General features: G+C 58.7%; 111 protein-coding genes, 4 tRNA genes, 3 pseudogenes and 1 CRISPR repeat array (2 of these 119 running past the window's edge). Of the genes and pseudogenes, 90 read left to right on the forward strand and 28 right to left on the reverse strand.

The annotated features are described in order from the left end of the window. The 42 genes from ACKXF7_RS05550 to ACKXF7_RS05755 form a co-directional block, all read left to right on the forward strand. Positions 1–76, forward strand: partial view of an Rqc2 family fibronectin-binding protein gene (locus tag ACKXF7_RS05550; protein ID WP_423742366.1) — the 3' end only. 1,679 nt of this gene lie to the left of the window's left edge; only the last 76 of its 1,755 coding nucleotides appear in the window; its start codon lies beyond the left edge, outside the window; the stop codon is at positions 74–76. Positions 77–1,060: 984 nt separating this feature from the next. Then, positions 1,061–1,372 carry a 30S ribosomal protein S10 gene (rpsJ, locus tag ACKXF7_RS05555; protein ID WP_005934923.1) on the forward strand — a complete coding sequence of 104 codons (312 nt, stop codon included), beginning with the start codon at positions 1,061–1,063 and terminating at the stop codon, positions 1,370–1,372. Positions 1,373–1,469: 97 nt separating this feature from the next. Next, complete coding sequence (gene rplC, locus ACKXF7_RS05560) at positions 1,470–2,102, forward strand: 50S ribosomal protein L3 (RefSeq protein WP_005938036.1); 633 nt, start codon at positions 1,470–1,472, stop codon at positions 2,100–2,102. Positions 2,103–2,116: 14 nt separating this feature from the next. Next, positions 2,117–2,740, forward strand: coding sequence for a 50S ribosomal protein L4 (gene rplD, locus ACKXF7_RS05565; RefSeq protein ID WP_005938033.1), 624 nt, complete (start codon positions 2,117–2,119; stop codon positions 2,738–2,740). After that, on the forward strand, positions 2,740–3,036 hold the full coding sequence (gene rplW, locus ACKXF7_RS05570; RefSeq protein WP_005938030.1) for a 50S ribosomal protein L23: 297 nt from the start codon (positions 2,740–2,742) through the stop codon (positions 3,034–3,036). Before rplD ends, rplW begins: the two co-directional genes overlap by 1 nt. Before the next feature lie 78 nt (positions 3,037–3,114). Continuing rightward, the gene (gene rplB / locus ACKXF7_RS05575; protein WP_339394962.1) at positions 3,115–3,945 is read left to right on the forward strand and encodes a 50S ribosomal protein L2; all 831 of its coding nucleotides are present in this window, start codon (positions 3,115–3,117) and stop codon (positions 3,943–3,945) included. Between the two features lie 17 nt (positions 3,946–3,962). Then, entirely contained in the window at positions 3,963–4,229 is a 267-nt protein-coding gene (rpsS, locus tag ACKXF7_RS05580; protein ID WP_005921883.1) for a 30S ribosomal protein S19, read from the forward strand. Between the two features lie 18 nt (positions 4,230–4,247). Further along, a complete protein-coding gene (gene rplV, locus ACKXF7_RS05585; RefSeq protein WP_005921882.1) occupies positions 4,248–4,583 on the forward strand; it encodes a 50S ribosomal protein L22 in 336 nt (111 codons plus the stop codon). 12 nt (positions 4,584–4,595) lie between these two features. Continuing rightward, positions 4,596–5,300 (forward strand): 30S ribosomal protein S3, encoded by a 705-nt coding sequence (gene rpsC / locus ACKXF7_RS05590; RefSeq protein WP_005938023.1) that lies wholly within the window; start codon positions 4,596–4,598, stop codon positions 5,298–5,300. Then, positions 5,300–5,740, forward strand: coding sequence for a 50S ribosomal protein L16 (gene rplP, locus ACKXF7_RS05595; RefSeq protein ID WP_005938020.1), 441 nt, complete (start codon positions 5,300–5,302; stop codon positions 5,738–5,740). Before rpsC ends, rplP begins: the two co-directional genes overlap by 1 nt. Further along, on the forward strand, positions 5,730–5,915 hold the full coding sequence (rpmC, locus tag ACKXF7_RS05600) for a 50S ribosomal protein L29 (protein ID WP_005921879.1): 186 nt from the start codon (positions 5,730–5,732) through the stop codon (positions 5,913–5,915). Before rplP ends, rpmC begins: the two co-directional genes overlap by 11 nt. Positions 5,916–5,927: 12 nt before the next feature. Then, positions 5,928–6,185: a 30S ribosomal protein S17 gene (gene rpsQ / locus ACKXF7_RS05605; RefSeq protein ID WP_005938017.1), complete on the forward strand. Its 258-nt coding sequence runs from the start codon at positions 5,928–5,930 to the stop codon at positions 6,183–6,185. A 41-nt stretch (positions 6,186–6,226) separates the two neighbouring features. Beyond that, positions 6,227–6,595, forward strand: coding sequence for a 50S ribosomal protein L14 (gene rplN / locus ACKXF7_RS05610; RefSeq protein ID WP_005938014.1), 369 nt, complete (start codon positions 6,227–6,229; stop codon positions 6,593–6,595). A 13-nt stretch (positions 6,596–6,608) separates the two neighbouring features. Then, positions 6,609–6,923: a 50S ribosomal protein L24 gene (gene rplX / locus ACKXF7_RS05615; RefSeq protein WP_005934911.1), complete on the forward strand. Its 315-nt coding sequence runs from the start codon at positions 6,609–6,611 to the stop codon at positions 6,921–6,923. Between the two features lie 17 nt (positions 6,924–6,940). Continuing rightward, a complete protein-coding gene (gene rplE / locus ACKXF7_RS05620) occupies positions 6,941–7,486 on the forward strand; it encodes a 50S ribosomal protein L5 (RefSeq protein WP_005938011.1) in 546 nt (181 codons plus the stop codon). 17 nt (positions 7,487–7,503) lie between these two features. Then, entirely contained in the window at positions 7,504–7,689 is a 186-nt protein-coding gene (locus ACKXF7_RS05625; RefSeq protein ID WP_005921866.1) for a type Z 30S ribosomal protein S14, read from the forward strand. A 110-nt stretch (positions 7,690–7,799) separates the two neighbouring features. Further along, a complete protein-coding gene (gene rpsH, locus ACKXF7_RS05630) occupies positions 7,800–8,198 on the forward strand; it encodes a 30S ribosomal protein S8 (protein ID WP_005921861.1) in 399 nt (132 codons plus the stop codon). A 17-nt stretch (positions 8,199–8,215) separates the two neighbouring features. Then, positions 8,216–8,767 (forward strand): 50S ribosomal protein L6, encoded by a 552-nt coding sequence (gene rplF, locus ACKXF7_RS05635; protein ID WP_249237482.1) that lies wholly within the window; start codon positions 8,216–8,218, stop codon positions 8,765–8,767. An 18-nt stretch (positions 8,768–8,785) separates the two neighbouring features. Further along, positions 8,786–9,145, forward strand: a complete 360-nt coding sequence (gene rplR, locus ACKXF7_RS05640) for a 50S ribosomal protein L18 (protein ID WP_005938000.1) — start codon at positions 8,786–8,788, stop codon at positions 9,143–9,145. Positions 9,146–9,164: 19 nt separating this feature from the next. Further along, complete coding sequence (gene rpsE / locus ACKXF7_RS05645) at positions 9,165–9,665, forward strand: 30S ribosomal protein S5 (protein ID WP_249237481.1); 501 nt, start codon at positions 9,165–9,167, stop codon at positions 9,663–9,665. 14 nt (positions 9,666–9,679) lie between these two features. Continuing rightward, positions 9,680–9,865, forward strand: coding sequence for a 50S ribosomal protein L30 (gene rpmD, locus ACKXF7_RS05650; RefSeq protein WP_005934904.1), 186 nt, complete (start codon positions 9,680–9,682; stop codon positions 9,863–9,865). Positions 9,866–9,885: 20 nt separating this feature from the next. Beyond that, positions 9,886–10,326 (forward strand): 50S ribosomal protein L15, encoded by a 441-nt coding sequence (gene rplO / locus ACKXF7_RS05655; RefSeq protein WP_005934902.1) that lies wholly within the window; start codon positions 9,886–9,888, stop codon positions 10,324–10,326. A 1-nt stretch (position 10,327) separates the two neighbouring features. Further along, a complete protein-coding gene (secY, locus tag ACKXF7_RS05660; protein WP_249237480.1) occupies positions 10,328–11,623 on the forward strand; it encodes a preprotein translocase subunit SecY in 1,296 nt (431 codons plus the stop codon). A gap of 115 nt (positions 11,624–11,738) precedes the next feature. After that, positions 11,739–12,371, forward strand: coding sequence for an adenylate kinase (locus ACKXF7_RS05665; protein ID WP_418265061.1), 633 nt, complete (start codon positions 11,739–11,741; stop codon positions 12,369–12,371). A gap of 2 nt (positions 12,372–12,373) precedes the next feature. Beyond that, entirely contained in the window at positions 12,374–13,165 is a 792-nt protein-coding gene (map, locus tag ACKXF7_RS05670) for a type I methionyl aminopeptidase (RefSeq protein ID WP_339394964.1), read from the forward strand. A 926-nt stretch (positions 13,166–14,091) separates the two neighbouring features. After that, complete coding sequence (gene infA / locus ACKXF7_RS05675) at positions 14,092–14,343, forward strand: translation initiation factor IF-1 (protein ID WP_005937979.1); 252 nt, start codon at positions 14,092–14,094, stop codon at positions 14,341–14,343. Between the two features lie 35 nt (positions 14,344–14,378). Further along, positions 14,379–14,492, forward strand: a complete 114-nt coding sequence (gene rpmJ / locus ACKXF7_RS05680) for a 50S ribosomal protein L36 (protein ID WP_005921832.1) — start codon at positions 14,379–14,381, stop codon at positions 14,490–14,492. An 82-nt stretch (positions 14,493–14,574) separates the two neighbouring features. Further along, entirely contained in the window at positions 14,575–14,946 is a 372-nt protein-coding gene (gene rpsM, locus ACKXF7_RS05685; protein WP_005937976.1) for a 30S ribosomal protein S13, read from the forward strand. Positions 14,947–14,960: 14 nt separating this feature from the next. Continuing rightward, entirely contained in the window at positions 14,961–15,371 is a 411-nt protein-coding gene (gene rpsK / locus ACKXF7_RS05690; protein WP_005934894.1) for a 30S ribosomal protein S11, read from the forward strand. Between the two features lie 20 nt (positions 15,372–15,391). Next, the gene (rpsD, locus tag ACKXF7_RS05695) at positions 15,392–15,994 is read left to right on the forward strand and encodes a 30S ribosomal protein S4 (RefSeq protein WP_005937973.1); all 603 of its coding nucleotides are present in this window, start codon (positions 15,392–15,394) and stop codon (positions 15,992–15,994) included. Positions 15,995–16,107: 113 nt separating this feature from the next. After that, positions 16,108–17,067, forward strand: coding sequence for a DNA-directed RNA polymerase subunit alpha (locus ACKXF7_RS05700; RefSeq protein ID WP_249237478.1), 960 nt, complete (start codon positions 16,108–16,110; stop codon positions 17,065–17,067). A gap of 23 nt (positions 17,068–17,090) precedes the next feature. Next, complete coding sequence (gene rplQ, locus ACKXF7_RS05705; RefSeq protein WP_005921819.1) at positions 17,091–17,432, forward strand: 50S ribosomal protein L17; 342 nt, start codon at positions 17,091–17,093, stop codon at positions 17,430–17,432. Between the two features lie 239 nt (positions 17,433–17,671). Then, a complete protein-coding gene (locus tag ACKXF7_RS05710) occupies positions 17,672–18,979 on the forward strand; it encodes a hypothetical protein (protein ID WP_249237475.1) in 1,308 nt (435 codons plus the stop codon). A gap of 18 nt (positions 18,980–18,997) precedes the next feature. After that, positions 18,998–19,705, forward strand: a complete 708-nt coding sequence (locus ACKXF7_RS05715; RefSeq protein WP_249237474.1) for a response regulator transcription factor — start codon at positions 18,998–19,000, stop codon at positions 19,703–19,705. Positions 19,706–20,273: 568 nt separating this feature from the next. Beyond that, positions 20,274–21,698, forward strand: coding sequence for a sensor histidine kinase (locus ACKXF7_RS05720; RefSeq protein ID WP_249237473.1), 1,425 nt, complete (start codon positions 20,274–20,276; stop codon positions 21,696–21,698). A gap of 111 nt (positions 21,699–21,809) precedes the next feature. Next, positions 21,810–22,757 (forward strand): DUF1385 domain-containing protein, encoded by a 948-nt coding sequence (locus tag ACKXF7_RS05725; protein WP_423742367.1) that lies wholly within the window; start codon positions 21,810–21,812, stop codon positions 22,755–22,757. After that, positions 22,751–23,722 carry a N5-glutamine methyltransferase family protein gene (locus tag ACKXF7_RS05730; protein ID WP_423742368.1) on the forward strand — a complete coding sequence of 324 codons (972 nt, stop codon included), beginning with the start codon at positions 22,751–22,753 and terminating at the stop codon, positions 23,720–23,722. Before ACKXF7_RS05725 ends, ACKXF7_RS05730 begins: the two co-directional genes overlap by 7 nt. Before the next feature lie 120 nt (positions 23,723–23,842). Next, positions 23,843–25,024, forward strand: a complete 1,182-nt coding sequence (gene recA / locus ACKXF7_RS05735) for a recombinase RecA (protein ID WP_423742369.1) — start codon at positions 23,843–23,845, stop codon at positions 25,022–25,024. Beyond that, entirely contained in the window at positions 25,025–25,534 is a 510-nt protein-coding gene (locus ACKXF7_RS05740) for a regulatory protein RecX (protein ID WP_423742370.1), read from the forward strand. Positions 25,535–25,572: 38 nt separating this feature from the next. After that, the gene (gene rimO / locus ACKXF7_RS05745; RefSeq protein ID WP_423742371.1) at positions 25,573–26,898 is read left to right on the forward strand and encodes a 30S ribosomal protein S12 methylthiotransferase RimO; all 1,326 of its coding nucleotides are present in this window, start codon (positions 25,573–25,575) and stop codon (positions 26,896–26,898) included. Positions 26,899–26,916: 18 nt separating this feature from the next. Further along, positions 26,917–27,516 carry a CDP-diacylglycerol--glycerol-3-phosphate 3-phosphatidyltransferase gene (gene pgsA, locus ACKXF7_RS05750; protein ID WP_118526591.1) on the forward strand — a complete coding sequence of 200 codons (600 nt, stop codon included), beginning with the start codon at positions 26,917–26,919 and terminating at the stop codon, positions 27,514–27,516. Positions 27,517–27,579: 63 nt separating this feature from the next. Then, positions 27,580–28,227 (forward strand): hypothetical protein, encoded by a 648-nt coding sequence (locus tag ACKXF7_RS05755; RefSeq protein ID WP_423742372.1) that lies wholly within the window; start codon positions 27,580–27,582, stop codon positions 28,225–28,227. 273 nt (positions 28,228–28,500) lie between these two features. Here the strand turns inward: ACKXF7_RS05755 and ACKXF7_RS05760 are convergent, their stop codons facing one another. Next, on the reverse strand, positions 28,501–29,673 hold the full coding sequence (locus ACKXF7_RS05760) for a trigger factor (protein WP_423742373.1): 1,173 nt from the start codon (positions 29,671–29,673) through the stop codon (positions 28,501–28,503). 386 nt (positions 29,674–30,059) lie between these two features. Here ACKXF7_RS05760 and ACKXF7_RS05765 point away from each other — a divergent pair, with 386 nt between their 5' ends. The 8 genes and pseudogenes from ACKXF7_RS05765 (at position 30,060) to ACKXF7_RS05800 (ending at position 39,444) form a co-directional block, all read left to right on the forward strand. Continuing rightward, entirely contained in the window at positions 30,060–31,232 is a 1,173-nt protein-coding gene (locus ACKXF7_RS05765; RefSeq protein WP_423742375.1) for an NAD(P)-dependent malic enzyme, read from the forward strand. Between the two features lie 15 nt (positions 31,233–31,247). After that, entirely contained in the window at positions 31,248–32,087 is an 840-nt protein-coding gene (locus tag ACKXF7_RS05770; RefSeq protein ID WP_423742376.1) for a fumarate hydratase, read from the forward strand. 13 nt (positions 32,088–32,100) lie between these two features. After that, positions 32,101–32,656 (forward strand): annotated as a pseudogene (locus tag ACKXF7_RS05775) (Fe-S-containing hydro-lyase). Positions 32,657–32,898: 242 nt separating this feature from the next. Further along, positions 32,899–33,291 carry a metal-dependent transcriptional regulator gene (locus ACKXF7_RS05780; RefSeq protein ID WP_249237461.1) on the forward strand — a complete coding sequence of 131 codons (393 nt, stop codon included), beginning with the start codon at positions 32,899–32,901 and terminating at the stop codon, positions 33,289–33,291. Positions 33,292–33,448: 157 nt separating this feature from the next. Further along, positions 33,449–36,751: an SNF2-related protein gene (locus tag ACKXF7_RS05785; RefSeq protein WP_423742377.1), complete on the forward strand. Its 3,303-nt coding sequence runs from the start codon at positions 33,449–33,451 to the stop codon at positions 36,749–36,751. Positions 36,752–36,763: 12 nt separating this feature from the next. Continuing rightward, positions 36,764–37,753 (forward strand): dipeptidase, encoded by a 990-nt coding sequence (locus ACKXF7_RS05790; protein ID WP_423742378.1) that lies wholly within the window; start codon positions 36,764–36,766, stop codon positions 37,751–37,753. Positions 37,754–37,775: 22 nt separating this feature from the next. After that, on the forward strand, positions 37,776–38,627 hold the full coding sequence (locus tag ACKXF7_RS05795) for a serine hydrolase (protein ID WP_423742379.1): 852 nt from the start codon (positions 37,776–37,778) through the stop codon (positions 38,625–38,627). Between the two features lie 43 nt (positions 38,628–38,670). Continuing rightward, the gene (locus tag ACKXF7_RS05800) at positions 38,671–39,444 is read left to right on the forward strand and encodes a TSUP family transporter (RefSeq protein WP_423742380.1); all 774 of its coding nucleotides are present in this window, start codon (positions 38,671–38,673) and stop codon (positions 39,442–39,444) included. A gap of 150 nt (positions 39,445–39,594) precedes the next feature. Here ACKXF7_RS05800 and ACKXF7_RS05805 read toward each other — a convergent pair whose 3' ends face one another. Next, positions 39,595–40,452 carry a DegV family protein gene (locus ACKXF7_RS05805; protein WP_339394984.1) on the reverse strand — a complete coding sequence of 286 codons (858 nt, stop codon included), beginning with the start codon at positions 40,450–40,452 and terminating at the stop codon, positions 39,595–39,597. A gap of 223 nt (positions 40,453–40,675) precedes the next feature. Between ACKXF7_RS05805 and ACKXF7_RS05810 the strand changes: the two genes are divergently transcribed. The 6 genes from ACKXF7_RS05810 (at position 40,676) to ACKXF7_RS05835 (ending at position 44,472) form a co-directional block, all read left to right on the forward strand. Then, positions 40,676–41,071: a CPBP family intramembrane glutamic endopeptidase gene (locus ACKXF7_RS05810; RefSeq protein WP_249237455.1), complete on the forward strand. Its 396-nt coding sequence runs from the start codon at positions 40,676–40,678 to the stop codon at positions 41,069–41,071. A gap of 10 nt (positions 41,072–41,081) precedes the next feature. After that, positions 41,082–41,591 (forward strand): nucleoside deaminase, encoded by a 510-nt coding sequence (locus ACKXF7_RS05815; protein ID WP_339394986.1) that lies wholly within the window; start codon positions 41,082–41,084, stop codon positions 41,589–41,591. Between the two features lie 234 nt (positions 41,592–41,825). Further along, positions 41,826–42,806, forward strand: a complete 981-nt coding sequence (ymfI, locus tag ACKXF7_RS05820; RefSeq protein ID WP_423742381.1) for an elongation factor P 5-aminopentanone reductase — start codon at positions 41,826–41,828, stop codon at positions 42,804–42,806. A gap of 55 nt (positions 42,807–42,861) precedes the next feature. Beyond that, positions 42,862–43,344: a hypothetical protein gene (locus ACKXF7_RS05825; RefSeq protein ID WP_423742382.1), complete on the forward strand. Its 483-nt coding sequence runs from the start codon at positions 42,862–42,864 to the stop codon at positions 43,342–43,344. Continuing rightward, complete coding sequence (locus ACKXF7_RS05830; RefSeq protein WP_423742383.1) at positions 43,226–44,239, forward strand: sigma-70 family RNA polymerase sigma factor; 1,014 nt, start codon at positions 43,226–43,228, stop codon at positions 44,237–44,239. The genes ACKXF7_RS05825 and ACKXF7_RS05830 overlap by 119 nt, the downstream gene beginning before the upstream one ends. Before the next feature lie 157 nt (positions 44,240–44,396). After that, positions 44,397–44,472 (forward strand) — tRNA-Thr (locus tag ACKXF7_RS05835). Between the two features lie 143 nt (positions 44,473–44,615). On the opposite strand, the gene ACKXF7_RS05840 is transcribed toward ACKXF7_RS05835, so the two are convergent. From ACKXF7_RS05840 to ACKXF7_RS05860, 5 genes are all read right to left on the reverse strand, one after another. Then, positions 44,616–45,833 (reverse strand): iron-containing alcohol dehydrogenase, encoded by a 1,218-nt coding sequence (locus ACKXF7_RS05840; protein WP_423742384.1) that lies wholly within the window; start codon positions 45,831–45,833, stop codon positions 44,616–44,618. A gap of 215 nt (positions 45,834–46,048) precedes the next feature. Beyond that, positions 46,049–46,124 (reverse strand) — tRNA-Thr (locus ACKXF7_RS05845). Positions 46,125–46,127: 3 nt separating this feature from the next. Further along, positions 46,128–46,204 (reverse strand) — tRNA-Asp (locus tag ACKXF7_RS05850). 286 nt (positions 46,205–46,490) lie between these two features. After that, a tRNA-Trp gene (locus tag ACKXF7_RS05855) sits at positions 46,491–46,566 on the reverse strand. 70 nt (positions 46,567–46,636) lie between these two features. Beyond that, positions 46,637–47,095, reverse strand: coding sequence for an RrF2 family transcriptional regulator (locus ACKXF7_RS05860; RefSeq protein ID WP_339394990.1), 459 nt, complete (start codon positions 47,093–47,095; stop codon positions 46,637–46,639). 129 nt (positions 47,096–47,224) lie between these two features. Here ACKXF7_RS05860 and ACKXF7_RS05865 point away from each other — a divergent pair, with 129 nt between their 5' ends. The 9 genes from ACKXF7_RS05865 to ACKXF7_RS05905 all read left to right on the forward strand — a co-directional run bounded on the left by ACKXF7_RS05865 (position 47,225) and on the right by ACKXF7_RS05905 (position 54,245). Further along, positions 47,225–47,548: a rhodanese-like domain-containing protein gene (locus ACKXF7_RS05865; protein ID WP_423742385.1), complete on the forward strand. Its 324-nt coding sequence runs from the start codon at positions 47,225–47,227 to the stop codon at positions 47,546–47,548. 280 nt (positions 47,549–47,828) lie between these two features. Next, entirely contained in the window at positions 47,829–48,269 is a 441-nt protein-coding gene (locus tag ACKXF7_RS05870; RefSeq protein WP_249237448.1) for a hypothetical protein, read from the forward strand. A 133-nt stretch (positions 48,270–48,402) separates the two neighbouring features. Beyond that, complete coding sequence (locus ACKXF7_RS05875) at positions 48,403–49,620, forward strand: cysteine desulfurase family protein (protein ID WP_005937861.1); 1,218 nt, start codon at positions 48,403–48,405, stop codon at positions 49,618–49,620. 2 nt (positions 49,621–49,622) lie between these two features. Next, entirely contained in the window at positions 49,623–50,066 is a 444-nt protein-coding gene (gene nifU, locus ACKXF7_RS05880; protein ID WP_005937858.1) for a Fe-S cluster assembly scaffold protein NifU, read from the forward strand. A 343-nt stretch (positions 50,067–50,409) separates the two neighbouring features. Next, on the forward strand, positions 50,410–50,985 hold the full coding sequence (locus ACKXF7_RS05885) for a Sec-independent protein translocase subunit TatA/TatB (protein WP_423742386.1): 576 nt from the start codon (positions 50,410–50,412) through the stop codon (positions 50,983–50,985). A 91-nt stretch (positions 50,986–51,076) separates the two neighbouring features. Further along, the gene (gene tatA / locus ACKXF7_RS05890) at positions 51,077–51,280 is read left to right on the forward strand and encodes a twin-arginine translocase TatA/TatE family subunit (RefSeq protein ID WP_423742387.1); all 204 of its coding nucleotides are present in this window, start codon (positions 51,077–51,079) and stop codon (positions 51,278–51,280) included. 2 nt (positions 51,281–51,282) lie between these two features. Next, entirely contained in the window at positions 51,283–52,089 is an 807-nt protein-coding gene (tatC, locus tag ACKXF7_RS05895) for a twin-arginine translocase subunit TatC (protein ID WP_423742388.1), read from the forward strand. Positions 52,090–52,168: 79 nt separating this feature from the next. After that, positions 52,169–52,471, forward strand: a complete 303-nt coding sequence (locus ACKXF7_RS05900) for a hypothetical protein (protein ID WP_423742389.1) — start codon at positions 52,169–52,171, stop codon at positions 52,469–52,471. A 4-nt stretch (positions 52,472–52,475) separates the two neighbouring features. Beyond that, a complete protein-coding gene (locus ACKXF7_RS05905; protein ID WP_423742390.1) occupies positions 52,476–54,245 on the forward strand; it encodes a glycoside hydrolase family 2 protein in 1,770 nt (589 codons plus the stop codon). Between the two features lie 130 nt (positions 54,246–54,375). Here the strand turns inward: ACKXF7_RS05905 and ACKXF7_RS05910 are convergent, their stop codons facing one another. The 5 genes from ACKXF7_RS05910 to ACKXF7_RS05930 form a co-directional block, all read right to left on the reverse strand. Further along, positions 54,376–55,494, reverse strand: coding sequence for a foldase (locus tag ACKXF7_RS05910; RefSeq protein WP_423742391.1), 1,119 nt, complete (start codon positions 55,492–55,494; stop codon positions 54,376–54,378). 190 nt (positions 55,495–55,684) lie between these two features. Then, positions 55,685–56,227, reverse strand: coding sequence for a TRCF domain-containing protein (locus tag ACKXF7_RS05915; protein WP_423742392.1), 543 nt, complete (start codon positions 56,225–56,227; stop codon positions 55,685–55,687). Continuing rightward, positions 56,206–59,169, reverse strand: coding sequence for a transcription-repair coupling factor (gene mfd, locus ACKXF7_RS05920; protein WP_423742393.1), 2,964 nt, complete (start codon positions 59,167–59,169; stop codon positions 56,206–56,208). The genes ACKXF7_RS05915 and mfd overlap by 22 nt, the downstream gene beginning before the upstream one ends. 423 nt (positions 59,170–59,592) lie before the next feature. Continuing rightward, the gene (gene pth / locus ACKXF7_RS05925; protein WP_418265036.1) at positions 59,593–60,171 is read right to left on the reverse strand and encodes an aminoacyl-tRNA hydrolase; all 579 of its coding nucleotides are present in this window, start codon (positions 60,169–60,171) and stop codon (positions 59,593–59,595) included. A 398-nt stretch (positions 60,172–60,569) separates the two neighbouring features. Further along, the gene (locus tag ACKXF7_RS05930; protein WP_249237440.1) at positions 60,570–61,328 is read right to left on the reverse strand and encodes a UDP-N-acetylglucosamine diphosphorylase; all 759 of its coding nucleotides are present in this window, start codon (positions 61,326–61,328) and stop codon (positions 60,570–60,572) included. Between the two features lie 423 nt (positions 61,329–61,751). Between ACKXF7_RS05930 and ppdK the strand changes: the two genes are divergently transcribed. The 14 genes from ppdK to ACKXF7_RS06000 all read left to right on the forward strand — a co-directional run bounded on the left by ppdK (position 61,752) and on the right by ACKXF7_RS06000 (position 81,390). After that, on the forward strand, positions 61,752–64,418 hold the full coding sequence (gene ppdK / locus ACKXF7_RS05935) for a pyruvate, phosphate dikinase (protein WP_423742395.1): 2,667 nt from the start codon (positions 61,752–61,754) through the stop codon (positions 64,416–64,418). A 330-nt stretch (positions 64,419–64,748) separates the two neighbouring features. Continuing rightward, positions 64,749–67,499 carry a CRISPR-associated helicase Cas3' gene (gene cas3, locus ACKXF7_RS05940; protein WP_423742396.1) on the forward strand — a complete coding sequence of 917 codons (2,751 nt, stop codon included), beginning with the start codon at positions 64,749–64,751 and terminating at the stop codon, positions 67,497–67,499. Continuing rightward, positions 67,480–69,087 carry a type I-E CRISPR-associated protein Cse1/CasA gene (gene casA / locus ACKXF7_RS05945; protein WP_423742397.1) on the forward strand — a complete coding sequence of 536 codons (1,608 nt, stop codon included), beginning with the start codon at positions 67,480–67,482 and terminating at the stop codon, positions 69,085–69,087. The genes cas3 and casA overlap by 20 nt, the downstream gene beginning before the upstream one ends. Positions 69,088–69,099: 12 nt before the next feature. After that, entirely contained in the window at positions 69,100–69,717 is a 618-nt protein-coding gene (casB, locus tag ACKXF7_RS05950; RefSeq protein ID WP_423742398.1) for a type I-E CRISPR-associated protein Cse2/CasB, read from the forward strand. Between the two features lie 2 nt (positions 69,718–69,719). Beyond that, the gene (gene cas7e, locus ACKXF7_RS05955) at positions 69,720–70,778 is read left to right on the forward strand and encodes a type I-E CRISPR-associated protein Cas7/Cse4/CasC (protein ID WP_423742399.1); all 1,059 of its coding nucleotides are present in this window, start codon (positions 69,720–69,722) and stop codon (positions 70,776–70,778) included. After that, entirely contained in the window at positions 70,778–71,440 is a 663-nt protein-coding gene (cas5e, locus tag ACKXF7_RS05960) for a type I-E CRISPR-associated protein Cas5/CasD (protein ID WP_423742400.1), read from the forward strand. The genes cas7e and cas5e overlap by 1 nt, the downstream gene beginning before the upstream one ends. Before the next feature lie 13 nt (positions 71,441–71,453). Then, on the forward strand, positions 71,454–72,086 hold the full coding sequence (gene cas6e, locus ACKXF7_RS05965; RefSeq protein WP_423742401.1) for a type I-E CRISPR-associated protein Cas6/Cse3/CasE: 633 nt from the start codon (positions 71,454–71,456) through the stop codon (positions 72,084–72,086). 98 nt (positions 72,087–72,184) lie between these two features. Then, a CRISPR array of direct repeats spans positions 72,185–72,458; the repeat unit is 30 nt; unit sequence ACTTTTCCCCGCACATGCGGGGGTGATCCC. A gap of 268 nt (positions 72,459–72,726) precedes the next feature. Further along, on the forward strand, positions 72,727–73,770 hold the full coding sequence (locus ACKXF7_RS05970; RefSeq protein ID WP_423742402.1) for a lysylphosphatidylglycerol synthase transmembrane domain-containing protein: 1,044 nt from the start codon (positions 72,727–72,729) through the stop codon (positions 73,768–73,770). Between the two features lie 5 nt (positions 73,771–73,775). After that, positions 73,776–74,234: a hypothetical protein gene (locus ACKXF7_RS05975; RefSeq protein WP_339395029.1), complete on the forward strand. Its 459-nt coding sequence runs from the start codon at positions 73,776–73,778 to the stop codon at positions 74,232–74,234. A gap of 880 nt (positions 74,235–75,114) precedes the next feature. Further along, positions 75,115–77,367, forward strand: a complete 2,253-nt coding sequence (pflB, locus tag ACKXF7_RS05980) for a formate C-acetyltransferase (RefSeq protein WP_249237428.1) — start codon at positions 75,115–75,117, stop codon at positions 77,365–77,367. Continuing rightward, positions 77,354–78,109: a pyruvate formate-lyase-activating protein gene (pflA, locus tag ACKXF7_RS05985; RefSeq protein WP_418265013.1), complete on the forward strand. Its 756-nt coding sequence runs from the start codon at positions 77,354–77,356 to the stop codon at positions 78,107–78,109. The genes pflB and pflA overlap by 14 nt, the downstream gene beginning before the upstream one ends. Positions 78,110–78,603: 494 nt before the next feature. After that, entirely contained in the window at positions 78,604–78,771 is a 168-nt protein-coding gene (locus tag ACKXF7_RS05990) for a hypothetical protein (RefSeq protein ID WP_423742403.1), read from the forward strand. 122 nt (positions 78,772–78,893) lie between these two features. After that, on the forward strand, positions 78,894–80,291 hold the full coding sequence (gene cysS, locus ACKXF7_RS05995) for a cysteine--tRNA ligase (protein WP_339395032.1): 1,398 nt from the start codon (positions 78,894–78,896) through the stop codon (positions 80,289–80,291). Between the two features lie 178 nt (positions 80,292–80,469). After that, positions 80,470–81,390 (forward strand): ROK family protein, encoded by a 921-nt coding sequence (locus ACKXF7_RS06000; RefSeq protein WP_423742404.1) that lies wholly within the window; start codon positions 80,470–80,472, stop codon positions 81,388–81,390. A 91-nt stretch (positions 81,391–81,481) separates the two neighbouring features. Here ACKXF7_RS06000 and ACKXF7_RS06005 read toward each other — a convergent pair whose 3' ends face one another. Genes ACKXF7_RS06005 through ACKXF7_RS06015 form a run of 3 tightly spaced genes read right to left on the reverse strand, consistent with a single transcriptional unit; the run spans position 81,482 to position 85,067 of the window. Then, a complete protein-coding gene (locus ACKXF7_RS06005) occupies positions 81,482–83,077 on the reverse strand; it encodes a glycosyltransferase family 4 protein (protein WP_423742405.1) in 1,596 nt (531 codons plus the stop codon). Between the two features lie 24 nt (positions 83,078–83,101). Then, positions 83,102–83,893 (reverse strand): hypothetical protein, encoded by a 792-nt coding sequence (locus tag ACKXF7_RS06010; protein ID WP_423742406.1) that lies wholly within the window; start codon positions 83,891–83,893, stop codon positions 83,102–83,104. 58 nt (positions 83,894–83,951) lie between these two features. Continuing rightward, on the reverse strand, positions 83,952–85,067 hold the full coding sequence (locus ACKXF7_RS06015) for an acyltransferase family protein (RefSeq protein WP_418265011.1): 1,116 nt from the start codon (positions 85,065–85,067) through the stop codon (positions 83,952–83,954). Between the two features lie 606 nt (positions 85,068–85,673). On the opposite strand from ACKXF7_RS06015, the gene ACKXF7_RS06020 reads away from it, so the two are divergent. The 3 genes from ACKXF7_RS06020 (at position 85,674) to ACKXF7_RS06030 (ending at position 88,773) form a co-directional block, all read left to right on the forward strand. Continuing rightward, positions 85,674–87,125 carry a class I adenylate-forming enzyme family protein gene (locus tag ACKXF7_RS06020; protein ID WP_423742407.1) on the forward strand — a complete coding sequence of 484 codons (1,452 nt, stop codon included), beginning with the start codon at positions 85,674–85,676 and terminating at the stop codon, positions 87,123–87,125. Between the two features lie 187 nt (positions 87,126–87,312). Next, positions 87,313–87,555: an acyl carrier protein gene (locus ACKXF7_RS06025; protein WP_044953961.1), complete on the forward strand. Its 243-nt coding sequence runs from the start codon at positions 87,313–87,315 to the stop codon at positions 87,553–87,555. A gap of 6 nt (positions 87,556–87,561) precedes the next feature. Continuing rightward, complete coding sequence (locus tag ACKXF7_RS06030; RefSeq protein ID WP_423742408.1) at positions 87,562–88,773, forward strand: hypothetical protein; 1,212 nt, start codon at positions 87,562–87,564, stop codon at positions 88,771–88,773. 54 nt (positions 88,774–88,827) lie between these two features. Here the strand turns inward: ACKXF7_RS06030 and ACKXF7_RS06035 are convergent, their stop codons facing one another. Continuing rightward, positions 88,828–89,790 carry a biotin--[acetyl-CoA-carboxylase] ligase gene (locus tag ACKXF7_RS06035; RefSeq protein ID WP_423742409.1) on the reverse strand — a complete coding sequence of 321 codons (963 nt, stop codon included), beginning with the start codon at positions 89,788–89,790 and terminating at the stop codon, positions 88,828–88,830. Positions 89,791–89,951: 161 nt separating this feature from the next. Here ACKXF7_RS06035 and ACKXF7_RS06040 point away from each other — a divergent pair, with 161 nt between their 5' ends. Genes ACKXF7_RS06040 through ACKXF7_RS06055 form a run of 4 tightly spaced genes read left to right on the forward strand, consistent with a single transcriptional unit; the run spans position 89,952 to position 92,562 of the window. Beyond that, entirely contained in the window at positions 89,952–90,491 is a 540-nt protein-coding gene (locus ACKXF7_RS06040; RefSeq protein WP_423742410.1) for an RNA polymerase sigma factor, read from the forward strand. Continuing rightward, entirely contained in the window at positions 90,478–91,044 is a 567-nt protein-coding gene (locus ACKXF7_RS06045; RefSeq protein WP_423742411.1) for a hypothetical protein, read from the forward strand. Before ACKXF7_RS06040 ends, ACKXF7_RS06045 begins: the two co-directional genes overlap by 14 nt. Before the next feature lie 11 nt (positions 91,045–91,055). Beyond that, entirely contained in the window at positions 91,056–91,736 is a 681-nt protein-coding gene (locus ACKXF7_RS06050) for a hypothetical protein (protein WP_423742412.1), read from the forward strand. Next, a complete protein-coding gene (locus ACKXF7_RS06055; protein ID WP_423742413.1) occupies positions 91,720–92,562 on the forward strand; it encodes a hypothetical protein in 843 nt (280 codons plus the stop codon). The genes ACKXF7_RS06050 and ACKXF7_RS06055 overlap by 17 nt, the downstream gene beginning before the upstream one ends. Positions 92,563–92,925: 363 nt before the next feature. Here the strand turns inward: ACKXF7_RS06055 and ACKXF7_RS06060 are convergent, their stop codons facing one another. Further along, a complete protein-coding gene (locus tag ACKXF7_RS06060) occupies positions 92,926–93,795 on the reverse strand; it encodes a phosphoribosylaminoimidazolesuccinocarboxamide synthase (protein ID WP_044953963.1) in 870 nt (289 codons plus the stop codon). Positions 93,796–94,116: 321 nt separating this feature from the next. On the opposite strand from ACKXF7_RS06060, the gene ACKXF7_RS06065 reads away from it, so the two are divergent. After that, positions 94,117–95,556: a 6-phospho-beta-glucosidase gene (locus ACKXF7_RS06065; RefSeq protein ID WP_423742414.1), complete on the forward strand. Its 1,440-nt coding sequence runs from the start codon at positions 94,117–94,119 to the stop codon at positions 95,554–95,556. A gap of 35 nt (positions 95,557–95,591) precedes the next feature. Continuing rightward, positions 95,592–96,566, forward strand: a complete 975-nt coding sequence (locus ACKXF7_RS06070) for a glycerophosphodiester phosphodiesterase (RefSeq protein WP_423742415.1) — start codon at positions 95,592–95,594, stop codon at positions 96,564–96,566. Between the two features lie 107 nt (positions 96,567–96,673). Here the strand turns inward: ACKXF7_RS06070 and ACKXF7_RS06075 are convergent, their stop codons facing one another. The 7 genes and pseudogenes from ACKXF7_RS06075 to ACKXF7_RS06105 all read right to left on the reverse strand — a co-directional run bounded on the left by ACKXF7_RS06075 (position 96,674) and on the right by ACKXF7_RS06105 (position 106,775). After that, the gene (locus tag ACKXF7_RS06075) at positions 96,674–97,633 is read right to left on the reverse strand and encodes an AEC family transporter (RefSeq protein ID WP_249237413.1); all 960 of its coding nucleotides are present in this window, start codon (positions 97,631–97,633) and stop codon (positions 96,674–96,676) included. A 3-nt stretch (positions 97,634–97,636) separates the two neighbouring features. After that, positions 97,637–99,176: pseudogene (locus ACKXF7_RS06080) on the reverse strand (AAA family ATPase). A 20-nt stretch (positions 99,177–99,196) separates the two neighbouring features. Beyond that, complete coding sequence (locus ACKXF7_RS06085; protein ID WP_423742416.1) at positions 99,197–100,648, reverse strand: VWA-like domain-containing protein; 1,452 nt, start codon at positions 100,646–100,648, stop codon at positions 99,197–99,199. Between the two features lie 115 nt (positions 100,649–100,763). Further along, positions 100,764–101,858: a leucine-rich repeat protein gene (locus ACKXF7_RS06090; RefSeq protein ID WP_423742417.1), complete on the reverse strand. Its 1,095-nt coding sequence runs from the start codon at positions 101,856–101,858 to the stop codon at positions 100,764–100,766. 466 nt (positions 101,859–102,324) lie between these two features. Next, positions 102,325–104,244, reverse strand: a complete 1,920-nt coding sequence (locus ACKXF7_RS06095) for an ABC transporter ATP-binding protein (RefSeq protein WP_423742418.1) — start codon at positions 104,242–104,244, stop codon at positions 102,325–102,327. After that, positions 104,244–105,994 (reverse strand): annotated as a pseudogene (locus tag ACKXF7_RS06100) (ABC transporter ATP-binding protein). The gene ACKXF7_RS06095 and the pseudogene ACKXF7_RS06100 overlap by 1 nt, the downstream one beginning before the upstream one ends. A gap of 298 nt (positions 105,995–106,292) precedes the next feature. Beyond that, positions 106,293–106,775, reverse strand: a complete 483-nt coding sequence (locus ACKXF7_RS06105; protein WP_423742419.1) for a MarR family winged helix-turn-helix transcriptional regulator — start codon at positions 106,773–106,775, stop codon at positions 106,293–106,295. 105 nt (positions 106,776–106,880) lie between these two features. On the opposite strand from ACKXF7_RS06105, the gene ACKXF7_RS06110 reads away from it, so the two are divergent. Continuing rightward, entirely contained in the window at positions 106,881–107,057 is a 177-nt protein-coding gene (locus ACKXF7_RS06110) for a hypothetical protein (RefSeq protein WP_423742420.1), read from the forward strand. 103 nt (positions 107,058–107,160) lie between these two features. Here ACKXF7_RS06110 and ACKXF7_RS06115 read toward each other — a convergent pair whose 3' ends face one another. The 4 genes from ACKXF7_RS06115 to ACKXF7_RS06130 all read right to left on the reverse strand — a co-directional run bounded on the left by ACKXF7_RS06115 (position 107,161) and on the right by ACKXF7_RS06130 (position 111,478). After that, entirely contained in the window at positions 107,161–107,751 is a 591-nt protein-coding gene (locus ACKXF7_RS06115) for a TVP38/TMEM64 family protein (protein ID WP_423742421.1), read from the reverse strand. Positions 107,752–108,104: 353 nt separating this feature from the next. After that, the gene (locus tag ACKXF7_RS06120) at positions 108,105–109,448 is read right to left on the reverse strand and encodes an MATE family efflux transporter (protein WP_423742422.1); all 1,344 of its coding nucleotides are present in this window, start codon (positions 109,446–109,448) and stop codon (positions 108,105–108,107) included. A 206-nt stretch (positions 109,449–109,654) separates the two neighbouring features. After that, a complete protein-coding gene (locus ACKXF7_RS06125; protein WP_348584900.1) occupies positions 109,655–110,644 on the reverse strand; it encodes a 3'-5' exonuclease in 990 nt (329 codons plus the stop codon). A gap of 18 nt (positions 110,645–110,662) precedes the next feature. Beyond that, positions 110,663–111,478, reverse strand: coding sequence for a Cof-type HAD-IIB family hydrolase (locus ACKXF7_RS06130; protein ID WP_423742423.1), 816 nt, complete (start codon positions 111,476–111,478; stop codon positions 110,663–110,665). Between the two features lie 95 nt (positions 111,479–111,573). On the opposite strand from ACKXF7_RS06130, the gene ACKXF7_RS06135 reads away from it, so the two are divergent. Beyond that, on the forward strand, positions 111,574–111,711 hold the 5' portion of the coding sequence (locus ACKXF7_RS06135; RefSeq protein WP_423742424.1) for a hypothetical protein. The gene runs 60 nt beyond the window's last position; 138 of the gene's 198 nt are visible here — the first part of the coding sequence; its start codon is at positions 111,574–111,576; its stop codon lies off the right edge, out of view.

Raw genomic sequence — 111,711 nt, forward strand, 5'->3', positions numbered from 1 at the left:
GGTGCTGTATGAGGTGTACACCACGGTCTACATCACGCCCCGGGATGGGTTGGCGGAACAGCTGAAGAAGAAATGACGATTTGAAATTGTCTCCGCTTCGCTCTGACAATATTAGAGGAAAAATTATTTTTAATGTTTGCAAACCGGCAAAGCCTGCGGGCTTTGCCGGTTTGCTTTTTCACGGGAAGGGGTCGTAGAGGGAAGCGGCAGCTTGCCGACGCTTGTTTCCTTCGGAAACGGTCGCGTGGCAGGGAAGCAACCTCGCCCTCTCCGTCAGTTCGCTTCGCTCACTGCCACCTCTCCCAAAGGGAGAGGCCTTGGCATGGCGGTAAAGTTTCCGGCTCAAGTGCCAAGTGACCGGTTTCGCCAGAGGCTCTCCCTTTGGGAGAGCTGGCGCGTTAGCGCCTGAGAGGGCGAGGACGCTTGCGGGGGGAGCTGGCAAAGCCGACAGGCTTTGACTGAGAGGGCGAGGACGGTAGAGCTCCGGCCCTGCTTTTTATTATATAGGTATAAAAGCGGCAGAACGGTCCATACTAAGCACTGCGCAGCGGGCACGGCAGAGTTTTCCACCGGCAGAAAAGCCTGCGGATTGTGCATCTTGCACAGAAAATGCGCTCTTTGACAAAACGGAGAAAATAAAAAAGAAAATTCGTTCTTTTTTCTAAAAAACACTTGCCAAATGCACGAAGGTGTGATAGAATAATTCTCGGCTGCAAAGGGCTTGTGCGATACAAGTCGTGCAGGCCAGCGATATGCGTAGATGCGGGAGGTTGTCATCCGGCGATAGCTGCGATGGGTTATTTCCGCGGAGTATGTCCGATCTTAGAACCGGGCGAAAGAATTACTGACAGCGATGGAATACGTTCCCTCGGCAGAGAAGTTACTCCTCTGCGAAACGGGCGGAACCAATGTTCGGATTTGATTTGCTAATATGTTTCCGGGGGAACTGCCATGCGGTTCACCGGTTTTTATAGTGCCAAATCGAGGAACACCCGGAACTGTGTAGAGCAATTTATCGGCTCGCCTAGGGCAAAATCAATTTTTTCAGGAGGCGTAAGCAATGGCAGTCAAAGAGAAAATCAGAATCCGTCTGCAGAGCTATGATGCTCAGCTGATCGATGCCGCAGCAGAGAAGATCGTGGAGACCGCAAAGCACACCGGTGCACGCGTGTCCGGCCCCATCCCCCTGCCCACCGATCGTGAGATCGTTACCGTTCTGCGTGCTACCCACAAGTACAAGGATAGCCGCGAGCAGTTCGAGAGCCGCACTCATAAGCGTCTGATCGACATTCTGAAGCCGTCCAACAAGACGGTCGAGGCTCTGATGAGCCTCCAGCTCCCCGCTGGCGTGGACATCGAGATCAAGCTGTAAAAGACACTCGATCAAATTCGATGCCCTCGTTTCCCGAGGGGTCATGTTGGCAGTGACGTGCGCTGCCAACCAATAACCTTTACAGGAGGAAAAGAAAATGGTTAAAGGCATTATCGGCAAGAAAGTCGGTATGACTCAGCTGTTCGACGCGAACGGCAAGGTCGTTCCCGTCACCGTCATCGAGGCTGGTCCCTGCACCGTCGTGCAGAAGAAGACCGTCGAGAGCGATGGCTACCAGGCTGTTCAGCTGGGCTTCGGCGAGGTTTCCGCCAAGAAGGTCAACAAGGCAGCTGCAGGCCACTTCAAGAAGGCAAACGTTGCCCCCAAGAAGACCCTGCGCGAGTTCCGTCTGGAAGATGTTTCCGCAATGAACGTTGGCGACGTGCTGAAGGCTGATGTCTTCGCAGAGGGCGACAAGGTGGACGTTGTGGGCGTTTCCAAGGGCAAGGGCTACCAGGGCGTTATCAAGCGCTACGGTCAGCACCGTCTGCGTGAGAGCCACGGCACCGGTCCTGTTGCTCGTCATGCAGGTTCCAACGGTTCCACTTCTACCCCTGCTCGCGTGTTCCCCGGCAAGCGCCTGCCCGGCCACATGGGCTTTGTGCGCGTCACCGTGCAGAACTTGACTGTTGTCAAGGTTGACACCGAGAACAATCTGATCGCTGTCAAGGGTGCGGTCCCCGGTTCCAAGGGCACCATCATCACTCTGGCCAACAGCGTGAAGGCGTAAGGAGGAAAGCTACAATGGCAAAGTTTAACGTAGTCGATATGAACGGTCAGCATGTTAGCGAGATCGAGCTTTCCGACGCCGTGTTCGGTATCACCCCGAACGAGAAGGCTGTCCACATTGCTGTGGTGAACTTCCTGGCCAACCAGCGTCAGGGCACCCAGAACACCAAGATCCGCATGGAAGTTTCCGGCGGCGGCAAGAAGCCCTGGCGTCAGAAGGGCACCGGCCACGCTCGTCAGGGTTCCATCCGTGCACCGCAGTGGACTCACGGCGGCGTCGCTCTGGGCCCCAAGCCCCGCAGCTACAACTACCACATCAACAACAAGGTCAAGCGCCTGGCTCTGCTGAGCGTGTTGTCCGACAAGGCTGCCAATGGCAACATGGTCGTTGTTGACAAGTTCGCTTGCGATGAGTACAAGACCAAGACCGTGGTTGCAATGCTGAACGCTGTTGGCGCCGGCAAGAAGAACCTGCTGGTCAATGAGACTGTCGATGCAAAGTTCGTCAAGAGCGCTGGCAACATTGCCGGTGTGAAGACCACCTTCGCAGGCAGCGTGAACACCTACGATGTGCTGAACGCCGACAAGCTGATCATCAGCGTCGACGCAGCTAAGAAGCTCGAGGAGGTGCTTGGCTAATGAAAACCGCACATGATATCATCCTGAAGCCGGTCATTACCGAGAACTCCATGGCTGGCATCGCTGACAAGAAGTACACCTTCAAGGTCGCTACCGATGCTACCAAGGTCGAGATCGCTCAGGCCGTTGAGGTCCTGTTCCCGGGCGCTAAGGTCGCAAAGGTCAACACCATCTCTGTGCGCGGTCGTTTCCGCCGCCAGGGCATGCACGCCGGTTACACCGCTGCATCCAAGAAGGCTATCGTGACCCTGACCAAGGACTCCAAGGAAATCGAGTTCTTCAACAGCATGGTCTAAGCCGAACCCGCCGAGGGTTCCTCTATGGGGATATGACCCCGATAATAATTCATAAGATAAACAAAGGAGAATAGCACTATGGCTATCAAGAAGTATGGCCCCACTACTCCGGGCCGCCGCGGCATGACCGTCACGGATTACAGCGTCCTGTCTAAGGTCGCTCCCGAGCGCAGCCTGCTGGAGCCCATGAAGAAGCACAGCGGCCGCAACAACACCGGTCGCATCACCGTCCGTCATCAGGGCGGCGGCAACCGCACCAAGTATCGTGTCATCGACTTCAAGCGTCAGAAGACCGATATGCCCGCTACCGTCAAGACTCTCGAGTATGATCCGAACCGCAGCGCATTCATCGCTCTGGTCGAGTACACCGATGGCGTCAAGAGCTACATCATTGCTCCTGATGGCCTGAAGGTGGGCGATGTGGTCATCAGCAGCAAGTCTGCCGACATCAAGCCCGGCAACTGCCTGCCCTTCGAGAACATCCCCGTCGGTACCATCATCCACAACATCGAGCTGTATCCCGGCCGCGGCGCTCAGCTGGTTCGTTCCGCTGGCAACATGGCTCAGCTGATGGCTAAGGAGAACGGCTACGCTCTGGTTCGTCTGCCCTCCGGTGAGATGCGCAACGTGCCCCTGAACTGCACCGCAGTCATCGGTCAGGTTTCCAACATCGACCACGAGAACGTCAACCTGGGCAAGGCTGGCCGCAAGCGCCACATGGGCGTCCGTCCCGGCAGCCGTGGTACCGTCATGAACCCCTGCGACCATCCCCACGGTGGTGGCGAGGGCCGCGCACCTGTTGGTCACTCCGGTCCTATGACTCCCTGGGGCAAGCCCGCTCTGGGTCTCAAGACTCGCAAGCATCATAAGCGCTCCGATAAGCTGATCGTGAAGCGTGCAGGTAAGTAAGAGAGGAGTTTAAGACAATGGGTAGAAGCATTAAAAAAGGACCTTTCGTCCAGGCTGCTCTTATGAAGCACGTTGAAGCGATGAACGCTTCCGGCAAGAAGCAGGTCATCAAGACCTGGAGCCGCGCCTCCACGATCTTCCCCGAATTCGTTGGTCACACCTTTGCCGTCCACGACGGCCGCAAGCATGTGCCTGTGTATGTGACTGAGGACATGGTTGGCCACAAGCTGGGTGAGTTCGTTCCCACCCGTACCTTCAAGGGCCACACTGGTAATTCTAAGTAATAGAGGGAGGAACACAACATGGAAGCTCGGGCAATTCTTCGTTATGCCCGCATTAGTCCTCGTAAGGTGTCTATCGTTATGGACCTGATCCGTAACAAGCCCCTGGACGAAGCGCTGGCAATCCTGCAGTACACCCCGAAGGCAGCTTGTGAGCCCCTTCTGAAGCTGGTGAAGTCTGCAGCCGCTAATGCGGAAAACAACTTCAATATGGACAAGAACAACCTCTACGTCGCCGAGTGCTACGTCTGCCCCGGCCCGACGCTGAAGCGCATGATGCCTCGTGCACAGGGCCGCGGCTACCGCATCCTGAAGCGCACCAGCCACATGACCGTTGTTCTGAAAGAGAAAGAGTAAGGAGGGAAAACAATGGGCCAGAAAGTAAATCCGCACGGCATTCGTGTCGGCGTTATTAAAGACTGGGACAGCCGCTGGTTTGCCTCCAAGAAGGATTTCAGCGATAACCTCGTCGAGGACCACAAGATCCGCACTGAGCTGAAGGCTCAGCTGAAGGATGCTGGTGTGCCCAAGATCGAGATCGAGCGTACTGTGGACCCGTCCACTTCCGCTCCTCGCGTAACTGTCAACATCTACTGCGCTAAGCCCGGCATGGTCATCGGCAAGGGCGGCGAAGAGCGCGTTGCTCTGCAGAACAAGCTGACCAAAGAGTATGGCAAGACTGTCATCGTCAACGTCATCGAGGTCAAGAGCGCTGCTACCAACGCTCAGCTGGTTGCTGAGGATATCGCTCGTCAGCTGGAGAACCGCGTGACCTTCCGCCGTGCCATGAAGCAGTGCATGCGCAATGCCATGAGCCCCCGCGATCGCGCAACCGTTCCCGCAAAGGGCATCAAGGCAATGTGCTCCGGCCGTCTGGGCGGCGCTGATATCGCTCGTACCGAGAGCTATCACGAGGGCACCATCCCCCTGCAGACCCTGCGTGCTGACATTGACTACGGCTTTGCAGAGGCTGCTACCACCTACGGCCGCATCGGCGTCAAGGTGTGGGTCTACAAGGGCGAAGTCCTGAAGAGCGCTAAGACCGCTCAGAAGAAGGAAGGAGGCAACAAGTAATGTTACTGCCTAAGCGTGTTAAGTACCGCCGCGTCCAGCGCGGCCGCATGACCGGCAAGGCTACCCGCGGCAACGTGGTGTGCCAGGGCCAGTACGGCCTTGTTGCTCTGGAGCCGGCATGGATCTCTTCCACCCAGATTGAGGCTGCTCGTGTTGCCATGACTCGTTACATCAAGCGTGGCGGCAAGGTGTGGATCAAGATCTTCCCCGATAAGCCCGTGACTGAAAAGCCCGCTGAGACCCGCATGGGTTCCGGTAAAGGCTCTCCCGAATACTGGGTCGCAGTTGTGAAGCCCGGCCGCGTTCTGTTCGAGCTGGCAGATGTCGATGAGGCAACTGCTCGCGAGGCTCTGCGCCTGGCTATGCACAAGCTGCCCATCAAGTGCAAATTTGTTGTCCGTGAGGACTCCGTGAAGGAGGATGGCACCAATGAAGGCTAATGAACTCCGCGAAATGCAGACCGCAGAGCTGACCAGCAAGCTGGCAGACCTGAAGGCCGAGCTGTTTAACCTGCGCTTCCAGCATGCCATCAACCAGCTGGAGAACCCCGGCCGCATCGAAGCAGTCAAGAAGGACATCGCCCGCGTGATGACCGTTCTGGCTGAGAAGCAGTAAGGAGGTTAAACGATGGAAGAACGTAATCTGAGAAAGACCCGCGTCGGCGTCGTCGTGTCCGACAAGATGGATAAGACCATCGTGGTTGCCGTTAAGGATAGCGTGCAGCACCCCCTGTACAAGAAGATCCTGAAGCGTACCGCCAAGTTCAAGGCTCGTGATGAGCAGAACGAGTGCGGCATCGGTGACCGTGTTGAGATCATGGAGTGCCGCCCCCTGTCCAAGGATGTGCGCTGGCGCCTGGTCCGTATCGTTGAGAAGGCAAAGTAATTTGCCCGCTGCTTTGAACAGTTTGAAAGGAGATATCTGATATGGTTCAGATGCAAACTTATCTCAAAGTTGCCGACAACACCGGTGCCAAGGAGCTGATGTGCTTCCGCGTGCTGGGCGGCACCCGCAAGAGATACGCAAACATTGGTGACGTCGTGGTCTGCTCTGTCAAGAAGGCAGCCCCCGGCGGCTCCGTTAAGAAGGGCGACGTCGTCAAGGCTGTCATCGTGCGCAGCAAGCATGGCGTCCGCCGCGACGACGGTTCCTACATCCGTTTCGATGAGAACGCCGCCGTTATCGTCATGGCCGACAAGAGCCCCAAGGGTACCCGTATCTTTGGACCCGTTGCTCGTGAGCTGCGTGATGCCGGCTACACCAAGATCCTGAGCCTGGCTCCGGAATCGCTGTAAGGAGGTTTTAAAAATGAATAATCTTCATGTTAAAACCGGCGACAACGTTATGATCATCAGCGGCAAGGACAAGGGCCACACTGGTAAGGTCCTGCAGGTCAGCCCCTCTGAGAACAAGGTCATCGTTGAGGGCCAGAACATGGTTACCAAGCACGTCAAGCCTCGTCGTCAGGGCGAGCAGGGCGGCATCGTCAAGGCTGAGGGTGCTATGTACGCATCCAAGGTCATGCCCATCTGCCCCAAGTGCGGCAAGGCCGTGCGTGTGGGCCACGTCGAGAAGGACGGCAAGATGGTTCGCGTCTGCAAGAAGTGCGGCGCTGAGCTGTAAGAAAGGAGTAAGGAACAATGGCTCGTTTGAAAGAACAGTATGTCAATGAAATTGCTCCTGCTCTGAACTCCAAGTTCGGTTACAAGAGCGTTATGCAGATCCCCAAGCTGGACAAGGTCGTCATCAACGTTGCCTGCGGCGAAGCCAAGGACAACGAGAAGATCCTGGAAGCTGTCATGAAGGATCTGGGCCAGATCACTGGCCAGAAGGCAGTCGTCTGCCGTGCCAAGAAGAGCGTTGCTAACTTCAAGCTGCGCCAGGGCACTCCCATCGGCTGCAAGGTCACCCTGCGCGGTGAGCGTATGTATGAGTTCGTCGATCGCTTCTTCAACATCGCACTGCCCCGTGTCCGCGACTTCCGCGGCATCAACGGCAACGGTTTTGATGGCCGCGGCAACTTTGCATGCGGCATCAAGGAGCAGATCATCTTCCCCGAGATCGACTTCGAGAAGGTCGATGCAGTCCGCGGCATGGATGTCTGCTTTGTCACCACTGCCAAGACTGACGAAGAGGGCAAGGAGCTGCTGAAGGCTCTGGGCGCTCCGTTCGCAGAGAACAACTAAGGGAGGAGATTTCTACAATGGCTAAACTGTCTATGAAGCTGAAGCAGTCTCGTCCTGCTAAGTTCTCTACCCGTGCATACACCCGCTGCCGCATCTGCGGCCGTCCCCACTCCGTGCTGCGCAAGTACGGCGTGTGCCGTGTGTGCTTCCGTGAGCTGGCCTACAAGGGCGAGATCCCGGGCGTGAAGAAGGCTTCCTGGTAATCAAGCCAGAGGGCCGGATAATTTGTCGGATATCCGCCCCGGGGCAACGATGTTTCGGGGCGGTATCATTATAAAACAAACGAGAGCTAATCTAAGGAGGTTAGTGGCAAATGCAGATTACTGATCCTATCGCGGACCTGCTGACTCGCATCCGCAACGCTAGCACTGCCAAACACCCTTCTGTGGAGATCCCCGCTTCCAACATGAAGAAGGCTATCTGCCAGATTCTGGTTGACGAGGGCTACATCAAGGGCATGCAGGTCAAGAACGACACCGTTCAGGGCACCATCGTTGTCACCCTGAAGTATCAGGCTAACGGCGAGCCCGTTATCGCTGGTCTGCGCCGCGTGTCCAAGCCCGGCCTGCGCATCTACACCAACTGCGAGGATATGCCCAAGGTCATGAAGGGCCTGGGCACCGCAATCATTTCCACCTCTAAGGGCATCATGACTGATAAGGCTGCACGCGCTGAGCACGTCGGCGGCGAAGTCCTGGCCTACGTGTGGTAAGAAAGGGGTAAAAGACAATGTCGAGAATTGGAAGAAAACCCATCGTCATTCCTGCCGGCGTCACTGTTACTGTCGATGAGGCAGCACACCAGGTTGCCGTCAAGGGCCCCAAGGGCAGCCTGAATTCCAACTATCATCCCCTGATGACCGTCAAGGTCGAGGGCAATGAAGTTCTGGTTACCCGCCCCAATGACGAACCCCAGGCCCGCAGCCTGCACGGCCTGACCCGTACCAACATCGCCAACATGGTGAACGGTGTTGTGAACGGCTACGAGAAGAAGCTGGAGATCGTGGGCGTCGGCCTGCGCTGCCAGAAGCAGGGCTCCAACCTGGTCATGAACCTGGGCTTCTCTCATCAGGTGAACATTCCTGATACTGAGGACTGCACCATCGTGTGGCAGGATCCCAACCACTTCACCGTTACCGGTATTGACAAGCAGAAGGTCGGCCAGTATGCTGCCGAGATCCGCGCCAAGAAGCCGCCCGAGCCTTACAAGGGCAAGGGCATCCGCTACGAGGGCGAGGTTGTCAAGCACAAAGAAGGCAAGGCCGGCAAGGGCAAGAAATAAGGTAAGGAGTGAAAGACAATGGTTAAGCAGATCGACAAGAACGAAGCTCGTCTTCGTCGTCATCGCCGCGTTCGTAACAAGATCAGCGGCACCGCAGCACGTCCTCGCCTGGATGTTTTCCGCTCCGCCAAGCACATTTACGCTCAGATCATCGATGATGAGCAGGGCGTGACTCTGGTGTCGGCTTCTACTATGGACAAGGACTTCAACGGCAACGGCGGCAACGTCGAGGCCGCTGCTGAGATCGGCAAGAAGATCGCAGCAAAGGCTCTGGAAAAGGGCATCACCGAGGTCGTGTTCGACCGTGGTGGCTACGTTTATCATGGCCGTGTTAAGGCCCTGGCTGATGGCGCCCGTGAGGGCGGCCTGAAGCTGTAATGAGAGGAGGAAACACATTATGGCTATGAGAAACCGTGAAGACGACGGCATGATCACCAAGGTTGTCTCCATCAACCGCGTTTCCAAGACTGTCAAGGGCGGCCGCATCATGAAGTTTGCCGCTCTGGTTGTCGTGGGCGACGGCAAGGGCAACATCGGTTACGGCATCGGCAAGTCCGGCGAAGTGCCTGAGGCAATCCGCAAGGGCGAAGCTGCTGCTAAGAAGAACATGCACAAGGTTGCCCTGAAGGGCACCACCATCCCCCACGAGATCGTCGGCAAGTACGGCGCAGGCGCCGTTCTGCTCAAGCCGGCTGCACCCGGTACCGGTATGATCGCCGGCGGCCCTGTGCGTGCCGTCATTGAGGCAGCTGGCATCAAGGACATCCGTGCGAAGTCTATGCGTTCCAACAACCCCATCAACGTTGTTTCTGCTACCTTCGCAGGTCTGTGCGGCCTGGTCAGCGCTGAGTCTGTCGCTGAGAAGCGCGGCAAGACCGTGAAAGAAATTCTGGGTTAAGGAGGTAACAAACCATGGCAGATAAGATGCTCAAGATCGAGCTGAAGAAGAGCCTGATTGGCCGCGGCGCTAAGCAGATCGCTACCGCTGAGGCTCTGGGCCTGAAGAAGCCGGGCGACGTTACCGTTCAGCCTGACAATGCCGCTACGCAGGGCAAGATCGCAAAGATCGGCTTTATGCTCAGCGTCACCGAAGCCTAATAGCAGGGGGTATACGCATAATGAAACTTCATGAATTGCACGCGATTCCCGGCGCAAACAAGGCTGTGACCCGCAAGGGCCGCGGCATTGGCTCCGGCAATGGCAAGACTGCCGGCTTCGGCAGCAAGGGCCAGAAGGCCCGTTCCGGCGTGAAGCACGCTGGTTTCGAGGGCGGCCAGATGCCTCTGGCACGCCGCCTGCCCAAGGTTGGCTTTAACAACATCTTTGCTACCCAGTACGCCATCGTCAACGTGGCTGATCTGGAAGCTGCTTTCAATGCCGGCGATGTCGTCGATACCGAGGCTCTGAAGGCAAAGGGTCTGGTCAAGAAGACTCTGGACGGCGTTAAGGTTCTGGGCAACGGCGAGCTGACCAAGGCTCTGACCGTGAAGGCCGCAGCCTATTCCGCTTCTGCCAAAGAGAAAATCGAGAAGGCAGGCGGAAAGGCTGAGGTGATGTAAGGTGTTCCAAACATTCCGTAACGCATGGAAGATCCCCGAGCTTAAAAATCGTCTCCTGTTCACGCTGGCGATCCTCGTGGTGTACCGTCTGGGCTGTGCCATCCCCGTTCCGTTCGTTTCCGGCTCTGCGCTGACGCAGATGTTCGCAAACGGCGACATGCTCTCTTATCTGAACATGATGAGCGGCGGTGCACTGGCTCGTTGCACGCTCTTCGCGTTAGGTGTGACACCCTATATCAACGCCTCCATTATTGTGCAGCTGCTCACCGTGGCGATCCCCGCGCTGGAAAACATGGCAAAGGAAGCCGACGGCCAGCAGAAGCTGCAGCAGATCAACCGGTATGCAGGTGCCGTGGTCGCTCTGATCATGAGCATCGGCTACTACTTCGTGATCCGCAATATGGGCGCACTGAAGTACGTTTCCGGCGGTGCCGGCATCTTTGCCGCCATCGTCATCATCGCAACCTTTGTGGCCGGCGCACAGCTGATCACATGGTGCGGTGAGCAGATCGATGACAAGGGCATCGGCAACGGTGTCTCGCTCATCATCTTTGCTTCGATCGTCTCCAACTGGTCTTCGCTGTACACCTCTGTCAAGGGTCTGCTGACCCAGGCAGCGTCCGGCAAGCCCCAGTACTACTTCTTCCTGCCGCTGCTGATCGTGCTGGCACTGGTGGCTGTGGTCTTCGTGGTCGTCATGACCAACGCAGAGCGCCGCATCACCATTCAGTACGCAAAGCGCGTGGTAGGCCGCAAGCAGATGGGCGGTCAGAACAGCTATCTGCCCCTGAAGCTGAACATGAGCGGCGTCATGCCCATCATCTTTGCTTCGGCTCTGGTGTCCATCCCGGGCACCATCGGCAGCTTCCTGCAGATCGACCAGCAGGCACACCCGGTGTGGTATGCATTCTTCCACACCTTCAACTACACCTCCTGGCTGTATGTTGTGATCTACCTGCTGCTGATCCTGGCATTCAACTACTTCTATGTGGCCATCCAGTACAACCCCGTTGAGATCGCCAACAATCTGCGCCGCAACAACGGCTCGATCCCCGGCTTCCGTCCCGGCAAGCCGACCAGCGATTTCATCACCCGCACCCTGAACAAGATCACCCTCATCGGTGCCATCTTCCTGGCTGCGGTGGCTGTGCTGCCGATCATTCTGGGCAACCTGACCGGTATGAGCATCCAGCTGGGCGGTACCAGCCTGCTGATCGTGGTTGGTGTGGCACTTGATACCACCCGCAGCCTCGACAGCTTCATGACGATGCGCAACCACAAGGGCTTCCTTGGTTGATCCACAATAATTAAGATGTGAGAAAGCACTGGAAAGGAGAGTACGCTCGAATTTTTCAGTGCTTTTTTGCTTTTTTTGGAGTTTACATCCTCTAACAAAGGAAAGGAATGATCCTATGAACCTGATCCTGTTGGGCGCACCTGGTGCCGGTAAGGGCACGCAGGCCGAGATCATCTGCGCCAAGCTGAACATCCCCTCCATCAGCACCGGCAACATCCTGCGCGCTGCTGTCAAGGATGGCACCGAAATGGGCCTGAAGGCCAAGAGCTTCATGGACGCCGGTGCACTGGTGCCCGATGAGGTCATCATCGGCATCCTGAAAGAGCGTCTGGCTCAGCCGGACTGCGCAAATGGCTTCATTCTGGACGGTGTGCCCCGCACCATCGCTCAGGCTGAGGCCATCGAGACCATGGGCATCCGCATCGACAAGGTGCTGGAGCTGCAGGTCGAGGACAATGTGATCGTTGACCGCATGAGCGGCCGCCGCGTCTGCGAGAAGTGCGGCGCAAGCTACCACATCGTCAACAAGAAGAGCAAGGTCGAGGGTGTGTGCGACCTGTGCGGCGGCAAGACCGTCATCCGCAAGGACGACCAGCCTGCCACCGTGCTGGATCGCCTGAAAGCATATCATGAGCAGACCGAGCCGCTGGTGGAGTTCTACCGTACCCGCGGCAAGCTGGCAGAGATCAAGTTCTGCCCCTCCATCGAGGAGACCACGGCTGAAGTCATGAAGGCTTTGGAGGCATAATTGTGATTCAGATCAAAAATGCGAAAGAGCTGGACGGCATGCGCAAGGCAAATGCCCTGAGCGCAGCTGCCCTGAAGTACGGCGGTGAGCATATCGAAGCAGGTATGACCACATGGGAATTGGATAAGCTGATCTACGACTTCATCGTGAAGCACGGCGGCATCCCCAATTTCAAGGGTCTGTATGGCTTTCCGGGCACGGCCTGCATCAGCCTGAACGATACCGTTATCCACGGTATCCCTTCGCATGACATCGTCATCCGCCCCGGTGACATCGTCAGCATCGACACCGGTGCAAAGATCGACGGCTTCAACGGCGACAATGCCTGCACCTATGCGGTAGGCAAGGTCGATCTGGAAGCACAGCGTCTGCTGGACGTGACCAAGGCTGCTCTGTATAAGGGCATCGAGCAGGCTGTGGCCGGCAACCGCATCGGCGACATCGGCTATGCCGTGCAGAGCTACTGCGAGGACGCCGGATTCTCGGTCGTCCGGGAGTTCGTGGGCCACGGCACCGGCCGTGAACTGCACGAGGACCCGGAAGTGCCCAACTACGGCCATCAGGGCCGCGGCCCGCGTCTTGTGCCCGGCATGACCATTGCCATCGAGCCCATGATCTGCCAGTACGACTGCAAGATCACCCAGTCCAAGGACGGCTGGACCGTCAAGACCAAGGATGGTGGTCTGGCTGCGCACTTTGAGCACTCCAATGCGATCCTGAAGGATCACACCGAGATCATGACCCGCTTCTGGGATGACCCGGACTTTGACCCGGAAAAGTTCAGCCTGAAGTAAGCAATCATAAAAAAGGAGCCGCTGCACAGATGATGTGTGGTGGCTCCTTTTGCCAGCAGGACGATTTTGAATGCCCTCCGCGTTGCTCTGGGCATATTCAGCGGAAGAATTATTTTAAATTTCGGGCTATCGGAACGCCTGCGAGCGTTCCGATAGCCCATTTTCACGAGTAGGGTCGTAGTGGAAAACGGTATTTGCGGCGCCACTTTCTGCGAAAGTGCGGCGCTGCGGAGGGGGCTTGTTGGTTACTTTAGCTGGCTCGCCCTCTCAGTCAAATCCTTTGGATTTGCCAGATTCCCCCTTTTGTCGCTTACGCGGCATCTTCCCCCGGCGCGGGGAAAGTCTTTCCTCAAAGTGGGAGCCCTTGGCAGTCCACGCAGACTTCATCTCTTTGCCAAGGCCTCTCCCTTTGGGAGAGGTGGATTTGCGCAGCAAAGACGGAGAGGGCGAGGCTGCTGCCCTTGTGCGATGTGCCTTTTTCCCTCTCCACTCCTGCAATTTGTGCAATTACGACAACTTTTCGTGAAAAAGTTTCATCTCCGCGGTGGAGAAAACCGAAGGCGGGAGCGGGGGAGAGCTGCTTTTGAATCGAAAGAATTTTTTATCGGAAATACGGAAAAAAGCTCTTGCAAATTGACAACAAAAGGTGTATAATCTATAAATGGCTGTGGAAGCCAGATACTTCCTCGGCGGACAGGGATTTTCTGCCCGTTTTGCGGATTTTGTGCCGCGAAAGATGAAGTATGTGGCGATCATCGCCGCCTGTCCGTCTGTGGACCGGCACCGGAGCAAAGGAACACTGAAGCGGCAAACTGCTGAAAATCGGGCGCAGGCACGAAGGACGCGGTGCTTTCAGGGCTTTGGAGCGAGGGCGCTGGCCCAGGTTCAACGACAAACTGAGCAGATCCAATGAGGAGGCAAATAGCTTGTCTAAGGAAGACGTTATCGAGATCGAAGGCATTGTGCGTGAAGCCATGCCCAACGCCATCTTTAAGGTGGAAATGTTGAGCGAGGATAAGAACACCGGGAAGCTCACTCCCAGCGGCCATATCCTCTTAGCGCACATCTCCGGCAAGCTGCGGACCAATTTCATCCGTATCCTGCCCGGGGACAAGGTAACCGTGGAAATGTCGCCCTATGATCTTTCTAAGGGCCGCATCACCTGGCGCTCCAAATAAGCACCAGGGTATCAACCAAAAGGAGGTTCAACATCATGAAGGTCAAGCCTTCCGTGAAACCCATCTGCGAAAAGTGCAAGGTCATCCGCCGCAAAGGCCGCGTGATGGTCATCTGCCAGAACCCCAAGCATAAGCAGCGCCAGGGCTAATTCGGGCGCCTGGGGGTCAAGTGCGTAGAGTCCCGGCGCAGACCCCGACACTGACATGGGATGATTTTTGGAGGAAACTACTATGGCACGTATTGCCGGCGTTGACCTGCCCCGCGAGAAGCGCGTTCAGGTGGGTCTCACCTACGTTTATGGTATCGGCCAGACCACTGCTAACAAGATCCTGGAAGCAACTGGCATCAACCCCGATACCCGCGTCAAGGACCTGACTCTGGAAGAAGAGGCTAAGATCCGTGACTACATCGATCAGGCTAACATCATCGTTGAAGGCGACCTGCGCCGCAACGTTGCTCTGGACATCAAGCGCCTGGTTGAGATCCAGTCCTTCCGTGGCACCCGCCATCGCAAGAATCTGCCCTGCCGCGGCCAGCGTACCAAGACCAATGCACGTACCTGCAAGGGTCCCAAGCGCACTGTCGCTAACAAGAAGAAGTAAGGAGGATTTGAGAAATGGCAAGTGCAAATAATGCCAAGAAGGGCGCTAATGTCCGCATGAAGCGCAAAGAGCGCAAGAACATTGCTGCTGGTCAGGCTCATATCCAGTCTACCTTCAACAATACTGTTGTTACCATCACCGACCTGCAGGGTAATGCAGTGTCCTGGTGCTCCTCCGGCTCCCTGAACTTCCGCGGCAGCCGCAAGAGCACTCCGTTTGCAGCCCAGTCTGCTGCTGAGACCGCAGCTAAGGTTGCTATCGAGCATGGCATGAAGACCGTTGAGGTCTACGTCAAGGGCCCCGGCGCTGGCCGTGAGTCCGCTATTCGTGCGCTGCAGGCTACCGGCCTGGAAGTCACCCTGATCAAGGACGTGACTCCCATCCCCCACAATGGCTGCCGTCCCCCGAAGCGCCGTCGTGTCTGATCGAAGGAGGAAATTGAATTATGGCAAAGAATACGCAGCCTATCGCAAAGCGTTGCAAGGCCCTGGGCATTTCTCCTGCGGTCATGGGCTATGCAAAGAAGAATACCACCCGCAACTCCAATGGCAATATGCGCAAGAAGCAGTCTGAGTACGCATCTCAGCTGAAGGAGAAGCAGAAGGTCAAGTTTATCTACGGCGTTCTGGAGAAGCAGTTCCACAACGCTTACCTGCGTGCAGAGGCTCGCCCCGGCAAGACCGGTGAGAACCTGCTGCAGATCATGGAGTGCCGTCTGGACAACGTCGTGTTCCGTCTGGGCTTTGCTCAGACCCGCCGCGATGCCCGCCAGCTGGTGTCTCACGCTCACTTCACCGTCAACGGCAAGAAGGTCAACATCCCCTCTTACCAGGTGAAGGCCGGCGACGTGATCGAAGTGCGCGAGTCCAGCCGCAGCTCTGCAAAGTTTGCAAAGCTGACCGGCCCCGAGGCTCCCGTTGTTGCTCTGCCCGCATGGCTGAACCGTGAGACCGGTTCCCTGAAGGGCGTCGTTGCAAAGCTGCCCGAGCGCAGCGACATCGACTACGAAGTTGCAGAGCACCTCATCGTCGAGCTGTACTCCAAGTAATCCATTAAGAAGGATCGGCCTTCCGACTGGATGGCTGTCTTTCGCATTCTTTTCTTTGAAAGAATTTAATAATGGGCCGGCGGCAGCGCCGGTTTGACAAGGAGGGCATAGATATGATGGAGATTGAACGTCCCAAAATCGAAACGGCAAGCCTGTCCCCGGACGGCCGCTACGGTAAATTCGTGGCAGAACCGCTGGAGCGTGGCTTTGGCATCACACTGGGCAATAGCCTGCGTCGTGTGCTTCTTTCCTCTCTGCCCGGTGTCGCCGTGACCAGCGTCAAGATTGATGGCGTGGTTCACGAGTTCTCCACCATTGAGGGCGTCAAGGAAGACGTTACCGAAATTGTCCTGAACCTGAAGGGTATCGCTGCAAAGCTGTACACCGATGGTCCGAAGACAGTGCGTGTTGAGGCAGTCGGCCCCTGTGAGGTCACCGCTGACAACATCAAGCAGGGCGATGACATCGAAATTCTGAACCCTGAGTGGCACATCGCAACCCTGGGCGAGGGCGGCAAGCTCGTCATGGAGCTGACCTTCGATAAGGGCCGCGGCTATGTGCCCGCAGAGCGCAACAAACAGGCTATCATCGAGAAGAACGATATCAACACTCTTCCCGTTGACAGCATTTACACCCCCGTGCTCAAGGTGAATTATAACGTCGAGAGCACCCGTGTTGGCCAGGCGATCGATTACGACAAGCTGACCATCGAGGTTTGGACCGATGGCACGATCAATGCGCAGGAAGCCGTTTCTCTGGCTGCCCGCGTGCTGACCGAGCACCTGAACCTGTTCGTCAACCTGTCCGATGAGGCCGCTGGCACCGAGATCATGGTGGAAAAGACCAACGACGACAAGGAAAAGGCTCTGGAGATGACCATTGAAGAGCTGGATCTGAGCGTGCGTTCCTTCAACTGCCTGAAGCGTGCCGGTATCAACACGGTGGAAGATCTGGTCAGCAAGAGCGAGGACGAAATGATGAAGGTTCGTAACCTCGGCCGCAAGAGCCTGGAAGAAGTCATGGCAAAGCTGGACTCTCTGGGCTTCAAGCTGAACACGGATGATGACAACTAAAAATAATTAAGGAGTGAAACGGGATGCCCGGTACCAGAAAGCTCGGTAGAACCAGCGACAGCCGCAACGCTATGATGCGCGCTATGGTTACCTACCTGTTAGAGAATGGCAAGATTGAGACCACTGTCACTCGCGCTAAGGACGTTCGTTCCATGGCCGAGAAGATGATCAGCCTTGGCAAGGCAAGCGACCTGCACACCAAGCGTCAGGTTTATGCCTACATCACCAAGGAAGATGTTGCAAAGAAGCTGTTTGATGAGATCAGCCCCAAGTACGCTGACCGCAACGGCGGCTACACCCGCATCATCAAGATCGGCGCTCGCCGCGGCGACGCTGCTGAGATGGCAGTTCTGGAGCTCGTCTAATCTGCTCTGACTGTTTACAGCCGTTTTTAAAGTCCTTTCCCATTTCTGGGAAAGGACTTTTTTGTTTAGCTCCATTTATAGCGGCACTTCAAAGAACGCTTCCCACACAGGGCACATTTTAAATCCTTCTCTTTCGTGTTTTCAGGTGTTGGCATTGCGCCCGCCCCGTGGTATACTGACAATAGCATAATTTTGCCGTTTGACCGGAACGGATTTTCCACACAGAGGAGGTGCGGCAGTTGAAACATTCCAAACGGTTTTGCCGGTGGCTGCTGTGCACCCTGCTGTGCCTGTGCCTTGCAGGCTGCAGTATGCCGGGCGAACAGGTGCAGGTGGAAGAGCTTCTGCGTGCACCCAAGCTCTCGGGTGATTACGGCGATGTGCAGACGGCGCTGAACGATTGGCTGGGGGAGAGCGCACAGCTCAAGTATCCCATGCAGGGCGACCTGCTTTCGCCGTTCCTCATCCATGATCTGGACGGTGACGGCCAGCAGGATGCGGCGGTGCTTTATACCACGGCCCAGAGCTCCAATGTCTGCGTCGCGATCCTGCAAAAGGGCAGCGATGGAATGTGGCAGGTGCGCCAGAACGCGGAGGGCCTTGCCGACACGGTGGATTCTGTGGGCCTTGCGCAGCTGCAGCCGGGCGATGCCAGCCAGCTGGTGGTGGGCTATGTGGCCGCACAGGGCGACCACTATCTGGCGGTGTATTCCTACACAGACGGAGAGCTTTCCACCATTCTGGAACAGCAGTATCAGCAGTATCTGGTAGAGGATATCACCGGCGGGGGCAGTCAGGATCTGATCCTGATGTCCACGCTGGAGGACGGCGGCGTGCAGATCGAGCTGCTGACTGTAGATAAGGAGGGCTCCTTCCAGCAGGTAGCAGTCATGGGCCTTTCTGCCGACCGCTTCTCGGGCTGCGCCTCGGTGGCGGCAGGCGTGGGCGCGGACGGCAGGCACTATCTGGTTTTGGATGGATGGACCGGCATTTCCGGCAACAATCTGGCGTCGGTGCTGCTGTACTTTGACGAGGACACGCAGCAGATGGTGCCCGCCGACCAGATCAGCACCGAAAAGCTTTACACCGCATCCCTGCGCAATGTGCCCAGTCTGGTCAGTCAGGATCTGGACGGCGACGGCATCGTGGAGATCCCCACCCAGCCCGATGAGGCCGGCCTTTTGAATATGAGCCAGAGCCGCCGCATGGACTTTATCGTCTGGATGGATTATACCAGCCCGAACCCGGAAAAAAGCTTCGGCCTGCTGGACGAGGAGACCAACTGTTATATCGAACTGCCCATGGAGTGGGAGGGCAACCTGAAGCTTACCGACAGCGAACAATACGACGGCGCCGTGGAGCTGCGCACGGTGGATGAGGATGAGCTGGTAATGACCCTGCGTCTGGTGCGCACCACATCCAGCCTGAAGGGCTGGACCCGCCTTGGCATCGTGGCGTCCCGCCAGATGCAGGCAAAGCTTGCCCCGGATGTGGAGATCAGTGATAAGAACTACCGCCTGTCCAAGGCGCTGCATCTGCTCAATTAAGGAACGGAGGAACGGTTCATGGTACGAGTGCTTGTGGTAGAAGATGAAGCCAATATCCGCGAAATGATCGCGCTGAACCTGCGTCTTGCAGGCATGGAGGCGGTGGAAGCCGAGAGCGCCGAGGCGGCTCTGCCTCTGCTGGAGCAGAAACCGGGCTGCGATGCGGCCATCCTGGATGTGATGCTGCCGGGCATGAACGGCTTCTCGCTGTGCGAGACCATCCGCCGCACCGACCAGAAGATCGGCATCATCATCCTCAGTGCCAAGGGACAGGAACAAGATAAGATCCGCGGCCTGTCCATCGGCGCAGACGACTATATGACCAAGCCCTTCAGCGTCAGCGAGCTGCTGGCCCGGGTGGAAGCGCTCTGCCGCCGCGTCAGCCGCACGGCAGGCGGGGACGAAAAGGAAAAGTCCAGCCCGCTGGGAATGCTCACCAGCGGCGAATTTGTGCTGGACGAGAACCGTCGTGTGCTGCTCAAGGCAGGCCAGCCCATCGAGCTGACACAGGTGGAATTCCAGATCATGGAGCTGTTTTTCCGCAATCCCGGCATCGCGCTGGTGCGCGAGAAGATCCTGAAGGGCGTGTGGGGCGAAAATTACTTTGGTGACGTGAAGATCGTGGATGTGAACATCCGCCGCCTGCGTATGAAGGTGGAGGACGAACCCAGCAAGCCCGCCCATATCCTCACTGTGTGGGGATACGGTTATCGTTGGGAGGAATAACCGCGAGGGCGGGCCAACAGGTAGATTTCTCTTCGGACACGAGTACGGGTTGCGGCACCCAGCGGATGCTTCGTGCTTTGAGCAGCACTCGCATCCTGCTGGCCGCTGTCCCAACAGCAACTTCCTGTTTCCGCCACTGGCGGCGGTCGTTGCTGTTGCAGGCCATTCCATCGCCCGCCCTATTGCCTGCGGCAACAGGGTCCCACCCCAGCGGACGGTCCTCAGAGAAACTACCTGTCGTCCCGCAAATAAAATCCATTTTCCAGTTACGACCTCTTCCGTGAAAAAGTAAATTAGAAAAATCCGCAGATTTTTCTAATTTACAAATATAAAAATAATATTTCCGCTGATATTGCAACGGCGACGACTGCGGCCTGCGGCCAAAGACTTCCCCCGGCCGGGGGAAGATGTCGCATAGCGACAAAAGAGGGAATGCAGGGAGGAGCTGTTGGGGCCGTGGCCAGCAGGATGCAAGGCCCGCTCAAGGGCCGTAGTAGCCGCTGGGTGCCACAACTCGTCCAGAGCGAAGCGGAGACAATTCTAAATCGTTTGAAAGGAGGAGAACGCCATGCGAAGCGGGATCACCCGTCGATGGCTGTGCGGCAGCCTGCTCATCACTGTGCTGCTGGTGCTGCTGGCCGAAACCATGTTCCTGTACAACTACACACGCAGCTATTATAACAGCGTTCAGCAGACCATGTACCGGCGATTCTCCTCGGTATCTGGCCAGCTGAAAATGTACACCGGCGACACCGTGCAGAGCACCGCATCGATCCGCAGCATGGCGCTGCGCCGCATGGTGGAGCAGTTTGCCGACAAGGATAAATATGAATTCATGCTGCTGGACAGCTATGGCGGGGTCATTGCGTCTTCCAGCGGCACGAGCGCGGACGGCATTGTGACCGGAACCGACTTTGAGCAGGCGCAGGAGGCTTCCGATGGTCTTGGCGTGGCAGTCTACCGCACCCAGTCCGGCGAGCTGGTGATGGCGGCCTGCTATCTGGTGCCCTATGCCGCCGAAGATGTGGCGGCGATGCGTCTTGTCACCAGCCTGACCCTTGTGGGAGCGCAGATCAAGAACGCCATCGCGGTAAGTGTTGTGATCGCGGCGGTGATCCTTGCCTTCACCGTGATGTCCGGCCTGTACTTCATCCGCAGCATCGTGGTGCCGCTGGGTCAGGTGGAGCGCACCGCAGCCAGCATCGCCCGGGGTGAGCTGGACGTGCGCCTGCCGGTCACCGGCGACGAGCGGGACGAGGTGGACCGCCTGCGCGGTACCATCAACCAGATGGCGGAAGGTCTGGAAGAGACCGAGAAGATGAAGAATGAATTCATCAGTTCGGTGTCCCACGAGCTGCGTACCCCGCTCACCTCCATCCGGGGCTGGGTGGAGACCCTGCGCACACTGGATGACCCGGCGGATGAAAACTACCGCAAGGGCCTTGAGATCATCAACAACGAGACCGGACGCCTGTACAACATGGTGGAAGAGCTGCTGGACTTCAGCCGCCTGCAGAACGGCCGCATCCGCATGGACTGCCGCCCGCTGGATCTTGTGGCAGAGCTGACCGACGCAGTGCTCTTCTGTGAGGCACGGATCCAGCGGGAGGGACTCATCCTCAGCTACACAGAGCCGGAGGAAATGATCCCGGTCTATGCAGACCCGGATCGTCTGCGGCAGGTGTTCATCAACATCATGGACAATGCCATCAAGTATTCAGCGCCCGGCGGTCGCATCACGGTTAAGCTGTGGGCAGGGGAGTACAAGGCCTTTGTGGAGATCATCGATCAGGGCCGCGGCATCCCGCCGGAAGATCTGGAAAACGTCAAAACCAAGTTCTACAAGGGCAGCAACTCGGTGCGGGGCAGCGGCATCGGCCTTGCGCTGGTGGATTCCATCATGACGGCGCTGGACGGCACCATGGACATCAAGAGCACGCTGGGCCGGGGTACGGTGGTCACACTGGGCCTGCCGCTGTACCATAAGGTATAAAGCCTGCATGAACATTGCACACCGGCGGCTTTTTGTGCTTTGCAGATACAGATTTTGTCACAATTATGTGGTAAAATGACCGGGAAAAATATGATCCGATAGGAGAACCCAATGAATCAACCAAAAAAGGAACGTTTCAAAACCAGTGTGGGCGGTCAGGCACTGATGGAAGGCATTATGATGCGCGGCCCAAAGCTCATCTGCTGCGCGGTGCGCAAGCCGGACGGCACCATTGAGACCAAATTCGACCCCGTGAAGAACCATGGCATCTGGACCAAGATCCCGCTGGTGCGCGGTGCGATCTCCATGATCGAAAGCCTGATCGTGGGCTACCGCTACATGATGTACTCCGCTCAGGTGAGCATGGGGGACGACTACGACCCCGAGGAAGAGGAGACCGCCTTTGAAAAATGGGTGGGAGAGCATTTCGGCCAGAAGGCTGAGGATGCCCTGCTGGCCTGCGCCGCTGTGGTGGGCGGCCTGCTGGCGATCTTGCTCTTTACGGTGCTGCCCACCCTCATCGTGGGCGGTGTGAACCACTTTGTAACATTGGGCCGCTGGGCCAAGGTGGTGCTGGAAGCGGTGCTGAAAGTTGGCATCTTCCTCACCTATATGGTGGCCATCTCCAAGATGAAGGAAATCCACCGGGTGTTTGAGTACCACGGTGCCGAGCACAAGACCATTGCCTGCTATGAGGCCGGTGATGAGCTGACCGTGGAGAATGTGCGCAAATACACCCGCTTCCATCCCCGCTGCGGCACCAGTTTCCTCATTCTGGTGGTCATCGTCAGCGTGTTTTTGTACAGCGTTCTGCCCTGGGGCAGCATCGGCCTGCGGGTACTGTTCAAGCTGCTGCTGCTGCCGGTGGTCATGGGCATCAGCTACGAGCTGCTCAAATGGTGCGGCCGGTCGGACAACATTGCTACCCGTATCATCCGCCAGCCCGGCATCTGGGTGCAGCACCTGACCGTGTTTGAACCGGACGACAGCATGATCGAGGTGGCCATTGCCGCCGTGACCCCTGTGCTGCCCGAGGACCCGGAGGATGGCAAATGGTAAGTGCAGGTCTGTCTCCGCGGGAAGCGGTGCGCAGGGTGGAGGCGCGGCTTGCCGCCGCAGGCTGTCCGGATGCGGATTACGATGCACGGGAGCTGTTCCGTGCGGCGTCCGGACGGGATGCCCGCCTTTCTGACCGGGCGCTGACCACGGAGGAAGCGGAAAAGCTGGAAAACCTCTGCACGCGCCGTGAGCAGCGGGAACCGCTGCAATACCTGTGCGGGATCTGGAGCTTTCTGGATTTTGACCTTGCCGTTGGCCCCGGCGTGCTCTGCCCCCGTGCAGACACCGAGGTGGTAGCGGAAGCGGCTGCCAATACCCTGACGGGCATTGCCACGCCCCGGGTGCTGGATCTCTGCGCGGGGACCGGTTGTCTGGGGCTGGGCGTCAAACGCTTCTGCCCGGCGGCGCAGGTGACCTGCGTGGAAAAAAGCCCGGAAGCCTTTGTTTATCTGGAAAAGAACTGCCGCTGTGCCCTGAAAGGGCAGGGCGGGCAGACGGAGGACTTGCTGGAGCCTGCTGCCTTTGAGCAGGAGGCTGCACCGGCCTTTGACTGGGGCCCGGCACTGAATGCCCTGCGCGCAAAGGCAAAGCCGGCCTATGCGGTGGAGCCGGTGCAGGGGGATCTGTTCACCTACTGGAAAAGTGCACCGGAAGGGGAGCTTGACCTCATCGTATCCAACCCGCCCTACCTCACCGCCGAGGAGATGCGGCACCTGCAGCCCGAGGTGGCACAGGAACCGGCCATGGCGCTGGAAGCGGGGGAGGACGGCCTTGTGTTTTACCGTGCCCTTGCACAGCATTACCAGAAGCTGCTGCGGCCCGGCGGAGCATTGGTGCTGGAGATCGGCTGGCAGCAGAGGGAAGCGGTGACGGCACTGCTGGCAGAAAATGGCTGGACAGACATTGCGTGCCGCAAGGATTTTGGCGGCAACGACCGGTGCATGATCGCCCGCAGACCCGGCTGATCAAACGAAAAAAGCAAACAACTTCTTGTTGTAATATTTTGATTTTGTGGTATACTATACTGGAAGGTATACGGACAGCCCGCGCACAGCGGGCAGCAGGAAGAAAAGGAGCAGCACGCTATGGCGAAAAATCAGAACAACAACACCGTTGTCCCGGCCACCAAAAAGACCGAGCCGGAGGCAAAAAAGGACGCACTGGCCACTGCGCTGGCCCAGATCGAAAAGCAGTTCGGCAAGGGTGCCGTGATGAAGCTGGGCGACAACGCCTCCATGCAGGTGGATGCTATTTCCACTGGCAGTCTGGGTCTGGATCTGGCTCTGGGCGTGGGCGGTGTGCCCCGCGGCCGCATCATTGAGGTGTACGGCCCGGAATCCAGTGGTAAGACCACGCTGGCTCTGCACATTCTGGCCGAAGCCCAGAAGCAGGGCGGCGAAGTGGCCTTCATTGACGTGGAGCACGCACTGGACCCCACCTATGCCGAAGCGCTGGGCGTGGACATCAATAATCTCCTGGTCAGCCAGCCGGATACCGGTGAGCAGGCCATGGAGATCTGCGAAGCACTGGTGCGCTCTGGTGCCATCGATGCCATCGTGGTGGACTCGGTTGCCGCCATGGTGCCGAGGGCTGAGATCGAGGGCGAAATGGGCGACAGCCATGTGGGCCTGCAGGCCCGCCTGATGAGTCAGGCCATGCGCAAGCTGACTTCGGTCATCGGCAAGACCAACACGGTCTGCGTCTTCATCAACCAGCTGCGCGAGAAGGTGGGCGTGATGTACGGCAACCCGGAGGTCACCACCGGCGGCCGCGCCCTGAAATATTACGCCTCGGTGCGCATCGACATCCGTCGCGTGGAGGGCCTGAAGGACTCCTCCGGCCAGTTCATCGGCAACCACACCCGCGCCAAGATCGTCAAGAACAAGGTGGCCCCTCCGTTCCGTGAGGCAGAGTTCGATATCATGTTCGGCGAGGGCATCTCCAAGATGAGCGAGCTCATCGATGTGGGCGTGAAGCTGGGCATCGTGCAGAAGAGCGGCGCATGGTTCAACTATGGCGATATCCGTCTGGGTCAGGGCCGCGACAACGCAAAGCAGTTCCTGAAGGACAATCCCGAGATCGCAAACGACATCGAGGGCCAGATCCGCGCCAATGCCGACAAGCTGTACGCTTCCCGCCGCCCGGCAGGCAAGGGCGCTGCGGCCAAGACTGAGGAACCCGCCAAGGCTGCAGATGCCAAGGAGCCGGTGGTCAAGGCTCCTGCCCGCAGCAGCGAGAGCGAACTGGATATCATGGTGGAGGACTAAATGTCCTTTTATAAACGCCGCCGCCCGAAGCCGGAAGAAGAAAAGTGTGCCGACCCGGCCAAGGCCCGCGCCCGCGCACTGGATGCGCTGGCCTCACGGGAGATGTCCTCAGCCCAGCTGTATGAGCGGCTGTGCTATGGCTTTACGGAGCAGGCTGCGGCTGCAGCCGTGGCAGAAATGGTGGAGCGGGATTACGTAAACGATGACCGCTATGCCGAGGCCCGTGCCCACAGCCTGCTGGCTGCCCGCAAGAGCCGCCGTGCGGCGGCCCAGAACCTGCGGCAGAAGGGCCTTTCCGGTACGCAGATCGAGCAGGCACTGGAAAGCGTCTATGCCCCGGATGAGGACGGCGAAAGCCCGGAGCTGGAAGCAGCCGCCGCTCTGGTGCGCAGCCGCTACATGAAAAAGCTGGCCGATGGCCGCCGCGACCTTGTGACTGCCGCCCTCATGCGCCGGGGCTTTGCGTATTCGGTCATAAAAGAAGCGATAAAAAGAGCGGAAGAAGAATAAAAAGCACCCCTCAAAAGAGAAAGAGAGTATCACCCCCTATGAAAATTGCATGTATCTCCCTTGGCTGCCCCAAAAATCAGGTCGATCTGGATGTGATGGTGCACATCCTGCTGTCTGCCGGCCACGAGACCGTGGCAGATCTGGCCGAAGCAGATGTGATCCTTGTGAACACCTGCGGCTTTATCGAGAGCGCCAAGACCGAAGCCATTGAAAACATTCTGGAAGCCTGCTCCTACAAGCAGCAGAACCCGGAGCTGAAGGTCATCGTCACCGGCTGTCTTGCCGAGCGCTACCGCAGCCAGATCGAGGAAGAAATCCCCGAGGTGGACGCGGTGGTGGGCTGTGCCTCCAACAAGGCCATCGACACCATCGTGGACCGCCTGTTCCATGGTGAGGATCATCTGGAAAGCTACGGTGCCAAAAAGGACTTCCCGCTGGGCGGCAAGCGTGTCATCGGTACGCCCGCCCACTATGCGTACTTAAAAATTGCAGAGGGCTGCAACAACCGCTGCCACTACTGCGCCATCCCCGGCATCCGCGGCCCGCTGCACAGCCGCGATATGGCCGACTGCGTGGCCGAGGCCCGCTGGCTGGCCGGTGAGGGCGTAAAAGAGCTGATCGTGGTCGCGCAGGACCCCACCGCCTACGGCGAGGACTGGGGCAAGCCCGGCAGCATCTGCGAGCTGCTGGATAAGCTGAACAAGGTGCCGGGCCTCGAGTGGATCCGCATTATGTACGCTTACCCGGAGCGCATCACGGACGAGTTCATTGCCGCCATGAAGCGCAATGAGAAGGTGGTGCCCTACCTTGACCTGCCCATCCAGCACTGCAACGACACCATCCTCAAGAATATGAACCGCCGTTCCAACCGCGCCGAGCTGCTGGAGGTGATCGGCAAGCTGCGCCGCGAGATCCCCAGCATCACCCTGCGCACCACCCTGATCGCAGGCTTCCCCGGGGAGACGGAGGAGCAGTTCGAGGATCTGTGCAATTTCGTCAAGGAAGTAAAGTTCGACCGTCTGGGCTGCTTTGCCTACTCGGCCGAGGAGAACACCGTTGCTGCCAAGATGGACGGTCAGATCGATCAGGAGACCAAGGACAGGCGCGCCGAACTGGTGATGCAGATCCAGACCGGCATCATGGCCCAGAAGCAGGCCGAAAAGGTGGGCCAGACCGTGCATGTGCTTTGTGACGGCATCGACGAGGAGAGCGGCCTGTATCTGTGCCGCACCACCGGCGACGCCCCTGAGGTGGACGGCAATGTTTGCGTTTCCAGCGAGGAGCCGCTGTATCCCGGCCAGTTCTACGATGTTCTGGTGGACGACAGCGACCTTTACGATCTGTATGGTACTGTTGCAAAATAACAAATTGGAGGAATCTGTATGAATCTGCCCAATAAACTTACCCTGACCCGCATCCTGCTGGTGCCCGTGTTCATGATCTTTGCGTCCCTGACCGGTCTGAGCGGCATCGCGGATGGCTCCTTCCAGCCGACGTATTACCTGATCGCAGGCATCGTCTTTGCTGCCGCCAGCTTTACCGATTTTCTGGACGGCCATCTGGCCCGCAAGTGGAACATGGTGACCGACTTCGGCAAGTTTGCCGACCCGCTGGCTGACAAGCTGCTGACCACCGTGGCCTTCATCTACATGATGCGGGACGGCGTGTGCAGCCCGGTGGTGCTGTGCATCATTCTGGCCCGCGAATTTGCCGTGTCCGGCCTGCGCATGGTGGCTGCCGGCGCCAAGGACGGCAAGGTGATCGCCGCCAACATGTGGGGCAAGGTGAAGACCGTGCTGCAGATGCTGAGCATCATCTTCTACTTCTTCGGCATGGCGATTGCGGCGAATGTGTCCTGGGATGCCACGGTCATGGTTGTGGGAGCCTCGGTGGTGCTGTGCTGGCTGGTGGCTGCCGTGACGGCCATTTCCGGCATCAAATACCTGTGGGACAACCGCAGCTTCATCAACACCGCAAAATAAAAAGAACCCTCTCAGTCAATGCGTCCGCACTGACGGAGAGGGTTTTGCTATCAGGAAAATATCATGAAAAAATTTGCTGATACGGCGCGCCGTCTGCTCTCCATCGTGCTGAACCTGTTCATCGTCTGGGCGGAGCCCATTGCCCTGCCCATGAGCTGGGATTGGGGCAAAGAGCAGATGTTCATTTTCTACACGGAGGATTCCAACATCCTTTCGGCCTGCATCTGCGCTATGGTGGCGGTGAGCCAGCTGGTGTACATCTTTACCGGCAGGGAGCTGCCGCGCTGGCTGCACACCCTCAAGTATATCGCCACCTGCTGCCTGACCCTGACCTTTCTCACGGTGGTGTTCGTGCTGGGCCCCATGTATGAGGACGGAAACGGCTGGTACATCATGCTGTGCACCAGCTCCATGCTGTACCATCACCTGCTCAATCCGCTGGCGGCCATCTTCTCCTTTGTGCTGCTGGAGCGCACACCGCGCCTGCCCCGCAGTACGGTCAAGTGGGCGCTGCTGCCCACGGTGCTGTATGGCGGCATCATTTTGTGGCTGAACATCCAGCGCGTGGTGGATGGGCCGTATCCCTTTATGAAGGTGTATGACCAGAGCGTGCAGGCATCGGTGCTGTGGTGCATCGCCATCCTGCTGATGAATTACTTCTATGCATGGCTGCTCTGGAAGCTGAACGGCGGAAAGAAAGAGACAGCTTGACGATTTAAAAATGCCCGCCGCTTCGCTCTGGGCATAAATAGCGGAAATACTATTTTTTATTAGAGCAATACCGGACAGACTGCGGTCTGTCCGGTATTGCTTTTTTCCCAGAAGGGGCCGCAAAGAAAAACAGCATCTGAAAGCTCCGGTCCTTCCTGTGAAAAAGCAGCTCCGAAAAGCCCGCAGGCTTTTCGGAGCTGCAAATGAAAGATAAATTTTCCTCTGAATATGCCCAGAGCAAAGCGGAGGGCATTCTAAATGGTTCCTGTGTTTTTACGCTACAGTGGAATTCTCTTCCAGCCAGGCCAGCACACAGGCCTGCAGAGCGTTCAGGTGCGCACGGTTCTCACCGTAGGTGTCGGCATAGGTGCTGTTGGCGTCGTCCAGTTCTTCCTGCGTGGGAGCAAGGCTCTTGGCTTCGGCCACGGCCTGAAAGATCAGATCCTGCTTTGCCAGATGCTCAAAATAGGCATCCGAAGCGGCCAGCATGGCATCCGCACTGGTGTAGCCCTGCGTCTGGGCAAAGGCGTTCAGATCCATGCTGTAGGCGGTGGCGTACTGGTTGTAGTGGTTCAGGAACATGCGGATGTAGTAGCTGGTGATCTCGGTAGGCAGCTCCTTGAAGGTGGAATTGGCCATCAGGTAGTCCACGATGGCATTGTCGTAGTTGTTGGCATACAGTGCATCGCTAAAGTAGTTGCGCAGCTGGTCGGCGGTGTGCAAATCGTCGCTGACGCCAAAGTTGGACTCCACCCATTCATCGGTCAGTTCGGGGATTACGTTCTCGGAAAGAGAGTTCAGGGTCACGCTGAACACGGCTTCCTTGCCGCTGAGGGTGATCGTGTTGCCCTCGGCGTCGGTAGAATCGCCGTAGCCGTCCGGGAAGGTGACGGTCACATCAAAGGTATCGCCCACATTGTGGCCGATGATCTGGTCCTCAAAGCCATCGATGAAGGAACCGCTGCCCAGCGTCAGGTCGTAGCCGGTGGCAGTGCCGCCGGTAAAGGCCACACCGTCCACGGTGCCGGTGTAATCGATGTTGGCAACATCCCCGCTCTGGGCGGCACGGCCGGTAACGGGCTGGGAGGTGGTGTACTGGTTCAGCAGGCTGTCCATCTGCTGCTGCAGCTCATCTTCGGTGGGGGTCAGGTCGCTCTCCTTCAGGGCGATGGAGCCGAAGTTCTCCGGCAGGGTCACATAGTCCAGCGCTTTGATGCCGTTCCAATAGCCGTTTTCGTCCAGACCATCGCTGTAATCAAAGGTCTCGTAGTCGAAGTCGGCCACAGAACCAAACTGTGAGACAGACGCAACAGTGGAAGATGCACTGCCGGAAGATGCACTGTCGGTCTGCTTGCGTCTGCTCAGCGTGAAGCAGGCAACGATGATGCACACCACTGCGGCAAGGGCCAGCAGGATGCACAGGAGTTTTTTGGTGTTGTTTTTCAAAAGAAATACCTCCATAAAAATCGGCCCGCAGGATGCTCGGGCCGTAAAACCGGGATAGACTCCCATCCATTATATACGTTCTGACGGCAAAAGAAAAGTTTTTTGCAAAATTTCCACAAATCCTGCGGCGGGTTTGTATCACTTTTGCCTGCCTGTGGGCGCAAAAATGGGCAAAAGCGGTGGAAATGGGCAGGCGGTTCTGTTACAATAAAAATAAGTGAGAATGCGCCCTCTCAGGCGCTTTCGCGCCAGCTCCCCCAAAGGGGGAGCCCTTGGCAAAACCGCAAACTTTGCATGGACTGCCAAAGCCTCTCCCTTTGGGAGAGGTGGATTTGCGAAGCAAAGACGGAGAGGGCGAGGACGGTAAGATATTGGAGGACAACGCAATGGATTACAATAAAGCTGCTCTGGAAATGCACGAGACCCACAAAGGCAAGGTGGGCATCGTGAGCAAGGTGGAGGTCGCTACCCGCGACGACCTGTCCACCGCCTACACTCCCGGCGTGGCAGAGCCCTGCCGCAAGATCAAGGAAAACCCCGAGGACGTGTATAAGTACACCTTCAAGGGCAACATGGTGGCGGTCGTTTCCAACGGCACCGCCGTGCTGGGCTTGGGCGATATCGGCCCGGAGGCCGGTCTGCCGGTCATGGAGGGCAAGGTGGTGCTGTTCAAGGAGTTCGGCGGCGTGGATGCCTTCCCCATCTGCATCGACGCCCACGACGCTGCCAGCGTCATTGCTGCCTGCAAGGCCATTGCGCCCACCTTTGGCGGCATCAATCTGGAGGACATCAAGAGCCCCGAGTGCTTTGAGATCGAGGAGACCTTGGAGCGGGAGCTGGACATCCCGGTGTTCCACGATGACCAGCACGGCACCGCGATCGTGGTCACTGCTGCCCTCATCAACGCTCTGCGTGTGGTGGGCAAGAAGATGGAGGATGTGCACATCGTGCTGAACGGCCCCGGTGCTGCCGGTACTGCCATCATCAAGATGCTCATGACCGCAGGCGCAAAGGACATTATTGCAGTGGATCAGTTCGGCACCCTGTACAAGGGCTGCAACAGCGCCGAGGCCCACAAGAACTGGCTGGGCGAGGTGACCAACCCCCGCCAGATCAAGGGCGGCCTGAAGGAGGCACTGGAAGGTGCCGATGTGTTCATCGGCGTGTCCAAGCCCGGCATCCTGACCACCGAGCTGTGCAAGACCATGAACAAGGACGCCATCGTCTTTGCCATGGCCAACCCCACCCCGGAGATCATGCCGGACGAGGCCAAGGCCGGCGGCGTGCGGGTGATGGCTACCGGCCGCAGCGACTTCCCCAATCAGGTCAACAACGTGCTGTGCTTCCCCGGCCTGTTCAAGGGCGCGCTCAGCGTCCGCGCCCGGGACATCAACAATGAGATGAAGCTGGCCGCTGCCTACGCCATCGCCGACCTCATCACCGATGCCGACCGCAGCGAGGAGAACATCATCCCCGGCGCGTTCGATCCCCGCGTGGCCGAGGCTGTGGCAAACGCCGTGGCAAAGGCTGCCCGTGAGACCGGCGTGGCCCGTCTGTAAGCGGAGGACAGGGTTATGAGAACCATTTCCGCACAGGAGATCACGGATACCGTTGCACGGCTGTGCATCGAAGCCAACACCCGCCTGCCGCAGGACGTGCAGGCAGCGCTGGACAAGGCCCGGCAGGAAGAGCCGTGGCCGCTGGCGAAGAATACCCTCGACCTTTTGTGGTCGAACCTTTCCGCCGCCAAAGAGCAAGACCTGCCCATCTGTCAGGACACCGGCATGGCCTGCGTGTTCGTGGAGCTGGGCACCGATGTGCACATCGACGGCAGCTTTGAAGCTGCCATCCATGAGGGCGTGCGCCGGGGCTACACCGACGGCTATCTGCGCAAGAGCATCGTAGCCGATCCGCTGCGCCGGGGCAACACCGGCGACAACACCCCGGCGGCCATCACGGTGCATCTGGTGGACGGCGAGGGCTGCCGCATCACGGTGGCACCCAAGGGCTTTGGCAGCGAGAACATGAGCCGCATCCAGATGCTCAAGCCCGCCGATGGCGTAGAGGGCTTCAAGAAGTTCGTGCTGGACACGGTGAAGCAGGCAGGCTCCAATCCCTGCCCGCCCATCGTGCTGGGCATCGGCGTGGGCGGCAGCTTTGACAAGGTGGCGTATCTGGCAAAGAAGGCCCTGCTGCGCCCGCTGGATGTCCCGAACCCCGACCCCTATTACGCACAGCTGGAACAGGAGCTGCTGGCCGCCATCAATGAGCTGGGCATCGGCCCGCAGGGTTTTGGCGGCAAAACCACCTGTCTGGGCCTTGCCATCGAGCAGATGCCTACCCATGTGGCAGGCCTGCCTGCGGCAGTGAACGTTTCCTGCCATGTGACCCGCCGCGCCAGCGCGGAGCTGTAAGGAGGGGAGAGCTATGGAATACAGACTGACCACCCCCTGCACCGTGCAGGATCTTGCCCCGTTGCGTGCGGGCGATACGGTGCTGCTTTCCGGCGTGGTGTACACCGCCCGGGATCAGGCTCACAAGCGCATGACCGAAGCACTGGATAAGGGGGAAACGCTGCCCTTTGAACTTGAAGGCAGCGCCATCTACTACGTAGGCCCCACGCCGGAGCGGCCGGGTGAGGGTGATCGGCTCGGCAGGGCCCACCACCAGCGGACGCATGGACGCCATGAGCCCGCGCCTGCTGGACCTTGGCAACAAGATCATGATCGGCAAGGGCAAGCGGGACGATGCCGTAAAGGCTGCTGTGGTGCGCAACGGCGCGGTGTATCTGGCCGCTCTGGGCGGTGCCGGTGCCCTGATGGCAAAGAGCGTCCAGACGCTGGAAGTCATCGCATGGCCGGATCTTGGCTGTGAAGCGGTGCGCCGCCTGACTGTGAAGGACATGCCGCTGACGGTGATTCTGGACGCCCACGGCGGCGATCTGTACCAGTCCGGCCCGGCGGCATATCTGGAGAGTAGATAAAAGATAAACGGGCTCGCCCTCTCCGTCTGCTCCCGTTGTCCGCATCGAACTGCTTTTTATGCAAACAAGCCAAAACCAAACCGGCTAAGATGTGTTCAAAACAGCAGATTTATGCAGAAGAAAATTGGTTTGTTTTAACAAACTTCCGCGAATTGCTTGCACATCGGTCAAAAGTGTGATATCTTGTACTATATGAAACCGTGGTGCTTTGCATCCCGGCACAGACAGGAGGCAAACATACCATGCAGATCCACCAATCCGCAGAAGATTATCTCGAAACGATCCTTATGCTCACCCAGCGGATGGGCCGTGTGCGTTCCATTGACGTTGTCAATGAGCTGGGCTTTACCAAGGCAAGCGTCAGCATTGCCATGAAAAAGCTGCGCGAGAACGGCTATATCGCGGTGGACGGCGAGGGCAACCTGACCCTGCTGGCACCGGGCCGCGAGATCGCAGAGCGTATCTATGGCCGTCACCGTCTGCTGACCCACTTCTTTATGCAGCTGGGCGTGGACGAAAAGACCGCCGCCGAGGACGCCTGTAAGGCAGAGCATATCCTGAGCGAGCAGACGCTGGAAAAGATCCGCGAGCGCGCCCTTGAGACCGACTCCGAGCTGACCAAGCCTGCCGAGTGACCGCAAAACCGGAAAATGATCCCGCTTCTTTAAAAGGAGCGGGATTTTTTGTACCCAAAAGGAGCCGCAACTTCCCCTTGCATCCGGGAGCGGGGTGCGGTATTCTTATAAGATAAAAAGGTTTATTACCAGCTTCTGAGACCGGGAGGAAACAGCCATGGATGCAGACGAGATCCGCACGCTTTTGGGCGATAACATTTTTGAGCGGGCCAAGAAATACCGCAAGCGCATCCAGCAGAGCACCTGCACCGTGAACGCCGATGGCGTGCGGCATATTTCGGCCATGGTACAGGGCAGCGGCGGCAGCTATTACTATACGCAGGCATGGCTGCGGGAGAACGGCAGCTTTGTCAGTGCGTCCTGCAGCTGCCCGTATAACCAGAACGGCGAGGGCACCTACTGCAAGCATATCGGCGCATTGCTGCTGGACGATGCGGAAAAGAATGCGCCCGCCTCCGCTGCAAAGCCGGATGCCATTCCGGGCGTGGTGCGGGGCACTGCCGGGCTGGGAACAGAGCCAGCCCGCCGCGACAGCTACGCTTCCGGTCTGGAGATGCTGTTTGGCAAAAAGTGGCACGGGGAAGCGCCGGTGTCGGACCACGAAGCCCGCAGGCTGCTGGATACCTATAAGGAAGCCGCGCTGGAGGACCTTGGCGGCGGCGAGGTGCCCCAGCGCACCGGTTTTGTCCGGCTGGAACCGGAGCTGACCCTGCTGCCCGGCGCGCAGCCGTGGCTGCGGCTGCGCATTTCGGACGGCGGGCGGCAGTATGTGGTCAAGAGCATCCCGGATCTTTTGGAGAACATCGAACACGGCCGCAGCGTCAGTTACGGAAAGGCGCTGGCCTTTGTGCACCGGTGGGATGCCTTTGATGAGGAGTCCCGCGCCCTTTTGCAGCTGCTGCGCCGTCAGGTGAGCGCAAGGCAGAGTCTGGATAAGGCTGCAGTGCGGGTGTATGGCGGGGCCGAGCAGGGCCCGGCAGGCGGCATGATCCTGACCGGAGAAAACTTTGACGCCCTTGTTCAGATGTACGCACACACCGGCTTTCTGGGCGGCTACGAGCTGCGGGAGGGTCTGCCCGCAGTCACCCTGACTGTTGCACGCAGCCGCGGCGGCGTGCAGGTGGAAGGCGAACCTGCACTTTCCGCTGTGCAGGGGCTGGATTATGATTATCTGTTCAGCGAGGACACCCTCTGGCGGCTGCAGCGGCCCGGCTGCACCCGCATCCTGCCCGCGCTGCAGGCGCTGGGCGGCAAGAGCCTGTTTTTTACAAACGCAGATGCCACCGCCTTTTGCAGCTATGTGCTGCCGGAGCTGGGCAGCAGGCTGAACATCGTGGATCCGGAACGCCTGCTGCTGAACCAGATCCCGCTGGAGCCGGTGGTGCAGTTCTATCTGGATGCGCCGGACAGCTTCCGCATTGAGGCCCACGCGGAATTTCTGTACGGAGAGGATAAGATCACGCCGTTTTCCCCGGCCCCGGCGGGCCTCTTGCGGGATGTGCGTGCCGAGAGCCGTGCAAAGCGACTGCTGGCTTCCTATCTGCAGCCCGGCGTCGGCGGCAATGAGGAAGTGTACGGCACCGCCGACGAGGAAGAGATCTGCCGTCTGCTGGAAGAAGGCATCCCGGCCCTGCTGGCAGAGGGCGAAGTCTACCTGAGTGATGCATTCCGCAGCCTGCAGGCCGCGCCGCCGCGCATTACGGTGGGCGTTTCGGTGCACGGCAGCGTGCTGGATCTGGAAGTGGACACCGGCGAGTTCCCGGTGGCCGAGCTGAAAGAGCTGCTGCGCTCCCTGCACCAGAAAAAGCGCTACCACCGCCTGCGGGACGGGAGCCTGCTGCGGCTGGACGACAGTCTGGAAGGGCTGGATGAGCTGAACGATACACTGGAGCTTTCCGGCGTCAGGCTCCGGAACGGCCATGCCGAACTGCCGCTTTACCGGGCACCCAGTCTGGACTGGGCGCTCTCGGGACAGAACGGCCTGCGCTTCAACCGCGACGATGCCTTCCGCCGCATCAGCCGCAGCTTCCACGCCGTGAAGGACAGCGAGTATACCCCGCCGGAAAGCCTGCACAATGTGCTGCGCAAGTACCAGAGGGACGGCTACCGCTGGCTGCGCACGCTGGACGGCTACGGTATGGGCGGCATTCTGGCCGATGATATGGGCCTTGGCAAAACGGTGCAGGTGCTCAGCTACCTGCTGGCCATGAAGGAAAGCGGGCAGACCCTGCCCAGCCTCATCGTCTGCCCGGCGTCGCTGGTGCTCAACTGGCAGGAGGAATGCAAAAAGTTCACCCCGCAGCTCGTCTGTGTGGCGGTGGACGGCGACGCCGCCCACCGTGCCGAGCTGGCAAAGCAGTGGCAAAACGCCGACCTTGTGGTGACCAGCTACGACCTGCTGCGCCGGGACGAAGAACGGTATGCGGAACAGGCGTTCTATGCCTGCATTCTGGACGAAGCACAGGCCATCAAGAACCACACCACCCAGAAATACAAGGCGGTGTGCGGGGTGAACAGCAAAGTGCGGTTCGCCCTTACCGGCACCCCGGTGGAAAACCGCTTGGGCGAATTGTGGAGCATCTTCTCCTTCCTGATGCCGGGGTATCTGCCGCCCTACAAGGCCTTCTGCGCCCGGTTTGAAAAGCCCATCGTGCAGGAGGAGGACAAGGAAGCCCTGCGGCGGCTGAACCAGCTGACCGGGCCGTTCATCCTGCGGCGCATGAAGTCCGAGGTGCTCAAAGAGCTGCCGCCCAAGACCGAGAATCTCCACCGCATCGAGCTGGACGAGCAGCAGCGCAAGCTCTACCTTGCCGCTGTGGTGGACGCGCGGGAAAAGCTGCGCGCCGCCAAGCCCGAGGATAAAATGGCGGTGTTCGCGGTGCTTATGCGCCTGCGGGAGATCTGCTGCGACCCCCGCCTTGTGGCGGACAACTGGGACGGCGGCAGCGCCAAGCTGGACGCCTGCATGGAGCTGGTGACGGCTGCTGTGGAGGGCGGACACCGCATCCTGCTGTTCAGCCAGTTCACCTCCATGCTGGAACTGCTGGCAAAACGGCTGGACGAAGCAGGCGTGAGCCACTTTACCCTGCAGGGCTCCACCCCAAAGCCGGTGCGTGCGGAGCTTGTGCGCCGGTTCAACAGCGGCGAAGCGGATGTGTTCCTCATCTCGCTGCGGGCGGGCGGCACCGGCCTGAACCTGACGGCGGCAGATATCGTCATCCACTACGACCCGTGGTGGAACGTGGCCGCGCAGAATCAGGCCACCGACCGCGCCTACCGCATCGGCCAGCGCAATCCGGTGCAGGTGTACAAGCTCATTGCGCAGGACACCATTGAAGAAAAGATCGTGGAGCTGCAGCAGGCAAAGCAGGACCTTGCCGAGACGGTCACCGGCTCGGCAGACGGAGCGATCCTGTCCATGAAGCCGGAAGAGCTGCTGCAGCTGCTGCAGGAAGAATAAGGAGAGACTGTCATGAAAGTCTGGGATCTGCACTGTGACACCCTCAGCGAGCTGCGCCGCGCCGAAAAGGCGGGACAGCCCAAGAGTTTTGCGCAGAACGATCTGCATATCGACCTTGAAAAATTACAGAAAGGCGACTATCTGCTGCAATGCTTTGCAGCCTTCGTCAATCTGGACGACCCCGCCCCCGGCGCGGACCCGCTGGTGACGGCACTGGAGGAGATCGACTGGTTCAAGCGGATCATGGCGGCATACCCGGACGCCATTGCCCCGGTGTACACGGCGGCAGACATCCGCCGGAATGCTGCGGCGGGAAAGATCAGCGGGATGCTCACCATCGAGGAAGGCGCCTGCTGCAAGGGCAGCGTGGGGGTGCTGCGCCGGATGTATGAGCTGGGCGCGCGCATGATGACCCTGACATGGAACCACGAAAACGAGCTGGCAAGCCCGCAGCGGAACCCCGGCGGCGTGCTGGTGCCCCAGACCGAAAAGGGTCTGACCGGAACGGGCTTTGCATTTCTGGCCGAGATGGAGCGGATGCACATGATCGTGGACGTGAGCCATCTTTCGGACAAGGGCTTCTGGGATATCGTGGAGCACGGTACCCGGCCTTTTGCGGCCAGCCACTCCAACTGCCGTGCACTGGCACCCCACACCCGCAACCTGACCGATGAGATGATCCGTGCGCTGGCAGAGCGCGGCGGCATTGCGGGCCTGAACTACTATGCGCCCTTTCTGGACGCTGACCCCACCCACCCGGAACGCTGCCGCAGCACGGCGGCGCTCATTGCGAAGCATGCGGCCCACTACAAACAGGTGGGCGGTGCCCAGATGATCGCCCTTGGCAGCGATTTTGACGGCATCGATGGCCCCCACCAGCTGGAAAATGCTGCCTTCCTGCCGCTGCTGGCGGATGCCCTGCGCAAAGAGGGCTTCACCGAAGACGAGGTGGAGGGGGTCTATTTCCGCAATGCCATGCGCTTTTTTGAGGAAAACCTGTAATAACAACGGAGAATATGCCGATATGGATAAAAATATGACGCTGGAAAAGCGCATTGCTGCGGAGCTGTACTGCTATCAGGGCAGAATGAGCGTGTTCGTGGACGATCTGCAGGGCCATACCGTGGAGGTGGGCGCGGACGAGGAATTTGAGACCGCATCCACCATCAAGGCGTTCCTTCTGGCGGCGCTGTATTTGCAGGTGCAGCGGGGCAGGGCCAGCCTTACGGACGAGCTTGCCTACGAGCAGAGCCAGTTTGTGGACGGCAGCGGCATGCTGCGGGCGCTGGGTGTGGGCGCACGCCTCAGAGTAAAAGATACCGCTACCATGATGATCATTTGTTCGGACAACATCGCCACCAACATGCTCATCGACTATCTGGGGCTGGACACCATCAACGCCTGCATCCGGGAGCTGGGCTTTGCCCACACGGTGCTGCACAATCCGTTGCACTTTGACCGCTACCGCCAGCTTGGCACCACCACGCCCCGGGACTATGCGGCGCTGTTCGCCCGCATTGCAAAAGGGGAGCTGGTCAGCCGGGAAGCCAGTGCCGAGATGCTTGCCATCCTGCGCCAGCAGCACTACAACACCATGCTGACCCACGATTTTCCCCAGTATTATCTGGACTGCGAGGAGACCGGCGCGCCGGAGCTCATCTGGGTGGCCAGCAAGAGCGGCAGCATGAACGCCTGCCGCAACGATGGCGGCATCGTCCATACCCCCTACGGCGAGTATGTCATCGTGCTGATGAACAAGGACTTTCACGATATCATCGAGTACAATGAACATCCCGCCATGGTGTACGGTGCCCGCGTCTCGCGCATGATCCTGGATCAGGTGCTGGCCTGTGAGGGACGGCTGTCCCTGTCCTGAAATGCACGTGCAAAAAACTGGAAAAATAGAGGGAATTATAACAATGGGTATCACGCTCTCGCCATGGATGATGGCGTTTCTCATCCTGATGACGGGCTTTGCAGGCTTTGTGGATTCGGCAGCCGGAGGCGGCGGCCTTATCAGCCTGCCGGCCTATCTGTTTGCCGGACTGCCGCCCCACTACACCTATGCTACCAATAAATTCAGCGCCGCCTGCGGTACCACCTTTGCCACAGCCAACTTTTTCAAAAACGGTGCCATGAACCTGAAGGTGGGCATCCTTGCAGCCATTGGCAGCTTTGCGGGCAGTGCACTGGGGGCGCATATCGTGCTGCTGCTCAGCGATGAGCTGCTGCGCACCATGATGTTCCTCATCCTGCCGGTGGCGGCGGTGGTCATTTTGTGGCAGCGCGACCTGCCGGACCGGAACCGGGACGACGGCACCCTGAACCTGAAAAAGATCCTGCTGGCGCTGGGCATCGGCTTGGGCATCGGCCTGTACGATGGCATCGTGGGCCCGGGCACCGGCACCTTTGCCATCATTGCCTTTACCACCCTGATGGGCTTTGACCTGCGCACCGCCAACGGCAACGGCAAGGTGCTGAATCTTGCCAGCAACTACGCCAGTCTGTTCACCTATCTGATGAACGGTCTGGTGGTGTTCCACATCGGCATCCCCTGTGCCGTCAGCAACATTCTGGGCAACCTGCTGGGCTCCCATTTCGCCCTGAAAAAAGGTGCACGCTTCATCCGCCCCATGATGCTGGTGGTGCTGGTGCTGCTGCTGGGCAAGCTCATCTCGGACGCAGTGCTGTGAGCGCCGGGCGCGCCAGAGGCTCCCTCTCCGAGGAAGCTGGCAAAACCGTCAGGTTTTGACGGAGGGAGTTTGTGGCCCCCAACAAAAAAACAAGCCGGGCAGCCCGCAGGCTGCCCGACTTTGGTCGGATGATCTTTTTTCGGTGGCCGCTTATTCCAGCACCAACCCTTTGTCGAAGAATGCCAGACCGAACGCGCCGGGGCCTGCGTGGGTGCCAATGACGCAGCCGATCTGCCGCACCAGCGGTTCGGGCAGATCCAGAGTATCCCGGAAGTAGTTCTGGATGGGCTGCACTTCGCGCAGGCTGGCAGAGTAGCCTGCAACCGTGGCAAAATCCGGACTGATGCCGCCCAGTTCGTCGATCTTCTTGAACAGGGCCACATAGGCACCGGGCAGGCCGCGGGCCTTGCCGGCCATGGCTACCTTGCCCTCCTTGATGGTGATGAGGGGCTTGATGCCCAGCATCCCGCCTGCGACGGCCACGGCGGCAGGCAGACGGCCGCCCTTGCGCAGATACTTCAGATCGTCGATGGCAGCAACCAGATGCAGATGCTCCTTGGCATGCTCCAGATCGGTGGCGATCTGCACCAGCGTCTTGCCTGCGTCTCGCAGCTGTACGGCCAGGCGCACCAGCAGCGCTTCGCCCAGACACACGTTGGCACTGTCCACAAACAGCACGTTGTCCACATTGGCAAGGTCTGCAGCCAGCTTTGCGCACTGCCATGTGCCGGACAGCTCGTGGGACAGGAAGATGCCCAGCACTTCGTCCCCGGCAGCAGCGGCTTCCAGATAGAACTTCTCGAACAGTTCCGGGCTGGGCTGGCTGGTGGTGGGCAGCTTGCGGCAGGAAGCCAGATGGTCATAGTAGGCGCTGGGGGTCATGTCGATGCCGTCCCGCAGGACGATGCCGTCCTCCAGCGTCACGTTCAGAGGAATCACGGTCACGCCCAGCTGCTCTGCCTCGGCAGGCAGGATGTCGGACGCAGAATCGGTAAGAATGCGGATCATAAAAAATACCTCCGGATCTCCGGTGAGTGAGAGCTTAAATCATGTTAGTCGACGATTTTTGATAAAAGGTCGGAAAACATTATACCAGAACCGGCAGGGAAAAGTCAATCGTTTTCCAGTACACTCTGGCCAAAATTGCTTCGTCACAGCGCAAAATACTTGCGCGGCGGCCAATGGATGTGATAAGATAGACGCTGACTGATGCGGCAGGGAGGGCAGGGCCATGGAACGGAATGAAAAAACAAGGGCCCTGCTGGCCGCATTCGGCTGTGCGCTGGCTTACCTGCTGGCGGGCAAGGCTCTGACGGCGGTCCTGCCGCAGGTGCCGGAGGAAGCCGCCCGGATGTGGGCCTTTGTGCACCGCTGTGCCGCTGCGCCCATCGTGGAAGAACTGGTGTTCCGCGGCGCCATCCAGCAGCTGGCCCGGCCGCTGGGCGAGAGACAGGCTGTGGCTTTGCAGGCAGTGCTGTTCGCCGTGCAGCATAGGGGCCCGGCAGGCATGGCCTATGCGCTGGTGTGCGGCCTTGTGCTGGGCACCATCCGCAGCCGCACCGGAAGCGTATGGCCGGGGATGCTTTTGCATACATTGAATAATCTGCTGGTTTTTGCAGCAGGATAAAGAGGAGCCTATGACCGATTTTGAATTGATGGGCCTTGCGCTGGAAGAAGCCCGCAAGGCGGCGGCGCTGGGCGAGGTGCCGGTGGGGGCGGTAGTGGCCCGCAGGGGCGAGGTGGTCGCTGCGGCCCACAACACCCGCGAGACCGAAAAAAACGCGCTGCACCATGCAGAGCTGCTGGCCATCGATGCGGCGTGCAAAAAGCTGGGCGGCTGGCGGCTGTGGGAGTGTGAACTGTTCGTTACGCTGGAGCCTTGCCCCATGTGCGCCGGAGCGATCCTCAACAGCCGGGTGCGACGGGTGGTATACGGTGCGGCAGACGCCAAGGCGGGCTGCTGCGGCAGCGTGACCGACCTGTTCGCCATGCCCTTCAACCACCATCCGGTGGTGGAAAGCGGTCTGCGTGCCGAGGAGGCACAGGCGCTTTTACAGGCGTTTTTCAAAGACCTGCGGGCACGGCTTGCGGCAAAGCCGAAGTGGAAACCGCCGGTACAGCCGGGGCAGAATATGAAAAAACCGTAAAAAAGTGGAAGCTGCGTGAAAAAGCAGGCGGCTTCCACTTTCTTTTTTCGGCAAATTGTGCTATATTATTTAATGGTGTTTTGTCGAAACCCATCTTGCGCACCTGCCTGTCACGCCAAGCGCCGGACTTTGACCGGAAAAGAAATGGACGTTGACCGGGGGCGATGGGCGGCGGAACATCTCCTGCACGGCGCACAGCTGCTGTGCAGAGAACACGACAGGAGGACCATACTCTTGTACGAAGATGAATTTGAACTGACGTTCAATCTGTCGGGCGAGGAGCCGCAGCCGGAACAGGCTGCGCAGGAACCGCCCGCAGCGCCAAAGCCGAAGGCGGCACCGGCAGCAGCTGCAGTGGACGAACCCACCCGGGTGATGGTGCTGGAAAAACCTGCGCCGCAGCCGGTCCCGGAGCCGGAGACGCCAGAACCGCCGCAGGAGCCGGAGAAACCGGCAGCCGAAGAGGCAGCTGCGGCGCGTCCGTCTGCGGGCAATGGCCGGGGCGTTCTGATCTCCGGCGGCGACCGGGGCATCGGTGCGGCTGCGGCCCGGGCGTTTTATGAGGCCGGTTTCCGCGTGGCGGTGCTGTACCACAGCAACGCCGAAGCCGCTGCGGCACTGGAAAAGCAGCTGCCCGGCATTACTGCCGTGCAGTGCGATGTGGCGTCCCGCGCCAGCTGCGAGCTTGCGTTCCGCACCGCAGAGCAGGCGCTGGGCCATGTGGATGTACTGGTGAGCAATGCGGGCATTGCCCAGCAGAAGCTGTTCACCGACATCACCCCGGAGGAGTGGCAGCACATGCTGGATGTGAACCTGACCGGTGCATTCCACCTGTGTCAGCTGGCGCTGCCGGGCATGATCCGCCGCAAGGCCGGACGCATCCTGACGGTGAGCAGCATGTGGGGCCAGACCGGCGGCAGCTGCGAAGTGCACTACTCCGCAGCAAAGGCGGGCCTGATCGGCCTGACCAAGGCTTTGGCCAAAGAAGAAGGCCCCAGTGGCATCACAGTGAACTGTGTTGCGCCCGGGGTCATCGATACCGATATGATGGCAGCGTTCACCGCCGAGGATAAGGCGGCGCTGGCCGAGGAGACCCCGGTGGGCCGTCTTGGCAGCGCAGATGAGGTGGCAAGGCTGCTGGTGTTTCTGGCGGGCGAGGATGCCGGCTACATCACCGGACAGGTGTTCGGTGTGAACGGAGGACTTGTGATCTGATGCGCAGGAACACGTTATTACAGGATTTTCCCCGGAGCAAGAAGGAGAGAGCAAAATGGGCATGACTTTAAAGGAACTGTTGACGAAAGGCGAAGGCACCATTTCGGCCAAGGAGGCCAAGGCGCTGGCTGCGCAGTGCAGAATGGATGAGGAAACGCTCTATACCCTTCTGGAAGAACGCGGGATCAAGGTGCTGGAAGAGGACACGGAGCCGATGCTGGATGTGGACAGCATCATGGCGGAGGTGGAGAGCGCCGAGAACAACAACGATGATCTGGGCATCACAGAGGACGAGGACGAGCAGAGCGAGGAGAACCCCGCAGACCTGAAGGCTGCCATGGACGAGCTGCTGGACGACCCCGTGAAGAACTACCTCAAGCAGATCGGTCAGGATCCCGCTGCTGAGCGCCGAGCAGGAGGTGGAGCTGAGCCGCCGCATCCATGCCGGTGCCGAGGCAGCGCATATCCTGCAGGCCGACCGTCAGAAGTACGGCGGGCCGGAGTACATCAAGAAGAACAGCGCCCGCTTCTCCTTTGAAGAGGACGAGAACAGCCGCAGCTATACCGAGGACCTGGACGAGGAAGGCAACGAGAAGCCCACCGAGGATGCCGAGGAAAAGGCCGCAGAAGAGGAAGCCATGGAGGCCGTGGAGAACGGCCCCCTGACCGACGAAAAGCGCGCAGAGCTGCTCAAGACCCGCCGCGACGGCCTGAACGCCCGCCGCAGCCTGAGCGAGGCGAACCTGCGTCTGGTGGTGTCCATTGCCAAGAAGCATGTGGGCCACAATCTGGCATTTCTGGATCTGATCCAGGAGGGCAACATCGGCCTGATCAAGGCTGCGGAGAAGTTTGACTGCGACCGTGGATTCCGCTTCTCCACCTATGCGACCTGGTGGATCCGTCAGGCCATCACCCGCGCCATTGCGGATCAGGCCCGTACCATCCGTATCCCGGTGCACATGGTGGAGACCATCAACCGGATGCGTCAGGCCACCAACCAGCTGGTGTACCAGAACGGCCACGAGCCGACCCCGGAAGAGCTGGCAAAGGCCATGGATATGAGCGTGGAGCGCGTGCGTGAGATCCAGCGCATGGCACAGGAGCCGGCAAGTCTGGAAAGCCCCGTGGGTGAGGAAGAGGATTCCTCTCTGGGCGATTTCGTCGCAGACGAAAACGCCGAAGCCCCCGGCAAAGCCGCAGACCGCGCCATGGTGGCACAGCAGATCAATCTGGCGCTCAAGAGCCTGACTCCCCGTGAGGAAAAGGTCATTCGCCTGCGTTTTGGTCTGGACGATGGCCGCCCCCGCACGCTGGAAGAGGTGGGCCGTGACTTTGGCGTTACCCGTGAGCGCGTGCGTCAGATCGAGGCAAAGGCCATCCGCAAGCTGCACAGCCGCAAGTGCCTGTCCCTGCTGAACGGCCTGATCGAGTGATACGGATCGAGTTTTGAACATGCAAACCGCCCGGCCGTGGAAAACGGCCGGGCGGTTTTTGCGTAAAAACCGACTTTTTGCAAAAGATGCAAACTATTTTGCAAAAAACACTTGCAAAACGGCAAAAGCTGTGGTATTATAATTGAGCTGTGATTGTGCTGCTATAGCTCAGTTGGTAGAGCGCATCCTTGGTAAGGATGAGGTCTCCAGTTCGAATCTGGATAGCAGCTCCAGCTCAGACGCCTCGAAGCGGAAACGCTTCGGGGCGTTTTTGTTGTATAAAAGCAGGCCGGACAAAACAAAAACCGGCTGTCGGCTCGCAGAAGCGCGAGACCGGCAGCCGGAATGGGAGGCTTATGCAGTTAGGCGGTCAGGCTCAGAAATCCACCTCGGTGTCATAGTAGCAGCACTTGAGCAGCTTTTCCATCTCTTCCTGACTGGGCTGGCGGGGGTTGGAGCCGGTGCAGGCATCGGCAATGGCGTTCTTTGCAATCTCGGGCAGGCGCTGCAGGAACACGTCCTCCGGCACAAAGCCCTGCTCGGCGGGGTAGGAGTCCGGGCCGTAGTGCTGGATGCAGTGGGGGATGTTCAGCGCGTCGTTCATGCCGCGCAGGTACTCGATGAGCAGCGTTACCTTCTCGTCATCGTTGGCGCCGCCCAGCTTCATCTCGTCTGCAATGACGCCGTAGCGCTTTTTGGCTTCGGGGTCCTTGGCGTTGAACGCGATGACCTTGGGCAGATACATGGCGTTAGCGGCACCATGGATGATGTGTGCGCCGTAGTCCGCAAAGGCGGCGCCGGTCTTGTGGGCCATGGAGTGCACGATGCCCAGCAGTGCGTTGGAGAAGGCCATGCCGGCCAGACACTGGGCGTTGTGCATGGAGTCACGCTTGGACATGTCGCCGTTGTAGCTGTCCACCAGATCGCCCTGGATCATGCGGATGGCAAAGATGGCCAGCGGGTCGGTGTAGTCGCAGTGTGCGGTGGAAACATAGGCCTCGATGGCGTGGGTCATGGCGTCCATGCCGGTGTGGGCCACCAGCTTTTTGGGCATGGTCTCGGCCAGATCCGGGTCTACGATGGCCACGTCGGGCGTGATCTCAAAGTCCGCGATGGGGTACTTGATGCCCTTCTGGTAATCGGTGATGATGGAGAAAGCCGTCACCTCAGTAGCGGTGCCGGAAGTGGAGGAAATGGCGCAGAAGTGGGCCTTGCGGCGCAGCGGCGGGATGCCGAACACCTTGCACATCTCTTCAAAGGTGATCTCGGGATACTCGTACTTGATCCACATGGCCTTGGCGGCATCGATGGGAGAGCCGCCGCCCATGGCGATGATCCAGTCCGGCTCAAATTTCAGCATGGCCTCAGCACCGCGCATGACAGTCTCCACCGAGGGATCGGGTTCAATGCCTTCAAACAGTTCTACTTCCATGCCCGCTTCCTTCAGGTAGGAGACCGCACGATCCAGAAAGCCGAACCGCTTCATGGAGCCGCCGCCCACGCAGACGATGGCCTTTTTGCCGGTAAAAGTCTTCAGGGCTTCCAAAGCGCCCTTGCCGTGGTAAAGATCACGGGGCAGGGTAAAACGAGCCATAGTAGTTACCTCCAAAAGTTCCAATACTCTCTATGCGGCCAGACTGCCGCCAAATGCATTATGTTAATTGTATAACAACTGGACGGTGACATCAATTGACGGCAGCGGAAGAAAGTTTCCGCTGCTTTTGGGCAGAGTAGACAACCAGATGGATGCAACAAAGGACCGTAAACAAAAAACACCCCGAAATCCTAAGACTTCGAGGTGTCTGCGCATGGAGCTGCTATCCAGATTCGAACTGGAGACCTCATCCTTACCAAGGATGCGCTCTACCAACTGAGCTATAGCAGCAAATGGCGACCCGGATCGGGCTCGAACCGACGACCCCCAGCGTGACAGGCTGGTGCTCTAACCAACTGAGCTACCGGGCCATGATCGCTCAAGTTTCGTGCGGTGCTTACCGCCGGAACGTGCTTTATTATATCGAAAAACCGCCTGCTTGTCAAGCGTGAATTTCAAAAAATTGCAAAAAAGCTAAAAACATGCTGGTTTCCTCTCCAGCCCCTTCCCGTGAAAAAGTGTTCCGGAACACGAACATAAAAATGATATTTCCGCTGAAAATGGCCAGAGCGAATGCGGAGGCCATTCTAAATGGTTCGGCCCTGCCGCAGGCGTACAAAAACAAACCGCACAGGCTCCGAAGAACCTGTGCGGTTATGGCAGGGGTAGTAAGTTTCGAACTCACGGCACGCGGTTTTGGAGACCGCTGCTCTACCAGCTGAGCTATACCCCTATAGGCATTCGCTGAATGCTTAGTTATTATAGCCGATGCAAAGGCGAATGTCAAGCATTTCTTTCAAGATTCAGGCATTTTTCGTGCCGCAGCTGCAGCAGCCCTCTTTTTTGTCTGCGGTGGGCAGCTGACGGGCAAGCTGCTCCAGCGTTACACTGTCGATATATTGGTTGATGACCTCGTCAAGGCCGGTCCAGAACGGCAGGGTGAAGCACTGCTCCCACATGGGGCACTCGTTGGTCTCGCTGCCAAGGCAGGGAATGGGGGCCACACTGCCCTCGATGGCGCGCAGGATCTCACCGGCGGTGTAGGCGGCAGGGGCTTTGGTCAGGCGGTAGCCGCCCTGACTGCCGCGCTCGCTCTTGACAAGGCCTGCCCGGGCCAGCGGTGTGACGATCTGCTCCAAATATTTCAGGCTCAGGTTCTGCCGCTCACTGATCTCCTTCAGGCTGACGGTGGTGCCCGGCGCATAGCGCGCCAGCTCGGCCATCAGGCGCAGGGCGTAACGGCTTTTGGTCGAAAATTTCATGGCGATCCTCTCCTTATTGCTTCCTATAGTATAGCACGTTGCTCGGATTTTGCAAAGGTATCCTCTTGTGCAAACAAAAAAGGTCTGCTATCATAGGATGGATAAGAGGATAACATAAGGAGTGAGAGTATGACTGAGAAGATCACTGCTGCCGACGCCATCCGTCTGCTGGATGCACATGAGGCAACCGCCGTGGACGTCCGGGAGCCGGACGAATTTGCTGTGGGCCACATTCCGGGGGCAAAGCTACTGCCGCTGAGTCAGGTGCTGAGCCGTGCCGCCGAGGTGCTGCCGGATAAGGATGCCCTGTGGCTCATCTACTGCCGCACCGGCCGCCGCAGCGCCGATGCCGTGCAGAAGCTGGAATCACTGGGCTACACCAATCTGCGGGATCTGGGCGGCATCCTGAGCTGGCCCTACGAGATCGAGGGAGATTTTGAGGGACATTTTTAAAACCCTCTCAGTCTCGCTGTGCTCGCCAGCTCCCCCGAAAGGGGGAGCTTAATACGCGCTGACCGGAAGAAGGCAAAAAGCTCCCCCTTCGGGGGAGCTGGCAAAGCCGTCAGGCTTTGACTGAGAGGGCTTGCTGCCGTTTTCCTCCACGCCCTACCCGTGAAAACGGGATAGCGGAACGCCCGCAGACGTTCCGCTATTCCAGATCGTCCCGCGAAAAGCCGCCGTGTACTTTATATAAAAAGCAAACGATCCTACCAGAAAGAAAGGAAACCACGCCATGTCGTTCCATGCAAAAGACTTTGCCGGCAGCCACTGCGGCTGCCGCTATCAGCAGGATTACCGCCCCACCCTTGGCCGGGACGGCAAAAAGGAATCCGGTACGCTGGAGGTCATCAAGTTCTACTATGATGGTGCTATCCGGTTCGAGCAACACTGCTACGGCGAAGCGGCTACCTTCGTGTTCGGCGTATGGGCGTCCGGCATGGACGAGGACGGCACCCTGCACTGGGTGCTGCCCGACCGCCGCAAGAGCTACTACGATGAGGCGTATCTGCCCAAAAAGCTGGACCGCGTGGACGAACAGGGAAATCTGTACTTCGACGGCGGCGTTTTTCCGTGGAAGCTGGCAGACGATTTTGCCGAAGATAAGCGCTGGGGCTACCCCAAGTGGAAGGTGTTACTGGGAAAACTGACCGGAAAGGGCAAAAAAGGTGACTGAATCACGAAAATCCAGTATTCATATTGACATACTAGGGAATGATATGGTATAACTTATCCGTTGAAAGGATTCCGCATCTGCACAGGGCATTCAAGGCTCCTGCAGACGCGTTCAATAAGAAAGGATCATTCCTATGGAAAACATGGAAAAAGTGGTTTATCTGGATAATGCTGCCACCACTCCCTGTGCTCCCGAGGCACTGGAAATGATGGTCAAAGCCCTGAGCGGTGCCTGCGGCAACCCCAGCAGCCATTACAGTGTGGGCTATGAGGCCAAGGAATTCGTGGACACCGGCCGTGCGCAGGTGGCAAAGGCCATCAATGCAAGTCCGGCTGAGCTCTTCTTTACCAGCTGCGGCTCCGAGGCCGACAACTGGGCCGTAAAGGGCACTGCCTTCACCAAGGCACGCCAGAACAAAAAGCACCTCATCACCAGCGCTTTTGAGCATCATGCCATCATGCACAGCATGGCTGCACTGGAGCGCATGGGCTTTGAAGTGACCTATATCAAGCCCACTGCCGAGGGCTACATCCGTCCCGAGGACGTGGAAGCTGCCATCCGTCCCGATACCGCGCTGGTCAGCATCATGATGGCCAACAACGAGATCGGCACCATCCAGCCCATCAAGGAGATCGCCGAGGTCGCTCACAAGCACGGTGTCTGGATGCACACCGACGCAGTGCAGGCTGTGGGTGCCATCCCCGTGGATGTGAAGGAACTGGGCGTGGATATGCTGTCCATGAGCGCCCACAAGTTCAATGGCCCCAAGGGCATGGGTGCACTGTACTGCCGTAAGGGCGTATGGCCCCAGAACCTGATCGATGGCGGCAGTCAGGAGGCCCGCCACCGTGCAGGTACCGAGAACGTGGCCGGCATTGCTGCCATGGGCAAGGCACTGGAGATCGCCACGGCGCATCTGGATGAGCGCATGGCCCACGAGAGCGAGCTGCGCGATTATGTCATCGACCGCGTCCTCAAGAACATCCCGGAAGCCCGCCTGAACGGCGGCCGCAGCCCCCGTCTGCCCAACAATGTGAACATCAGCTTCCCGGGTCTGGAGGGCGAGACCATCCTGCTGGATCTGGATATGCACGGCATCTGCGCCTCCACCGGCTCTGCCTGCAACTCCGACAGTCTGGACCCCAGCCACGTCCTGCTGAGCATCGGCGTGCCTGAGGAGATCGGCCACGGCTCCATGCGGTTCACCTTTGGCCCGCAGAACACTATGGAAGAAGCAAAATATCTGTGCGACGTGCTGGAGGAGGTCATTCCCCGCCGCCGTGCTATGAGTTGTATGTGGCTGCAGGGCCAGAACACGGCCCGCCAGTTCAGCCTGAAGGGAGAACAGTAATTATGGCAAGCATGTATAGCGCAAAGGTCATGGAGCATTTTGCAAATCCGCACAACGTGGGTGAGATCCCCGACGCAAACGGCGTGGGCGAAGTGGGCAACCCCAAGTGCGGCGACATCATGCGCATGTACCTGAAGATCGAGAACAACGTGATCGTGGATGTCAAGTTCCTCACCTTCGGCTGCGGTGCCGCCATCGCCACCAGCAGCATGGCCACCGACCTCATCAAGGGCAAGACCATCGACGAGGCCCTCAAGCTGACCAACAAGGCCGTTGTGGAAGCTCTGGAAGGTCTGCCTCCCATCAAGGTGCACTGCTCTGTTCTGGCCGAGCAGGCCGTCAAGGCTGCTCTGTCCGACTACTACCGCCGTCAGGGCATCGATCCGGAACCCATCGTGGGTAAGCTGGAAGAGGACTGCGATCACTGCGAGAGCTGCGGCCACTGATCCCCGCAAAGGACACTTCAGAGGACACCGTTTTGTGCGGTGTCCTCTTTTTTGCAAAAGACTGCACTGTTGTATCCTATCCGCTTTGTAATAAACTGACTATAAAATATCATAAGTTTATAAAAATACCCTGTTCACTTACTCGTTCATGAAAAGTTCATATATTGTTCAGAATGAGTTCACCACTTTTCGGTATAAGTAGGGCAACACAGGCGCAAAGAGCGCCGAACTCCCACGGAAGCGGACGAAGAACAGGGCAAAGAATGGTTCGCGGCACCCACTGCAAAGCGGATGCGTCGGCTCCGGAAAACGTCCCGCCGCACAGGAAAGGAAACGAGTTAGTATGAAAATTGGTTTTTGGGAACTTGTCGTCATCGTGATCGTGGCGTTCGTGTTCATCGGCCCGGATCAGCTGCCCGTCTACGCAAAGAAGATCGGCAAGATGCTGCGTGAACTGAAAAAGTACACCGGCGCTGCTTCTGAGGAGATCCAGAAGAACGTTGTGGAGCCGCTGAATGAGATCCAGGCTCCCCTGAAGGAAGCCGTTGCTCCGCTGACCGATATCAAGAAGGATATCGACAACAGCGTCAAGGACGTGACCAAGAGCTTTACCGGTATCGGCAAGACCAGCAAGGAGGAAGCTGCCAAGGCAGAAGCTGCTGAGGAAGTGACCGAGCTGACTGAGGAGCCGGTGGAAGAACTGGAAGAGGACGCTGCACCTGCCGCCAAGGCCGAGGAGAACGCTCCCGCTGAGGAGACCGCTGCACCTGCCGAAAAGGCCGAAGAACCCACTGCCCCGGTTGAAAAGGCCGAGCCTGCAGCAGAAGCGGCTCCCGCACAGGAAGCTGCCGAGGCTGCTCCTGCGGCCGAGCCGGTGGAGGAAGACCCTCGTCAGAATGATGTTCTGCCGAAGGACTGATTACTTACTGGATGCATCCGCGCCCGCGGTTGCCTGATACATGCAATAAGCCCGCCACGCGGCGCGGCAAAGTAAAAAGGAGATTTTTATTATGCGTATTGGTACTAACGAACTGCTGATCATCCTGGTCGTCGCTCTGCTGATCTTTGGACCCAAGAACCTGCCGAAGCTGGGCAAGATGTTTGGCAAGACCATCAACGGCTTCAAGAAGGGCATGGAGGACGAGGAAAGCTCCGATAATTCCGAGGAGAAGACCGAGAAGCAGGTTTCCAAGAAGGACGAAGACGAGGAGTAATTGTGGCTACGAACGTTAAGCGCAAAAAGAAAAAAGCCGAAGTCATGGCAGAGGACGGCAGCATGACGCTGACCGGCCATCTGAAAGAACTGCGGAACAGGCTGATCATCTGCGCGGTGGTGTTCGTGGTGGGTGTTGTGGTCTCGCTGGCATACGCCGACCGTCTGATCGATCTGCTCACTGCCATGGGCCGCGACTATTACGAGTTTGTTTCCATTGCCCCGCAGGAAAAGCTGATGCAGTATTTCCGCGTCTCCATTCTGGCAGGCGTGGTGGTCACTGTGCCGGTGGCGTTCTACCACATCTATGCATTTGCAAAGCCGGGCCTGAAACGGAGCGAGAGCACCTTCTTCAAGCTGGTCATGCTGCTGGGCCTTATCCTGTTCTGCGTGGGCGTGCTGTTCGCCTACAAGCTCATGATGCCCTTCATGCTGCGTTTCCTCAGCACCGGCATCGAGGGTGCAGAGTACATCCAGACCACCACCAGTATCGAGAGCTATGTCAACCTCTGTCTGACCATGTTCATCATTTTTGGCTGCGTGTTTGAGATGCCTCTGATCACCATCATCCTGTCCAAGATGGGCATTATCAACCCACAGCTGCTCAAGCAGGTGCGCGGCGTTGCCATCGTGATCATCTTCTTCATTGCAGCTGTTGTCACCCCGCCGGATATCGTGTCTCAGTGCATGGTGGCCGGCCCCATGGTGCTGCTGTACTTCATCAGCATCTTCCTGAGCGGCATCTTCTATAAGCCGAAAAAGGACGATGATGACGAAGATGACGAGGATGAGGACGAGGACGAAGAGTAAGCTCTGACTTCTGGTTTTCTGTTTTATCATTGCGAAAGCAAGGGCTGCTGCGCCATTTGGTGCAGCAGCCTTTTTGTATGTGGAAAATGTTTTCGGTGCAGAGCGTAATCGCGTGGGAGCGGGTTTGCGTTTAATGCTTGCATTATCTGCGGCGCGGCAGCCGCAGGTTGACAGCAGCAATATGCCGTTTACTGCCACGACCCCTCCCCGTGAAAAAGCAAATCAGGAAAATCCGCAGATTTTCCTGATTTGCAAATATAAAAATAATTTTTCCGCTATTATAGCCAAAGCGAACGCGGCGGCAATTCCAAATCGTTGCTGCTCAGTCTATACAAGCCATCTGCCTTGTGCTAGAATGAAACCAACAAATCAAAGGCGGTGAAACCATGCACCCACTCCCGGAATATCCTCGCCCGGCCATGCGCCGGGACAGCTATGAGAACCTGAACGGCCTGTGGAAGTACGCCATTACCCAGACAGCTGAATACCCCGCTGCGTGGGACGGCAGCATTCTGGTGCCCTACTCGCCGGAAACAAAGGCCTCCGGCGTGGGCCGCACCCTGCAGCCCGGCCAGTGGCTGCACTACCACTGCACCTTTGCTCCCCCTCCGGGAGAAGGAGGTCGGGTGCTGCTGCACTTCGGCGCGGTGGACTATGCCTGTGCGGTGCAGGTGAACGGCCATCTGGTGGGCGGCCATCGGGGCGGCTACTGGCCCTTCACACTGGATGTCACCGCCCAGCTCAACGATACGGGCCGCAACAGCCTGTGGGTGGCCGTGCAGGACCCCACGGACAGCGGCACGCAGGCCCGGGGCAAGCAGACCCTGAAGCCCGGCGGCATGTTCTACCCGGCCCAGAGCGGCATCTGGCAGACGGTCTGGCTGGAGCGTGTGCCGGAAAACTACATCCAGTCGCTCACGGTCACGCCGGACTACGATGCCCGCACCGTGACCGTGAAAGCCCATACTTCCATGCCCGGCGGTGCGGTGAACCTGTGGGCCGTGGTGCGGGCCGGGGGCGTGACCATTGCCGAGGACTGGGGCAGCGACGAAGCGGACCGGGACGGCGAGGTGACGCTGAACATCCCGGAGGAACATTTCTTTCCGTGGAGCCCGGATACCCCGTTTTTGTATGACCTGACCGTGGGAACCACGCAGGGAGAGGAGGAACAGTTCGACACCGTGCACAGCTACTTTGCCCTGCGCAAGTGGAGCTGTGAGCCGGATGCGCGGGGTGTGCTGCGCTTCTGCCTGAACGGAAAGCCCATCCTGCTCAACGGCCTGCTGGATCAGGGCTACTGGCCGCAGGGCCTGTACACCCCGCCTTCGGATGCGGCGGTGGAGCGGGAGCTGAGCGAGGTGAAAGCGCTGGGCTTCAACCTGCTGCGCAAGCACGCAAAAATCGAGCCGGAGCGCTGGTATTACCACTGCGACAGGCTGGGCCTTGTGGTCTGGCAGGACATGGTGAACGGCGGCAGCGCCTACAAGCTGTGGTTCGTCACCTACCTGACCAATGTGCTGCAGCCGCTGCTGCGCTGCCTGCCCGATGCAAAACCCCTCTGGGGCCTGCTGAGCCGTGGAAAGGAAAGCAGCCGGGAAGAATACCGCCGGGAGCTGGAAGCCACGGTACAGGCGCTTTCCGGCCATCCCTGTGTCGGCTGCTGGGTGCCTTTCAACGAAGGCTGGGGCCAGTTTGACGCGGCCGGGGCAGTGCAGGCCATCCGCACGCTGGACGATACCCGCCTTGTGGACGAGGCCAGCGGCTGGTATGATCAGGGCGGCGGAGATGTGTGCTCCATCCACAACTATTTCTATCCGCTGCATGTAAAGCCCGGAAAGCGCACTGTGGCACTGAGTGAATACGGCGGCATTGCATGGCCTATGCCGGGGCACGAAGCACCGTGCAAAACCTACGGCTATGGTACAGCAAAGAGCCGCGCAGACCTGACGGCCCGCTGCAAAAAGCTGCAGTTGGGCACAGTGCTGCCCCAGCTGAAAAAAGGACTCTCGGCGCTGGTGTATACCCAGCTGACGGATGTGGAGGATGAGGTGAATGGGCTGTTCACCTATGACCGGGCCGAGATCAAGCCGGACGCGAACGCCGTCCGCTCGGTGAATGCTGCCCTTGCCGCAGAGTTCGCGAAAGTGACGCGGTGAAAGAAAAACGGTCTCGCCCAGCGATGACGGAGAGGGCGAGCACGCTAAACAATAAAAACCGCCTGCGGCTTTCCACGATGCTTTTGCAAACGGTGGAAAACCACAGGCGGCTCTTTTTTCATAGAGGCTTTCAGCTGTTGGTGCTGCTGTTCACGATCTTTTTGGCGGGCAGCTTGTTCATGGCGGAGCTGTTCAGGCTGTGGGCCAGCTCTGCGCCGCTGGAAGCCAGTGCATCGTCCAGCTCGCTGCCCTTCATATCGCTCAGGACCTGCTCCCGCAGATCATCCAGAGAGGATACGCTCAGCGGGTCCACACGCACCAGCAGGAGCAGGGTGTAGCCGTTGATCTGCACGGCAGCGGCTTCGCCGTAGGAAAGGCTGCGCAGAGCATCGGCAGCACCGTCCTGCGTAAAGGACGAAGCAACATCGCTTTCGGTCAGCAGCTCGGTCTGGACGCTGGCGCTGTCGTCGGAAGTTTCGCTGTCCAGCACAGCGTAGATGTCCGGCAGGGCATTCTGTGCGGCCTCATGCAGGGCACTCACCTGATCCGAGACCGTCTCGCCGCCTGCAGCGTTGACGCTGTCGGCAGCAGTCTGGGCCAGCTTGAGCATCTCGGCCTTCTGGTCATCGTTCGCAAAGGCATAGGTGCTGGTGTTGTACAGCGGGATGCTGATGTAGCAGATCTCGTACATGCTGTCGTCCAGATGGCTGGTCAGCTCGTCGTCCGCCACCGGAGTCTCGCCGTCCGGGCCGTAGACCATATCCAGCAGAGCGGTGTGCTCCACCTGCAGGCGCTCATAGGCCTTGATGGTCTCCAGACCGATGCCGTTGGCGGTGTAGGTGTCGCCGTACTGGTCCATCATCTGCTGGGCATAACGGTCGGCAGTGGCGATCTGCTCGTCGGTCAGCTCACCGCCCAGTGCCTTGAAGCGGGCATCCACAGCAGCCAGTGTTTCCAGCGTCTGCTGGGTCTGCTGGGCCACGTAGTCGCTGACCACGGCGGTCTCGCCGCTGTCAGAGTCAGTGGTGATCGTCTCCTTCAGAAAGGCTTTTACATCCGAGGCATCCTGATCGCTGCCGGCCAGCTGTGCCGCCTGCTGATAGGCTCCGTACTGGGCCAGCAGATACATGCCGGAGGTGATCTCAAAATCACCGATGCTGCCCACGGTATCCGGGGTGGAAATGGTGCAGCCTGCAAAGCTGAAGGTGAGTGCCAGCGCGCAGACCAGTGCAAGAAGTTTCTTTTTCATGGTTGTTGCTCCTGTTTTTAGAATTGAAAGAGACCCTCTCAGTCATCGCTGCGCGATGCCAGCTCCCCCGAAGGGGGGAGCTTTTTCACTGTGGAGGGGAAAGCGGGTGCGGTTCTCAGAAATTGCTTTTCAAATTCCTTTGAAGCTCCCCCTTCGGGGGAGCTGGCGCGTCAGCGCCTGAGAGGGTTCGTTATTTAGACGTTTTTGCTTTTTCTCCGCCATTCAGGATCTCCGCCATCGCCTTGAGGATGCTCTGCAGCAGCTCCAGCGGCTTTTCGTCGGGCTGAAGCGTGACCGAGAGGTAGGGCCGGTTGCCTGCACCGGCGGTGACGCGGCCGTTGAAGGCTACCAGCAGGCCCCGGATCATGGGCAGATCCAGACTTTCCAGCTGCAGGGTGAGGGTGTCCTTTTTCTGGGTCACTTCGGTCACGCCCACAGCGCTGGCCTGCACGCGCACCAGCGACACATTCACCAGATCGCTCACCGAGGGCGGCGGGTCGCCGTAGCGGTCGATGAGCTCGTCCAGCACATCGGCGGCGTCCTCTGCCGTCTGGATGGCGGCAATGCGCTTATAAGCTTCAATGCGGCCCGGGCCGTCTGCGATATATTTCTCCGGGATGAAGGCATCCACCCGCAGGTCCACAAGGCATTCGCTCTTGTCTCGCCGGACAGGTTCGCCCTTGGCCCGGGCGATGGCCTGCCCCAGCATCTTCACGTAGAGGTCGTAGCCCACGGCCTCCATGTGGCCGTGCTGGCTGTGGCCCAGAAGACTGCCTGCACCGCGAATTTGCAGATCCGCATGGCGATGCGGAAGCCGGAACCGAAGGCCGTGAACTCCCGGATAGCGGAGAGCCGCTTCTGGGCGATGTCGGTCAGGGTCTTGTCCCGCCGGAAGGTGAAGTAGGCATAGGCTTTGCGGCCGGAGCGGCCCACCCGGCCTCTGATCTGGTACAGCTGGGCAAGGCCCATGCGGTCGGCGTCCTCGATGATGAGGGTGTTGCAGTTGCGCACATCGATGCCGGTCTCAATGAGGGTGGTGCACACCAGAATATCGATCTCACCGTTCAGCAGATGCTGCCATACGGGGTTCAGCTTTTCCTCGGTCATCTTGCCGTGGGCAATGCCGATGCGTGCGCCGGGCACCAGCTTGCTCACATGGGCGGCGCAGGCTTCGATGTTGTCCACCCGGTTGTGCAGGTAGTACACCTGCCCGCCCCGGGCAAGCTCCTTCTTCATGGCCTCGGCAAGGATGACGTCGTTGTATTCCAGCACAAAGGTCTCCACGGGCTGCCGCTCGATGGGCGGCTGTTCGATGGTGGAAAGGTCCCGGATGCCGCTCATGGCCATGTTCAGGGTACGGGGAATGGGAGTGGCCGACAGGGTGAGCATGTCCACCCCGATGAAGTTCTCCTTGAGCTTTTCCTTGTGCTTGACGCCGAAGCGCTGCTCCTCATCGATGATGACAAGGCCGAGGTCATGGAACTTCACGTCCTTGGACAGCAGCCGGTGGGTGCCCACCACGATATCCACACTGCCCGACTGCAGGCCCCGGAGGGTCTCCTTCTGCTGTTTTGCGGTGCGGAAGCGGGACATCATCTCCACCTTCACCGGGAAGGCTTCCATGCGGGAAAGAATGGTGTTGTAGTGCTGCCATGCCAGCAGGGTGGTGGGGGCAAGGATGGCGCACTGCTTGCCGCCCATCACGCACTTGAAGGCGGCGCGCAGGGCCACTTCGGTCTTGCCCACGCCCACGTCGCCGCACAGCAGGCGGTCCATGGGATAACCCTTTTCCATGTCCTGCTTGATCTCGGCGGTGGCGTTCAGCTGGTCGTCGGTCTCGTCGTAGTCAAAGCGGGTCTCAAAGTCCCGCTGCCAGTCGCCGTCCGGCGGGAAAGCGTAACCCGTGGCCTGACGGCGGCGGGCGTAGAGCTCAATGAGCTCCTGCGCCATCTCCTCGGTGGCTTTTTTCACCTTGGCGCGGGTGCGCTGCCACTCGGCGCCGCCCAGCTTTGCCAGCTTTACCTTTTCCTCGTCGCCGGGGGCGGTGTAGCGGCTCAGCAGGTCCAGCTGGGTCACCGGTACGTACAGCACGTCCGAGCCGGAATACTGCACTTTGAGGTAATCTTTCGTGGCGCCCTGCACTTCCAACCGCTGGATGCCCGCATACATGCCGATGCCGTGGCTCTGGTGCACCACATAGTCCCCGGGCTTGATGTCCGAAAGGCTGGAAAGGGCATTCTTGTTCTTTTTGCGCTTTTTGGTCTCGGCGGCGGTCTCTTCCTCCAGACCGTGCCTGCGGCTGGACAGCACCGCCGCATGGGCAAAGGGAAAGGTGCACCCGGCGGTCAGGTGGCCCGGCAGCACCTGCACGATGCCTTTTGTGGGCCGCACATCCCGGCTCATGCTCACGGAGTAGCCCTTGTCGGCAAGGTCGCGGGTGAGGGCGGCGGCACCCTTGGGAGTACCGGAGAACAGGGTGACGGCATAGCCCTGCGCAATAAGGGGGTCCAGATCCTCCCGCAGGGAGGCAAGGTCGCCGTTCCAGTTGGGAGCGGCAAAGGCTTCGGCGTTGATGAGATCTTTCAGTTTGAACTCGTTCATGCCGCGCAGGAAGTTCTCGCACAGCAGGGTGCTCTGCTTCTGGGCGGAAGCGGCAAGGTCGTCCATGGTCTGGTAGAGCACATCCAGCCCGGGGCAGAGCACGCCCTCCTCCAGCAGGCCGGTCAGCTCCTCGCTGCGGCGGAACTCGGTGGCTTTCTGGGCGTCCCGGATGCCGCCCACCTCGTCCAGAATGAACAGTGGTGCGTCCAGATGATCCAGCAGGGTGGCCGGGTCCGGATAGCGCAGGCCGTAGTATTTATCCATGGCTTCCGGCATCAGGCCGGAGTCCAGCTGAGCAAGGTCGGCTTCCGTGGCCTTTTCCAGTGCGGTGCGGTGCCGGCCGCGCGCCTTTTTGATGGCGGCACGCAGGGCCTCGGCGGTCTCGGCTGTGTCGCCGAACAGCACCTCGCGGGCAGGGGAAAGATAAATTTTGTCCAGTGCGCTGTCCCGCCGCTGAGTGAGCAGGTCAAAGGAGGAAATGGAATCGATCTCATCGTCCCAGTATTCCACGCGGGCGGGCTGGCGCATATCCGGCGCATAGATATCCACGATATCGCCGCGCACGCTGAACTGTCCCGGGCCGTCTACCTGACTGCGCCGCACATACCCGGCGGCGAACAGCCGGGCCACAAGACCCTCGCGGTTGTACACCATGCCGGGTTTGAGGGTAAGAGTGTTCTTTAAAAATTCATCCCGGGGCACGGTGTACTGTAAAAGGGCTTCGGCGGGCACGCAGACCGCGTTCAGCCGCCCGCCTGCAAGGGAACCCAGCACCGAAAGGCGGCGGTACTCGTATTCGCGGCCCGCGCCCTCCACCGGGCGCAGCATAAAGTCCCGGGGCGGGAACACGGCGGCAGAAAGGCCCAACGCCTTGAGGTCGTCCGCAAAGTGGGTGGCCTCGGCCTCGCCGGGGGTCACGATGCAGAGCACCCGGCCAAGGTCTTTTTGCAGCGCGGCGTACAGCAGGGCACGGCCTGCGGGCGGCAGGCCGAACAGCGCGGCAGGGCCGGGCTTTGCAAAGCTGGCGGCGATCTTCTGGTATTCCGGTGTGGCCTTGAGCAAGGCTTCGTACATGGAAAAACCTCCTTTCCTGCTGGGATGACGATTTGAAATTGCCGCCGCAGACGGGTTGCGGCACCCAGCATCTGCTTCACGCCTTGAGCGGCGCTCGCATCTTGCTGGCCGCTGCCCCAACAACTCCTCCCTGTTTCCGCCACTGGCGGCGGTCGTCGCTGTTGCGCTTTGGCAATGGCAGAGGAATGATTATTTTTTATTTGCAGCAGAGAAAAGCCTGCGGGCTTTTCTCTGCTGCTTTTTCACGAGAGGGAGCGTGACCTCAAAATGCATCAAAGAACATAAATGCAGCTTGCCAGTGCTGCCCCACTCGGTGAAAATGTGTTTGGAGCGGCCCGCAGGCCGCGACAAACACAAATAATAAAAATAAAATTCCGCTGAAAATGCCCAGAGCGCAAGCGGAGGGCGTTTTAAATGGGGTTCTTACCCGTTATATTTGCTCTGGGCCAGACTCAGCTTGCCGTCCATGATGAGCTTTGCGGCGGCCTCAAGGTCGGGGTAGCGGTCTGCGATGGCTTTGGCGTCCTCCGGCGGGAACTTGCCCAGCACCCATGCGGCAAGGTCGTAGTCCGGGTGGGGCTTTGCGCCGATGCCGATGCGGATGCGGGGGAAGTTTTCCCCGCCCAGCCGGGCGATGATGCTCTTCAGGCCGTTGTGCCCGCCGGCAGAACCGGAGGGGCGGATGCGCAGCTTGCCGGGCGCCTGCGTGATATCATCGCACAGCACCAGCACATGGTCAGCAGGGATCTTGAAAAAGCCCGCCATGGGGGCGATGGAATCGCCGGAGAGGTTCATGTAGGTCAGGGGCTTCAGCAGCACCACCTTGTGGCCGTCCACCTCGCCCTGTCCCCACAGGCCCTGAAATTTGGTCTTGCCAACAGAGATGTTCCACTTGTCGGCCAGCGCGTCCAGCGCGGCAAAACCGGTGTTGTGGCGGGTGCCGTCATATTTTGCTTCGGGGTTGCCCAGCCCTGCAATGAGCCAGATATCGGTTTCATTCATGATATGATAATACCTTTTCCTGATAATAGTGTGATACAACATCTAAGTATAACATACGCGCGCGCAAAAAGATATACATTATAAGCAAAAACACGGAAAACAAAATTACAGCTTGACCCGGTGCAAAAGCCTTCACCCCTTGGGGACAGATTTCCCCCGCGCCGGGGGAAAATGTCGCGCAGCGACAAAAGAGGGAACAGGTGGCGCATAGCGCCGGATGAGGGATAATTATCCGTAAGCTGTTGCTTGCCTGCGCCCTCATCAGTCACCTGCGGTGACAGCTTCCCCCGACCGGGGGAAGCCTTCATTCGGAAAACTGATTTCTATAAAAAATGCCCCCGGGCCGTGCGGCCGGAGGGCAAAAGGGTTTGTTACAGCTTCAGCGTGAGGGCAGAGCGTTACTTGCTCTGCTCGTTTTCCAGCTTCTGCTTTTTGGCAATGTAGGCTTCCATCTTGGGTTCTGCCCAGCCCTCCAGATTGGTCTGGCGCTCCCGGGCGATGCCCAGTGCCTGTGCGGGCACATCCTTGGTGATGGTGCTGCCGGCGGCGGTGTAAGCACCGTCGCCCACCTTGACCGGGGCCACAAGGTTGGTGTTGCAGCCGATAAAGCAGTAATCGCCGATCTGGGTGCGGAACTTATCCTTGCCGTCGTAGTTACAGGTGACGGTGCCGCAGCCGAAGTTGCAGTACTTGCCCACGTCGCTGTCGCCGATGTAGGTCAGGTGGCTCACCGTGTTGCCCCGGGCGAAGTTGGAGTTCTTGGTCTCCACGTATGCACCCAGATGCACGCCGTAGTCGGTGACGGTGTTCACCCGCACATGGGTGAAGGGACCGATATTGTTGTGGGGGCCGATGTGGCTGCTGTACACCTGACTGGCGTTGACGGTGCTGCCCTCATCTACGATGCTGTCCTCGATGAGGGTGTTGGGGCCGATGATGCAGCCCGCACCGATGACCGTCCTGCCGCGCAGGATGGTACCGGCCAGAATGACGGCACCCGGGGCAATGACCACGTCCGGTGCGATCTGAACGGTGCGGCTGTCGATGACCACGCCGTTTGCGATATGCTGCAGCAGAATGACCTCACGGGCGGCTTCGGCGGCATCCAGCTGCTCACGCGCTGCGTTCAGTGCAGCAGAAGAAACAGAATTTTCCATACGATAGATCTCCCTTCCGGCACGGTGCTCTCCCGGCGGGCAGACCAGCTTTTTCTGCCCGGAGAAATGTTGCATCCATATCCAAAGATGGATACAACAGGAGATATGTGCCGACAAAAAAGAAAGTTTGAAATTTCAGGGATAGAAAGTTGTATCCAACAGACGGAGAATCCGCGTCAACAAACAAAAAACCTCTCGAACTTTCTCCCATTCTATACTACCTTAAAACTTGGCAAATTTCAAGGGATTTGCATAAAAAATAACAGACAAATTCGGGATTTTGCATGGTGGAAAGGAATGGATTTTCTGGTATAATAGTTTAGCATTCACAAACAATGTTCATCGGTCGAGTTTTTAAGACAAGGCAAACGATGAGACTGCGGTGCGGCTGTGCTGCAGTCACGAATGGGAGGTAAACAACGCATGAGCAAAAAGTATCTGTACTACTTCAGCGAAGGCAATGATGCTTTCGGCGGCGACAAAGTCACCATGAAGAATACTCTGGGCGGCAAGGGTGCTGGTCTGGCAGAAATGACCGCAGCCGGTATGCCGGTGCCGCAGGGTTTCACCATCACCACCGACGCCTGCACCCAGTATTATGCAGACGGCCGTCAGATCAATGACGAGATCACTGCTGATATCTTTGAGCACCTCAAGGGTCTGGAAGAAATCACCGGCAAGAAGTTCGGCGATAACCAGAACCCCCTGCTGGTCTCCGTCCGTTCCGGCGCACGTCAGTCCATGCCCGGCATGATGGACACCATCCTGAACCTGGGCCTGAACGACGAGGCTGTTGAAGGTCTGGCCAAGAAGACCGGCAACGCCCGTTTTGCATACGACTGCTACCGCCGCTTTGTGCAGATGTTCGCAGACGTCGTTATGATGGTCCCGAAGAGCCTGTTCGAGGTCGAGATCGACAAGATGAAGGAAGCCAAGGGCGTCAAGAACGACGTGGACCTGACTGCTGACGACCTGAAGGAACTGGTCGGCGTCTTCAAGAAGATCTACGAAGAGAACGAAGGCCGTCCCTTCCCGCAGGATCCCCGTGATCAGCTGATCGAGGCTGTCAAGGCCGTCTTCCGCAGCTGGGATAACCCCCGTGCAAATGTCTATCGTAAGATGAACGAGATCCCCTACGAGTGGGGCACCGCTGTCAACGTGCAGCAGATGGCCTTTGGCAACTCCGGCGACCGTTCCGGCACCGGCGTTGCATTCACCCGTGACCCCGCCACCGGCGCTAAGAAGCTGATGGGCGAGTACCTGATCAATGCACAGGGCGAGGACGTCGTCGCAGGCGTGCGCACTCCTTCTCCCATCAGCCACCTGAAGGATCAGATGCCTGAGGTGTACGATCAGTTCGTTGAGATCGCAACCCGTCTGGAGAACTACTTCCGCGATATGCAGGATATGGAGTTCACCATTGAGGACGGCCACCTGTACATGCTGCAGACCCGTAACGGCAAGCGTACCGCTCAGGCTGCTCTGCAGATCGCATGTGATCTGGTGGACGAGGGCATGATCACCGAGCAGGAAGCTGTCCTGCGCGTGGAGCCCAAGCAGCTGGATACCCTGCTGCATCCCCAGTTCGACGCCGCTGCCCTGAAGGCCGCCGAGGTCGTCGGCAAGGGTCTGGCAGCTTCTCCCGGTTCTGCCTGCGGCCAGATCGTCTTTACTGCTGAGGAAGCAGAGGAGATGGTCAAGTCCGGCAAGATGAAGAAGGTCGTTCTGGTGCGTCTGGAGACCAGCCCCGAGGATATCGTGGGCATGCAGGTCTCTCAGGGCATCCTGACCGTCCGCGGCGGCATGACCAGCCACGCAGCCGTTGTTGCCCGTGGTATGGGCACCTGCTGTGTTTCCGGCTGCGGCAACGATAACGAGGTCAAGATCGACGAGGAAGCAAAGACCTTCGAGATCAATGGTCACAAGTTCGTCGAGGGCGATTGGATCTCCATCGATGGTTCTACCGGTAACATCTACGGCGAGCAGGTCGCTACCGTGGCCGCTACCGGCAATAAGAACTTCAACCGCTTCATGGGCTGGGCAGACGCTGCTCGTCAGCTGCTGGTCATGACCAACGCCGACAACCCGCGCGACGCACAGCAGGCAGTGGATCTGGGTGCTGAGGGCATCGGCCTGTGCCGTACCGAGCACATGTTCTTCGCAGAGGATCGCATCAAGGCTGTCCGTGAGATGATCTGCGCACGTACCGTGGAAGAGCGCGAAGCTGCTCTGGCCAAGGTCGAGCCGTTCCAGCAGGGTGACTTCGAGGCGATGTACCGCATCATGGGTGAGCGCCCGATGACCATTCGTTATCTGGACCCGCCTCTGCACGAGTTCCTGCCCACCAAGGACGAGGACATCAAGGAGCTGGCTGCCGATATGGGCATGACCTTCGATGACCTGAAGAACGTGGTTACTTCTCTGCACGAGTTCAACCCCATGATGGGTCACCGTGGCTGCCGTCTGGCTGTTACCTACCCCGAGATCGCTGCTATGCAGACTCGTGCTGTGATCAAGGCTGCTCTGAACGTCTCTGCTGAGACCGGTCATGTGATCACCCCGCACATCATGATCCCGCTGGTCGGCGAGGTCAAGGAGCTGAAGTTCGTCAAGGACGTTGTTGTCAAGGTCGCAGATGAGCTGATCGCTGCTGCTGGCGTTGACATGAAGTATCAGGTCGGTACCATGATCGAGATCCCCCGTGCAGCCCTGACTGCCGGCGAGATCGCCAAGGAAGCTGAGTTCTTCAGCTTCGGCACCAACGACCTGACCCAGATGACCTTCGGCTTCAGCCGTGATGATGCCGCCAAGTTCTTGGGCGCATACTACGAGAACAAGATCTACGAGAGCGATCCGTTCCAGCATCTGGATCAGATCGGCGTTGGCAAGCTGGTCAAGATGGCTGCCCACGACGGCCGCGAGACCCGTCCCGATCTGGGTCTGGGCATCTGCGGCGAGCACGGCGGCGACCCCACGAGCGTGGAGTTCTGCCACAATGTCGGTCTGGACTACGTCAGCTGCTCTCCCTTCCGTGTGCCTATCGCACGTCTGGCTGCCGCTCAGGCTGCGATCAAGAACCCCCGCAAGTAATTGCGTGAGCGCTTGAAAAAGCACAAATAAAGCAAATGAACCGCCCCGGTTTCCGAAGCAGGAAGCCGGGGCGGTTTTTTGCACAAAGAAGAAAGCTCTTTTTCGGAACTTTGATGAATTTGAGCGGTGCCGTTGACAGCAGAAAGGCAGAGGCGTATCTTTGAAACGGAAATCAGAGTATGGCAGGATGAAAATGCCGACCGGATGAGAATGGAACGGACGGGCTGTTTTTCATTTCCGGAGATAAAGCCATGAAAGTACGGATTATGGGACATGTCGTCTGCTATGCTTACTACATGGGATACACGACCCATCGGGAAAGGAGCAAAAATGAGACGGATGCTGGATCGATCACGGCTTCTGGCCGGCAAAACGGATCCGGGAAATAGCAATCTGTGGCTGCCGCTCTGGATGCACCTGCGGGATACGGCAGAGATCATGGAGCTTCTGGTGCGGAAATGGCTGCCCGACAGCGTAAAAAAGGCATCCGGATTGGAAGAGGAAGAATTGGTGCAGCTGGCCCGCTTTTTGGGCTGGGGGCACGATCTGGGTAAGGCGATTTTAATCTTCCAGAGCACGATCATGCAGTGCTTGCCCGAGGCGAAACAACGGCTGGAACGCCTGACACCGCTGAGCTGCCAGAAACTGAACCGGTGCGAAACGCCCCATGCCCGGGCGAGTGAAGCAATTTTGAGAAAACTGGGGTGCCCTGACGGGATCGCTTCGGTCGCGGGTGCTCATCATGGCAAGCCGCAGGACGGTACAGAAGTTGACAAACAGTTTACATGCTGGGAAGTCAACTACTACCCGGAAGAGCAAAAGGGCATCTGGGAGGGCTTTTGGAACGAATTGCTTCAGGCGGCACTGCAGGACAGCGGCTATTCCGGGGTGGACGCGCTGCCGGTGCTCAACCAGCCCGAAGAGATTTTGCTGACGGGGCTTTTGATCATGGCGGACTGGATCGCCAGCAACACGGATTATTTCCCGCTGATCCCTGTGGAAGAGCCGGGCAGTGAGGAGGTTTATCCGGAACGTGCGGATCGGGCGTGGCGCGAATGGGATAAACAGGAGACTGCTTCACCCTGGGCGGCGCAGACCACCATTGCAGAGCCGGAGGAATTTGCAAAGCGATTTGGCTTTGCTCCAAATGCGGTGCAGCAGGCGGCCATGGAAGCCGCCAACACCATGGATGTACCGGGCATTTTGATCCTGGAAGCACAGATGGGCGTGGGCAAGACCGAGGCGGCGCTGGCGGCAGCGGAAATTCTGGCGGCACGCTTTGGAGCGGGCGGCATCTTCTTTGGTCTGCCCACGCAGGCAACGGCGAATGGCATCTTTCCACGTCTGCTGCAATGGGCAGAAAACCAGCCTGATGACCTGCCCAGATCGATCCGGCTTGCGCACGGCATGGCGGAACTGAACGAAGAATATATCCGCCTGCAGCAACGGCCGGTGCGGGTGGAGGACGACTGGGACGACCCGGAAGCGGAAGAGCAGCGGGTGCAGGTGCATCAGTGGTTCCGGGGCAGCAAGCAGGCGCTGCTGGCAAACTTCGTCATCGGCACGGTAGACCAGCTGTTGATGGCGGCTCTGTGCCAGAAGCATGTGATGCTGCGGCATCTGGGCCTTGCGGGCAAGGTGGTGATCGTGGACGAATGTCACGCTTATGATGCGTACATGAACCGCTATCTGGACCGTGCGCTGGAATGGCTGGGCTGGTATCGGGTGCCGGTGATCTTGCTGTCGGCCACTCTGCCCGCCCGGCGGCGTGCAGAGCTGATCGAGGCTTACCAGCAAAAGCGCCGCCCCGGCCCGGATGCGCCGTGGAAAACCAGCTGCGGCTATCCGCTGCTGACATGGACGGACGGTGCACAGGTGCAGCAAAAGACCATCCCGCTGGATACGGCCGCCCGGAATGTGCAGACGGTGCGCCTGACAACGGAAGAACTGCCCGATTTCCTGTTCCAGAAAATGCAGGCTGGCGGCTGCGCAGGCGTCATCGTCAATACGGTGCGCAAAGCGCAGGAGGTGGCGCAGCGGCTGCGTCAGGTGCTGCCCGAAAAGGAAGTGCAGGTGTTCCATGCACAGTTCCTGATGCCAGACCGCGCCGCGCGGGAACAGGAGCTGATGCGGCGCATCGGTAAGCGCTCCACCGCTGCAGAGCGTGATGGGCTGATCGTGGTAGGCACGCAGGTATTAGAGCAGTCGTTGGATGTGGATTTCGATGTAATGGTTACAGAGCTTTGCCCGATGGATCTGCTCTTACAGCGCATCGGCCGTCTGCAGCGGCACCCAAAACGGTCTCGTCCGCAGCCGCTGCAAACAGCGGTCTGTGCTGTGCTGGACACGGGCACAGAGGAATTTGACAGGGGCAGCGAGGCAGTGTACGGTCAGTGGCTGCTCTGGCGCACCCGGGAATGCCTTCCGAAGAGCATCTGCCTGCCGGAGGATATCTCTCCGCTGGTGCAGAAAGTCTACGGCTGGGAACAGGCCGATGCCCTGCCTGAAACGGAACGGAGTGAGGGTATGTGCAAAGCCTATGAGTTTGCGCAGGCCCAGCGCAAAGAGCGGGCGCAGGTGTATCTTGTGCCGCAGCCCAAAGTGCACAAAAGATTCAAACAACTCAATACCTTGGATGGCTGGATGCAGAATGTGAGTGCACATTCTGATGCAGCTGCCCGGGCGGCAGTGCGGGACGGCGACCCATCGGTGGAGGTGCTGGTGATGCAGCGCCGGGCAGACGGAAGCATCCACTTCCTGCCGTGGCAGGAAAACGGCAGAGCGGTCGCATCCGACCAGCCGCCGCAGCCCGAAGACGCTTTGCAGATCGCCCGGCAGAAGCTGCGGCTCCCGGCGGTGTTCGGCAAAGCGTGGAAGGTGGACGAGGTCATCCGGGAACTGGAAGCGGATAACCGCAGCGGCCTTGCGGCGTGGCAGCTGTCTCCGCTGCTGCACGGAGAGCTGGTGTTGCTGCTGGACGAAAACCTGACCGCCCATCTTGCGGGCATGGAGCTTTGTTATGACCGTGAAAACGGCCTGACCTACCAAAAGGAGGAAACGGATGAAGGAGATCGAATTTAACCTGTTGACGGAGCCGTGGGTCCGGGTCCGTCGGCCAGACAATACGGTGCAGGAAGTTTCTTTGACGGATGCACTGCTCCATGCGCAGGATTATGTGGATCTGGCAGGCGAAATGCCCACGCAGGATGCCGCCATGCTGCGGCTGCTGCTGGCGGTGCTGTTTACCGTGTTTTCCCGCGTGAATGTGGAAGATGAGCCAGAACCGTTTGAAGAAGAGGATGATGCTCTGGCTCGCTGGGGAGACCTGTGGCAGCTGGAGCATTTCCCGGAGCAGCCGCTGCGGGACTATCTGGAACAGTGGAAAGACCGCTTCTGGCTGTTCCACCCGACACATCCCTTCTGGCAGGTGCCGGGGGCTGAAATCGGGACAGCCTGCAGCGCGGCGATGCTCAACGGCGAAATGATAGAGAGCAAAAATAAACTCCGACTCTTTCCGTTGTATGCAGGGCAGAGCAAGGAGCGGCTGAGCTACCCGCAAGCCGCCCGGTGGCTGCTGTCCGTGAACGGCTTTGATGATACGTCTTTGAAGCCGAAAGAAAAGAATCTGCCATCTATAAGTGTTGGCTGGCTGGGGAGTCTTGGCTATATTCAGGCGCTGGGGAACAACCTGTACGAAACATTGATGCTGAATCTTACCCTGCTGAAGGATGGCCGGGAATACTGGAGTGAAAACCGCCCGTGCTGGGAACTGGAGACCCCAAGGAGCGCAGAGCGCACGAAAATCCCCTGCCCGGACGACCCGGCACAGCTGCTGACCCTGCAATCCCGACGGCTTCTGCTGCACAGGACAGAGGGAATGGTGGATGGCTACTTTGCATTGGGAGGCGATTTCTTCTCCAAAGAAAATGCTTTTGCGGAGCAGATGACCGTCTGGCGCAACGCTGCCAAAAAGAACGAGCCGGCGGTGTTTGTGCCCTGCCGCCATGACCCGGCCCGGCAGTTCTGGCGGGAGTTTCCGGCGGTGTTTTGTCAGGACAGTGGCCACCGCCCCGGCGTGGTACGCTGGACTGAGAAGCTACAAGAACAGCGGCTGGGAATCCTGGACTCCCGGCGGAAGGTCCATTTCCGCATCGTTGGAGTGCTTTACGCCACCCAGAACCACATCGAAGATATCTTCAGCGACAGCCTGACCTTTCAGGCAGGGCTGTTGGACGAACTGAGCTGCAAATGGCAGGAGCGCATCGTAAGAGAGATCAATAACTGCGAAAAAGCAGCACAGTGTGTGGGGTATCTGGCGCAGGATATCGCCATTGCAGCCGGGAACAAAAATGAAAATGTCGGCGGCTCTGTCCGTGCACAGGTCTACTTTGCAGTGGACCAGCCCTTCCGCCAGTGGCTGCAGGCAATCGACCTGGAAAAGGACGACCCGGACAAGACCGTTCAGCGCTGGCAGGCGCAGGCGCACAGCATCGCGAAAAAGCTGGGGGAACAGATGGTGATGGAGGCCGGAAATGCCGCCCTGAAAGGGCACCGCATTGTGGTGGACAAGGGCAAAAAAACGGAGCGCACCATCCTGTATACCTCGCCAAGGGCCTATAACATTTTTCGCGCAAAGCTTTGGGAGATCTATCCCAAAACAGAATCATAAAGGGGGAATTGGATGAAAACACAGGACGTCAGAATCTATACGGCACAGCGGCTGCACTGGCTTTGGGCCCTGCCGGACAACCAGCGGCGGGCTGAGCTGGCAAAGCTGCGGCGGGGCGTTGGACACGCACCCGGCGATCTGCCGGAGCTGTGGGGGAGTTTTCTGCGGGGAATGCCGGAAAGCTTTCAGGGCCGCAGCGGCCCTTCCCACGCAGAGTGGGCGGTCTACCTTGCCCTGACCCTGTACGCCGTGCATCAGCAGGGAAACGACCAGCCCATGAACCGCCCGGGCAATACGCTGGGCCGGGCGGTGCGCCAGCTGGCAGAGCGGAACACCCCTGCCGGACAGGACTGGACCGAGGCCAGCGTGCTGCGGCGGTTCAATGCGCTGGCCACCGCAGAAGAGATGACCGAGATCAGCCACCATCTGCGGGGGATGATCCAGCTGCTGAGCGCCGCAAAGGATGGCGGCATCCCGCTGGACTATCCGCAGCTTGCGGCAGACCTGTATGAATTGCAATGCACCGACCCGCGGTATGCGCAGATTCCCGCCAACGTCCGTCTGCGGTGGGGACAGGATCTGTACCGCGACTCGAAGCCTGCACCGGAAGAGAACGAAAAGGAGAATTGACCATGAACAAGCGCCTGTATGTTGATTTCCACATTTTGCAGACCGTACCGCCCAGCTGCATCAACCGGGACGACACGGGCAGCCCCAAAACAGCCGTGTACGGCGGTGTGACCCGTGCCCGGGTATCCTCGCAGGCGTGGAAGCACGCCATGCGCGCTGACTTTGCGGAGAACGCCCGGCTGGATGTGGGCAAGCGCACCAAAAAGGTTGCCGATATGGTGAAGGAGCAGATCCTTGCGCTGGCTCCGGATGCGGATGCGGACAAGCTGGCAAAGAAAGCGCTGGAGAATGCGGGCATCAAGAGCGATGATAAAGGCACCAAAGCCCTGTTCTTTATGAGCACTGCGCAGGCAAAGGCATTGGCAGAGCTGGCTGTGGCGGGCAGCACCGACAAAAAAGAATACCAGAAGGCCCTGAAAGCAGCCCCTTCAATGGATATGGCACTGTTTGGCCGCATGGTGGCAGATGACCCTTCCCTGAATTATGATGCCGCTGCGCAGGTGGCCCACAGCATCTCCACCCATGCCGTGCAGAACGAGTACGATTACTTTACCGCAGTGGACGATTGTCAAGCAGAGGACAATGCCGGTGCAGGCCATCTGGGCACGGTGGAGTACAACTCCTCCACCCTGTACCGCTATGCCACGGTGAACGTGATGGAGCTGGCCGGGCAGCTGGGCGCAGAGCAGGCAGCGGAAACGGTGCGGGCCTTTGGCGAGGCGTTTTTGTTCTCCATGCCCACCGGCAAACAGAACAGCTTTGCAAACCGCACCCTGCCGGATGCAGTCTATGTGACCATCCGGGAAGATCAGCCGGTGAACCTGTGCGGCGCATTCGAGCGTGCCGTGCCCCGCAGTATGCAGGGCTATGCCGAACCTTCCAAGGCAGCGCTGGCACAGTACGCGCAGCAGATGTACAGCAGCTTTGCCGAGGCCCCGGCCCAGAGCTTTACCGTGGGCAGCGGTCTGGAGGCACTGGCTCCGGCACAGACGGCAAAGGCCATGCTGGACGCGCTGGAAAAGGCTGTCCGGGATGCGCTTGCCGGAAATGAGGTGGGGTAATGGCAACGCTGTTGCTTCGGCTGGCAGCACCTTTGCAGGCGTGGGGTGCGGACTCCAAATTTGAGACCCGCAAAACCAATCGGGAACCCACCAAAAGCGGTGTCATCGGCCTTCTGGCGGCGGCTCTGGGGCTGCGGCGGGACGAGAGTGAAGCGCTGGCCCGGCTGGCACAGCTGCGGTTCGGCGTCCGCGTGGAGCGGGAAGGACAGCTGCTGGTGGACTACCACACCGCAAAGACGCAGGACCAAAAGACCTCTTATGTGACCTATCGCTACTATCTGCAGGATGCCGTGTTTCTGGCTGGGATCGAAAGCGAAGACACCGCCCTTTTGCAGCAGCTGCAGCAGGCGCTGCTGCACCCGGCCTTTCCGCTGTATCTGGGCCGCCGGTCCTGCCCGCCCACCCTGCCGCTTTGTCTGGGACTGCGGCAATGTTCTTTGCAGGAAGCACTGCAGACAGAACCGCCTCTGTGTCCGGGACGGCATTGGCGGCTGATGATGGACGCCGACCCGCTGGAGCCGGGCACGGCTGTGCAGCGGGATGTGCCGGTCAGCTTTGACCTGCGCCATCGGCAGTACGGCTACCGCTCGGCGCGGGAGCTCTGGCAGACCATGCCGGACAGCCCGGAAAAGACGGAGCATGACCCGTTCCGGGAATTGTAAAGGGGGCGAGAGAATGTATTTATCACGGGTAGAGCTCGATCCCACCCGCCGCAGCACCATGGCTGCACTGGCGGCACCGCAGAAATTGCACGGCGCAGTGGAAAGCGCCTTTACGGGGGAGCGCCGCCGCAGGCTGTGGCGGCTGGATCGTCTGGGAGAGCGGCTGTATCTGCTGCTGCTCAGCGAGGATGTGCCGGAGCTGTCCGGCGTGGTGGAGCAGTTCGGCACCGGAGCGGCTGCGGAGACCCGCAGCTACGACCCGCTTTTGCAGCGGGTGGAGCCGGGCAGCAGCTGGCAGTTCCGGCTGACCGCAAACCCCACCAAATGCTGCAAAGACCCCAAGGCACCCGCAGAGCGGGGGACTGTGGCGGCGCACTGCTCGACAAAGTATCAGAAGCAGTGGCTGCTGGACCGCGCCGCAAAGCATGGCTTTGCTTTGCGGGAAGAGGAATTTACCGTGACCCGGGTGCAGTGGCAGCACTTTGCCAAGCATGGCACCCGGCCTGTGACCCTGCTGGCAGTGACCTACGAGGGTGTTTTGCAGGTGACCGACCCAGAGCAGTTCCGGGCACTGCTGTGTCAGGGCATGGGACGCGGCAAGGCCTACGGCCTTGGGCTGATGACCGTCATGCGCGGAGGAAACTGAGATGGACGAGATGCCGGGCATGATCCGGCCGGACCTGCAGGCACTGCCGCAGGTGAAGGACCGGATGACCTTTTTGTATGGAAAATGTTCAGCCCCTGACTTTTCCCCGCACATGCGGGGGTGATCCCCAGCTCAAGACCGCGTTCACCAGCGAGAGCGACTTTTCCCCGCATACGCGGGGGTGATCCCCATACTTGATCCTTTGGGTATCCTCTTGCTTCCTTTTCCTCGCACATGCGGGGGTGATCCCGTTGACCAGGCCTACCGCCTGACTCTTCTGGACTTTTCCCCGCACATGCGGGGGTGATCCCATAAGAGCCAGACATAGCACCGTCACCAGCTACTTTTCCCCGCACATGCGGGGGTGATCCCTGGGCTGTGTTGTTGCCGTAGTCATACATGCTCTTTTCCCCGCATGTGCGGGGTTTGCGAGAAGGAGTCACGGGCAGTGCCGCTGCGGATGCTTTTTTGTCGGCTGCAGATCCTTTGCGGGCCGGCCCTCTGACGCAGGCTGGGCAGAACGTTTTTTATCATTCCGCTGAAATTGCACAAGAAAATTCCAGTTCCGTTCACAAAGAGACGGCTGCACAGTGCTATACTTTTACCAGATCATTCCTTCTGAAAGGAGCCTGTTCTCTTTATGAGCCAACCCACCTCTGCCGCACCTTCCCGCAAAAAGACGACATTTTCGCTGCTGGTGCTCGCCGCACTCACCGGCATCATCGTGCTGCTGTTCAAGGACCACTGGGCCGAGATCACCGCAGCACTTTCGCAGCTGTCCGCATGGCAGGTGCTGGTGGTGCTGGCCATCGGCCTAAGCTATCCGCTGCTGGAAGGGTGCGTGGCGTGGGTCATCGTGCGCAGCCGCATTCCGGGTTTCAGGCTCCGGCAGGGCATCGATACCGCGTGGTGCGGCATCTTTGGCAATGTGGTCACACTGGGCGCAGGCGCCGTGCCGGTGCAGACCTGGTATCTCCACCGCTGCGGCCTGCCGGTGGGCCCGGGTGTGGGCCTGATGACCCTGCAGTACGTGTTCCACAAAACCACCGTGCTGCTGTATGCCACGGTGATGCTGCTGTTGCAGCACAGGTGGCTTGCCGCCAACACCACCGGTGTGATGAATTATCTGCCCATGGCATACGCTGTAGTGGCGGCCATCATTGTGGTGCTGGTGCTGGTGTGCGTATCGCCGCTGGTGCAGGACCTTGCCCGCTGGCTGATGCGTCTGCTGCCCCAAACGGAAAAATGGCAGCAGCGCCGCGCCGACTGGCAGCAGCAGCTGGATGTTCTGGGCGAGGAGAGCCGCCGCCTGCTGGCGGATAAGCCCCGCTGCGCTGAAATTCTGGCATTGCAGGCGGTCAAGCTGTTCGGGCTGTTCTGCCTGCCCTACCTGTGCATCCGGTTCATGGGGCTTTCCCCGCTGGGGTTCTGGCAGGTGCAGCTGCTCACCAGCCTGATGCTGTTTTTGTCCAACGCCCTGCCCAATGTGGCCGGTATGGGCTCCATCGAGACGGCATTCCTGCTGGTGTTCGGCAGCTTTCTGGAACGGGGCGAGGTGATGAGCGTGATGATGCTCTACCGCATCGCCAGCTATTATGTGGTGTTCGCCGCCAGCGCCGTGGGCTTTTTCATCGCCCAGCGGCATCTGGGCCAAATGGGAGCGGAGCTGCCAAAGGAGGTATGACTCTTATGAAAGAAAAAGGCATTCTGTCCCGGTTCGGCATCGTTTTGCTCATCCTGCTGGCGCTGGTGCTCATCCTTCCCTCTGCCCGGATCGATCTTGCATCCGGGATCAAGGCCAGCACACAGGCCAGTGTCCGGGTGGAGCACATTCAGAACTTTGCCCGCTCCGCAGAGATGGACGTTCAGCTGCTCTCTGCCGACGATCCGGCCTATCAGCAGATCGCAAACGTGCTCTCCGGCCTTACCTGCGTCAAGCGGTTCAACCAGCAGTATTCCTCCTACAGCCACGAATACCCGGTGGACTCCGTCACTGTGAGCTATTACGATGCGGATGAAAACAACCGCCTGCTGGTCACGGTCTACTCCGACGGCACCGCCATCGTGAACAGCCAGTTCGTGAAGATCAAAACGCCCAAGGGCGGCGCGGAAGAAGTGTACCGTCAGCTGGCGGAGATCGTGAAGTAAACCCTCTCAGTCATCGCTCGGCGATGCCAGCTCCCCCGAAAGGGGGAGCTTCTTTGCATCTGGGCATCTGGCTTAAACGTCTTTCTTCAAACCAAAAGTAGCATCTTTCCGTACTTGCGCATGAAGCTCGCCCTTCGGGAGAGCTGCCGCCGCAGGCGGCTGAGAGGGGCGTTTTCCTTATAAAAACAAAAATCGGGGCACGCAGGTGGTCAAGCTGCATGTCCCGTTTTTGTTTTTCTTTTGCACTCTGTGCGGTACCAATCACACCGAATGCCGCGCATCGAGCCATGGGAGCAAACAAAAACCACGGCTCACCTGAAAAAAGAGAATGGAATGGAGGAATTGGCGTTTGCGCAGCAATGAAAGCCCCAGTGGGGCTTTTAAGCCACAAAGCGGTCTTGCGTAAGCAAGATGGAGCGGCCCCGCCGCGACAAACTTGGCGTTTTCGCAGAAGCCCTTGCAGAGGCTCCCGCTTTTCTGGTGCAACGTAGTCCGGCATATCGGTTAGATTTGCCTAACCTCGTTGCGAGAACAGAATACCATAGCCGGTTAGTCTTGTCAACCCTTATTTTGCGATTTTTTTCGCAAAAGGGGTGCGCCGCCGGGATTTCGGCGCTTTTTCTACATTCTGCCCAAAGAAAGCCCCTTGCTTTGGCAGAAAACCCACTTGTTTTCTATTGCATTTTAAAGTGGTTCTTGCTATTATAATAACGCAAGATTTTGTGGGCAGGTTTTCATTTTTGTCTACACCTTGTAGTCGGGGCTGCCGCAGCTGGCAGTTCAAGACCGTTTTGCCCCCAGAAAGCCGCCATACAGAGCGGCTTTTCAAAGGCTCATTAGTTAGAAAACGCTAACTGCGTAATGGAGCAAGGAGGTTCCAATGATCAATTTTGAACAGTGGGAAGGCTTTGAGGGCCGCATCTGGAAAGAAGAAGTCAATGTGCGCGACTTCATCCAGAAGAACTACACCCCGTATGACGGCGACGAAAGCTTTCTGGCCGGCCCCACCGAGGCGACCGATAAGCTTTGGGGTGCCCTGCAGAAGCTGCAGAAGGCCGAGCGCGCCAAGGGCGGCGTGCTGGATATGGAGACTGAGGTGGTCAGCAGCCTGACTGCTTACGGCCCCGGCTATATCGATGAAAGCCTGAAGGATCTGGAGCAGATCGTGGGTCTGCAGACCGACAAGCCCCTCAAGCGCGCCTTCATGCCCTACGGCGGCATCAAGATGGCAGAGCAGGCCTGCACCACTTACGGCTACCAGCCCAGCGAAGAGCTGCACAAGATCTTTACCGACTACACCCGCACCCACAATCAGGCTGTGTTTGACGCCTACACTCCTGAAATGAAGGCAGCCCGCCACACCCATATCATCACCGGCCTGCCGGATACCTATGGCCGTGGCCGCATCGTGGGCGATTACCGCCGCGTGGCGCTGTACGGCATCGATGCACTGATCAAGTTCAAGCAAGAGGACTTCGCCAACTGCGGCGACGGCACCATGACCGATGACGTCATCCGCCTGCGCGAGGAGATTGCACGCCAGATCAGCGCCCTGAAGGGCATGAAGAAGATGGCCGAGGCCTACGGCTACGATATCTCTCAGCCCGCAAAGAACGCCAAGGAAGCCTGCCAGTGGCTGTACTTCGGCTATCTGGCCGCCATCAAGACCCAGAACGGCGCCGCCATGAGCGTGGGCCGCATCTCCACCTTCCTGGATATCTACATCCAGCGTGATCTGGACAACGGCACCCTGACCGAGACTCAGGCACAGGAGCTGATCGACCACATGGTCATGAAGTTCCGCATGGTCAAGTTTGCCCGTATCCCCAGCTACAACCAGCTGTTCTCCGGCGACCCCGTGTGGGCAACGCTGGAAGTGGGCGGCATCGGCATGGATGGCCGCAGCATGGTCACCAAGAACTGCTACCGCTTCCTGCACACGCTGGAAAACATGGGCCCTGCACCGGAGCCGAACCTGACCGTTCTGTACTCCTCCGCTCTGCCGGAGAGCTTCAAAAAATATGCCGCCAAGGTGTCCATCGATACCAGCTCTGTCCAGTACGAGAACGATGACGTGATGAAGCCCGTCTGGGGCGACGATTACTCCATCTGCTGCTGCGTGTCTGCCACCCAGACCGGCAAGGAGATGCAGTTCTTCGGTGCCCGCGCCAACCTTGCCAAGTGCCTGCTGTACGCCATCAACGGCGGTGTGGACGAGAAGAGCCACGAGCAGTGCGGCCCCAACTATGCCCCCATCACCAGCGAGTACCTGAACTACGACGAGGTGCTGCCCAAGTATGTCCAGATGCTGGACTGGCTGGCTGGCCTGTACGTCAATGTGCTGAACCTGATCCAGTATATGCACGACAAATACTACTACGAAGAAGCCGAGATGGCCCTTATCGACACCGATGTGCGCCGCACCTTTGCCACCGGCATTGCAGGCTTCTCCCACGTTATCGACTCCCTGAGCGCCATCAAGTACGCCAAGGTCAAGGTGGTGCGTGACGAGAGCGGCCTTGCCACCGGCTTTGAAGTGGACGGCGACTTCCCCAAGTACGGCAACGACGACGACCGTGCCGACGAGATCGGCGTGTGGCTGCTGCGCACCTTCCTTGAAATGATCAAGAAGCGCCACACCTACCGCAACTCCGAGGCTACCACCTCCATCCTGACCATCACCTCCAACGTGGTGTACGGCAAGTACACCGGCGCTCTGCCCGATGGCCGTGCCGCATTCACTCCGTTTGCTCCCGGTGCAAACCCCAGCTACGGCGCAGAGCAGAACGGCCTGCTGGCTTCTCTGAACTCGGTGGCAAAGCTGCCCTACCACTGGGCACTGGACGGTATCTCCAACACCCAGACCATCAACCCGGACGCTCTGGGCCACAGCGAAGGCGAGCGGGTGGAGAATCTGGTACAGGTCATGGACGGCTACTTCGATCAGGGTGCACACCACCTGAACGTGAACGTCTTTGGCAAGGAGAAGCTGCTGGACGCCATGGAGCACCCCGAGAAGGAGGAGTACGCCAACTTTACCATCCGTGTCTCCGGCTACGCTGTCAAGTTCATCGACCTGACCCGCGAGCAGCAGATGGACGTTATCTCCCGCACCTGCCATGCAGCCCTGTAACCCCATCGGCTATGTCCACTCGCTGGAATCCTTCGGCTCTGTGGACGGCCCCGGCGTGCGCTTTGTGGTGTTTTTGCAGGGGTGTGCCCTGCGGTGCAAATACTGCCACAACCCGGAAACATGGGCTGCGGAGGGCGGCGAGGAATGGACGGTGGAAAAGCTGTTCCAGCGGGTCTACCGCTACCGCAACTACTGGGGCAAGAAGGGCGGCATCACGGTCAGCGGCGGCGAGCCGCTGCGCCAGATGGAGTTCCTGACGGCATTTTTCGAGCTGGCCCGCTCCAAAGGCGTGCACACGGCTCTGGATACCGCCGGGCAGCCCTTCCGGCCCGATGACCCGGATTATCTGGCCGGTTTCGACCGGCTGATGAAGTCCACCAGTCTGGTCATCCTCGACCTGAAGGAGATCGACCCGGAACGCCACCGGCAGCTCACCGGCAAAGACAATGCCAACATCCTTGCGATGGCGCGGCACATCTCGGACCTCGGGGTGCCGCTGTGGATCCGGCATGTGCTGGTGCCCGGCCTGACCGACGACGAGGAGGGCCTGCGCAGGACCGCAGACTTTATCCGCAGCCTGAAAACGGTGCAGCGGGTGGAGGTGCTGCCCTACCACACACTGGGCCTGTTCAAGTGGCAGAAGCTGGGCATCCCTTATCCGCTGCCGGACGCCGTGCCGCCCACAGCGGAGCAGGTGAAGCGTGCAGAAGAACTGCTGGAAGTGAGCCGGTATCCCGGGTAAGGCAAGACGATTTTAATTGCGCTCCGCTTCGCTCTGCGCTATTTCAGCGGAAAGAAGATTTTATGATTTCGGAACCCCGGAGCGTCCGCAGACGCTCCGGGGTTCCCTTTTCACGGGAAGAGTCGCAGTGGTAAGCTGTATTTGCAGCGCCGCTTCCTTCGGAAGCGCGGCGCTGCGGTGAAATCTTGCGATGCTGTTTGCCTTTACAGCTCCTCCCGTGAAAAAGTAAATCTGGAAAATCCGCAGATTTTCCAGATTTACAAATACTAAAATGATTTTCCTTAAATTATGCCCAAAGCAACGACGACGACCGCCGCCAGTGGCGGAAACAGGGAGGAGTTGTTGGGGCAGCGGCCAGCAAGACGCGCGTGCCGCCCAAGGCACGATGCGGACGCTGGGTGCCGCAACCCGTTAGCGGCGGGCATTCTGAATCGTTTTTGTTCCACCTTGACTTCCCTGTGCGGCACCGCTATAATAAAGAGGTAAAAGGATAAATGCGTTTATCCGGGCAGAGTAGCGCCGCATACCGTCTGCGCAGAGAGAACGGGCCACTGGCTGGAAGCCTGTTTGCAGACCGCCGCGCAAAGTGCGCCCGGACAGCACACGGCGGGAACCCCTACGGGAAGTATCGCCGTGCGGTGCGCCGCCGTTACCGGCTTTGAGCGACAAACAGAAGTGGAACCGCGATTTTGATGAAAAACCGCCTTCGGAGCTGTGCTTTGTGCACCGCTCCGGGGGCGTTTTATTTTGCGGCTTCTGTCTGCCACAAAAAGGAGAATTGACCATGCAGATCTTCAACACCCTGACCCGCCAGAAGGAAGAATTTGTTCCGCAGGTGCCCGGTGAATACCGCATCTATGTCTGCGGCCCTACCGTTTATAACTATATCCACATCGGCAACGCACGCCCACTGATCGTGTTCGACACCCTGCGCCGCTACCTTGAGTACCGCGGCAACAAGGTGATCTATGTTTCCAACATCACCGACATCGACGATAAGCTCATCAAGAAGGGTCAGGAGGAGGGCACCTCCATGAAGGAGGTCGCCCAGCGCTTTGAGGCCGAGTACCTCAAGGATGCCGCCGGTCTGAACTGCAAAAAGCCCACCGTCCAGCCCCGGGCCACCGAGCATATCCAGCAGATCCTGGACATTGTGAAGGATCTGATCGATTCCGGCCACGCCTACGTTGCCAAGAACGGCGACGTGTATTTCCGGGTGAAGAGCGACCCCGGCTACGGCAAGCTGAGCCACCTGAAGCTGGATGATCTGGAAAGCGGCAACCGTGAGCTGCGCAGCCGTATGGACGACGACCTGAAGGAGGACCCCGCCGACTTTGCTGTGTGGAAGGCCGCAAAGCCCGGTGAGCCTGCATGGGAAAGCCCCTACGGCATGGGCCGTCCGGGCTGGCACATCGAGTGCAGTGCCATGAGCCGCACCCATCTGGGCAAGACCATCGACCTGCACTGCGGCGGTCAGGATCTGATCTTCCCTCACCACGAGAACGAGATCGCCCAGAGCGAGTGCGCCAACGGCTGCGAGTTCGCCCGCTACTGGATGCACAACGGCTTCATCAACGTGGACAATCAGAAGATGTCCAAGAGCCTGCACAACTTCTTCACCGTGCGGGACGTGGCGGACGTCTACGGCTACGAACCCATCCGCTATTTCATGCTGACCGCAGGCTACCGGATGCCCCTGAACTACACCGTGGACCTCATTGAAAGCTGCAAGAACAGCCTGGAGCGCCTGTACACCTGCCGCGAGAATCTGGATTTTGCCCTGACCAAGGACACCTTTGGCACCGACGAGACCCTGAAGGAAAAGGCTGCCGAGGCCCGCACCAAGTTCTGCACCGCCATGGACGATGACCTGAACACCCCGGATGCACTGGCTGCCGTGTTCGATCTGGTCAAGGAGATCAATACACTGTCGGCTGTTTCTTCCAAGGACGCCCTGCAGACCGCTGCCGCCGCCTTTGACGAGATCACCGGCGTGCTGGGCCTGCTGTACAATCGCAAAAAGGACGAGGTGCCCGCCGAGGTGACTGAGCTGGTTGAGAAGCGTGCCGCCGCCAAGAAGGCTAAGGACTGGGCCACCGCCGACGCCATCCGCGCACAGCTGACCGAGCTGGGCTGGGCGGTCAAGGACACCGCACAGGGCCCGCAGCTGAGCAAACTGTAATACGTTCTAAAATGCCCTCCGTTTCATTCTGGGCATCTTTAGCGGAATTGGTATTTTAAATTTACAGCCCGGAAAGATCTGCGGATCTTTCCGGGCTGTTTTTGCCGCTTTTCTCTTTACATTCCAAACGCAATTTGCCATAATAAAACCAGAAATAACATGAGCGGAGGCAGGCACAATGAAGGTCATGGTTTTTGATGTGGGCGGCACTGAGATCAAGTATTCGGTGATGGACGAAGGATTGAACCGCACCGATGCCGGGTCTGTGCCTACGCCGCAGGATACGCAGGAGCATTTTCTTGACACATTATACGCTCTGTATTCGCCGCACCGGGATGAAGTAAGCGGCATCGCCATGGCCCTGCCCGGCTTTGTGGACACCCGCACCGGCTTTGTCTCCAATGGCGGGGCACTTCTGTATAACACCGGTACGCAGGTAGGGCAGCTGGTGCGTGAAAGATGCGGCTGTCCGGTCACGCTGGAAAATGACGGCAAGGCCGCTGCCCTTGCAGAGCTGCAGGCCGGTGCGCTGCAGGGCTGCTGCAACGCGGCGGTGTTTATCATCGGCACCGGTGTGGGCGGCGGCATCATCGCCAACGGCCAGCTGGTGCGGGGCATCCATTTTACCGCCGGGGAATACAGCTTTGTGAACACCAACGCTGACGAGTGGGAGAACACCGGAAAAACCATGGCCTGTCAGTGCAGCACCACCAATCTGCTGCAGTGGTACCGCGCCCGCAGGGGCCTGCCCGCCGATGCGCCCATGAATGGCAGACAGTTTTTTGATGCCGCCAATGCCGGAGAGCCGGAAGCGCTGGAAGTGCTGGAAAGGTTCTGCAAAGCGGTGGCGGTGCAGATCTACAATCTGACCGTCCTGCTGGATGTGGAAAAGGTGGCCATTGGCGGCGGCATCAGCAAACAGCCGCTGCTGCTGGACAGTCTGCGCCGGGTATATGCCGGGCTGTTCGCTTCCCGGGGAGATTCGCCCTACATGATCGGTCTGCCGCGCACCGAGATCGTGCCCTGCCATTTCAGCAGTGAAGCCAATCAGGTGGGCGCGCTGTATGCCTGTCTGCACACGGTGGGCAGGATGGACTGAATCCGCTTCTGCCCTGCTCCTTCTGCGAAAAAAGAGGAAGATCCCGCCGGATCTTCCTCTTTTTTTCATGCTGCACAAAAACAGCGGACACTCAGGTGGTCAGTTCGTTCACCAGCCGCGTCAGAGTGGCAACGTAAGCTTCGTTGGAGTAATATTTCTCGTACATTTTCCGGCAGTCGGCCTTCATGGCGGCCAGCTGATCGGGGTGCAGGATGGCGTGTTCCAGCACCTTTGCCAGCTGGTCGGGGTCGTCGTCCCGGTACACAAAGCCGTCCACGCCCTCGGTGATCAGCCCGGCAGTGCCGGTGTGCTCCGACACGATGGAGGGCTTGCCGAAGATCAGGCCCTCGGTGACGAAGGTGGGCATGGGGTCGTCGCGGGAGGCGCACACCACACAGGTGCACTGATCCATCAGGGACTTGATCTCCGGGCGTTCCAGCCGCTTGCGGTAGAACACGGTGTCCGGGTAATCCTCCACCAGTGCATCCACGGCACTCTTCAGGCTCTTGTCTGCGGCCTTGCCCACGAACAGGAAAGCGGCTTTCTGGCGCACTTCGGGCTTGAGCAGACGGATGGCATTGCAGAAGATATCCTGACCCTTGCGGGGCTCAAAGGAGCCCACGGTCACGAACAGAGGGCGTCCGCCCGCGTAGCTGATATCATAGACCGGGAAGCTCTCCTGCGCGTAGTCCGGCAGGCCGTAGATCAGCTGTTCGATGTTAAAATCCGGCCGCACCGAATGCATGGCGGCAGTAGCGTGGGAGCCTACGGCACACACATGCACATTGGAGTCCAGCGTTTTGGGGATCCTGTGCGCAATGAACGGATAGCCTGCAAAGGCATCGTGCAGCCACCATAGCACCGGCACAAAGGAGCCGTTCAGGGTGCTCACGGCGGCGGCCTCCACCACAGTATTGGCCAGCACAAAATCCGCACTGGTGGCAAGCCCCCACAGGGAGGAGCTCATCACGCAGTCGCTGCGGGTGACAACGGCAGCGCCGGCATCCAGAAACAGCGGCAGAGAGCCATCGTCCGCAGGACCCAGAACCACGACCTCGAAGCCCATGCTGCGCAGCACCGGCACGGCGCTCACCAGCACGATGGGGGCACCGGTCATGGTGAGCTCATGGCTCAGGATCAGGGCACGCTTTCCGGAGGCAGAGAACACATCATCGGCACACAGCTCCCGCCGGAAATGCAGCAGGGACTCCGGGATGCGGCGGCAGTTTTCTGCCATGGAGGTGGCAAGGCGCAGCAGCTCGGTCACGCTGTCCCTGCCGCGGGCAGCGGCGCGGATGCGGTCCAGAAGCTTCCGCGATACCATGGCACAGCGGCTGCAGGGGATGTGCTGGGTGCTCAGGTACAGGGCGGTGGAACCGTCAAAGCCAAAGGCGGCGTCGCACACCACAAGGTCTGCACCGGTGCGCAGGGCACCGGCAAAATAGGTCAGGGCGGTGGAGGTGCACTCCAGATCTTCGCTGACCAGCAGCACGCCCTCCACCGAGTCGGTCAGGGCGGGGGCCAGCTCCGTCACCAGCCGGAACTTGCGGTGCAGCTGGTTTTCCAGTGCGTGCTCCAGCGCCTGATGGCGGCCGGGCGCATACACCAGCAGATAGGTGCTCTGGGTATCGGTATACACCTGCTTCGTCAGCTGTTTACGCTGCAGGGTGCTGTAACTTGTGTACATAATGACACTCCTCTGCAAATCGTATCAATGACGGAACAGCCGGTGCAGCGCACGCAGCGGGGCGGTGAGCCGCCAGCTGCTGCTTTCGTACAGGTTTTCCAGCGAGTTTTCGTAGGCGGCGCGGCTGTTCTGCAGCTCGGTCAGTTGATTGTTCAGCCGGGTATTCTCGGCAAGGGCGGCCTGCAGCTGCCTGCGGAGATCGTTCTGCTCCGCTTCGGCCCGCAGCTTGATGGCGCTCAGGGCCTGCAGCAGGGCCTTGCCGGGCTGTTCGTGCTGGAAGCGGCCCAGCGGATAGTAATGATAGGTCACGGCAAACTTCATCCCGGCCGCAAAGGGCACTGTGCTCTGCACGGTCAGGTTGGGGTCCACATCCAGAAACAGCAGGCAGTCTTCCTGCAGCTGGATGCCGTTCATGGCGCGGCATTCCAGCCGCTCGTCCGAGATGCTCAGGTCAGTCACGCAGCAGGCCAGCTCACCGGGGTCCAGCCGCAGCGCACGGGCATCCGTGGGCAGGGTGAACACCGCAGAGACCTCGTGGGTCAGCTCGTCGTAGGCGTCCTCGGCAACGGTCAGGCATTCCCGCGGGGAATAGCCGGAGCCGGAATCGTAGAACAGCTGCGGCAGGGTGAGGGCGGCAGGCTCGTTGTCGCTGCCGTGCCTTGCCAGTGCGGCCTGATAGTTCAGCACCTGCTGTTCCAGCTCCAGACACCGCTGTGCCAGCCGGGATACGCCTTCGTCAGAGAGCTTGAGCTGCTGCTCAAGGTCGGCAGCGCGGCTGCGGGCCGCAGCAAGGGTCTCGGGGGCATCGTTGTTCATAACGGGATTCTCCTCTTACATTTATGATAGGCTGCACCGCAGCAGCCGGAAAAACACCTTAATGCCGGGCGGTATAGTGCACGGCAGGGCTCTTGCGCCGTGCAGGGAAAAACCGGATGATGAGTGCACGGCGTGCACGCAGCAGCTCACACACCAGCCAGATGGAGCCCAGAGCGATGGCATATTGCAGCCACATGCCCAGCACCGGCCGGTCCGAAAATCTGGCTACCATCAGATACCACGGGATGGCGATGATCTCCACGGTATGTATGCAGAAGATGTGGAGCGAGCGTCGGCCCACCGCCTCCAGAAAGCGCACGATGCGGCCGTGGAAATGGCTGAGCCGCATGAACAGCCGGATGAATAAAAGACCGGCAGCACCGTCCAGAAAAATGCTCAGGGGGCCCAGCGACCACTCGGCCAGCGAGATGCAGTCGGTGGTGCGGGTGGCAAGAGCGCCTACGGCAATGAGTGCTGAGGCCCCCAGCAGCCCGGCAAAGACTTTGGGCGGCAGGGGCTCGTCCAGCAGATGCTTCTTTTTGGCAAGGAAGCCGATATAGAGATAGGGGACGATCACCGCGCCCTGGATCAGGCAGAAGGGCGGCTCCCACACAAGGCTGACGCCCCAGCCCAGCAGCGCACACCCGGCCACAGCCCAGGGAACGTACTGTTCCGGGAAGATGTTCAGGATCACATCCAGCAGGATCCAGCCCACCATGAGGGCCAGCAGATACCACATGGGCCCGCAGGAGAAAAATTCCTGCCCGAAATACTCTGCCGTGTGGGGCAGGCCCAGAAGAAAACCGCCGGTGACCTTGACCGACTCGCCAATGGTGCCGGGCAGGTACTGGAACGTTTTATAGTGGATGATAAAGTGCAGCACGCAGGTGAACAGCGCAGTATAGAGGTAAGGCTTGAGCAGACTTTTCAGCTGCTGGTGGATGCATTTGCCGATGGAGCGCTTGCGGAAGCCGTAGCCGCTGGCGATAAAGAAAGCGGCCATCAGCGCTTCGCGATAGATGAACGGGAAAAACGCGGTCAGGGACAGGCCGCTGACCGCCTGCATGGGATAAAGCTCGGCGGTATGCGCAAAAACGATGATCAGCATACCGGCACCCTTGAGCATGTCGAACATGCCGATGGAGCTGACGGTGCGGGGTTTGGTTCCTTCCATGGAGGTTCCTTCCTTGCGCGGGACATTCCCTCAGAGCCGGACGCCGCACAATGCGTAGATTTTGAATGAAAAAGATAAAAATTTGTATGGATATGAACCCAGTATAATGCTTTTTGCACAGACTGTCAATTTTGAATTGCGGTCCGGCACGGAAATCAATTTTTACAGCCTAGCCCAGAGCTAAAGCCTTCACCCCTTGGGGGGAAGGTGGCTGTGAACGCAGTGAGCAGACGGATGAGGGGTATTCAGGGTAAAATGCTGCTGTCCTGCGCCCTCATCAGTCACCTGCGGTGACAGCTTCCCCCGACCGGGGGAAGCCTTCATGCGGAAAATTGATTTCCATGGCAGCCCGGCAGGCGGGGGACACATGCCGCCTGCAATAAGAGCATAGCACAGGCCGGGCGGCTTCGCAACGAAAGGCAGAATTTACATCTGGAAATGGTATGATGTGCAAGACTTTATTGTCAATATTGGAAATTAAATGTTGCAAAACTCTTGCATTGACACGGGTCTTATTGTATACTGGGCACAGTTGGAAATGTCTGGCAGGATCTGTGTGGGCTTACACCGGTGCACCGGATCGGATGATAAAAATGGAGGAAAAAAATGATTACATCGCTGTATCAGTCCCTTTGCAATATGGAAACCAACATTGCAGACCGTGTGGCTCTGCGCTGGTATGATGAAGAAAAGCAGGGCGTTGCCGAGGTGCACTACGCACAGTATGCCCAGGATCTGCGCCGGTTCGTGGCGTTCCTGCGTGCAGAGTATGGCGACGTGCGCGGCAAGCGAGTGGCGATCCTGGCCCGCAACAGCTACCAGTATGTCATCTGCATGTACGGCACCGTGATCGCAGGCGGCGTGGCTGTACCGCTGAACCTTGGCAAGGACTGGGATGCCATCTCCTACGAGCTGGGCCTCACCGAGCCGGTGTGTATCCTGCAGGATGGCGAGTTCGCGGAGCGGGAGCCTGCCCTCACCGAGACCTACGGCAGCATCCTGAAGCCCATGGATGTCTTTGCAGCCTATGAGCCTGCCGAGGACGTGACCGAGGTGGAGGACCTCTCGGCTCTGGCCTTTATCATGTTCACCTCCGGCACCACCGACCGCAGCAAGGGCGTCATGCTGAGCCAGAAGAACCTGTTCAGCGCCATGCCGGCTTTTCTGGACCCCTTTGACGATGTGAAGAAGTACACGGGCTGGAACACCGACGAGTTCTCGTCCCTGTCCGCCCTGCCCATGTTCCACATCTCCGCCATGACCAGCCTTGTTTCGTGGAGCATCACCGGCCACTCCATCAACCTGTGCAACAACCTGAAGTATTTCTACCGTGATCTGGGTGCCATGCACAGCGAGGTGATGGCGGTGGTGCCGGTGCTGCTGAAGAGTATCTACAGCGATGTGATGAGGGGCCGCCGCGACCGCCTGAACGGCTTGTGCATGCTGACCTGCGGTGCTGCCATGTTCGACCCCAAGATGCTGAGTGATATGATGGAGAAGGGCTTCTTTGTGGCCCAGATGTACGGCCTGACCGAGACCTGCGGCGATGGTGCATGGAACTCCTCGCAGGAGGCAAAGTACCTGACCAGCGTGGGCCATGTGGATCTCAGCTGTGAATACAAGCTGGACGACGGCGAACTGTGCATGCGGGGCGGCCCCATCATGCTGGGCTACTACAAGGACCCGGAAGGCACTGCGGAAGTCATCGATGCCGAGGGCTGGTTCCACACCGGCGATATTGCCCGGGTGGAAGAGGACGGCTACATGTACCTGACCGGCCGCAAGAAGAACGTGATCATTCTGGACAGCGGCGAGAACGTGAGCCCCGAGGAGCTGGAAAAGCTGCTGGTGCCCTGTGCGGACATTCGGGAGTGCATCGTGAAGGAAAAGGACAAGAAGATCTGTGCCCTCATCTACTGTGACCCTGCAAAGCAGGAGACTGTGAAGGAGTTCGTCACCGGGGTCAACCGCGGCCTGCCGCTGTACAAGCGCATGGTGCCGGAGCTCAGCGCGCAGCCGCTGCCCCGTAACGCCATGGGAAAACTGCTGCGCCAGTGATACGGATGCGGTAGAATGCCCGGATGCATAAATGGGCCGGCAGACCGGAAGACTGATGACAGGAGTTCCGACAAAAAACAAGGCTTTGTTGCCGGAACCCTTGCGCACAGGAGAGAATCAGGGTATTATTATGGAAAGGTACAGGAGATTGTGCCTATTATCCGTCACGGAAAGGAAGAAAATTTCTATGGAACGAGCAGAGATCATTTCCCAGATCCTGGCCATCCTGGAGGATGTTGCCGAGGTCTCTCCCGAAGATGTGAATGAGAACAGCGTCCTGATGGACGATCTGGATCTGTCCTCAATGGAGATCCTGACCATTGTGGCAGACCTGGAGGAGACCTTCGGCCTGCGCATCCCCGAAAAGGAGCTGCGCAACTTTGTGACCATAGGGGATCTGGTGGATTATCTGGCGGCAAACGCGGGGTAACAGTTCATGAATGAGTCACGGCGCTCGACGGAGTACATCTTTCAGGGAACGATGTATTTCTTCCGTCGGGAGAAGATCCTGTGCCGGTACCAGTTTGCGCTGCAGGACGCGGTGGAACCCGCTCTTTTGCAGCGTGCACTGGATACGGCACTTTCGGCCGCACCGTACTATCAGGTACAGCTGGTGCAGGAAAAGCGGAGCTTTTTTCTGGAGCCGAACCCGAACCCCTGCCTTGTGTATCAGGGCAGTGCACAGCGCGATATCCCGGAGGAAACGAACGGCTATCTTTTCAGCGTGAGCTGTGAGGGGGACATCGTCTATTTTGACTGGTATCATTTCCTCATGGACGGCCACGGGGTGTCGCCCTTCCTCACCCGCATTCTGGAACAGTACTGCAACCTGCGCTATGGCACGGCGTTTGCAAACACGCCCATCCTGTGCAGCCCGGCCTATGACATCGAGGCCATGATGGAAAAATATCCATCCCCCGCAGCCACCGAGAACACGATGCAGAGGGATGTGGTGCAGACCTACGAGGGCAGGATGCGCCGCACCCGGGTGCGGCTGACCAAGCAGAGCCTTGTGGACCGGGCAGTGGAGAACGGCGTCAAGCCCTTTACGGCGCTGGCAGGTCTGCTGAGCCTTGCACTGCGCAGCTATCTGGGCAAGGACGAGATCCAGTATTCCTACTCGGCAGATACCCGCAGGGAAGCGGGCGTGCCGGATGCCCTTTACAACTGCGTGTGCTCCTTCCAGAGCAGCGTGAAGCTGAACGATGATACCCGCCTTGCGGACATCGTGCCGGGCATGGACGCCTTTGTGCGCCGCAGCCTGCAGCCCGAAGTCAAGCTGCAGCGCATGGCCGAGCAGATGAGCTGGGTGTACAAGGTGGACCGGCAGAAAGCGCCCCTGCGCATCAAGCAGAGGGTGTTCCAGATGGGCGAGTACATCAGCGGTGTCTCGGCGGATTTCTGGCTCAGCTATCTGGGCAATCCGCTGCTGCCGGCCACGCCGGAGCTTCAGAAGTACACCAAAGACTTCAACGTCTGGGTTCCGCCGGATGGCGGCTCCATGGGCGTGGAAGCCTCCAGCCTGAACGGCATCATCACCCTGTGCATCGAGAACAAGGCCGAAATGCCCGGCCTTGCCGGGATGATCCGCACCGCCTTTGAAAAAGAGGACATCACGGTGCTGGAAGCCGTGGATCTGGATACATAAGTGCAGAACATAAAAAGCACTCTTTCCGGGCAGGAAAGGGTGCTTTTTTGCGTCTTATTCGGTCCGTGCAGGCCGTGTGGTCACCTCGCCGCAGCGCAGAGCCTCCTGTCGGCCGTTCTCCCGCTGGATGACCAGCCGCCCTTCCTCGTCGATGGCAAGGGCCTTTGCGGCGTAGGTTTCGGTCTCGGCACACACCGTCACCCAGTGGCCGGGCACAAAGCACCGGGCGCGGTACTCATCCAGACAGTCAAAGCCGGGGCAGAGGGCCAGCAGCTCCCGGGCAATGGCCCCGGCCAGTGCGGCCCGGCTCACCGGGGCAGGCCCGCCGGGGTACAGGCTCCCGGCCCTGCGGGCCAGCTCCTCCGGCCAGTCGGCGGCGGTGGAGGTAAGGTTCAGTCCGATGCCCACCACCAGCCATTCCAGCTGTCCGCTCTCCAGGTCGGTCCCCGCTTCGGTCAGGATGCCGCAGACCTTTCTGCCCTGATAGTACAGGTCGTTGACCCACTTGATGGCAAGCTCCAGCCCGCAGAGCTTTTTCACGGCACGGCAGACCGCCACCGCTGCGCTGATGGTAGCGGTCTGGGCATTGGCGGCGGGCATTTCCGGGCGCAGCAGCACAGAGCAGTAAACGCCCTTGCCTGCCGGGCTTTCAAATCTCCGGCCCAGCCTGCCGCGTCCGGCGCTCTGGTGGGCGGTGAGCACCAGCGTGCCATGGGGTGCACCATCCAGCGCCAGCAGCTTTGCCGTGCGGTTGGAGCTTTCCAGCGTGTCATATAAATAGATGGGTGCAGGGTAGTCCCCGATGGCTTCGGTGCAGAACGGGTCACCGCCAGCCAGCCGGTAGCCCCGGCGGGGCGCAGCTTCCAGCGCGTACCCTTGGGCCGTGAGGGCCGCAGCGGCTTTGTGCACGGCAGCGCGGCTCACGCCGAGGGTCTCGGCCAGCTGCTGGCCGGAAACGTAGCTGCCCCCGGCAGCGGAAAGTGCCTGCAAAAGTGCCTGACGGGTACTGACAGCCATGGCCGAATGCCTCCTTTTGTGCTATACTATTTCTATTGTATCATAAAAATAAAATTTTTTGCAGGATTTTGAACGGCTGTTTCGTATGAATGTGCAGAAGGGCAATGCAGGGGCTGCACTTCGTCGGACCGGGACGAAACCGAAAGGAGGTGGGTGGATCGTTGACGACCTTGGAATTCAGCGCGATGGTGCAAAAATACCAGTCGCTCGTGTATACGGTCTGCCACCAGCTGGTGCCGGATGCCGGCGATGCGCAGGACCTGACGCAGGAGACCTTTCTGGCGGCATGGCGGGCCATTGACCGCTGCCCGCCCGGGTTTGAAAAACAGTGGCTGGCGCGCATTGCTTCCAACAAGGCAAAAGACTATCTGCGCAGCGCATGGGTGCGCCGGGTGAACACCCCCGGCGACGATGTGCTGGCGCTGGAAGGTGCGCCGCCCGGCACCCAGCCGGAACAGCAGGTGCTGGATGCTCTGGGCGAAGAAGAGCTCACCGCCATGATCCTGGACCTGCGGGAGCCCTACAGAACGCCCTGCCGTCTGGTGCTGCTGGAACAGCACACCATGGCCGAGGCGGCACAGCTGTGCGGCCGCCCGCCCAAGACGGTGGAGGCGCAGATCTACCGGGCCAAAAAGATGCTGGCACAGCAGATATTACAGCGTGAGCGCTGCGGAGGGGAGTGTGTACATGGAACTGTTTGACAAAAACGGCTGCCTGACCGACGAAGGCTTACAGGCCCTGAAGGCAGGCGGGCTGGATGAGCTGGGGCGGCTGGAAACAGCCGAGCACCTTGCCTACTGCGATAAATGCATGGACCGTTACACGGCCCTGCTGACGGCAGATGCACTGGAAACGCCGCCGCACTCCGCGCACAAGGCTGTGATGGCCGCCGTCTGGGTGCGGCTGATGCAGAACACATGGGGCCGCGCTGCAGTGGCCGGTGTGGCAGCAGTGCTGGCGTTCACCATGTGGCGCTCCGGCACCGTGGAGCAGCTGCTGGACTTCCGGCAGGAGCTGCGCAGCTGGACACAGGAAGCCAGCCAGAGCCAGACCGAAGAACCTGCGCAGCTGGGCCGACCGGTGGAGGATGGCCGTCGGCCTGCCGAGCCGAAAACACTGGGCCGACCGGTGGAGGACGAAGAGCCGAAGCCGCAGGCGTCTTTTTCAAAGGCGGTCAATGATCTGCTGTTCGGGGCCCACAGCCCGGCGGCAGAGAACAACAGAGATCTGCCGCTTACCGATCAAACGAAATGAGGGAATCGATCATGATGAAAAACGGGATTTTGACCTTTATCTTTGCCTTCTGCCCGGGCGCAGGCCAGATGTATCAGGGCTATATGAAGCGCGGCCTTTCGCTGATCACGATGTTCTGCCTGTTCGTTGTAATTGGCGTATCTACGCTGCAAGTGCTGACCATCGGCTGTGTCATCGTGTGGATGTACAGCTTTTTTGACACCTTCAATCTCCGGGCGCAGATCGGCGCAGGCACCGCCCCGGAGGACGATTATCTGGTGCATATCAACTGGAAGGACCAGCGGATGCAGGAGTTCATGATGGACAGCCACAAACTGCTGGGCTGGGGCCTGATCGTGCTGGGCGCACTGGTGGCCTACCAGAACATCCTTATGAACACGCTGGGGGATATCGTGTGGCGCTGGGGCCAGAGCAGCCCCTTCTTCCGCGCACTTTATCTGATGATGGATCAGCTGCCGGAGATCGTTGTGTGCGTGGCCCTGATCATCTGCGGTGTGTGGCTGGTGCGCGGCCCCAAGGGCAGAAAGCCGAAGCAGAAGGCCGCGGACGCCGATTTTACCGAGTATGCCGCGCAGGAAACACCGGCCGGGCCGGAGAAAAAGGGCTTTGCAATGCCCAAGCTCTCGGCCCTGCTGGGCAAGCCTGTGACCCCGGAGGACGAGACGGAGGACGAGGATGGACGAGAAGAATGAGACCGGCTCTGCTGCCCCGGAAATGCCCGGGAAACAGCCGCCGCTGCGCCGGGTGGGCAGCTTTACCCTGGGTGTATGCCTGATCGCAGCGGGCATCTTCTTTCTGCTCACCTATTTTGTGCCGGGCTTTCCCACACAGCCGGTGTTCCGGATCGTCCCGGCAGCAGGCCTTGTGATGCTGGGCGGCGAGGTGCTCTTTTTTGCCGCCCGGCCGGGCCGCTGGAAATACGATTTCTGGTCGGTGCTGATCTGCCTTGTGCTCATGGGCGGGTGCTTTGGCCTGTCCCTTCTGCCGGTGGTGTGGGATGAACTCGGCCCGGAGCGGGATCAGGCAAGCATGAAGCTCAGCCAGCAGTACACCGCCGATGCCTATGCGCAGATCCGGAAATCTGACCCGGATGCCCCGGTAAAGGACATCAGCGGGAACGTGTATCTTTATACCGGAGCGGTGAAAACGCTGGAGGACATAGATGGCGGCAGCGGCTATGTGACCCTCGATGTGGAGCTGTCCGGCAGCTACGGCAGTGCAGAGCAGTTTGCACAGGCCTGCCGCAGCATGACGGATGCGGTGCAGCAGTGCCGCCCGCAACCCGATACGCTGATCTTTGCATGGTCGCCGGACAACGACCCGGAAGAGAGCCTTGGCACGGGAACACTGCAGCAGGTGGAGCGGTACACGCTGAAGCTGGTGGGCATTGCGCAGCTGGACTGGACGGCTGACCAGATGGCAAAGCAGACGGAGATACAGTACCTGCTGGACGAAGAAAACGAAGAAACGGCAGAGTCCGAAGCTTTTTCCGAGGAAAGCGCGGAGCTGAGTGAGTGAAACAAAAAAATGCTTCCGTGCGACGCACGGAAGCATTTTTTTGTTGAAATCAGCCGAAAACTATGTTATGCTATCTCTGCTGCTGAAAGGCGGCGGGGCACTGCAAACAACGGCAGGCGGTTCGGCCCTCACTTCCGAAAGGAGGTGAGTACATGCCAATTACTTTGACATTCCACTTGTTTGGATTGACATTCACCATTCGCGTGAAAAAGTAAGAACCGCCACCCGGCACGGTGACGGTTCTCAAAAACTGTAAACCTTGAACTGGGGCTAACCGCTTGTCGCAGTGCCCTTTCTATAGACATTATAGCGAATCCCGGCAGAGCTGTCAAGCATCTGCCGGGATTCGTTTTATCGTAAAATTTACAGCTTTTTGCCGGTGAGCAGCTCGTAAGCCTCCAGATACTTGGCAATGGTCTTGTCAATGACATCCTGCGGCAGATCGTAGTTGCTGTCGGGGTTGGCCTTGAGCCAGTCGCGAACGAACTGCTTGTCGAAGGAAGGCTGGCTGTGGCCCGGCTCGTAGCCTTCCAGCGGCCAGAAGCGGGAGGAATCCGGGGTGAGCATCTCGTCGCCCAGCACTACGTTGCCGTTCTCATCCAGACCAAACTCAAACTTGGTGTCGGCAATGATGATGCCGCGGGAGAGCGCATACTCAGCGCACTTCTTGTACAGGGCGATGGTGTAGTCGCGCAGCTTGGTGGCATACTCCTCGCCGTGGCCGGGGAACTGCTTTTCCAGCACCTCGATGCTCTTTTCGTAGGAGATGTTCTCGTCGTGGTCGCCGATCTCGGCCTTGGTGGAGGGAGTGTAGATAGGCTCGGGCAGCTTGTCGGATTCCTTCAGGCCCTCGGGCAGCTGGATGCCGCACACCTTGCCGGTCTTCTGGTAGCTGGCCCAGCCGCTGCCGGTGATGTAGCCGCGCACGATGCACTCGATGGGCAGCATGGTCAGCTTACGGCACATCATGCTGTTGCCATCGAACTGGGGCTGCTGGAAGAACTCCGGCATATCCTTCACGTCCACGCTCAGCATGTGGTTGGGCAGCAGATCGCGGGTGTAATCGAACCAGAACTTGCTCATCTGGGTCAGAACAGTGCCCTTTTTGGTGACCTTGTTTTTCAGGATGACATCAAACGCGGAAATGCGGTCGGTAGCAACCATGATGAGGCTGTCACCGTTATCATAGATCTCACGGACCTTGCCTTCTTTAATGGGCTTGAACTCAGTCATAATCAAACACTCCATTTTCCAATGCCGAAAAAGCGGCGGTGTATCTTACCTGATTATTGTACCATGTCTGCGGACAGTTTGAAAGAAACAGAATGAAAGGAAAATAGGGCTGTTTTTGCATTTTTCTCGTGAAAAATGTACGAAAAATAAAAGTGAAATTCGGCGATTTGACGATAAAAGTCGTACTTTCACAACAATGAAGCAATTTTTTGTAAAATGCGGGCATAGACACAGAGCGGATTGTGCGGTATTTTATACTAGATAAAGTAAGGCCCCGGCCTGTCCGGTGCCGGAAAGATAGAAAACAGGGAGGTTTTACGTATGGGCAGTTTCCCGAAAGATTTTCTGTGGGGCGGTGCCACCGCTGCCAATCAGTGCGAAGGCGCATGGCAGGCGGGCGGCAAGGGCCTTGCCACCGTGGATGTGACCCCGTTTGGCGCTGACCGTTTTCCGGTGGCGCTGGGCCGGCTGGAAATGCTGGAATGCGACGACAGGCACTATTACCCCAGCCACGAGGCCATTGACCTGTATCACCACTACAAAGAGGATATCGCCCTCTTTGCCGAGATGGGCTTCCGGTGTTTCCGGCTGTCCATCGCATGGACCCGCATCCTGCCAAACGGCGATGATGCCCAGCCGAGCGAAGAGGGCCTTGCCTTCTACGATGCCGTGTTCGATGAATGCCATAAATATGGGATCGAGCCGCTTGTTACCATCTGCCACTTTGATACGCCCATTGCCCTCATCAGAAAATACGGCGGCTGGAAGGACCGCCGCATGGTGGATGCCTATGTGCACTACTGTGAGGTGCTGTTCGACCGGTACAGGGGCAAGGTGAAATACTGGCTGACCTTCAACGAGATCAACATGCTGCTGCATCTGCCCTTCACCGGCGCAGGGCTGGTGTTCCATCCGGGCGAAAACGTAAAGCAGGTGCAGTATCAGGCGGCACATCATGAGCTGGTGGCCAGCGCAAAGGCCGTGAAGCTGGCCCACGAAAAGATGCCCGGTGCCATGGTGGGCTGTATGCTGGCAGCGGGCCAGTATTACCCGCGCACCTGTGCACCGGAGGATATCCGCGCCGCACAGGAAGCGGACCGCGACAACTACTTCTTTACCGATGTGCAGGCCCGTGGGGCCTACCCGGTGTGGGCCGAAAAACGGATGGAGCGGGCAGGCATCGTGCTGCAGACCGAGCCGGAGGACGAAAAGACCCTGCGGGAGGGCACGGTGGACTTTGTTTCCTTCAGCTACTATTCCAGCCGCTGCATCACCACGGACAAGGAGATCCTGTCAGAAGAAAAGGCCGACGGCAATGCGGTGCTGGAAGCTGTAAAGAACCCCTACCTCAAGGCCAGCGAGTGGGGCTGGGCCATCGACCCGGTGGGCCTGCGCGTGACGTTGAACACCATCTACGACCGGTATGAGAAGCCCATGTTCATTGTGGAGAATGGTCTGGGTGCGGTGGATACGGTGGAGCCGGATGGCTCCATCCACGACAGCTACCGGATCGATTATCTGCGAGCCCACATTGAACAGATGGAAAAGGCCATCAACGAGGATGGCCTGCCGCTGATGGGCTACACCACATGGGGGCCCATCGATCTGGTGAGCGCCTCTACCGGCGAAATGAAAAAGCGCTACGGTTTTATCTATGTGGATAAGGACAACGACGGCAGGGGCACTCTGGCCCGCAGCCGCAAGGACAGCTTTTACTGGTACAAAAAGGTCATTGCTTCAAACGGCTCTGACCTTGCATAAAATACAAAAACAAACGAGAGAGGAATCAGAAAAGAATGATGCCTGAGATCATTGCACACCGTGGTGCGTCCTACCTTGCACCGGAAAATACCCTTACAGCATTCCGCAAGGCGATGGAGATCGGCGCGGACGGCGTGGAGATGGACGTACAGCAGACCGGAGACAAAAAGCTGGTCATCCACCACGATTTTCTCATTGACTGGCACACCGATATGCGGGGCCAAATCTACGACATGACCATGGAGGAGTTGAAGGCGCTGGACTTTGGCAGCTGGAAGGATGTGAGCTACAAGGATGAGCGGATCGCCACCCTGCAGGAGGCACTGGCGCTGTGCAGGGAAATGGAAGGCACTGTTGTCCAGCTGGAATTGAAGGCCACCATTGATAACGACCCGGACTTTGTGCCCCGGGTGATCGAAGAGATCCGTGCGGCGGATATCACCGATCGGCTGGTGGTGATCTCGTTCAACCACGACCTGCTGCGGCAGGCAAAGCAGCTGATGCCGGAGCTGAAGGTGGGCGTGCTGGTCTACGGTGCCATGGAGACCATGGCTCTGCCCACCGCCATGTGGGAGATCCTTGGTTTGCAGAACAGTCTGGAAGAGGACGATTTTCCACAGCTGCCCATGTTCTCGGTGGAAAATGTGAACGATGAAAACTGCAGCTGGATGCTGCGCCAGATAGGCAGTCAGGTCAGTATGCTGCAGGTGGAGTTTCCGAACGAGAGCCTGATAGAAGTGATCCAGCACCTGCTGGATCAGCGGGACCCGGTGAAGTATGTCCAGACGCTGGATTTCAAGCCGGACTGGGTGAGCTGCGAGTACCACACCGCCTATCAGCAGCCCAGCATGGTGCAGAAGCTGCATGATCTGGGCATCAAGACGGCATACTGGACGGTGGACGAGGAAAAGACGGTAAAAGACCTCTGGCCGCTGCAGCCGGATGCCATCGTGACCAACCGTCCCGACCGCGTGCGGGAATGGATCGCTGAACTGGAAATGACCGAATAAAAGGCAGAAGCTGCATCCCTTCGGTGCACCCTGCTTTCCCAATAGCTTCTGAAAAGCAAACAGCGGACAGCCTGCAGGCTGTCCGCTGTTTTGCTATGCAAAAGAGGTTATAAAATATACCCGAGGCTCCGCAGCACGAACAGCCAGAAGGTCAGGCTGAAGGCACTGAACAAGGTGGTGGTGACGCACACGCTGCCGGTAAGGACGCCTTCGTGCCCCATCTGCTTTGCCATGACGTAGCACGCCGGGGTGGTGATGCTGCCCAGCATCACCAGCAGTGCCACCAGCTTTTCGTCTGTAAAGCCAAGGTGCACCGCCAGCGGCAGGAACAGTGCGGGCAGGATCATCAATTTGACCACGGTGGCGATGGTGGTGGGCTTGAGATAGCCCAGCGCCTTGCGGCCCTTGAAGCCCGCACCGATGGCAAGCAGGGCCAGAGGGCTGGTCAGCCCGGCCACATTGGAGAGGGTCTTATCCAGCATGGCAGGCATGGAAATGTGCAGCATGCTCCATACAAAGCCTGCTGCAATGCCCAGCAGGATGGGGTTGGTCAGGACGCCTTTGGCGCTTTTTTTCAGCTTTGCGGACATGCTGCCGGTCTGGGCGGCGGCCGGGCTTTCCAGCGTCAGGATGACCACGGCCATAATGTTGTAAAGCGGCACGCTGCCTAAGATCATCAGGCTGGACATGCTGGCATCGCCGTAGATGCTCTGCAGAAAGGCCGAGCCCAGAATGGCAGCAGAGGAGCGGTAGCACGCCTGTACGAACTCACCCACAAGGCCGGTGCCCTTTAAAAATACCTTTGCCAGCGCCCAGATCACAAGGATGCTCACCAGTGTGACCACAAAGCAGAACAGGACGTACCGGCCGTCAAAGGTGGTGCGGACATCGTTTTTGCCAAGGTCGCGGAAGAGCTGCACCGGCAGTGCAGCGTAAAAAACGAATTTGTTGGCCCCTGCCACGAATGCGTCGCTCAGAAAGCCGGTGCGGTGCAGCACATAGCCCAGCAGCATGATAAAGAACAGCGGCAGGGTGCTGTTCAGGCTGAACAGAAGATTTTCCAGCATGGCTCACACCCCGCCGTGGCGGCGCTGCTCTGCCGCCAGCTCCTGCTGCAGGGCAGCTTTGCGGTGGTCCAGCAGCAGATCCTTGTTGTACTGGAAGTAGCGCTCACAGCCGTTCTCAGTGAGGAAAGCGTGGGACGCAGGGTCCACGGTAAGCTCGGTGACGAACACCACCATCTCCTGACTTTCGGCAAAGGCCTGCTCCATAAAGTCAAAGGCGGCTTCCAGCGCGGCGCTGGCGGCCTGCTGGGCCTTTTCGCGCGCATCGGCCAGAGACTGGAACTGCCCGCGCAGCAGGTCGAAGGCTTCCTGTGTCCCGGCGGCGCTGGCGCGGCGCAGTTCGCCCTCCCACTGGCGCAGTACGGCCAGAACCTGCAGACGGGTGGTCAGGCTGTCTTTGGAGAGCAGCCCCGCCGCGCGCTTTTGCTGGGTCTCGGCATCGTAGTCCACGATCTGCTGGTGGAACAGCTCCGCGGAGCCGTCCGGGATATCCTCCGGCAGGGTGGCAAGGGCTTTTTTGATTCTCCCGCAGAAGGGCGTAGCAGCTGTCGGCCACAGCGTCCGCCTGTCGGGATGCGGTGAACCGGGTGCCCAGCCCGGCCAGCAGCAGGCTGACAAGGCTGAGCCGCTCGTCAAAGGGGGCCTGCAGCAGCCGTGCGAACACGGCGGGCTTCGTCTGCCCGGCAAGGATCTCCTCTACGCCGTAGTCATCGCGGTACTTATAGTAGAGGTCGAGGTACGCCGAGAAATCCTCGGCGATCTTCGGGTGCTGGATGTATTCCCGGATCAGCTCCTCGTCTGCCTGCAGGCCCAGCGCTTCGTAGGTGTCCAGCAGATTGGACAGGTCCTCCCAGCCGCGGGCGGTGACGAACTGGGTGCCGTCCACGTCTGCGTTGATCTGGTAGAAGTTCTGGGGGTGCAGCTCCAGATAGCTCAGGATGGCGCTGTGGATGTGGGCCGCGCGGGCATAGTCCTTCCACACCGGCAGGTCCGGCTCAATGTCCATGCGGCGCACACGGTCCAGCGTCACGATGTCAAAATCCCGGACGGACTTGTTGTACTCCGGCGGGTTGCCTGCCGCCACAATGACCCAGCCCGCAGGCACAGCCTGATTGCCGAAGGTCTTGCACTGCAAAAACTGCAGCATGGTGGGGGCCAGCGTTTCGGACACGCAGTTGATCTCGTCGATGAACAGGATGCCCTCCGCAAGGCCGGTGGCCTCCATTTTGGCGTAGATGCTGGCGATGATCTCACTCATGGTGTATTCGGTCACTGAGACGTCCTTTCCGCCGTAGTTGCGCTGGCGGATGAAGGGCAGGCCCACAGCGCTCTGGCGGGTGTGGTGAGTGATGGTGTAGGCCACCAGCGCCACCCCGCACTCCCGCGCTACCTGCTCCATCACCTGCGTCTTGCCAATGCCCGGAGGCCCCATGAGCAGGATGGGGCGCTGCCGGATGGCCGGGATGGCGTATTCGCCCAAGGCATCCTTGGCAAGGTAGGCTTTTACGGTGTGTTCGATCTCTTCTTTGGCACGTTTGATGTTCATAACAGATGTTTCCCTCTTTATCAGGAGTTGTTCAGGTCACGGTACAGGTCGTCCTCTTCAGCCAGCGCGTCTGCAAGAGCACTGGCCGGGCGGGCTGCTGCACCGGTAAATTCTTCTTCGTCCAGAACCACCTTCATGGCCCACGGCGGCACATTGGCATCGTCGAACCGCTCCCCCAAAAACAGAAAGGCGGTGTCGTAGGCCGGGCGCCTGGCGGGGTAGGTGCCCATGCCGTCGGTGAAGTATAAGAGCCCCCGCAGGTTTGCAAACTTCTTTTCGGCGCAGAGCTGGTTCACGTACTCGAATGCCGGGCGGAAGTCCGTTCCGCCGCCGCCCCGCAGCTCAAAATGGTTCATGGCGTGGATCAGTTCGTCCTCGTTGTGGATGAGGATATCCTGCCGGATGGCGTTGTCCGCCTGAATAAGGTGCAGGTTCATGCGGTGGAAAAAGTTTTCCCGCCCTTTCAGCAGGGTGTAGGTCTCGGCAAGGAATGCCCGCACCAGCTCGCCGGAGGTGGAGTAGCTGGTGTCGATGACAAGGGCCAGCTCCTCGATCTTTTTGCTCTCCCGGCTTTCCAGCGGCTCGATGAGGGGCAGGTTGCCGTACACCGAAAGGCCGTAGGTGTAGAAGTTCAGATCGAACTCGTCCGGGTCCAGCTTGACTTCCTCCCGCAGCACGCAGAACCGGCGAAGGAAGTCTCTGTAGCTGCGGCGGCTGCGGTTGGCGGCCTTTACCTGCTGCTTCAGAGCATCGGCCCCGTCGCCCGCTTCCTTGTCCCGCAGGTCCAGCTCTGTCTGCATCCGCTCCCCGATCTTCTGCCACGTTTTCTGGGGCAGGGGAGTGGGCATCTGCTGGGGCTGGTCGGGAGCGTCCTTGGGCCACAGGCGGTGGTCGTCGGTCACGAACTCCCGCTCCAGCTGCCGCAGCACGCCGGGGGTCTGCCGGGTGAGCCACCGGTACACCGGCGCGGCTGCCACCACGGTTTCCTCTGCAGTGATCTGCTGATAGGCGTTCTGCCGCACATAGGTCAGCGGCCGCTTGACGCTGGTGCGGTTCAGGTTGTCGATGACATTCTCCACCGCGATATCACAGGCAAGGTTCCACAGCTGCGGCTCCCGGCGGCCTTTCAGCCAGAGATGGCGAAATACGCAGTGGAATATGGTGTGAAGATACAACCGGTTGAGATATTTGGGGTTGTCCTGATAGAGCCGCAGCAGGTGGCTGGGCTGATAAAACAGGGCCTGACCGTCCGTAGCCAGCACCCGGCAGCGCTCGTCCGGGGCGGGGGACAGGGCGCTGAGTGCCATATCCAGAAAGCGAAAGTCCAGATACAGCCCGCTGCGCACCACCGCCAGAACCTCGCCGCCCATGCGCGCCTGCCATTCCTCGTGGGTCTCGGGCCGCTGGGACTGGAAGGGCTTGCGGGGGTCGAAAAATTTTTCTTTTTGGATGGTTTGGGGCAAAGGTGTCACCTCACTTAGAACCCTCTCAGCCTCGCAGCAAACTCCCCCCGGTCATCGCTGCGCGATGCCAGCCCTCTTAGAGGGAGCTGGCGCACGAAGTACGACGGAAGGAGGTTTTTACTGCTTAAAAATCAAAATCGTACCGCTGCTTTTTGGGCTGAGGGGCATATTTTTTGTGCTCTGCATCTGCCAGCAGGGCGGCGGCAGCGGCGTTCTCTGCCTTGGCGGCAAGGGCGGCGGCGGACGCAAAACCGGCTTTGTCCAGCACATCCAGCGCCAGCAGGGCGCGGATGCCGTCAAGGTCCTGCGCCTTTAAAAGGCGGGCCAGCACCCGGTCGGTGTTTGCCGCCAGAAACGCCCGGTAATGCCCGGCGGCGGCTTCGGTCAGCTGCCACGGATACCGCAGGCGGTCAAAGCAGAGCATTGCCATCACATTGGCATCGTCGGCATCGTGACCCTGCGGGAAGATGCTGTCATATTCTGCCGGAAGGAATATATTATTGAGAAAACACTGCCTGTAATGGTATCCCTGCCCGGAAAAGGTATGCAGCAGGATGTGGGCGGGGGTCTCCTCGATGTCCTCCCAGTAGGCGGGATACCACAGCGCCGCCAGCGGCGCGGCCGCACCGGCAGGCCGGAACTCTGCCCGCACGGCCTCGGTGATGTTGTTCACGAGGGCAAACAGACCGGTGGAGTCCCCGGGCGCGGCCTGCACCCGGATGGTCTCCAGCGCGAAGCAGTTCAAAAACACATCGCTGCCTACGGTCAGGCTGCCGCTGCCCACCGTGAGCAGGCGCAGGCTGCGGCAGTTGTAAAAGGCGCAGCTGCCGATCACCTGCGAACTGTCCGGCAGGGTGACCTCTTCCAGAAAATTGCCGCACACCGGGTGCAGTGCTTCTTCGTCCGCTGCCGGGGCGTCAAAGTCGAAGTCATACCGGCGGCAGGTTCCGCCCACCGCCTGACCGAATGCCCAGGTTAGCCGTGCCGTGCCGTCCGGCTCCACCGTATAGCGGCAGGTCTTGTCTGCCGCAGGCAGGCTGCGGGGCTTTTCCGAGAAGCAGTAGCCGCCCAGCTCGGTGATGGCAAAACTGCCGCCCTCCGGCGCAGGCAGGACGGCAGGCAGCACCACGCAGGGTGCAGTGCCGTACACCCGCACCAGCCGGGCCGTGTCTGCTGTTAAAGGCAGAATATCCAGTGTCAACTTGCTTTCCGAAACCACAGTGCAAAACCCCTCAATACGATAGAATCATTCAGCTTTCAGTATAAACCAACGGCAAAGCCTTGTAAAGCACAAAAAATTACGACGTAACATGGTAGAAAAACAGATCGGAAACCTCTTGACTTTTGCATGAAAGTGCGTATAATAAGGGTAGGCTACGCGATAAAGCCGAACGTGTTTACCACGTAAAAAAATCGAAGCACCCCGGTAGAACCAGTACCGGGGTGCTTCTTTTCATTAGTGCTTGCTGCCCTTGAAGAACAGGCTGTCAAGCCACTTGCATAAATAGTAGGCTACTACCTCTGCTGCGACAGTCTGAAAAAACGCGATAAAGCTAGGCATGTTTACCACCTCCTTTCCGCGACAGGGGGATCGGAGAAGGGCCGCAGAGCCAGTATAACACAAAAAGCGGCAGCGCGCAATTTGATGCACGCTGCCGCTTTTTCATTGAGGAGGCAGAAAAAGCTTAGTTTTCGGCCAGATTGCCGGTGTAGAGCTGGTAATACTTGCCCTTTTTGGCGATCAGCTCGTCGTGGCTGCCGCGCTCGATGATGCGGCCCTGCTCCAGCACCACGATGCAGTCTGCATTGCGGACGGTGGACAGGCGGTGTGCAATGACGAAGCTGGTGCGGCCGTACATCAGGCCGTCCATGCCGCGCTGCACCAGCGCTTCGGTGCGGGTATCGATGGAGGAGGTGGCCTCGTCCAGGATCAGCACCGGGGGGTCTGCCACGGCGGCGCGGGCGATGGCCAGCAGCTGGCGCTGCCCCTGCGAGAGGTTGGCACCATCGCCGGTAAGCATGGTATTGTAGCCCTCCGGCAGGCGCTTGATGAAGCTGTCGGCGTTGGCAAGGCGGGCGGCGGCGATGCACTCTTCATCGGTAGCCTCCAGCCGGCCGTAGCGGATGTTCTCCATCACCGTGCCGGTGAACAGGTGGGTGTCCTGCAGCACGATGCCCAGCGAACGGCGCAGGTCGGCCTTTTTGATCTTGTGGATGTTGATGCCGTCGTAGCGGATCTTGCCCTCCTGAATGTCGTAGAACCGGTTGATGAGGTTGGTGATTGTGGTCTTGCCCGCACCGGTGGAGCCGACAAAGGCGATCTTCTGGCCGGGGCGGCCATAGAGGTTGATGCCGTGCAGGACGGTCTTCTCCGGCACATAGCCGAAGTCCACGTCCGTAAAGGTGATGTCGCCCGCCAGCTTGTGGTAGGTAGTGGTGCCATCGTGGTGGGGGTGCTTCCATGCCCACAGGCCGGTGCGCTCGTCCGTCTCCACCAGCTGGTCGTTGCGGTCGTACTTTGCGTTGACAAGGGTCACATAGCCTTCGTCGGTCTCGCTGGGTTCATCCATCATCTTGAAGATGCGCTCAGCACCGGCCAGTGCCATGATGACGCTGTTGGCCTGCATGGACACCTGACTGATGGGCATGTTGAAGCCCTTGTTCAGGCTCAGGAAAGCCACCACCGTGCCAAGGGTCGTGCCGCCCATGCCGCTCACGGCCATGGCTGCGCCTGCCAGCGCGCAGACGGCATAGCTGATGTTGCCCAGCTGGGCGTTGACCGGCATCATGATGTTGGCAAAGCTGTTGGCTTTGTTGGCGCTGTCCTTCAGCTGGTCGTTCAGCTGGCGGAAACCGTCCAGCGCCTTCTGCTCGTGGGTGAACACCTTGACGACCTTCTGGCCTTCCATCATTTCTTCGATGTAGCCGTTCAATTTGCCCAGATCCCGCTGCTGCTGGATGAAGTATTTGCCGGACTGCTGGGTGATCTTTTTGGAGCAGAATATCATCAGCGCCACCATCAGCATGGTGACGATCGTCAGCTGCCAGCTGAGCATGCACATGCTGAAGAACACCGAAACAATGGTAATGGCGCTGGACACCAGCTGCGGGATGCTCTGACTGAGCATCTGGCGCAGGGTATCCACGTCGTTGGTGTACACGGACATGATGTCGCCATGGGGATGCTGGTCAAAATATTTGATGGGCAGGCTCTCCATGTGGGTGAACAGCTGGGTGCGCAGGTTGCGCAGGGTGCCCTGCGTCACGTTGACCATGATGCGGGCGTTGCCCCACGCTGCCAGAATGCCAATGACGTAGATGATGCCTACCCGCAGCAGAGCCGCAGCCAGCGGGGCAAAATCCGGGTCCTGCTGCTGGGTCATGGGTACGATGTAATCGTCCATCAGGGTCTTTAAGAACAGACTGGCCTGTACGTTTGCCAGTGCACTGACCACGATGCAGACAAGCACAAGGATGCAGTGGGGCAGATAGTGCCGGAATACCTCATCCATGATGCGCTTCAGCAGCTTGCCCGGGTTTTCCACCTTGGGGCGCGGGCCGCCCATGCGGGGGCCGGGGCCGCGAACTTCTTTTGCCTGAGCCATTACTGTTCACCTCCCTGTTTGTCAAAGTCGCCGCCGCCCTGTGTCTGACTGCTGTAGACTTCCTGATAGATGGCGTTGGTCTTCAAAAGCTCCTCATGGGTGCCCAGACCATCGATGCGGCCGTTGTCCAGCACAAGGATGCGGTCGGCGTCCTGCACCGAGGAAATGCGCTGCGCAATGATGATCTTGGTGGTGCCGGGAATTTCTTCGCGGAACGCCTTGCGGATCTTGGCATCGGTAGCGGTATCCACGGCGCTGGTGGAGTCGTCCAGAATCAGCACCTTGGGCTTGCGCAGCAGGGCGCGGGCGATGGTCAGGCGCTGCTTCTGGCCGCCGGACACGTTGGAACCGCCCTGCTCGATCCATGTATTGTATTTGTCCGGGAAGCGCTCGATGAACTCATCCGCGCAGGCAAGCTTTGCCACACGGATGCACTCTTCCTCGCTGGCGTTCTCGTCGCCCCAGCGCAGATTGTCCAGAATGGTGCCGCTGAACAGCACGTTCTTCTGCAGCACCATGGACACCTCGCGGCGCAGCACATCGAGATTGTAGTCCCGCACATCCACGCCGCCCACGCGCACGGTGCCGCTCTCGGCATCGTACAGGCGGGGATCAGCTGCACCAGACTGGATTTTGCGCTGCCGGTGCCGCCGATGATGCCCAGCGTCTCGCCGGGCCGGATGGTAAAGCTGATGTCGTTCAGCACCGGCTGACCACTGCCGTGCTTATACTTGAAGGTGACATGCTCGAACTGGATGCTGCCGTCGGCCACCTGCTGCACCGGCTGCTTTGCGGGGGGCAGGTCGGTGGTCTCGTCCAGCACTTCCACGATACGCTTGGCGGAAGCGGCAGACATGGAGATCATGACAAAGGCCATGCTGAGCATCATCAGGGCCATGAGGATGTTCATGATGTAGCCGAACAGAGCGTTCAGCTGGCCGGTGGTAATGGCACCGTGCAGCACATATTTTGCGCCCAGCCAGCTCAGAGCAAGGTTGCAGCCGTAGACAGCGACCAGCATGGCGGGGTTGTTGAAGCTCAGGCGGCTTTCGGCGTTGACGAACTGGTCATACAGGCTCTGGCAGGCTTTGGTGTACTTTTCGTTCTCAAAGCCCTCGCGCACGAAGCTCTTCACCACGCGGATGGCGGAGACGTTCTCCTGCACGGACGCATTCAGGGCATCGTAGTTTTTGAACACCCGATCAAAGATGTGGAAGGTGGGCACCATGATGCCTGCCAGCACCGCCACCAGAAAGACCACAGCCACCACGAAGATCAGCGACAGCGGGCCGCCGATCATCACGGCCATGAACATGGCGAACACCAGATGCACCGGGGCGCGCACGCACATGCGCTCGATCATCTGGAAGGCGTTCTGCACGTTGGTCACATCGGTGGTCATGCGGGTGACAAGACCCGCGGTGGAGAACTTGTCGATGTTGGAGAACGAATAATGCTGGATGTTCTCATACATGGCATCGCGCAGGTTGCCGGCAAAGCCGGTGGATGCCTCGGCGGCGTATTTGCCGGCCAGAACGCCCAGCGCCAGCGCGACCACAGCCACCAGAAAGGTGAGCAGGCCGTACTTGAGAATGGCGTTCATATCGCCCTTTTCAATGCCCTGATCGATGATGAAGGCCATGATGGTGGGCAAAAGCACATCCATCACGGCTTCCAGAGCGGCAAAGAGCGGTGTCAGGACTGCGGCGCGTTTATACTCGCCCAGATGCGACACTAACTTTTTGATCATCTGAGTTACCTCCTGTTGCTTTTATTTGTTTGGTACAGAACAATTTTATACAAAACATTTTAATTGTCAAGACGTTTCAAAAAATGTTCATAATTACTAATTTAGCAAGCCGATTTTAGGCAAGTTGACAAACCCTCTCAGTCAAAGCCTGTCGGCTTTGCCAGCTCCCCCAAAGGGGGGAGCTTTTCTTGCTCTGAACAATACGACCTGCTTTGAATTGGACGCATCACCCTTTGTATTATGGTGCACATAGCTCCCCCTTCGGGGGAGCTGGCGAGCAAAGCGAGCCTGAGAGGGTTCACTGCAGTGCATCCCGCAGCTTGTTCAGCAGCCGCAGCAGCTCGGTGTTCTCTTCCTCCGTCAGCAACCCTGCCACATAATCGTCGGTCTGATGGAAGGAACGAATCGTGTTCTCGTGGAAGCGGATGCCCTCTTCGGTGAGCACCAGCTGCTTGAGCCGGGCGTCCTGCGGAACACTGCGCCGCTCGATATACCCCTTGCGCTCCATCAATTGCAGGATGTTGGTCACGGTGGAGCGGGTGATGGAGAACTCCCGCTCGATGTCCCGCTGAAATACGGCTGCGTCCCGGTGGCGGTAAAGATACTCAATGATCCACCCGTGCATGGGGGTGGCCTGCTCCACGCCGTTTTCGCGGGCAAACTGGTTGATCTTGCGGAAGATCAGGTTGTCCACCCGGCGGATCTGTGCCGGGATGACCTGCGGGCTTTCCCAGGGCGGGTCCGTGCGTTTGCAGCACTCGATTTTGATTTCGTCACACATAATGATCGGTTCCTTTGATTTGTTTGAAGCTGGACAGTTTTGAATAAAACTGTTTGATAACATACATATTATACGGCAGACAAAGTGAATGTCAAGGGGAAGTGAATGATTTTAAATGAAGTGTTTTTTTATATTGCAAACCAGCCAAGCCTGCGGGCTTGGCTGGTTTGCTTTTTCACGGAAGGGGCCGTAGTTGCAAGCGGCATATTTTCCGGTTGCGCGGTCATTTCCGAAGAAAATAAGCGCAACAGATGGAGTTTCCTTTTTGGGCCATTACTGTGAAAATGCAACAGCAGACAGCCCGCAGGCTGTCTGCTGTTGCCCTATTATAAAAATATTGTTCCGCTAAATATGCCCAGAGCGAAGCGGAGGGCATTCTAAATTATTATTCCAGATTGTGCTTTTTGCAGAACTTTTTGCTCACCCAGTACATGCCTGCCCATAAAAGAATGGCCAGCACCAGATACACCGGGTTCTTCAGGGAACTGACAAGCGACTGCCCGAACAGCGCGATCAGAGCCACCATGACGCCTTTGCCCAGCAGCATGGTGATGAGATACCGCTTTTCGTCAAAGTCCGAGATGCCAAAGGCCAGATGCATAAAGGAGCTTGGTGTGAAGGGCAGAAGCGTGAGCATGAACAGCGACGAGGTGTCAAAGCGGTTCACCCATTGCTGAGCTTTTTCCAGTTTGGGCGAGCGGGAGGCGAACTTCCAGAAGAAGCGCTTGACTACCCGCCGCCAGAGCAGGAACATGATGCAGCCGCCCAGTGCCACACCGGCCCAGCTGTACAGAAAGCCCAGCAGGCCGCCGTGGGCTGCCACATTCAGCGCCACAATGGCGACCAGCGGCAGCGGCGGAAAAAAAGACTCCACCATGGCCAGCACGATGGGGGCAATGGGGCCAAGGCCGCCAAAACTGTCCAGTAATGCTTCCCAGAATCCCAGCGTTCCAAGCTGACGCAGCCAAACGTTCATCGTGCGTATTCCATCCCTTCTGCCTGCGCCCTTTCCCAAAGCGCGGGCCGTCTATCCGTAGTATATCCACATTGTATGACAGAGCCGTGAACAGAAAACGACTTTTTTTGCCCTGCACACAGCTTCCTTGGGATACTACGAAACAGAGAGGTGATTTCCTGCAAAACAGGTGAGAAACGACACCGGCTGCTCCGGCAAGCTGCGCAAAGCCATGTCTGGCGTGTAGGCTGCACTTAAGGCAATCTCCTGCCGGGGTCTATTTTTATCATCACACGGAACACCGGCGAATTTTTCGCGTCACATTCTCTGTAAGGGAAACCCGTCAGAACAAAGCACCTCTCCACTGCATGAAATCATTGAGATACCGCTGCTTTATCCTCTGGCCACGATCTTCTGAGCGCCGCATAGGAAATAAGGAAGTTTGCAAGCCAACCTGCCGGGACTGCAAGCCAAACAAAAGCAATGCCAAAACGCGGTGCACAAATCAAGGCAACAGACAAGCGGATTGCAAGGTTTACCATATTTGCAATAAGAAACGGCCGCATGATTCCAAGTCCGCGAAGAACGCCATCCGTTGCCATCTTGATGCCCATGAAGATGAAAAAGTAACCAAGCCATCTCATATAATCACCGGACACCTGATAGGCCAACGCGGTTCCGTCTTTTCCCAAGAACAACGCGGAAATCTGTGTGTGCAGTGTTTCGATGACCACGAAAGCAAGAACCGCAAAGCATAGATCCAACACCAGTGCAGCATGATAACCTTTTTTGATACGCTCAAGTTTCTTTGCGCCAAGATTCTGGGATACAAACGGCGAAACTGCATTGCCGATGGATACGAAGATCAGCGAAAAAACATTTTCTACCCGCATCGTTGCCGCATACCCGGCAAGTGCCTGTGTGCCGAAGGGATTTACCACTGCCTGCACGATCATCATACCGATAGACACTGTGGACTGCTGCAAAACCGATGGTACCGCAATGCGAAGCGTGGAATACAGCTCCTGCCGGTCGAACCTGCGAAAGGAGCTCTTGTATTGCCGCATCCGAGACAGAAAGATCAAAAACGAAAACACGGCAGAAATTCCTTGTGCGATCAAGGTCGCAAGGGCTGCACCAAACACCCCCAGACCAAGACCGGCCACCATCCAGAGATCCATAAAAATATTCAGGATAGATGAGAATATCAGCAGTCCCAACGGAATTTTGGATTCACCGATGGAAGTGAACATGGTGGAAAGAATGTTGTACATGAATAGAAACGGGAAACCCACAAAGTAGACACGCAGATACAATACTGCTTCTTCCAATATATCGGCAGGGGTCTGTAATCCGTTCATCATGAAATGGGAAAAGCAAAAGCCAAAGACACCAAGGACAACGCTTAAGATCAAAAAGCTGATCAGGGACGTTGACACAATGGTTTTCATTTTACCATAATTTTTTGCACCAAAATAGCGGCTTACAAGCACACCTGCGCCCACACCAGCACCAAGCGCCACACAAATAAAAACATTGGTCAGTGCAGCACAAGCACCAACAGCCGCAAGTGCCGAGGAGCCAACAAATTGACCAACGATTATGGAATCGGCCATATTGTATACTTGTTGAAAAAAGCTGCCAAGGATCATCGGCAGCGCAAAAACAGTCAGCGCTTTAAGGGGTGGATCTGTGATCAAATATTCATCTTTCGACATGATTATATTCCTTCCCAAAATCGTTTATCGCAAATTTTATCGCAAGTCAAGAAATGAGTGCAGCATTCAAACGGCATCTTTGCAATATGCAATTCACTGCTGCTGCATTAAAAAGTTGAATTGCTATAAAATCGACCAGACAGCCTTAATGGGAAGTGCGAAGGCTTCTCACGCTGGTGGTTTGGCGAGTGCAGCCGGTGCCGCTTTTACTCCGCAGCCTGCTTTTCTGCGCGGGCCTTCATCCGCTCCAGCTGGGCGGTGCGCTGCTTCTCCCAGCGGTCAAGGGAGGCGTCATCCGGCATCTGGAGACAGCGGGCGTAGCTCCAGTGCAGGCCGTCGCGGCGGGCAAGCTTGTACCGCTGGAATACGCCTTTGCCTGCAGCGCTGCCGCTGCCGGCGCACCGGGGGCACTGGCTCAGGGTGTACCAGCTGTTGCTGCCCTTTTTCAGCCACACATCGTCCGGCTTGAGCGGTGCACCGCACTCCGGGCAGTTCATGGTGTAAATTTTGGGGTCGGTGCGCCAGGTGTACTGCTCCACGTAGCCGTGGAACACCTCAAAATCCCGGTAGTCGCCGGGGGCCGGGCACAGGCTGGCCCGCAGGGCTTCGTCCTCGGTGGGGTAGGCCGCAAGGCCCGCCCGCAGGTCCAGCAGACGGCAGACATCGGCGGTGTACAGCGTATCGGAAAGTGCATCGTGGAACTGCCGCTCCATGGGGATACCCATACGGGTGACCACGCTTTCCAGCGTCATGCCCTCGCCCTCCTTGCGGGGGTGCTCCCGCAGGAACACCTGCTGCAGGTCGTACCAGACGGTGGGCCTGGACTCGTCAATATTGCACAGGTAAAGGTTCTGCTTGAGCACGGGCACATCGTCCATGCCCCACTCAGCAAACTCGGCGTCCGGGCCGCACCACTGCATAAAGCGGCGCAGGCCCTGCACGATGGGCTCACCCTTGTCCAGATCGGCCTGCGTCAGGCCGGTGACTTTCGCGATGTGGTGCTGCAGCTTGCGGAAGATGCGGGGGCGCAGATGGATGGAAAAGGTATCCAGCACGTTGGCGTCCTCGTCGATCTTTACGGCGCCGATCTCTACGATCTCGCCCCGGAAGGTCTGCTGCACGCCGTGGTAATTAAAGGTATACGGCTGGTAGCCGATGTTCCATTCCAAATCAAATAAAACCAGATTGCGCGGCATTGTTTTGTGTTCCTCTCGTTACTTTAAAATAAACTTCTCCACGGCCTCAGCCACGCCGTCGTGATCGTTGTCGGTAGCGGTCACATAATCGGCGCAGTCCTTTACCGGGCCCTCGGCGTTCTGCATCGCCACGCCCACACCGGCGTAGGCGATCATGGAGCGGTCATTCAGGCCGTCGCCGCAGGCCATCAGGTTTTCGCGGGTCAGGCCCATGCGCTCCAAAAGGGCGGCAAGGCTGCCGTCCTTGGCCACGCCCAGCGGTACGGCTTCAATGAAGAAGGGGCTGGAGGGGTACAGGTCGATGCGGCCATCGAACTGCTGCCTGCCTGCGGCCCACACTTCGTCCCGGCGGGCAGGGTCCAGTGTGATGAGCATTTTGCAGATGGGGTAATCCACATACTTTGCCAGATCGTCCACGCCGGTCATGGGCAGCTTGCAGGTAAAGCATTCGCGCAGTGCCCACTTGTCGTCCGGGTGCTCGGTGACAACGCCCTCTTTATTATAGGTGATAATGGTCACGTTCTGTGCGGCGGCAAAGGCGCACAGCTCGGGTACGTACTGGGCATCCAGCTGTTTCTGGTACAAAGTCTCGCCGCTGCGGCAGTCGATGATCTTGCCGCCGTTGTAAGAAAGGATGCAGCCGCCCTTTTTATCCAGCCCCAGTTCCTTTGCCAGCGGCAGCACGCCCGCGGTGGGACGGCCGGATGCCAGCACGATGGTAACGCCCTTTGCAATGGCGGCATCCAGTGCAGCCCGGGTGCGGGGCGTGACTTCCTTTTGGCTGTTGGTCAGGGTGCCATCCAGATCCAGTGCCAGAACTTTGATCTCTGCCATATAAAATCCTCTCAATTTATATAAAGGTAAAAAAGCACTTACTCTTTTATTGTACAATGAAATGCGTCCGATTTTCAACCCTTCCGGTGAGGTTTGTGGAAAAAGAGCGCCGCCTGCACAGGATTTTACATCATTTTCCGGGTTTTTACGTTGAAGGTGCAGCGCACGCACCGGTTTTACCAAAGCTTTGCGGCGGCATGGTTTTTCCGCAGGCGGCGGTGCGCTACAATAAA

The sequence above is a fragment of the Faecalibacterium sp. 7 genome (assembly GCF_049562865.1).
Lineage (GTDB): Bacteria > Bacillota > Clostridia > Oscillospirales > Ruminococcaceae > Faecalibacterium > Faecalibacterium wellingii.

What these genes read in the sequence shown, in the direction of transcription:
- ACKXF7_RS06120 (WP_423742422.1), bottom strand. Translation starts at nt 109,448, where the DNA reads ATGTCGAAAGATGAATATTTGATCACAGATCCACCCCTTAAAGCGCTG.
- pth (WP_418265036.1), bottom strand. Translation starts at nt 60,171, where the DNA reads ATGAATGAAACCGATATCTGGCTCATTGCAGGGCTGGGCAACCCCGAA.
- rplE (WP_005938011.1), top strand. Translation starts at nt 6,941, where the DNA reads ATGGCTCGTTTGAAAGAACAGTATGTCAATGAAATTGCTCCTGCTCTG.
- rimO (WP_423742371.1), top strand. Translation starts at nt 25,573, where the DNA reads ATGAAAATTGCATGTATCTCCCTTGGCTGCCCCAAAAATCAGGTCGAT.
- ACKXF7_RS05970 (WP_423742402.1), top strand. Translation starts at nt 72,727, where the DNA reads ATGAGCCAACCCACCTCTGCCGCACCTTCCCGCAAAAAGACGACATTT.
- rpsD (WP_005937973.1), top strand. Translation starts at nt 15,392, where the DNA reads ATGGCAAAGAATACGCAGCCTATCGCAAAGCGTTGCAAGGCCCTGGGC.
- ACKXF7_RS05665 (WP_418265061.1), top strand. Translation starts at nt 11,739, where the DNA reads ATGAACCTGATCCTGTTGGGCGCACCTGGTGCCGGTAAGGGCACGCAG.
- ACKXF7_RS06015 (WP_418265011.1), bottom strand. Translation starts at nt 85,067, where the DNA reads ATGGAAGGAACCAAACCCCGCACCGTCAGCTCCATCGGCATGTTCGAC.
- ACKXF7_RS05785 (WP_423742377.1), top strand. Translation starts at nt 33,449, where the DNA reads ATGGATGCAGACGAGATCCGCACGCTTTTGGGCGATAACATTTTTGAG.
- rpsJ (WP_005934923.1), top strand. Translation starts at nt 1,061, where the DNA reads ATGGCAGTCAAAGAGAAAATCAGAATCCGTCTGCAGAGCTATGATGCT.
- ACKXF7_RS05905 (WP_423742390.1), top strand. Translation starts at nt 52,476, where the DNA reads ATGCACCCACTCCCGGAATATCCTCGCCCGGCCATGCGCCGGGACAGC.
- ACKXF7_RS05875 (WP_005937861.1), top strand. Translation starts at nt 48,403, where the DNA reads ATGGAAAACATGGAAAAAGTGGTTTATCTGGATAATGCTGCCACCACT.
- rpmD (WP_005934904.1), top strand. Translation starts at nt 9,680, where the DNA reads ATGGCAGATAAGATGCTCAAGATCGAGCTGAAGAAGAGCCTGATTGGC.
- rpmC (WP_005921879.1), top strand. Translation starts at nt 5,730, where the DNA reads ATGAAGGCTAATGAACTCCGCGAAATGCAGACCGCAGAGCTGACCAGC.
- casB (WP_423742398.1), top strand. Translation starts at nt 69,100, where the DNA reads ATGAAAACACAGGACGTCAGAATCTATACGGCACAGCGGCTGCACTGG.
- ACKXF7_RS06095 (WP_423742418.1), bottom strand. Translation starts at nt 104,244, where the DNA reads ATGGCTCAGGCAAAAGAAGTTCGCGGCCCCGGCCCCCGCATGGGCGGC.
- ACKXF7_RS06000 (WP_423742404.1), top strand. Translation starts at nt 80,470, where the DNA reads ATGAAGGTCATGGTTTTTGATGTGGGCGGCACTGAGATCAAGTATTCG.
- pgsA (WP_118526591.1), top strand. Translation starts at nt 26,917, where the DNA reads ATGAATCTGCCCAATAAACTTACCCTGACCCGCATCCTGCTGGTGCCC.
- ACKXF7_RS06010 (WP_423742406.1), bottom strand. Translation starts at nt 83,893, where the DNA reads ATGAACAACGATGCCCCCGAGACCCTTGCTGCGGCCCGCAGCCGCGCT.
- ACKXF7_RS05780 (WP_249237461.1), top strand. Translation starts at nt 32,899, where the DNA reads ATGCAGATCCACCAATCCGCAGAAGATTATCTCGAAACGATCCTTATG.
- ACKXF7_RS05810 (WP_249237455.1), top strand. Translation starts at nt 40,676, where the DNA reads ATGGAACGGAATGAAAAAACAAGGGCCCTGCTGGCCGCATTCGGCTGT.
- rpsQ (WP_005938017.1), top strand. Translation starts at nt 5,928, where the DNA reads ATGGAAGAACGTAATCTGAGAAAGACCCGCGTCGGCGTCGTCGTGTCC.
- ACKXF7_RS05975 (WP_339395029.1), top strand. Translation starts at nt 73,776, where the DNA reads ATGAAAGAAAAAGGCATTCTGTCCCGGTTCGGCATCGTTTTGCTCATC.
- ACKXF7_RS05795 (WP_423742379.1), top strand. Translation starts at nt 37,776, where the DNA reads ATGGATAAAAATATGACGCTGGAAAAGCGCATTGCTGCGGAGCTGTAC.
- rplW (WP_005938030.1), top strand. Translation starts at nt 2,740, where the DNA reads ATGAAAACCGCACATGATATCATCCTGAAGCCGGTCATTACCGAGAAC.
- rplX (WP_005934911.1), top strand. Translation starts at nt 6,609, where the DNA reads ATGAATAATCTTCATGTTAAAACCGGCGACAACGTTATGATCATCAGC.
- ACKXF7_RS05870 (WP_249237448.1), top strand. Translation starts at nt 47,829, where the DNA reads ATGTCGTTCCATGCAAAAGACTTTGCCGGCAGCCACTGCGGCTGCCGC.
- ACKXF7_RS05755 (WP_423742372.1), top strand. Translation starts at nt 27,580, where the DNA reads ATGAAAAAATTTGCTGATACGGCGCGCCGTCTGCTCTCCATCGTGCTG.
- ACKXF7_RS05825 (WP_423742382.1), top strand. Translation starts at nt 42,862, where the DNA reads ATGGGCATGACTTTAAAGGAACTGTTGACGAAAGGCGAAGGCACCATT.
- ACKXF7_RS05770 (WP_423742376.1), top strand. Translation starts at nt 31,248, where the DNA reads ATGAGAACCATTTCCGCACAGGAGATCACGGATACCGTTGCACGGCTG.
- rpsK (WP_005934894.1), top strand. Translation starts at nt 14,961, where the DNA reads ATGGCAAGTGCAAATAATGCCAAGAAGGGCGCTAATGTCCGCATGAAG.
- rplV (WP_005921882.1), top strand. Translation starts at nt 4,248, where the DNA reads ATGGAAGCTCGGGCAATTCTTCGTTATGCCCGCATTAGTCCTCGTAAG.
- rplF (WP_249237482.1), top strand. Translation starts at nt 8,216, where the DNA reads ATGTCGAGAATTGGAAGAAAACCCATCGTCATTCCTGCCGGCGTCACT.
- ACKXF7_RS06035 (WP_423742409.1), bottom strand. Translation starts at nt 89,790, where the DNA reads ATGGCTGTCAGTACCCGTCAGGCACTTTTGCAGGCACTTTCCGCTGCC.
- ACKXF7_RS05910 (WP_423742391.1), bottom strand. Translation starts at nt 55,494, where the DNA reads ATGAAAAAGAAACTTCTTGCACTGGTCTGCGCGCTGGCACTCACCTTC.
- cas6e (WP_423742401.1), top strand. Translation starts at nt 71,454, where the DNA reads ATGTATTTATCACGGGTAGAGCTCGATCCCACCCGCCGCAGCACCATG.
- ACKXF7_RS05865 (WP_423742385.1), top strand. Translation starts at nt 47,225, where the DNA reads ATGACTGAGAAGATCACTGCTGCCGACGCCATCCGTCTGCTGGATGCA.
- rpsC (WP_005938023.1), top strand. Translation starts at nt 4,596, where the DNA reads ATGGGCCAGAAAGTAAATCCGCACGGCATTCGTGTCGGCGTTATTAAA.
- ACKXF7_RS05815 (WP_339394986.1), top strand. Translation starts at nt 41,082, where the DNA reads ATGACCGATTTTGAATTGATGGGCCTTGCGCTGGAAGAAGCCCGCAAG.
- ACKXF7_RS05790 (WP_423742378.1), top strand. Translation starts at nt 36,764, where the DNA reads ATGAAAGTCTGGGATCTGCACTGTGACACCCTCAGCGAGCTGCGCCGC.
- ACKXF7_RS06115 (WP_423742421.1), bottom strand. Translation starts at nt 107,751, where the DNA reads ATGAACGTTTGGCTGCGTCAGCTTGGAACGCTGGGATTCTGGGAAGCA.
- ACKXF7_RS05625 (WP_005921866.1), top strand. Translation starts at nt 7,504, where the DNA reads ATGGCTAAACTGTCTATGAAGCTGAAGCAGTCTCGTCCTGCTAAGTTC.
- ACKXF7_RS06020 (WP_423742407.1), top strand. Translation starts at nt 85,674, where the DNA reads ATGATTACATCGCTGTATCAGTCCCTTTGCAATATGGAAACCAACATT.
- rplC (WP_005938036.1), top strand. Translation starts at nt 1,470, where the DNA reads ATGGTTAAAGGCATTATCGGCAAGAAAGTCGGTATGACTCAGCTGTTC.
- ACKXF7_RS06005 (WP_423742405.1), bottom strand. Translation starts at nt 83,077, where the DNA reads ATGTACACAAGTTACAGCACCCTGCAGCGTAAACAGCTGACGAAGCAG.
- ACKXF7_RS05730 (WP_423742368.1), top strand. Translation starts at nt 22,751, where the DNA reads ATGGTAAGTGCAGGTCTGTCTCCGCGGGAAGCGGTGCGCAGGGTGGAG.
- ACKXF7_RS05885 (WP_423742386.1), top strand. Translation starts at nt 50,410, where the DNA reads ATGAAAATTGGTTTTTGGGAACTTGTCGTCATCGTGATCGTGGCGTTC.
- rplO (WP_005934902.1), top strand. Translation starts at nt 9,886, where the DNA reads ATGAAACTTCATGAATTGCACGCGATTCCCGGCGCAAACAAGGCTGTG.
- recA (WP_423742369.1), top strand. Translation starts at nt 23,843, where the DNA reads ATGGCGAAAAATCAGAACAACAACACCGTTGTCCCGGCCACCAAAAAG.
- ACKXF7_RS05930 (WP_249237440.1), bottom strand. Translation starts at nt 61,328, where the DNA reads ATGGAAAATTCTGTTTCTTCTGCTGCACTGAACGCAGCGCGTGAGCAG.
- ACKXF7_RS05700 (WP_249237478.1), top strand. Translation starts at nt 16,108, where the DNA reads ATGATGGAGATTGAACGTCCCAAAATCGAAACGGCAAGCCTGTCCCCG.
- ACKXF7_RS06075 (WP_249237413.1), bottom strand. Translation starts at nt 97,633, where the DNA reads ATGCTGGAAAATCTTCTGTTCAGCCTGAACAGCACCCTGCCGCTGTTC.
- ppdK (WP_423742395.1), top strand. Translation starts at nt 61,752, where the DNA reads ATGAGCAAAAAGTATCTGTACTACTTCAGCGAAGGCAATGATGCTTTC.
- rplP (WP_005938020.1), top strand. Translation starts at nt 5,300, where the DNA reads ATGTTACTGCCTAAGCGTGTTAAGTACCGCCGCGTCCAGCGCGGCCGC.
- cysS (WP_339395032.1), top strand. Translation starts at nt 78,894, where the DNA reads ATGCAGATCTTCAACACCCTGACCCGCCAGAAGGAAGAATTTGTTCCG.
- pflA (WP_418265013.1), top strand. Translation starts at nt 77,354, where the DNA reads ATGCAGCCCTGTAACCCCATCGGCTATGTCCACTCGCTGGAATCCTTC.
- ACKXF7_RS06065 (WP_423742414.1), top strand. Translation starts at nt 94,117, where the DNA reads ATGGGCAGTTTCCCGAAAGATTTTCTGTGGGGCGGTGCCACCGCTGCC.
- rplB (WP_339394962.1), top strand. Translation starts at nt 3,115, where the DNA reads ATGGCTATCAAGAAGTATGGCCCCACTACTCCGGGCCGCCGCGGCATG.
- casA (WP_423742397.1), top strand. Translation starts at nt 67,480, where the DNA reads ATGAAGGAGATCGAATTTAACCTGTTGACGGAGCCGTGGGTCCGGGTC.
- ACKXF7_RS05840 (WP_423742384.1), bottom strand. Translation starts at nt 45,833, where the DNA reads ATGGCTCGTTTTACCCTGCCCCGTGATCTTTACCACGGCAAGGGCGCT.
- ACKXF7_RS05720 (WP_249237473.1), top strand. Translation starts at nt 20,274, where the DNA reads ATGCGAAGCGGGATCACCCGTCGATGGCTGTGCGGCAGCCTGCTCATC.
- cas7e (WP_423742399.1), top strand. Translation starts at nt 69,720, where the DNA reads ATGAACAAGCGCCTGTATGTTGATTTCCACATTTTGCAGACCGTACCG.
- ACKXF7_RS06025 (WP_044953961.1), top strand. Translation starts at nt 87,313, where the DNA reads ATGGAACGAGCAGAGATCATTTCCCAGATCCTGGCCATCCTGGAGGAT.
- ACKXF7_RS06045 (WP_423742411.1), top strand. Translation starts at nt 90,478, where the DNA reads ATGGAACTGTTTGACAAAAACGGCTGCCTGACCGACGAAGGCTTACAG.
- cas3 (WP_423742396.1), top strand. Translation starts at nt 64,749, where the DNA reads ATGAGACGGATGCTGGATCGATCACGGCTTCTGGCCGGCAAAACGGAT.
- mfd (WP_423742393.1), bottom strand. Translation starts at nt 59,169, where the DNA reads ATGTACGAAGCCTTGCTCAAGGCCACACCGGAATACCAGAAGATCGCC.
- rpsH (WP_005921861.1), top strand. Translation starts at nt 7,800, where the DNA reads ATGCAGATTACTGATCCTATCGCGGACCTGCTGACTCGCATCCGCAAC.
- ACKXF7_RS06030 (WP_423742408.1), top strand. Translation starts at nt 87,562, where the DNA reads ATGAATGAGTCACGGCGCTCGACGGAGTACATCTTTCAGGGAACGATG.
- ACKXF7_RS06125 (WP_348584900.1), bottom strand. Translation starts at nt 110,644, where the DNA reads ATGCCGCGCAATCTGGTTTTATTTGATTTGGAATGGAACATCGGCTAC.
- ACKXF7_RS05765 (WP_423742375.1), top strand. Translation starts at nt 30,060, where the DNA reads ATGGATTACAATAAAGCTGCTCTGGAAATGCACGAGACCCACAAAGGC.
- tatA (WP_423742387.1), top strand. Translation starts at nt 51,077, where the DNA reads ATGCGTATTGGTACTAACGAACTGCTGATCATCCTGGTCGTCGCTCTG.
- rplQ (WP_005921819.1), top strand. Translation starts at nt 17,091, where the DNA reads ATGCCCGGTACCAGAAAGCTCGGTAGAACCAGCGACAGCCGCAACGCT.
- rplN (WP_005938014.1), top strand. Translation starts at nt 6,227, where the DNA reads ATGGTTCAGATGCAAACTTATCTCAAAGTTGCCGACAACACCGGTGCC.
- ACKXF7_RS05715 (WP_249237474.1), top strand. Translation starts at nt 18,998, where the DNA reads ATGGTACGAGTGCTTGTGGTAGAAGATGAAGCCAATATCCGCGAAATG.
- rplR (WP_005938000.1), top strand. Translation starts at nt 8,786, where the DNA reads ATGGTTAAGCAGATCGACAAGAACGAAGCTCGTCTTCGTCGTCATCGC.
- ACKXF7_RS06055 (WP_423742413.1), top strand. Translation starts at nt 91,720, where the DNA reads ATGGACGAGAAGAATGAGACCGGCTCTGCTGCCCCGGAAATGCCCGGG.
- ACKXF7_RS05800 (WP_423742380.1), top strand. Translation starts at nt 38,671, where the DNA reads ATGGGTATCACGCTCTCGCCATGGATGATGGCGTTTCTCATCCTGATG.
- ACKXF7_RS06070 (WP_423742415.1), top strand. Translation starts at nt 95,592, where the DNA reads ATGATGCCTGAGATCATTGCACACCGTGGTGCGTCCTACCTTGCACCG.
- cas5e (WP_423742400.1), top strand. Translation starts at nt 70,778, where the DNA reads ATGGCAACGCTGTTGCTTCGGCTGGCAGCACCTTTGCAGGCGTGGGGT.
- ACKXF7_RS05805 (WP_339394984.1), bottom strand. Translation starts at nt 40,452, where the DNA reads ATGATCCGCATTCTTACCGATTCTGCGTCCGACATCCTGCCTGCCGAG.
- rpsS (WP_005921883.1), top strand. Translation starts at nt 3,963, where the DNA reads ATGGGTAGAAGCATTAAAAAAGGACCTTTCGTCCAGGCTGCTCTTATG.
- rpmJ (WP_005921832.1), top strand. Translation starts at nt 14,379, where the DNA reads ATGAAGGTCAAGCCTTCCGTGAAACCCATCTGCGAAAAGTGCAAGGTC.
- rpsM (WP_005937976.1), top strand. Translation starts at nt 14,575, where the DNA reads ATGGCACGTATTGCCGGCGTTGACCTGCCCCGCGAGAAGCGCGTTCAG.
- ACKXF7_RS05990 (WP_423742403.1), top strand. Translation starts at nt 78,604, where the DNA reads ATGCGTTTATCCGGGCAGAGTAGCGCCGCATACCGTCTGCGCAGAGAG.
- nifU (WP_005937858.1), top strand. Translation starts at nt 49,623, where the DNA reads ATGGCAAGCATGTATAGCGCAAAGGTCATGGAGCATTTTGCAAATCCG.
- ACKXF7_RS06060 (WP_044953963.1), bottom strand. Translation starts at nt 93,795, where the DNA reads ATGACTGAGTTCAAGCCCATTAAAGAAGGCAAGGTCCGTGAGATCTAT.
- ACKXF7_RS06105 (WP_423742419.1), bottom strand. Translation starts at nt 106,775, where the DNA reads ATGTGTGACGAAATCAAAATCGAGTGCTGCAAACGCACGGACCCGCCC.
- rpsE (WP_249237481.1), top strand. Translation starts at nt 9,165, where the DNA reads ATGGCTATGAGAAACCGTGAAGACGACGGCATGATCACCAAGGTTGTC.
- ACKXF7_RS06130 (WP_423742423.1), bottom strand. Translation starts at nt 111,478, where the DNA reads ATGGCAGAGATCAAAGTTCTGGCACTGGATCTGGATGGCACCCTGACC.
- pflB (WP_249237428.1), top strand. Translation starts at nt 75,115, where the DNA reads ATGATCAATTTTGAACAGTGGGAAGGCTTTGAGGGCCGCATCTGGAAA.
- rplD (WP_005938033.1), top strand. Translation starts at nt 2,117, where the DNA reads ATGGCAAAGTTTAACGTAGTCGATATGAACGGTCAGCATGTTAGCGAG.
- ACKXF7_RS05725 (WP_423742367.1), top strand. Translation starts at nt 21,810, where the DNA reads ATGAATCAACCAAAAAAGGAACGTTTCAAAACCAGTGTGGGCGGTCAG.
- ACKXF7_RS06110 (WP_423742420.1), top strand. Translation starts at nt 106,881, where the DNA reads ATGATTTTAAATGAAGTGTTTTTTTATATTGCAAACCAGCCAAGCCTG.
- ACKXF7_RS05860 (WP_339394990.1), bottom strand. Translation starts at nt 47,095, where the DNA reads ATGAAATTTTCGACCAAAAGCCGTTACGCCCTGCGCCTGATGGCCGAG.
- ACKXF7_RS06050 (WP_423742412.1), top strand. Translation starts at nt 91,056, where the DNA reads ATGATGAAAAACGGGATTTTGACCTTTATCTTTGCCTTCTGCCCGGGC.
- ACKXF7_RS05740 (WP_423742370.1), top strand. Translation starts at nt 25,025, where the DNA reads ATGTCCTTTTATAAACGCCGCCGCCCGAAGCCGGAAGAAGAAAAGTGT.